This is a genomic window from Nocardia sp. CC213A (assembly GCF_030766805.1).
Lineage (GTDB): Bacteria > Actinomycetota > Actinomycetes > Mycobacteriales > Mycobacteriaceae > Nocardia > Nocardia otitidiscaviarum.
The window spans coordinates 57,054-170,905 of the sequence record NZ_JASFXA010000017.1 but is presented as its reverse complement, the minus strand read 5'-3'; the positions used below and the strand labels follow the sequence as shown (position 1 = coordinate 170,905).

The 113,852-nt window shown below is 70.0% G+C and carries 99 protein-coding genes, 2 tRNA genes and 2 pseudogenes (1 of these 103 only partly in view); 59 read left to right on the top strand and 44 right to left on the bottom strand.

Going from position 1 to position 113,852, the window contains the following annotated elements; translation table 11 throughout:
* The 3 genes in view from QJS31_RS27585 to QJS31_RS27575 are tightly spaced (at most 32 nt apart) and all read left to right on the top strand, a layout consistent with a single transcriptional unit that may run on beyond the window.
* Nucleotides 1-429, top strand: partial view of an NAD-glutamate dehydrogenase gene (locus QJS31_RS27585; protein ID WP_282783176.1) — the 3' end only. It extends 4,473 nt beyond the left edge of the window; only the last 429 of its 4,902 coding nucleotides appear in the window; the start codon falls outside the window, past its left edge; it ends in the stop codon at nt 427-429.
* Between the two features lie 32 nt (nt 430-461).
* The gene (locus QJS31_RS27580; RefSeq protein ID WP_255222021.1) at nt 462-893 is read left to right on the top strand and encodes a thioesterase family protein; all 432 of its coding nucleotides are present in this window, start codon (nt 462-464) and stop codon (nt 891-893) included.
* 29 nt (nt 894-922) lie between these two features.
* Nucleotides 923-1,597: a hypothetical protein gene (locus QJS31_RS27575; protein WP_306358082.1), complete on the top strand. Its 675-nt coding sequence runs from the start codon at nt 923-925 to the stop codon at nt 1,595-1,597.
* A 320-nt stretch (nt 1,598-1,917) separates the two neighbouring features.
* Here the strand turns inward: QJS31_RS27575 and QJS31_RS27570 are convergent, their stop codons facing one another.
* Together QJS31_RS27570 and QJS31_RS27565 are read right to left on the bottom strand one after the other, a co-directional pair.
* Nucleotides 1,918-2,238 carry an AzlD domain-containing protein gene (locus tag QJS31_RS27570; protein WP_282783171.1) on the bottom strand — a complete coding sequence of 107 codons (321 nt, stop codon included), beginning with the start codon at nt 2,236-2,238 and terminating at the stop codon, nt 1,918-1,920.
* Nucleotides 2,235-2,945, bottom strand: coding sequence for an AzlC family ABC transporter permease (locus QJS31_RS27565; RefSeq protein ID WP_282783169.1), 711 nt, complete (start codon nt 2,943-2,945; stop codon nt 2,235-2,237). Before QJS31_RS27565 ends, QJS31_RS27570 begins: the two co-directional genes overlap by 4 nt.
* A gap of 76 nt (nt 2,946-3,021) precedes the next feature.
* Between QJS31_RS27565 and QJS31_RS27560 the strand changes: the two genes are divergently transcribed.
* Entirely contained in the window at nt 3,022-3,594 is a 573-nt protein-coding gene (locus tag QJS31_RS27560; protein ID WP_282783167.1) for a helix-turn-helix domain-containing protein, read from the top strand.
* A 40-nt stretch (nt 3,595-3,634) separates the two neighbouring features.
* Here the strand turns inward: QJS31_RS27560 and QJS31_RS27555 are convergent, their stop codons facing one another.
* Complete coding sequence (locus tag QJS31_RS27555) at nt 3,635-4,330, bottom strand: HNH endonuclease (RefSeq protein WP_282783165.1); 696 nt, start codon at nt 4,328-4,330, stop codon at nt 3,635-3,637.
* A gap of 186 nt (nt 4,331-4,516) precedes the next feature.
* On the opposite strand from QJS31_RS27555, the gene QJS31_RS27550 reads away from it, so the two are divergent.
* The 5 genes from QJS31_RS27550 to QJS31_RS27530 all read left to right on the top strand — a co-directional run bounded on the left by QJS31_RS27550 (nt 4,517) and on the right by QJS31_RS27530 (nt 8,286).
* On the top strand, nt 4,517-4,930 hold the full coding sequence (locus QJS31_RS27550; protein ID WP_282783164.1) for a globin: 414 nt from the start codon (nt 4,517-4,519) through the stop codon (nt 4,928-4,930).
* Between the two features lie 143 nt (nt 4,931-5,073).
* A complete protein-coding gene (locus QJS31_RS27545) occupies nt 5,074-6,666 on the top strand; it encodes a glycoside hydrolase family 13 protein (RefSeq protein WP_282783178.1) in 1,593 nt (530 codons plus the stop codon).
* A 77-nt stretch (nt 6,667-6,743) separates the two neighbouring features.
* Nucleotides 6,744-7,022: a hypothetical protein gene (locus tag QJS31_RS27540; protein ID WP_282783162.1), complete on the top strand. Its 279-nt coding sequence runs from the start codon at nt 6,744-6,746 to the stop codon at nt 7,020-7,022.
* The gene (locus tag QJS31_RS27535) at nt 7,009-7,476 is read left to right on the top strand and encodes a DUF5130 family protein (protein ID WP_306358081.1); all 468 of its coding nucleotides are present in this window, start codon (nt 7,009-7,011) and stop codon (nt 7,474-7,476) included. The genes QJS31_RS27540 and QJS31_RS27535 overlap by 14 nt, the downstream gene beginning before the upstream one ends.
* Before the next feature lie 333 nt (nt 7,477-7,809).
* Entirely contained in the window at nt 7,810-8,286 is a 477-nt protein-coding gene (locus tag QJS31_RS27530) for a helix-turn-helix domain-containing protein (protein ID WP_306358080.1), read from the top strand.
* A 274-nt stretch (nt 8,287-8,560) separates the two neighbouring features.
* Here QJS31_RS27530 and QJS31_RS27525 read toward each other — a convergent pair whose 3' ends face one another.
* Nucleotides 8,561-9,148 (bottom strand): ClpP family protease, encoded by a 588-nt coding sequence (locus QJS31_RS27525; protein WP_282786404.1) that lies wholly within the window; start codon nt 9,146-9,148, stop codon nt 8,561-8,563.
* A 70-nt stretch (nt 9,149-9,218) separates the two neighbouring features.
* Nucleotides 9,219-9,821 carry a ClpP family protease gene (locus tag QJS31_RS27520; RefSeq protein WP_282786406.1) on the bottom strand — a complete coding sequence of 201 codons (603 nt, stop codon included), beginning with the start codon at nt 9,819-9,821 and terminating at the stop codon, nt 9,219-9,221.
* Between the two features lie 228 nt (nt 9,822-10,049).
* Between QJS31_RS27520 and QJS31_RS27515 the strand changes: the two genes are divergently transcribed.
* On the top strand, nt 10,050-10,595 hold the full coding sequence (locus tag QJS31_RS27515; protein ID WP_039811137.1) for a carboxymuconolactone decarboxylase family protein: 546 nt from the start codon (nt 10,050-10,052) through the stop codon (nt 10,593-10,595).
* Nucleotides 10,596-10,675: 80 nt separating this feature from the next.
* Nucleotides 10,676-11,293 (top strand): pyridoxamine 5'-phosphate oxidase family protein, encoded by a 618-nt coding sequence (locus QJS31_RS27510; protein ID WP_282777439.1) that lies wholly within the window; start codon nt 10,676-10,678, stop codon nt 11,291-11,293.
* 415 nt (nt 11,294-11,708) lie between these two features.
* Here the strand turns inward: QJS31_RS27510 and pepN are convergent, their stop codons facing one another.
* Entirely contained in the window at nt 11,709-14,297 is a 2,589-nt protein-coding gene (gene pepN / locus QJS31_RS27505; RefSeq protein WP_306358079.1) for an aminopeptidase N, read from the bottom strand.
* Nucleotides 14,298-14,384: 87 nt separating this feature from the next.
* On the opposite strand from pepN, the gene QJS31_RS27500 reads away from it, so the two are divergent.
* Entirely contained in the window at nt 14,385-15,251 is an 867-nt protein-coding gene (locus QJS31_RS27500) for a phosphoribosylaminoimidazolesuccinocarboxamide synthase (RefSeq protein WP_282777434.1), read from the top strand.
* Nucleotides 15,252-15,322: 71 nt separating this feature from the next.
* On the opposite strand, the gene QJS31_RS27495 is transcribed toward QJS31_RS27500, so the two are convergent.
* Nucleotides 15,323-16,006, bottom strand: a complete 684-nt coding sequence (locus QJS31_RS27495) for an NAD(P)H oxidoreductase (protein ID WP_282777432.1) — start codon at nt 16,004-16,006, stop codon at nt 15,323-15,325.
* A 119-nt stretch (nt 16,007-16,125) separates the two neighbouring features.
* Between QJS31_RS27495 and QJS31_RS27490 the strand changes: the two genes are divergently transcribed.
* The gene (locus QJS31_RS27490; protein WP_282777430.1) at nt 16,126-17,055 is read left to right on the top strand and encodes an AraC family transcriptional regulator; all 930 of its coding nucleotides are present in this window, start codon (nt 16,126-16,128) and stop codon (nt 17,053-17,055) included.
* Between the two features lie 10 nt (nt 17,056-17,065).
* Here QJS31_RS27490 and QJS31_RS27485 read toward each other — a convergent pair whose 3' ends face one another.
* From QJS31_RS27485 to QJS31_RS27475, 3 genes are all read right to left on the bottom strand, one after another.
* Complete coding sequence (locus QJS31_RS27485; protein WP_306358078.1) at nt 17,066-18,397, bottom strand: RNA polymerase sigma factor; 1,332 nt, start codon at nt 18,395-18,397, stop codon at nt 17,066-17,068.
* 59 nt (nt 18,398-18,456) lie between these two features.
* Nucleotides 18,457-18,858, bottom strand: coding sequence for a YciI family protein (locus QJS31_RS27480; RefSeq protein ID WP_282777426.1), 402 nt, complete (start codon nt 18,856-18,858; stop codon nt 18,457-18,459).
* Nucleotides 18,859-18,964: 106 nt separating this feature from the next.
* Complete coding sequence (locus tag QJS31_RS27475; protein ID WP_306358077.1) at nt 18,965-20,185, bottom strand: NAD(P)/FAD-dependent oxidoreductase; 1,221 nt, start codon at nt 20,183-20,185, stop codon at nt 18,965-18,967.
* Nucleotides 20,186-20,340: 155 nt separating this feature from the next.
* Between QJS31_RS27475 and QJS31_RS27470 the strand changes: the two genes are divergently transcribed.
* Entirely contained in the window at nt 20,341-20,976 is a 636-nt protein-coding gene (locus QJS31_RS27470; protein ID WP_306358076.1) for a DsbA family protein, read from the top strand.
* A 488-nt stretch (nt 20,977-21,464) separates the two neighbouring features.
* On the opposite strand, the pseudogene QJS31_RS27465 reads toward QJS31_RS27470, so the two are convergent.
* A pseudogene (locus QJS31_RS27465) lies at nt 21,465-22,406 on the bottom strand (M48 family metallopeptidase); the annotation flags it as partial.
* A gap of 314 nt (nt 22,407-22,720) precedes the next feature.
* Here QJS31_RS27465 and QJS31_RS27460 point away from each other — a divergent pair.
* From QJS31_RS27460 to QJS31_RS27445, 4 genes are all read left to right on the top strand, one after another.
* Nucleotides 22,721-23,194 (top strand): ribose-5-phosphate isomerase, encoded by a 474-nt coding sequence (locus QJS31_RS27460; protein ID WP_029927041.1) that lies wholly within the window; start codon nt 22,721-22,723, stop codon nt 23,192-23,194.
* Between the two features lie 91 nt (nt 23,195-23,285).
* A complete protein-coding gene (locus QJS31_RS27455) occupies nt 23,286-24,098 on the top strand; it encodes an Fpg/Nei family DNA glycosylase (protein ID WP_306358075.1) in 813 nt (270 codons plus the stop codon).
* A 116-nt stretch (nt 24,099-24,214) separates the two neighbouring features.
* Nucleotides 24,215-24,430, top strand: coding sequence for a hypothetical protein (locus QJS31_RS27450; protein ID WP_282777418.1), 216 nt, complete (start codon nt 24,215-24,217; stop codon nt 24,428-24,430).
* On the top strand, nt 24,431-24,856 hold the full coding sequence (locus tag QJS31_RS27445; RefSeq protein WP_282777416.1) for a PIN domain-containing protein: 426 nt from the start codon (nt 24,431-24,433) through the stop codon (nt 24,854-24,856). It abuts the gene before it with no gap.
* Nucleotides 24,857-25,465: 609 nt separating this feature from the next.
* Here QJS31_RS27445 and QJS31_RS27435 read toward each other — a convergent pair.
* Nucleotides 25,466-26,797, bottom strand: coding sequence for an amidohydrolase family protein (locus QJS31_RS27435; protein WP_282777414.1), 1,332 nt, complete (start codon nt 26,795-26,797; stop codon nt 25,466-25,468).
* 62 nt (nt 26,798-26,859) lie between these two features.
* Here QJS31_RS27435 and QJS31_RS27430 point away from each other — a divergent pair, with 62 nt between their 5' ends.
* Entirely contained in the window at nt 26,860-27,465 is a 606-nt protein-coding gene (locus tag QJS31_RS27430; RefSeq protein WP_282777412.1) for a TetR/AcrR family transcriptional regulator, read from the top strand.
* Between the two features lie 24 nt (nt 27,466-27,489).
* Here the strand turns inward: QJS31_RS27430 and QJS31_RS27425 are convergent, their stop codons facing one another.
* On the bottom strand, nt 27,490-28,311 hold the full coding sequence (locus QJS31_RS27425) for a DUF1542 domain-containing protein (protein WP_282777410.1): 822 nt from the start codon (nt 28,309-28,311) through the stop codon (nt 27,490-27,492).
* A gap of 60 nt (nt 28,312-28,371) precedes the next feature.
* Entirely contained in the window at nt 28,372-29,379 is a 1,008-nt protein-coding gene (locus QJS31_RS27420) for a GGDEF domain-containing protein (protein ID WP_306358074.1), read from the bottom strand.
* A gap of 511 nt (nt 29,380-29,890) precedes the next feature.
* On the opposite strand from QJS31_RS27420, the gene QJS31_RS27415 reads away from it, so the two are divergent.
* Nucleotides 29,891-29,961: transfer RNA gene (locus tag QJS31_RS27415), tRNA-Gly, on the top strand.
* A gap of 56 nt (nt 29,962-30,017) precedes the next feature.
* Nucleotides 30,018-30,094 (top strand) — tRNA-Pro (locus QJS31_RS27410).
* A gap of 42 nt (nt 30,095-30,136) precedes the next feature.
* Here the strand turns inward: QJS31_RS27410 and QJS31_RS27405 are convergent.
* On the bottom strand, nt 30,137-30,667 hold the full coding sequence (locus tag QJS31_RS27405; protein ID WP_306358073.1) for a DUF1772 domain-containing protein: 531 nt from the start codon (nt 30,665-30,667) through the stop codon (nt 30,137-30,139).
* A gap of 488 nt (nt 30,668-31,155) precedes the next feature.
* Entirely contained in the window at nt 31,156-31,935 is a 780-nt protein-coding gene (locus tag QJS31_RS27400) for a hypothetical protein (protein WP_282777404.1), read from the bottom strand.
* Nucleotides 31,936-32,090: 155 nt separating this feature from the next.
* Here QJS31_RS27400 and QJS31_RS27395 point away from each other — a divergent pair, with 155 nt between their 5' ends.
* A complete protein-coding gene (locus QJS31_RS27395) occupies nt 32,091-32,564 on the top strand; it encodes an NUDIX domain-containing protein (protein WP_282777402.1) in 474 nt (157 codons plus the stop codon).
* Between the two features lie 60 nt (nt 32,565-32,624).
* Here QJS31_RS27395 and QJS31_RS27390 read toward each other — a convergent pair whose 3' ends face one another.
* Entirely contained in the window at nt 32,625-35,315 is a 2,691-nt protein-coding gene (locus tag QJS31_RS27390; protein ID WP_306358072.1) for a polynucleotide kinase-phosphatase, read from the bottom strand.
* Nucleotides 35,312-37,267 carry a 3' terminal RNA ribose 2'-O-methyltransferase Hen1 gene (locus QJS31_RS27385; RefSeq protein WP_306358071.1) on the bottom strand — a complete coding sequence of 652 codons (1,956 nt, stop codon included), beginning with the start codon at nt 37,265-37,267 and terminating at the stop codon, nt 35,312-35,314. The genes QJS31_RS27390 and QJS31_RS27385 overlap by 4 nt, the downstream gene beginning before the upstream one ends.
* A 297-nt stretch (nt 37,268-37,564) precedes the next feature.
* On the opposite strand from QJS31_RS27385, the gene QJS31_RS27380 reads away from it, so the two are divergent.
* From QJS31_RS27380 to clpX, 5 genes are all read left to right on the top strand, one after another.
* Nucleotides 37,565-38,131, top strand: coding sequence for an FKBP-type peptidyl-prolyl cis-trans isomerase (locus QJS31_RS27380; protein WP_282777396.1), 567 nt, complete (start codon nt 37,565-37,567; stop codon nt 38,129-38,131).
* A 164-nt stretch (nt 38,132-38,295) separates the two neighbouring features.
* The gene (gene tig / locus QJS31_RS27375) at nt 38,296-39,690 is read left to right on the top strand and encodes a trigger factor (protein WP_282777394.1); all 1,395 of its coding nucleotides are present in this window, start codon (nt 38,296-38,298) and stop codon (nt 39,688-39,690) included.
* Between the two features lie 189 nt (nt 39,691-39,879).
* On the top strand, nt 39,880-40,461 hold the full coding sequence (locus tag QJS31_RS27370) for an ATP-dependent Clp protease proteolytic subunit (RefSeq protein ID WP_029927067.1): 582 nt from the start codon (nt 39,880-39,882) through the stop codon (nt 40,459-40,461).
* 37 nt (nt 40,462-40,498) lie between these two features.
* Nucleotides 40,499-41,176, top strand: coding sequence for an ATP-dependent Clp protease proteolytic subunit (locus tag QJS31_RS27365; RefSeq protein WP_029927069.1), 678 nt, complete (start codon nt 40,499-40,501; stop codon nt 41,174-41,176).
* Nucleotides 41,177-41,460: 284 nt separating this feature from the next.
* On the top strand, nt 41,461-42,744 hold the full coding sequence (gene clpX / locus QJS31_RS27360) for an ATP-dependent Clp protease ATP-binding subunit ClpX (protein ID WP_306358090.1): 1,284 nt from the start codon (nt 41,461-41,463) through the stop codon (nt 42,742-42,744).
* An 84-nt stretch (nt 42,745-42,828) separates the two neighbouring features.
* Here the strand turns inward: clpX and QJS31_RS27355 are convergent, their stop codons facing one another.
* From QJS31_RS27355 to QJS31_RS27330, 6 genes are all read right to left on the bottom strand, one after another.
* Complete coding sequence (locus QJS31_RS27355; RefSeq protein ID WP_306358070.1) at nt 42,829-43,404, bottom strand: carboxymuconolactone decarboxylase family protein; 576 nt, start codon at nt 43,402-43,404, stop codon at nt 42,829-42,831.
* 327 nt (nt 43,405-43,731) lie between these two features.
* Nucleotides 43,732-44,301, bottom strand: a complete 570-nt coding sequence (locus QJS31_RS27350; protein ID WP_282785472.1) for a hypothetical protein — start codon at nt 44,299-44,301, stop codon at nt 43,732-43,734.
* 131 nt (nt 44,302-44,432) lie between these two features.
* Nucleotides 44,433-44,801, bottom strand: a complete 369-nt coding sequence (locus QJS31_RS27345) for a nuclear transport factor 2 family protein (protein ID WP_306358069.1) — start codon at nt 44,799-44,801, stop codon at nt 44,433-44,435.
* A gap of 74 nt (nt 44,802-44,875) precedes the next feature.
* The gene (fdhD, locus tag QJS31_RS27340) at nt 44,876-45,712 is read right to left on the bottom strand and encodes a formate dehydrogenase accessory sulfurtransferase FdhD (RefSeq protein ID WP_306358068.1); all 837 of its coding nucleotides are present in this window, start codon (nt 45,710-45,712) and stop codon (nt 44,876-44,878) included.
* On the bottom strand, nt 45,705-48,029 hold the full coding sequence (locus QJS31_RS27335; RefSeq protein ID WP_306358067.1) for an FdhF/YdeP family oxidoreductase: 2,325 nt from the start codon (nt 48,027-48,029) through the stop codon (nt 45,705-45,707). Before QJS31_RS27335 ends, fdhD begins: the two co-directional genes overlap by 8 nt.
* Before the next feature lie 482 nt (nt 48,030-48,511).
* Nucleotides 48,512-50,236 (bottom strand): FHA domain-containing protein, encoded by a 1,725-nt coding sequence (locus QJS31_RS27330; protein WP_306358066.1) that lies wholly within the window; start codon nt 50,234-50,236, stop codon nt 48,512-48,514.
* 234 nt (nt 50,237-50,470) lie between these two features.
* Here QJS31_RS27330 and QJS31_RS27325 point away from each other — a divergent pair, with 234 nt between their 5' ends.
* Nucleotides 50,471-50,893, top strand: coding sequence for a hypothetical protein (locus QJS31_RS27325; protein WP_148310270.1), 423 nt, complete (start codon nt 50,471-50,473; stop codon nt 50,891-50,893).
* 65 nt (nt 50,894-50,958) lie between these two features.
* A complete protein-coding gene (locus QJS31_RS27320) occupies nt 50,959-51,795 on the top strand; it encodes a patatin-like phospholipase family protein (RefSeq protein WP_306358065.1) in 837 nt (278 codons plus the stop codon).
* Nucleotides 51,796-51,853: 58 nt separating this feature from the next.
* On the opposite strand, the gene QJS31_RS27315 is transcribed toward QJS31_RS27320, so the two are convergent.
* Both QJS31_RS27315 and QJS31_RS27310 read right to left on the bottom strand, forming a co-directional pair.
* Nucleotides 51,854-53,392, bottom strand: a complete 1,539-nt coding sequence (locus QJS31_RS27315) for a glycerol-3-phosphate dehydrogenase/oxidase (protein ID WP_306358064.1) — start codon at nt 53,390-53,392, stop codon at nt 51,854-51,856.
* 25 nt (nt 53,393-53,417) lie between these two features.
* Nucleotides 53,418-54,002: a TetR/AcrR family transcriptional regulator gene (locus QJS31_RS27310; RefSeq protein ID WP_306358063.1), complete on the bottom strand. Its 585-nt coding sequence runs from the start codon at nt 54,000-54,002 to the stop codon at nt 53,418-53,420.
* 118 nt (nt 54,003-54,120) lie between these two features.
* On the opposite strand from QJS31_RS27310, the gene QJS31_RS27305 reads away from it, so the two are divergent.
* Together QJS31_RS27305 and QJS31_RS27300 are read left to right on the top strand one after the other, a co-directional pair.
* Nucleotides 54,121-55,698 carry an FAD-binding oxidoreductase gene (locus QJS31_RS27305; RefSeq protein WP_306358089.1) on the top strand — a complete coding sequence of 526 codons (1,578 nt, stop codon included), beginning with the start codon at nt 54,121-54,123 and terminating at the stop codon, nt 55,696-55,698.
* Nucleotides 55,695-56,642 (top strand): YegS/Rv2252/BmrU family lipid kinase, encoded by a 948-nt coding sequence (locus tag QJS31_RS27300; RefSeq protein ID WP_282783120.1) that lies wholly within the window; start codon nt 55,695-55,697, stop codon nt 56,640-56,642. The genes QJS31_RS27305 and QJS31_RS27300 overlap by 4 nt, the downstream gene beginning before the upstream one ends.
* Before the next feature lie 78 nt (nt 56,643-56,720).
* Here the strand turns inward: QJS31_RS27300 and QJS31_RS27295 are convergent, their stop codons facing one another.
* The 4 genes from QJS31_RS27295 to QJS31_RS27280 all read right to left on the bottom strand — a co-directional run bounded on the left by QJS31_RS27295 (nt 56,721) and on the right by QJS31_RS27280 (nt 60,959).
* Nucleotides 56,721-57,542 (bottom strand): PaaX family transcriptional regulator C-terminal domain-containing protein, encoded by an 822-nt coding sequence (locus QJS31_RS27295; protein ID WP_282783135.1) that lies wholly within the window; start codon nt 57,540-57,542, stop codon nt 56,721-56,723.
* A gap of 359 nt (nt 57,543-57,901) precedes the next feature.
* Nucleotides 57,902-59,113 (bottom strand): saccharopine dehydrogenase family protein, encoded by a 1,212-nt coding sequence (locus QJS31_RS27290; protein WP_306358062.1) that lies wholly within the window; start codon nt 59,111-59,113, stop codon nt 57,902-57,904.
* 8 nt (nt 59,114-59,121) lie between these two features.
* The gene (locus tag QJS31_RS27285) at nt 59,122-60,138 is read right to left on the bottom strand and encodes a S9 family peptidase (RefSeq protein WP_282783124.1); all 1,017 of its coding nucleotides are present in this window, start codon (nt 60,136-60,138) and stop codon (nt 59,122-59,124) included.
* Between the two features lie 149 nt (nt 60,139-60,287).
* Entirely contained in the window at nt 60,288-60,959 is a 672-nt protein-coding gene (locus QJS31_RS27280; RefSeq protein WP_306358061.1) for an AAA family ATPase, read from the bottom strand.
* A gap of 187 nt (nt 60,960-61,146) precedes the next feature.
* Between QJS31_RS27280 and QJS31_RS27275 the strand changes: the two genes are divergently transcribed.
* The 6 genes from QJS31_RS27275 to QJS31_RS27250 all read left to right on the top strand — a co-directional run bounded on the left by QJS31_RS27275 (nt 61,147) and on the right by QJS31_RS27250 (nt 71,546).
* Nucleotides 61,147-62,112 carry an NAD(P)/FAD-dependent oxidoreductase gene (locus QJS31_RS27275; RefSeq protein ID WP_282783129.1) on the top strand — a complete coding sequence of 322 codons (966 nt, stop codon included), beginning with the start codon at nt 61,147-61,149 and terminating at the stop codon, nt 62,110-62,112.
* A gap of 210 nt (nt 62,113-62,322) precedes the next feature.
* The gene (locus tag QJS31_RS27270; protein WP_306358060.1) at nt 62,323-65,064 is read left to right on the top strand and encodes a valine--tRNA ligase; all 2,742 of its coding nucleotides are present in this window, start codon (nt 62,323-62,325) and stop codon (nt 65,062-65,064) included.
* A gap of 71 nt (nt 65,065-65,135) precedes the next feature.
* Nucleotides 65,136-66,500, top strand: a complete 1,365-nt coding sequence (locus QJS31_RS27265) for a folylpolyglutamate synthase/dihydrofolate synthase family protein (protein WP_282783138.1) — start codon at nt 65,136-65,138, stop codon at nt 66,498-66,500.
* Between the two features lie 135 nt (nt 66,501-66,635).
* Entirely contained in the window at nt 66,636-66,977 is a 342-nt protein-coding gene (locus tag QJS31_RS27260) for a DUF4233 domain-containing protein (protein WP_282783140.1), read from the top strand.
* A gap of 48 nt (nt 66,978-67,025) precedes the next feature.
* On the top strand, nt 67,026-67,442 hold the full coding sequence (gene ndk, locus QJS31_RS27255; RefSeq protein ID WP_282783133.1) for a nucleoside-diphosphate kinase: 417 nt from the start codon (nt 67,026-67,028) through the stop codon (nt 67,440-67,442).
* Nucleotides 67,443-68,033: 591 nt separating this feature from the next.
* Nucleotides 68,034-71,546, top strand: a complete 3,513-nt coding sequence (locus QJS31_RS27250) for a translation initiation factor IF-2 N-terminal domain-containing protein (RefSeq protein ID WP_372341819.1) — start codon at nt 68,034-68,036, stop codon at nt 71,544-71,546.
* Between the two features lie 189 nt (nt 71,547-71,735).
* On the opposite strand, the gene QJS31_RS27245 is transcribed toward QJS31_RS27250, so the two are convergent.
* A complete protein-coding gene (locus QJS31_RS27245) occupies nt 71,736-72,383 on the bottom strand; it encodes a pentapeptide repeat-containing protein (RefSeq protein ID WP_306358059.1) in 648 nt (215 codons plus the stop codon).
* Between the two features lie 285 nt (nt 72,384-72,668).
* Between QJS31_RS27245 and rplU the strand changes: the two genes are divergently transcribed.
* From rplU to QJS31_RS27220, 5 genes are all read left to right on the top strand, one after another.
* On the top strand, nt 72,669-72,980 hold the full coding sequence (gene rplU, locus QJS31_RS27240; protein WP_029927107.1) for a 50S ribosomal protein L21: 312 nt from the start codon (nt 72,669-72,671) through the stop codon (nt 72,978-72,980).
* A gap of 111 nt (nt 72,981-73,091) precedes the next feature.
* A complete protein-coding gene (rpmA, locus tag QJS31_RS27235; RefSeq protein ID WP_029927109.1) occupies nt 73,092-73,352 on the top strand; it encodes a 50S ribosomal protein L27 in 261 nt (86 codons plus the stop codon).
* 139 nt (nt 73,353-73,491) lie between these two features.
* On the top strand, nt 73,492-74,952 hold the full coding sequence (gene obgE / locus QJS31_RS27230) for a GTPase ObgE (RefSeq protein ID WP_282786056.1): 1,461 nt from the start codon (nt 73,492-73,494) through the stop codon (nt 74,950-74,952).
* Between the two features lie 112 nt (nt 74,953-75,064).
* Entirely contained in the window at nt 75,065-76,198 is a 1,134-nt protein-coding gene (proB, locus tag QJS31_RS27225; protein ID WP_306358058.1) for a glutamate 5-kinase, read from the top strand.
* A 329-nt stretch (nt 76,199-76,527) separates the two neighbouring features.
* Nucleotides 76,528-76,965 carry a DUF4254 domain-containing protein gene (locus QJS31_RS27220; protein ID WP_306358057.1) on the top strand — a complete coding sequence of 146 codons (438 nt, stop codon included), beginning with the start codon at nt 76,528-76,530 and terminating at the stop codon, nt 76,963-76,965.
* Between the two features lie 98 nt (nt 76,966-77,063).
* Here QJS31_RS27220 and QJS31_RS27215 read toward each other — a convergent pair whose 3' ends face one another.
* Nucleotides 77,064-78,161: a methyltransferase gene (locus QJS31_RS27215; protein ID WP_306358056.1), complete on the bottom strand. Its 1,098-nt coding sequence runs from the start codon at nt 78,159-78,161 to the stop codon at nt 77,064-77,066.
* Between the two features lie 170 nt (nt 78,162-78,331).
* On the opposite strand from QJS31_RS27215, the gene QJS31_RS27210 reads away from it, so the two are divergent.
* On the top strand, nt 78,332-78,772 hold the full coding sequence (locus QJS31_RS27210) for a hypothetical protein (protein WP_306358055.1): 441 nt from the start codon (nt 78,332-78,334) through the stop codon (nt 78,770-78,772).
* Nucleotides 78,773-78,856: 84 nt separating this feature from the next.
* Here the strand turns inward: QJS31_RS27210 and QJS31_RS27205 are convergent, their stop codons facing one another.
* Entirely contained in the window at nt 78,857-80,977 is a 2,121-nt protein-coding gene (locus tag QJS31_RS27205; protein ID WP_372341749.1) for an ATP-dependent DNA helicase RecQ, read from the bottom strand.
* Between the two features lie 437 nt (nt 80,978-81,414).
* Between QJS31_RS27205 and QJS31_RS27200 the strand changes: the two genes are divergently transcribed.
* A complete protein-coding gene (locus QJS31_RS27200) occupies nt 81,415-81,897 on the top strand; it encodes a hypothetical protein (protein ID WP_306358053.1) in 483 nt (160 codons plus the stop codon).
* A gap of 22 nt (nt 81,898-81,919) precedes the next feature.
* Here QJS31_RS27200 and QJS31_RS27195 read toward each other — a convergent pair whose 3' ends face one another.
* Nucleotides 81,920-83,143, bottom strand: coding sequence for an RtcB family protein (locus QJS31_RS27195; RefSeq protein ID WP_306358052.1), 1,224 nt, complete (start codon nt 83,141-83,143; stop codon nt 81,920-81,922).
* A 206-nt stretch (nt 83,144-83,349) separates the two neighbouring features.
* On the opposite strand from QJS31_RS27195, the gene QJS31_RS27190 reads away from it, so the two are divergent.
* Together QJS31_RS27190 and QJS31_RS27185 are read left to right on the top strand one after the other, a co-directional pair.
* Nucleotides 83,350-83,766, top strand: a complete 417-nt coding sequence (locus QJS31_RS27190; RefSeq protein ID WP_306358051.1) for a DUF4189 domain-containing protein — start codon at nt 83,350-83,352, stop codon at nt 83,764-83,766.
* Nucleotides 83,767-83,919: 153 nt separating this feature from the next.
* Nucleotides 83,920-85,137 (top strand): glutamate ABC transporter substrate-binding protein, encoded by a 1,218-nt coding sequence (locus QJS31_RS27185; RefSeq protein WP_282783388.1) that lies wholly within the window; start codon nt 83,920-83,922, stop codon nt 85,135-85,137.
* Between the two features lie 4 nt (nt 85,138-85,141).
* On the opposite strand, the gene QJS31_RS27180 is transcribed toward QJS31_RS27185, so the two are convergent.
* The 3 genes from QJS31_RS27180 to QJS31_RS27170 all read right to left on the bottom strand — a co-directional run bounded on the left by QJS31_RS27180 (nt 85,142) and on the right by QJS31_RS27170 (nt 87,398).
* On the bottom strand, nt 85,142-85,591 hold the full coding sequence (locus QJS31_RS27180; RefSeq protein ID WP_282783390.1) for a pyridoxamine 5'-phosphate oxidase family protein: 450 nt from the start codon (nt 85,589-85,591) through the stop codon (nt 85,142-85,144).
* 81 nt (nt 85,592-85,672) lie between these two features.
* Entirely contained in the window at nt 85,673-86,623 is a 951-nt protein-coding gene (locus tag QJS31_RS27175; RefSeq protein ID WP_306358050.1) for an alpha/beta hydrolase, read from the bottom strand.
* A gap of 22 nt (nt 86,624-86,645) precedes the next feature.
* Nucleotides 86,646-87,398 carry a glucose 1-dehydrogenase gene (locus tag QJS31_RS27170; protein WP_282783394.1) on the bottom strand — a complete coding sequence of 251 codons (753 nt, stop codon included), beginning with the start codon at nt 87,396-87,398 and terminating at the stop codon, nt 86,646-86,648.
* Between the two features lie 301 nt (nt 87,399-87,699).
* Here QJS31_RS27170 and QJS31_RS27165 point away from each other — a divergent pair, with 301 nt between their 5' ends.
* Genes QJS31_RS27165 through QJS31_RS27155 form a run of 3 tightly spaced genes read left to right on the top strand, consistent with a single transcriptional unit; the run spans nt 87,700 to nt 90,936 of the window.
* Complete coding sequence (locus QJS31_RS27165; RefSeq protein ID WP_372341750.1) at nt 87,700-89,331, top strand: FAD-binding protein; 1,632 nt, start codon at nt 87,700-87,702, stop codon at nt 89,329-89,331.
* Nucleotide 89,332: 1 nt separating this feature from the next.
* Nucleotides 89,333-90,064 (top strand): glucose 1-dehydrogenase, encoded by a 732-nt coding sequence (locus QJS31_RS27160; RefSeq protein WP_306358048.1) that lies wholly within the window; start codon nt 89,333-89,335, stop codon nt 90,062-90,064.
* 56 nt (nt 90,065-90,120) lie between these two features.
* A complete protein-coding gene (locus QJS31_RS27155; RefSeq protein WP_029927137.1) occupies nt 90,121-90,936 on the top strand; it encodes an SDR family oxidoreductase in 816 nt (271 codons plus the stop codon).
* Between the two features lies 1 nt (nt 90,937).
* On the opposite strand, the gene QJS31_RS27150 is transcribed toward QJS31_RS27155, so the two are convergent.
* A complete protein-coding gene (locus tag QJS31_RS27150) occupies nt 90,938-93,406 on the bottom strand; it encodes a molybdopterin-dependent oxidoreductase (protein ID WP_306358047.1) in 2,469 nt (822 codons plus the stop codon).
* A 130-nt stretch (nt 93,407-93,536) separates the two neighbouring features.
* On the opposite strand from QJS31_RS27150, the gene QJS31_RS27145 reads away from it, so the two are divergent.
* A complete protein-coding gene (locus QJS31_RS27145; RefSeq protein ID WP_282781554.1) occupies nt 93,537-94,379 on the top strand; it encodes a patatin-like phospholipase family protein in 843 nt (280 codons plus the stop codon).
* A gap of 27 nt (nt 94,380-94,406) precedes the next feature.
* Here the strand turns inward: QJS31_RS27145 and QJS31_RS27140 are convergent, their stop codons facing one another.
* Nucleotides 94,407-94,742 (bottom strand): helix-turn-helix transcriptional regulator, encoded by a 336-nt coding sequence (locus QJS31_RS27140; RefSeq protein ID WP_282781556.1) that lies wholly within the window; start codon nt 94,740-94,742, stop codon nt 94,407-94,409.
* Nucleotides 94,743-94,821: 79 nt separating this feature from the next.
* Between QJS31_RS27140 and QJS31_RS27135 the strand changes: the two genes are divergently transcribed.
* The 5 genes from QJS31_RS27135 to QJS31_RS27115 are packed head-to-tail and all read left to right on the top strand — an operon-like array spanning nt 94,822 to nt 99,787.
* Nucleotides 94,822-96,429 carry an ABC transporter substrate-binding protein gene (locus QJS31_RS27135; protein WP_282781558.1) on the top strand — a complete coding sequence of 536 codons (1,608 nt, stop codon included), beginning with the start codon at nt 94,822-94,824 and terminating at the stop codon, nt 96,427-96,429.
* 50 nt (nt 96,430-96,479) lie between these two features.
* Nucleotides 96,480-97,433, top strand: a complete 954-nt coding sequence (locus tag QJS31_RS27130) for an ABC transporter permease (RefSeq protein WP_282781571.1) — start codon at nt 96,480-96,482, stop codon at nt 97,431-97,433.
* Nucleotides 97,426-98,247, top strand: a complete 822-nt coding sequence (locus QJS31_RS27125; RefSeq protein ID WP_282781560.1) for an ABC transporter permease — start codon at nt 97,426-97,428, stop codon at nt 98,245-98,247. The genes QJS31_RS27130 and QJS31_RS27125 overlap by 8 nt, the downstream gene beginning before the upstream one ends.
* Nucleotides 98,244-99,155, top strand: coding sequence for an ATP-binding cassette domain-containing protein (locus QJS31_RS27120; protein ID WP_282781562.1), 912 nt, complete (start codon nt 98,244-98,246; stop codon nt 99,153-99,155). Before QJS31_RS27125 ends, QJS31_RS27120 begins: the two co-directional genes overlap by 4 nt.
* Nucleotides 99,155-99,787, top strand: coding sequence for an ABC transporter ATP-binding protein (locus QJS31_RS27115; RefSeq protein ID WP_306358046.1), 633 nt, complete (start codon nt 99,155-99,157; stop codon nt 99,785-99,787). The genes QJS31_RS27120 and QJS31_RS27115 overlap by 1 nt, the downstream gene beginning before the upstream one ends.
* Here QJS31_RS27115 and QJS31_RS27110 read toward each other — a convergent pair.
* Nucleotides 99,773-101,359, bottom strand: coding sequence for a FadD3 family acyl-CoA ligase (locus tag QJS31_RS27110; RefSeq protein ID WP_282781567.1), 1,587 nt, complete (start codon nt 101,357-101,359; stop codon nt 99,773-99,775). The genes QJS31_RS27115 and QJS31_RS27110 overlap by 15 nt on opposite strands.
* Nucleotides 101,360-101,590: 231 nt before the next feature.
* Here QJS31_RS27110 and QJS31_RS27105 point away from each other — a divergent pair, with 231 nt between their 5' ends.
* The 3 genes and pseudogenes from QJS31_RS27105 to QJS31_RS27095 form a co-directional block, all read left to right on the top strand.
* On the top strand, nt 101,591-103,828 hold the full coding sequence (locus QJS31_RS27105; RefSeq protein WP_306358045.1) for a pyruvate, phosphate dikinase: 2,238 nt from the start codon (nt 101,591-101,593) through the stop codon (nt 103,826-103,828).
* Nucleotides 103,818-104,651: a tyrosine-protein phosphatase gene (locus tag QJS31_RS27100; RefSeq protein WP_282782039.1), complete on the top strand. Its 834-nt coding sequence runs from the start codon at nt 103,818-103,820 to the stop codon at nt 104,649-104,651. The genes QJS31_RS27105 and QJS31_RS27100 overlap by 11 nt, the downstream gene beginning before the upstream one ends.
* A gap of 54 nt (nt 104,652-104,705) precedes the next feature.
* Nucleotides 104,706-105,284: pseudogene (locus QJS31_RS27095) on the top strand (TetR/AcrR family transcriptional regulator); the annotation flags it as partial.
* 3 nt (nt 105,285-105,287) lie between these two features.
* Here the strand turns inward: QJS31_RS27095 and QJS31_RS27090 are convergent.
* Together QJS31_RS27090 and QJS31_RS27085 are read right to left on the bottom strand one after the other, a co-directional pair.
* The gene (locus QJS31_RS27090; RefSeq protein ID WP_306358044.1) at nt 105,288-106,382 is read right to left on the bottom strand and encodes a winged helix DNA-binding domain-containing protein; all 1,095 of its coding nucleotides are present in this window, start codon (nt 106,380-106,382) and stop codon (nt 105,288-105,290) included.
* 180 nt (nt 106,383-106,562) lie between these two features.
* The gene (locus QJS31_RS27085; RefSeq protein WP_306358043.1) at nt 106,563-108,821 is read right to left on the bottom strand and encodes a M20/M25/M40 family metallo-hydrolase; all 2,259 of its coding nucleotides are present in this window, start codon (nt 108,819-108,821) and stop codon (nt 106,563-106,565) included.
* A 70-nt stretch (nt 108,822-108,891) separates the two neighbouring features.
* Between QJS31_RS27085 and QJS31_RS27080 the strand changes: the two genes are divergently transcribed.
* On the top strand, nt 108,892-109,758 hold the full coding sequence (locus QJS31_RS27080) for a family 43 glycosylhydrolase (protein WP_282782044.1): 867 nt from the start codon (nt 108,892-108,894) through the stop codon (nt 109,756-109,758).
* 22 nt (nt 109,759-109,780) lie between these two features.
* Here the strand turns inward: QJS31_RS27080 and xylB are convergent, their stop codons facing one another.
* Both xylB and QJS31_RS27070 read right to left on the bottom strand, forming a co-directional pair.
* Nucleotides 109,781-111,175 carry a xylulokinase gene (gene xylB, locus QJS31_RS27075; RefSeq protein WP_306358042.1) on the bottom strand — a complete coding sequence of 465 codons (1,395 nt, stop codon included), beginning with the start codon at nt 111,173-111,175 and terminating at the stop codon, nt 109,781-109,783.
* A gap of 141 nt (nt 111,176-111,316) precedes the next feature.
* Nucleotides 111,317-113,701, bottom strand: a complete 2,385-nt coding sequence (locus QJS31_RS27070; RefSeq protein WP_282782048.1) for a PEP-utilizing enzyme — start codon at nt 113,699-113,701, stop codon at nt 111,317-111,319.
* Nucleotides 113,702-113,852 lie beyond the last annotated feature (151 nt).

Sequence of the window (113,852 nt, the reverse complement as noted above, 5' to 3'; positions counted from 1 at the left end):
AACCTGTTCCCGCTGCTGGATGTGATCGATATCGCCGACATCACCGACCGGGGTGGTGACGAGGTGGGCGCGCTGTACTACGCGCTCAACGATCACCTCAAGATCGACTGGCTGTTGCAGGCGGTCAGCCACCTGGAACGCGGTGATCGCTGGCACGCGCTGGCCCGGCTGGCGCTGCGCGACGACATGTACGGTTCGCTGCGGTCGCTCACCCTGGATGTGCTCTCCGCCGGAGACCCCGAGGAGACGGCCGAGGAGAAGATTGCATACTGGGAGTCGAAAAACCAGTCTCGACTGGGTCGCGCGCGTGCGGCGCTGTCGGAGCTGTTCGAGTCCGGAACCCACGACCTCGCCACGCTGTCGGTCGCGGCGCGGCAGGTGCGCAGCATGGTGAGCGGGGTGGGAGCGCAATCGGAGGTACCGCGTTGACGAGTGTCGGTTCGCTGAACGGAGCGGGGAGGGTGGCGCTCGCGCAGCCGCCCCGCTTCCACACCAAGGTCGAGGTCCGCTGGTCCGATATGGATGTGTTCCAGCACATCAACCATGCCCGCATGGTGACGCTGCTGGAGGAGGCTCGGATCCCCTGGCTGTTCACCGATGACCGGCCGACCGCTCGTCTGGGTCGCGGCTGTGTGCTCGCCGATCTTCGGGTGCAGTACAAAGGCCAACTGCGGCACGAGGATTCGCCGCTGGACGTCTCCATGTGGGTGTCGCAGCTGCGCGCGGTGGACTTCACCGTCGCCTACGAGGTGCGCGCGGCCGGGGTCGCCCCGGACGCGCGTCCGGCGGTGGTCGCGTCCACCCAGCTCGCGGCCTTCGATATCGACACCCAGCGACTACGCCGTCTCACCGACGACGAACGCGACTATCTCGCGCAGTGGCTGGCGGAGTGATCGCGGGCCGAATGATGTCGAGCTGAACCGTGGCAGGTCAAGCGACACTTCATATTCCGGATCCGGCCGAGCGGGAGAACCTGGCCACCTTCGTCAACCACGCGGTCCGGCTGGACCCGGCGGTGGTGATCCGGCTGCGCCGCCGGGGCGTGAACTACGTATCCGCCTGGGCCGCCACGGGTTTCGAAACCCTGGCGGTCCGGACGGTGGTCGGGGCGCTGAGCGTGGAGGATGTCACCGTCGGCGGTGACACGGTGCTGTCGGGCCTGCACGGGCCCGATTCCGGCAAGCCCATCGACCTCGGCTACTCCATGGATTCCGCTTGGCGCTCGGCGCTGCCGCCCGCCGCCGGATTCGTGCACGTGGACGATGTGCCCGCCCGCATGCTGGTCGAGCTGGCCGAGCGCGGGGCGGAGGTGGCGCAGGAGCACGGCAGCGCCCACGGCCCGCCCGCCTCCCTGCTGGACCAGACCGTGCTCACCGTCTCGGGCGGTGGGGAAGAGGTGGAGGTCCCCATGCGGGTGGTCTTCGCTCTCACCGCTATGGACTTCATTCCACACGGCGGCGAGAAGACCGATTCGCGGCGCATCTCCGTGGACGAGATCGTGCGGGTCCGCGCGGCCCGCACCTGGCTGCGCCTCGACGCCCGCTACGGCTCCGTCGCCCGCCGCCGCGGGCCGGGTATGCCGCTGCTCCCGCAGTAGGCGACGGTCGCACAGCAGGCGGGGTCGCGGTGCCGTTCCGCTGGAGCCGCGGTGCTGATCGTCGTGCGGGTCGAGGTGAGTCGGCTCCGGCAGCGAGCCCGTCGGTGCGCCCTTGCGTCGCGGCGAGCGGTTCGGCAGCAGAGGGTTTCCCGGATACATGCGGCCCGACTCGGATCGCGGCCGGGTCACCCGGTCGGCCAGCCCCCGCCCGGGAAACGCCGGCGGGGCTTGCTCGTGCGGCGGGGGTTCCCGATCGGCGGGGCGCTCGTCGCGCGGTTCGGATCCGGTCGGCCGAGTTGCCGCGGCCGGTCTCGCTCGGTTCAGGAGACGCCGAGCAGGCGGAGAAACGCTGTGGTGGCGGCCGCGGACAGGATGACGACCAGCAGGGGTGCGCGTCGCCAGGCGAGCACGATGGCGACGAGAACGCCTGCCGGCAGGGCGATTCCGGCGTGACCGCCGCTGCCCGAGGGGATGAGCGTGGTGACAGCCAGGGCCGTGAGCAGGACGACCGAGGCGATCTCCAACAGGCGGATCACGCGTGGGGAGACATTGACGCGGCGGCGCAGCACCGGGCCCGCGAAGCGGAACGCGTAGGTGCCCACGGCCAGCGCCAGGGTGCCGATGAGGAGCGCCTTGGTCATGACGATGCGCCCTCGGCACCGGTTTCCGGCTCCGGTTCGTCACCCGCGCGGCGGGCCACCAGCACGACGGCCAGCAGCGCCAGCAGGATGGGCAGCCCCGCGCCCAGGAACGGGGTGGTCACCGCGGCCACGCCCGCGCCGATCAGGGCGGCGGTGCGGGTGAGCGTATCGTGGAACGCGGGCAGCACCAGTGAGATCAGGACGGCGGGGAAGACCGCGTCCAGACCGAAGGCATTGGGGTCGGGCACCACCGAGCCGAGGACCGCACCGACGGCAGCCCCGAGCGGCCACGCGGTCAGCACCCCTAGGCCGCACAGCCAGTAGGCGGCGCGGCGGCGGTCGCGATCGGGCTGGGCCAGCGCCAGCGCCACCGACTCGTCGTTCATGACATGGGTGCCGACCAGGCGACGCCAGCCCGACCCCACCACATCGGGGACGGACAGGCCGTAGGGCAGATGTCGCGCATTGACGAGCAGCCCCGCGAGTACGGCGGCGATGAGGCTGCCGCCCGCGGTGATGATGCCGATGAAGACGAATTCGGCGCCGCCCGCCACGACCGCGATGCTGAGCAGCATCGGCAGCCAGGCGGGCAACCCGGAGGTGACGGCGGTCGCCCCGTAGGACACGCCGATCATGGCGATTGCCAGGCAGATCGCCGCGATACCGGTGAGCGCACCCCGATCCAGTGTTCGCCATATCGAACGCATGTTGTCTATAGTGAACGCATCGGATCGATTCGTCAAAGCGATGGACGAACATCACCCGGTACGCTGTGAACCCGATATGAGCCAGCACGACAGCCCCACTCCCGCCTCACCGCAGGAGGCGATCGCCGCCGCCCTGCGCCGCGAGCGCACCCGTGCCGGGTTGTCGCTCAGCGAGGTCGCCAAGCGCGCGGGCATCGCCAAATCCACACTGTCGCAACTGGAGTCGGGCTCCGGTAATCCGAGCATCGAAACCCTGTGGGCATTGTGCGTCGCCCTCGATGTGCCATTCTCCCAGCTACTCGATCCGCCGCGCCCGCAGGTCCAGGTGATTCGCGCGGGCGAGGGGCAGGCGCTGGCCTCGGCGCAGGCCGACTACCGCATCGCCCTGCTGTCGGCCGCCCCGCCCAATGCCCGCCGGGACATCTATCGCCTCACCGTGGAGCCGGGGCATCCGCGGGAATCCGATCCGCATACCCGCGGGGTCGTCGAGCATGTGGTGCTGTGCGCGGGCCGCGCCAAGGTCGGGCATGTCGACGCGCCCGTGGAACTGCATCCCGGCGATTACATCTGCTACCCCGGCGACCTGCCGCACATCTTCGAGGCGCTCGAATCCGGGACCTGGGGCCTGCTCATCAGCGAATTCAGCTGAGCGCGGTGGGGTCGGCGAGGGCTGGGACGGCGGGAATCGGCTAGGCCACGTCCTCGCCGAGATACTGCAACCACACCGGATCCAGTTCCGAGGATGCCGACAGCAGCCGCCAGTGCGGGCCCTTGGGCGCGACCATCGGGTGCCGCAGCGTCCAGCCCAGCTCGCTGAGCAGTTTGTCGGCCTTGCGGTGATTGCAGGGGGCGCAGGAGGCGACGCAGTTCTCCCAGGAATGCGCGCCGCCGCGGCTGCGCGGGATCACATGGTCGATGGTCTCGGCCTTGCCGCCGCAGTACGCGCAGCGATAGCGGTCGCGATGCATGAGCGCCGCGCGGGTCATCGGCACCCGGGCGCGATAGGGGACTCGCACATAGTTGCGAAGTCGGATGACGGAGGGGAGGGCGACCGCGGTGCCCGCGGAGTGCACGACCGGGCCCTCGGGGTTGTCGTGGACCGCATCGGCCTTGTCGCAGATCAGCAGCACGATGGCGCGGCGCGCGGAGAGGGCGGTGAGCGGCTCGTAGGTCGCGTTCAGCAGCAGGACGCGGCGCTTGGCCCAGCTCGGGACCGGTGGCAGGGAATCGGCGGAGCGATGCGCGTGATCGTGACGCGCACCCGGATACGAATGGTCGGACAGAACATGCAGCGAGGGAGCCCCCGACCCACGATTGTGGACGTCGGCGGGCTGGAGTTGTCGGTGTGTGCGCGCCTCGTGCCGCGCGCCGTGCCGCTGCTTCATGTGTGCAACCCCGAATTCGTATTCGCTGGAGTGTGTGGTAACTCGGCAGACTGCCACCAAGTTGACCATGCCCGGACGTGGAATGCACGGTGATTTCGCACATTGTCGGGCACATTCAGGTGAACGGGCCGTGATAATCCGGTTCCCCACCTCCCCGGAATCCCCGCCGCGCGCTCGACAGGCAGAATGGACGGCGTGAGTTCGGGTGAGCAGACTGCGACGTCCTTCTACCAGGCGGTCGGTGGGGCCGAGACGTTCCATCGGCTCGTCGCCGCGTTCTACCGGGAGGTGGCCGCGGACGAAGTGCTGCGTCCGCTGTATCCGGAGGAGGATCTGGGGCCGGCCGAGCGGCGGCTGCGCATGTTCCTCGAACAGTACTGGGGCGGGCCGCGCACCTACTCCGACGAGCGCGGGCATCCCCGGCTGCGGATGCGGCACATGCCGTTCAAGGTGGGCCCGCTGGAGCGGGACGCCTGGCTGCGGGCCATGCGGATCGCGGTGGCCGAGATCGAGCCGGAGGTGCTCGATGATCAGCACCGCAGACAGCTGCTCGACTACTTCGAGATGGCCGCGAATTCGCTCATGAACTCGCCGTTCTGAATTACTCGGCGCTTAAGCCCTTGGAGCCCTGAGTCTTTCCGGTGGGTTGCGCCGTCAACTGACCATTTGCTGAATCTCGTCAAGTGTGGGCGACACGCCAGCGCGAGTCGGTCCGCTTTGGCACACTACGGGCTGTGACAGACATTTCGGCGGTGTCGGGTCCCGGAGACGCCTCGGTCGACCCGTGGTGGCGATCGGCGGTGTTCTACCAGGTGTATCCGCGTTCCTTCGCGGATTCCAACGGTGACGGCGTGGGCGATCTGGGTGGATTGCGGGAGAAGCTCGGATATCTGGAGCTCCTCGGCGTCGACGCGCTGTGGATCTGCCCGGTCATGCGCTCGCCCATGGCCGACGGGGGGTACGACGTCTCCGATCCGCGCGATATCGACCCACTCTTCGGCGGACTGGACGCCCTGGACGCGGTGATCCACGAGGCGCACTTCCGGCAGATCCGCGTCACCATGGACCTGGTGCCCAATCACACCAGTGACCGGCATCCGTGGTTCCAGGCCGCGGTGGCGGCGGGGCCGGGCAGCCCCGAGCGCGACCGCTACCTCTTTCGTGACGGCCGTGGCCCGGACGGTGCTGTGCCGCCGAACAATTGGCCGAGCGTCTTCGGTGGTCCGGCCTGGACGCGGATCACCGAACCCGATGGCCGGCCGGGGCAGTGGTACCTGCACATCTTCGCGCCCGAACAGCCGGATCTGAACTGGGAGAACGAGGAGGTGGCCGCCGACTTCGAGCGGACCATGCGGTTCTGGCTGGACCGCGGCGTGGACGGGTTCCGCATCGATGTCGCCCACGGCATGGCCAAACCGGAGGGCCTGCCCGATATGGCGCATGTCGACACCCGCATGCTGGTACACGACGACAGCGATCCGCGCTTCAACAATCCGGGCGTGCACGAGATCCACCGTCGCCTGCGCAAGGTGATGGACGAGTACCCGGACGCGGTGGCCATCGGTGAGGTCTGGGTGGACGACAACACTCGTTTCGGGGAATACGTGCGCCCGGACGAGCTACATCTGGCCTTCAACTTCCGCTTGGCCGAGACACCCTTCGACGTGGCGAAGATCCACGCGGCCGTGGACAATTCGCTGGCCGCCGTGGCGGCGGTCGGTGCCACGCCCACCTGGACGCTGTCCAATCACGATATCGAGCGCGAGGTGACCCGCTACGGCGGCGGCGGGCTCGGACAGGCGCGGGCGCGGGCCATGATGATGCTCGAATTGGCGCTGCCGGGTTCGGTGTTCGTCTACAACGGGTCCGAGCTGGGACTGCCGAATGTGGACGATCTGCCGGATGCGGCGTTGCAGGACCCGGCGTGGGAGCGGTCCGGGCGCACCGTGCGGGGACGCGACGGGTGCCGGGTACCGCTGCCGTGGGAGGGCGCGTCGCCGAATTTCGGCTTCAGTACCGGGCGGCCCTGGCTGCCCATGCCCGCGAGCTGGGCCCGGCTGACGGTGGAGAACCAGCTGGAGCGGCTCGACTCCATGCTGTCGCTGTACCGGATGGCCATCGAATTGCGGGCCGGTCGACCGGAATTCGCCGGTACGGGACTCGAATGGTACGGCGCGCCGCCGGGATGCCTGGCCTTCCGGCGGGACGGGGGGCTGGTGTGCGTGCTCAACGGCACGGACGCCCCGATCACGCTGCCCGCCGGCGAGGTGCTGTTGGTGAGTGCGCCGATATCGGGTAGAGAACTTCCAGCAAATTCCACCGCGTGGCTGGTGTGAGGCGTTCTACGACGACACGTAGGTGAACACGCTCACCGCTCGTCGGCAGCGTCGGAAGCATCGTCTACCGTTGAGCCGTGAGCATTCTCCAGACAGTGCTGATCTTTGTCGGCATCCCGTTGGCGATCTATCTGGTGATCGCTGGTTTGTCGTATCTCGGCAAGCCGCTCCCCGGTAAGAAGCCGGAGCACTTCGAGCTCGGTGACACCTGGACCCAGGGCCCGGTGCTGTGGAGCGCGACCGACGAGGTGACCGGAGCGGGTCATCACGATACTGCCGAGTCGCATGGCAATCATGCGGCAATCGAATCCGCCGACGCGGACCTGATCGGAGGCCGGGCAAGTGGCAAGTTCTAAGTGGCCCGCGGTGAACGAGGCCGATCTCCCGCACGGCTACGCCGTCACCAGCAGCGGACGGGTATCCGGCGTGCACGAGGCCGGTGACGTCTTCAACGAGGTGCCGTTCAGCGACCACGAGCGGCTGCTCATGGACAATGCCCTCACCGACGCCACCCGTGCCACCAAGGTGCGGTTCAACGTCTACATCGGCGACCTCGGCGCGGATGCCGCCGCCGGCGTGGACGCGCTGTTCCCGACCACCCCGGAAGCCGCGCGTTCGGTGCTCATCGCCGTCGACCCCAACACCAAGTCCGTCGAGGTGCGGTCCGGCCGCGAGGTGGCGGAGCGCGCCAACGACCGCGTCTGCCAGCTCGGCGCCACCGCCGCCCTGAGCTCCTGCCGCCAGGGCGACCTCATCGACGGCCTGGTCTCCGCCATCCGGGTGATGGCCGCCGCCATCGGCCGCGTCTAGTTTCCACCGGCGCCGCGCTGCGCGGCGCTGGGAACCTCGCGCCCCTTCCGTGTCCGCACACCCCTCGTGGTGCGGAGACGGAAGGGGCGCGAGCTGTATGGAAAGCCGTGGTCTGTCGCACTCGGCTGTGGTTGGCATCGGCGGCGTGACATGTTGGCGAGCGGGTCGGTATCGGCGCGGCTGTCGGGAGCGGGCGGATCGCGGTGGAAACGGCTTCCCGCGATCGGTCGTTCCGGTGTCCCGCCGCGCGTGCGGTTAACTCGCGACGCGGTGTGTTCGCCCTCAGCAGAGAGGCGGGGCGCGGTGCGGGTGGTCGGTCGTAGGCTGCCAGGTATGACCGAGCAGCCGAGCATCGAGTTCCCGCGGGCCGAACTTCCGCGCCTGCACGTCGTTCCGGGTGGGCGGGACGATCGGCCGCGCCGCGCGCCCAGCGAGGGCGCTGGGCCGGTGCCGGAGCCGCGGTCGGTGCGGGAGCCGCTGTGGCGGGAGGTGCTCGGACGGCGGCTGCGGGCGCTGCGGCAGGAGCAGGGCGCGACGCTGGCGGAGACGGCCGGGCGGGCCGGGGTGTCGCCGCAGTACCTCTCCGAGGTGGAGCGCGGCCGCAAGGAACCGTCGAGCGAGATGATCGCCGCCATGGCGGGTGCGCTCGGCACTTCGCTGTCCGGACTCATCGAGCAGGTCGCCGACGACCTCCGGCGCTTGCGGCGCGCGGTGGCGGTGCGCCCGACCACCCGAATCCGCCCCGCCGACTATTCGCGTCCCGCGGCCCCGCACGCCAGCGGCCCGAACCTGGTCCTGCTCGCCGCCTGACCGACCGGCTCCGCTGTCCGCTCGGATGCCGTCGGTGCTGACTCCGGCGCGGCCGACTTCTGTCGCGCCCATGATGTGCTGTGCGCTGACGTACCGATATCCCGTGTGGTCGAGTGGTCCTGCCCTGTCCGATGCTGCCGTGGGCGGCGGCCCGGCCCGTGCCGTGACACCGCATCCGTCGACCGCGTCCCGGCCGTTGTGTCGTTCCAGGTTGCGGTCCGGCTGCCGGGTCGGGACCGGCCGCGATCCGGCCCCGATCGGCGGCGTGCTCGCACTACTCGCCGCCGAGCACCTGGTCGACCAGGCCGTAGTCCACTGCCGCCGCGGCGGTGAAGACGCGGTCGCGGTCGGTGTCGTGGCGGAGGGACTCGGGGGAGCGGCCGGTGTGCTTGGACAGGACGGATTCGACCTCGGCTCGCATCCGCACCAGCTCGTCGGCCTGGATGATGAGGTCGGGGATGGTGCCGCGGCCCTGGGCCGCGGGCTGGTGCAGGACCACGCGGGCGTGCGGGAGGATGGAGCGGCGGCCGGGTGCGCCGCTGGCGAGCAGGACCGCGCCGACCGCGATGGCCTGGCCCACGCAGGTGGTCACCACGGGTGAGCTGATGTGCTGGATGGTGTCGTAGATGGCGAGCATGGCGGTGAGATCGCCGCCCTCGCAATTGATGTAGAGGTTGATGTCCTGGCCGGGGCTCTCCGCCTCCAGGTGCAGCAGCTGCGCGATGAGCGCGTTGGCCACGCCGGAGTCGATGGGCGTGCCCAGGTAGACGATCCGCTCGGTGAGCAGATGCGAGTACACGTCCATGATCCGCTCACCGCGCGGATGCTGCGCGATGACATTCGGAATCGTGTAGGAGCTCATGCCGTTTCCTTTCCCGCATGATCGGGGCGCTGCGTGGTTACACTTCGCTGCCGCCTTCGCGCCTGACCGCTCATGCGATCCCCACCTTCTGTCGTTGCGGAAGCACCTGGCCGAACGATTCGACGATGCCGTCGATGAATCCGTAGTCGCGGGCCTGCGCGGCGGTGAACCACCGGTCGTGCAGCGAGTCCTCGTAGATCTGGTCGTAGGGCTGCCCGGTGTCCTCGGCGATGAGGCCGAGCACCGTCTGCACGGTGTGCCGCAGATCGTCGGCCTGCACCTCCACCTCCACCGCGCTGCCGCCGATACCGGCGGAGCCCTGGTGCATGAGGATGCGGGCGTGCGGCAGCGCGAAGCGCCGCCCCCGGGTGCCGGAGGAGAGCAGGAATTGCCCTGCGCTGCACGCCAATCCGAGCGCCAGCGTGGAGACCTCGCACGGCACCAGCCGCATGACGTCGCGGATGGCGAGCATGGACGGAACCGATCCGCCCGGCGAGTGGATCCACAGCGCGATCCCGGTGTCGGGGTCCTCGGTGGCCAGTTGCAGCATCTGCGTCATCAGCAGGGTGCCGTTGTCGTCGTCGAGCGCGCCGTCGAGTACCAGGATGCGCTTGGCGAAGAGGCGTTCTCGGGTGTGCCAGTTGAACGTCGGTGTCTGTTCGTCGTGTGCCATGGCTCCACCGTGCCCCGCACGCACCGGCGGTGTCCCGCCGTGCTGCCCTGAGCGGATCTGCTCACAGCAGCGAGCCTCTGACCTGCGACGAAAGAAATCTCGAGAAATTTTCGCGAAGTGGGAATGATCGCGACCGCACTAACCTTCTATATGGCAATGGCCGGTTAGAAAATCGGTCAGGCATCAAGCGAACAGCGCGGAAAGCGCTCTACACGAAGAGGTTTCGTCATGTCCCGTCTGCCCCTGATCCAGCCCGAGTCCGCCACCGGCAAGGCCGCCGACCTGCTCGCGGGCGTACAGCAGGCCCTGGGCGTCACCCCGAACATGACCAAGGCCATGGTCAACAGCCCCGCCGTGCTGGAGGCCTACCTCGGCTTCTCCGGTGCGCTGGGCGGCGGTGCGCTGGCCGCACCCACCCGGGAGCGGATCGCGCTGCTGGTCGCCGAGGAGAACGGTTGTGACTACTGCCTTTCCGCGCACTCCTACATCGGCGCGAATATCGCCAAGCTGACCGCCGAGGAGATCGAGGCCAACCGGCATGGCCGCTCCTCCGACGCCAAGGCCGAGGCGGTGCTGACCTTCGCCGCCGCGGTGGTGCGCTCGCGCGGCGGTGTGGAGGAGGCCGATGTGAAGGCCGCCCGGGCCGCCGGGCTCACCGATGGTGAGATCGTCGAGACCATCGCGAATGTCGCGCTCAACGTATTCACCAACTACCTCAACAAGGCCGTCGAGACCGATATCGACTGGCCGGTGGTGCGCCACCACGAGCACTGAGGCCATCGACCGGCCCGGACCCGCGCGGGGGTCCGGGCCGGTCGGCGTCGCACCCACCCCCGAACACGAAAGTCGATGAGATGACCGGGCATTACGGCCAGATAGCGTTCACCGAGCGCGTTCGCGAGCAGCAGCGCATACACGGCAGCCTGCGCAGTTACGAGCGCATGGCGGCGGTGCCGCCGGTGCCCGACGCGATCGGACCCGACGAGGCCTGGTTCATCGGCGAACGCAGCAGCTTCTACCTGGCGACGGTGAGCGAGACCGGCTGGCCGTACATCCAACATCGCGGCGGCCCACCGGGTTTCCTGAAGGTGGTCGACGCGCACACCCTCGGCTTCGCGGACTTCCGCGGCAACAAGCAGTACATCAGCCGCGGCAATCTCGACCACGACGACCGGGTCTCGCTGTTCCTGATGGATTACGCCGCGCAGACCCGCCTGAAGATCTTCGGCCGCGCGGATGTGGTGGAGGCGGACGATGATCCGCAGCTCATCGCCTCCCTCACCGTGGACGGCTACCCGGCCCGCGTGGAACGAGCCATGCTCATCGACGTCGAAGCCTTCGACTGGAACTGCCGCCAGCACATTCCCCAGCTGTATCCGCGCGACGCCGTCGCGGCGGCGCTGGGGGAGCTGCGCACCCGAATCGAGGAGCTGGAACAGGAGAACGAGCGGCTGCGGCAGGGCGGGAATTGACCTGACCGCCAGCCGGAGTCGTCTACCGCGCAACGCTGTTCGACGGTGCCGATCCGGAAGTTGCGGTGACGCTCGGTGCTGGTCGGCATCACCGCCGCCTTCGGAGTGCACTTCGTGGGCGCACTGCCGGTGCTGGCGCTGTCGCGGCTCGTGGAGTCGGCAGGCGGCGACCGCTTCGGCATCGGCATCCACGCGGTAACGAGCACTGTGCGCGTGATGTGGCGGTGGTGGCGGACGCGTCCCGGCGATCGGTGGTGTCGGTATCCGAACACTGCCAGCGCGATGCGCGTCGGCGTGGGGACCGCTGGGCGGGGCGGATTCGGATTCCGCTCCCGCCCGGCGGCCACGGTCGAGCTGTCCGCTCGGCAGCCGGGCGGAGGCGCTGCGCGACATCACATCGGCAGGCCCGCGTCGCTCACCGCGCGTCGAAAGCCCGTGCGCGCAGCGAGCGTTCGATACCGGCCTTGCCCTCCAGCACCAGGCGGCGCAGGGCGGGCGGGTGGTCACCGGCGAGGAACTTGTCCGCGATGGCGACCGCCTCGTCCGTGATGGCCCAGTGCGGGTACAGGCCGACGACCACGGTCTGCGCCACCTCACTGGAGCGGCGCTCCCACACCGAGGCGACCTCGGCGAAGTAGCGCTCCACGTACGGGGCGAGCAGCTGCGCCTGGCCGACGGGGGAGAAGCCGCCGACGATGGCGCGGGCGGTGATGTTCGGGACGGTGTCGTCGCCCATCACGGTCTCCCAGGCCGACGCCTTGACCGCGGCCTGCGGGCGGGCGGTGGCCGCGGCGGCGGCCTGGCGGCGGCCCGCGGCGGTGGGGTCGCGCTCCAATTCCGCGTCGATGACCGGGGATTCGAGGCCCTCGGCGTCGATCTCACCGGCCGCCGCCAGCGCCTGCACGAGTCGCCAGCGCAGATCGGCGTCCACCGCCAGACCGGGCAGGCCGACGGTGGCCGGGTCGCCGTCGAGCAGTTCGCGCAGCACCTCGGTGTGGTGTGCCGACAGCAGCGCCCCGGTCAGGGCGTTGACGAAGGCCAGTTGGTGATCCGAGCCCGGCTGCGCCTCGCGCGCCAGCTCCAGCAGCCGGTCGGCGAACAGCTGCCAGCCCCGCTCCTGTGCCCAGGCCGGATCGGCGTAGCTGCCCAGCGCGGTGTGCGCCTGCATGAGCAGCCGCTGCACCACCCCGATCTCCGATTCCGCGCCGATGCCCCGCTGCACCAGCGCCACGAAGTCGCGGGCCTTCAGCTCCGCCTGCCGGGTCATCTCCCAGGCCGCCGACCAGCACAGCGTGCGCGGCAGCGGCTCGGCGATATCGGCGATCCGATCCACCACGGTGGCAAGGGATTCCGGATCCAGCCGCAGCGAGCAGTAGGTGAGGTCGTCATCGTTGACCAGCACCAGCCGACCGCGCTCCACGCCGACCAGCTCCGGCACCTCGGTGCGGGCCGCCGGATCGATATCGAGTTCGACGCGCTTGGTGCGCACCAGCTTCCCGTCCCGGTCGTCGTAGACGCCGACGGCGATGCGATGCACGCGCCGCTCACCCGCCCCCGGCTCCGCGCCCTCCTGCACCACCGTGAAAGAGGTGAACTTGCCGTCCTCGACCTGGAATTCGGGCCGCAGGATGTTCAGACCGGTGGTCTTGAGCCACTGCGCGCCCCAGTCGGACAGATCGCGTCCGGACGACTTCTCCAGCGCACCCACCAGATCGTCGAAGGTGGCGTTGCCGTAGGCGTGTTCGGCGAAATAGTCGCGCAGACCCGCCAGGAACGGCTCCCGCCCGACATAGGCCACCAGCTGTTTGAGTACCGATGCGCCCTTGGCGTAGGTGATGCCGTCGAAATTGACCTCCACCGCCGCCAGATCCGGGATATCGGCGGCGATCGGATGCGTGGAGGGCAGCTGATCCTGCCGGTACGCCCAGGACTTCTCCACATTCGCGAAGGTGGTCCAGGCATTGGTGTACTCGGTGGCGTCGGACTGGCACAGCACCGACGCGAAGGTGGCGAAGGACTCGTTGAGCCACAGGTCGTCCCACCACTTCATGGTGACCAGGTCGCCGAACCACATGTGCGCCATCTCGTGCAGCACGGTCTCGCAGCGCCGCTCGTAGGAGGCACGGGTCACCTTGGAGCGGAACACGTAATCCTCGAGGAAGGTGACCGCGCCCGCGTTCTCCATGGCACCGGCATTGAACTCCGGCACGAACAGCTGGTCGTACTTGCCGAAGGCGTAGGGCACCCCGAAGTTGGCGTGATAGAAGCCGAAACCCTGCTTGGTCTCGGTGAAAAGCCGCTCGGCGTCCATGAATTCGGCCAGCGAGGCGCGGCAGTAGATGCCCAGCGGGATGCCGCCGTGCGCATCGGTATAGGTGTCGGTCCACTTGGCGTACGGCCCGGCGATGAGCGCCACCAGATAGGTGCTCATGCGCGGGGTGGTCGCGAAGGTGTGCCGCAGCACCGTGCCGGTCCGCTGGGTGTCCACCACCGCGCCGTTGGAGATGACCTCCCAGTCCCGCGGCGCGGTGACGGTGATGTCGTAGGTGGCCTTGAGGTCGGGCTGGTCGAAGCACGCGAACATGCGCTTGGCGTCGGCGGTCTCGAACTGCGAGTACAGGTACACCTTGTCGTCGGTGGGGTCGACGAAGCGGTGCAGGCCCTCGCCGGTGTGCGAGTACACGCAGTCGGCCTCCACCACCAGTTCGTTGTGCTCGGCGAGGTCGGGCAGTGCGATGCCCCGCTCCTCGTCGTAGTCGCTCACATCCAGCGGGGTGCCGTTGAGCACTGCCGAGCGGACCCCGGCGGCCACGATGTCGATGAAGGTCCGCGCGCCCGGGGTGGCGGTGAACGTCACCGTCGACCGCGAGCCGAAGGTCTCGCCGACGGCGGCGTCGGTACTCGTCGGCTGCCCGGTCAGGTCGAGTTCGACGCGGTAGTTCTCCACCCGGATGGTCGCGGCGCGTTCGATCGCCTGTTCCCGGGTGAGATTCGGTGCGGACAAGGGGACTCCTTCGTCGTTCGCCAGGACTGTGCCGATGCCCAGAATGCCACCTCGGTAGGGTGTCGGTCGGCCCACGTGGACATTCGGATGTCCCGGCGACCCCAGTACGAGGAGGAGTCAGTGAAGCACATCCACGCCGGTAAGGTGCGCGACCTGTACGAGGACGGCGATGAGCTGATCCTGGTCGCCTCCGACCGGGTGTCGGTGTACGACGTGGTGCTGCCCACTCCGATCCCGGAGAAGGGCGCGCTGCTGACCCAGCTGTCGAACTGGTGGTTCCGGTTCTTCGCCGATGTGCCCAACCACCTGATCTCCACGACCGACGTGCCCGCCGAATTCGCGGGCCGCGCGGTGCGGGCCAAGAAGCTGAGCATGGTGAAGGTGGAGTGCATTGCCCGGGGGTATCTGACCGGCTCCGGACTGGCCGAATACCGGCGCACCGGGTCGGTGTCGGGGGTGGCGCTGCCGCCCGGGCTGGTGGAGGGCGACAGGCTGCCCGAGCCCATCTTCACGCCGACCACCAAGGCCGATGAGGGGCACGACGAGTTCATCACCTTCGACGACGTGGTGAACCAGGAGGGCCGGGAGGTCGCGGAGCGGCTGCGCGACCTGACCCTCGCCGTGTACGCGCGCGGTGCCGAGCACGCGGCCTCGCGGGGCGTGATCATCGCCGACACCAAACTCGAATGGGGTTGGGACGGTGATGTTCTCACTCTCGCCGACGAGGTTCTGACCTCCGACTCGTCGCGCTTCTGGCCTGCCGACGGGTACGCCCCCGGCCGCCCCCAGCCCTCCTTCGACAAGCAGTTCGTCCGCGACTGGTCCACCTCCACCGGCTGGAACAAGGAGTACCCGGGCCCGGAGATCCCCGCCGAGATCGTCGCGGCCACGCGGGACAAGTACCGGCAGGCGTACGAACTGATCACCGGCGAGAGCTGGACGGGCGTCAGCTGACCGTCCGCCGCCGGATCCCCGGAATCGGGGCGGACAGTGCCCGGCCGGACGGCGGAAACCGTCGTTCGCGCTCAGGCGGGCACGCGGTCGGCGGCGAGGAATTCCTCCACGTAGTTCGCCGCGCGGCGCTCCAGGGCGTCGTACTGGGCGCGGCGGGCCTCGCCCACGGCGACCTCGCTGATGGCGAGATTGCCGTCGGCGTCCAGGGTCTGGCGGCGCTCCTCGGCGTCGGGGAGCAGGCCGACCTTGGACCAGGAGAAGCCGCAGTAGTAGGCGATACCCGCGCTGAGCTGGGTGTCGAGAGCGGCTTCCATATCCGCCACCATGGGGTCCGCGGCGTCGAGGCCGCCGAGTCCCAGCCACAGGATGCGCTTGCCCGCCAGCCGCGGCTTGCTGCGGCCGTAGGCGAATCCGTAGTTCCAGACGCGGTCGATCCAGCCCTTGAGGATGGCGGGCACGCTCTGCCAGTACACGGGGAACACCGCGACCACGATGTCGGCGTCCAGAATCCGCTGCATATGGCGCTGCGTCTCGGCCGAATAGGGCTTGTCGCGATTGCCCCAGTCAGGCTGGTCCTCGGTGTTCATGCGCGGGTCGAAGCCCTCGGCGTGCAGATCGAGCAGGTCGATGCGGTAACCGTCCGCCTCCAGCTGTGCGGTGGCGCGGCGGGCGATATGCGCGGTGAGCGAATCGGAGCGGTGGTGCGCGATGACGACCAGGGCGGTGCGAGTGGTGTCACTACCGTTGTGCTGCACGGGATCTCTCCTGACTGATGGCTGAATCTCTCTTGCGGTACCACCAGTCAACCGGTGATCTAATGGACGATCCATGGGAGAAACGCTCCGAAGGATAGGAGTTCGTCTACTCTGGTGTCATGGATCCGGTGAGTTCACTCCTGAATGGCATCCGCGCGGAAGGATCGGTGGTCAGCCACGCGGTGCTGGAAGCGCCGTGGACCATTCGCTTCGCCGACCGCGCCCCGCTCACCATGGTCACCGTATTGCGCGGCGGCGGCACCCTGGTGCTCGCCGATGGTAGCGAGACGCGAGTGACCAAGGGCGACACCGCCATTGTGCGCGGCCCCGAGGTCTTCCACCTCGTCGACGACGTCGCCTCGCTGCGGCGCCCGCACGTGGAGTACGAGATCGCCTGCTTCGCAGCGCAAGCCGAATGCGACGCCGAGGAGCTGAGCGGCATCCGCTGGGGCGCGGAAGCCCCCGAGGCGACCGCGCTCATCGTCGGCGCGTACCGTGCCAACGGCCGCCGACACGACCGCCTGCTCCGAGCGCTGCCGCCGGTCCTGGTGGTGCGCGAGGACCCCGAGACCTGCGATTGGATGGAATCCGCCGCCAAGGAGTGCGCCGCGCGCCCCGCCGGTTCCACCGCGATCATGGACCGACTGCTCGACTGGGCGCTGGTCTGCACCCTCTGCACCTGGTTCGACCAGGCGGGAGCGCAAGCGCCCACCCTCTACCGAGGGCTGTCCGACCCCGTGATCGCTCCGGCGCTGCAAGCCATGCACGCCAGCCCCGGCGCTCCCTGGACGGTCGCTTCCCTGGCCGCCCGCGCGGGCGTCTCGCGCGCCCTGTTCGCCAGACGCTTCACCGACCTCATGGGCCGTCCGCCGCTGGGCTATCTCACCGAGTACCGCATGGACGAGGCCGAGGAACTCCTCACCGGCACCGACTTCACCGTCGCCCAGGTCGCCAAGGCCGTCGGCTACGCCGACCCCTTCGGCTTCAGCGCCGCCTTCAAACGCTACCGGGGCATGAGCCCCTCCGCCTTCCGCTCCGCCGCCGCCTGAGACCGCGCGGTCAGGGGGGATCGGTGGCGGTGGCGTCTCGCGCGATACCGCCACCGATCCCCCCTGATCGGCTGTCCACCTCGCGGCGGAGGCGGGCGGCGCGGAGAGTGAGGTAGTCGCGCTCGGGGAGGCTGGTGGTGCGGCGGGCGGCGGTGGTGTAGCAGGCGATGGCGGCGGCCGGGTCGCCCGCCATCTCGTGGAGGTGGCCGCGGACGGCGGCGAGGCGGTGGGTGTCGGTGAGAGTGTCGTCCAGGGGTGCGGCCATGGCTAGCCCGGCCGCCGGGCCGTGCACCATGGCGGTGGCGACCGCGCGGTTGAGGGTCACCACGGGATTGGCGGCGATCGCGTCGAGTGTGTTGTACAGCAGCAGGATTCGGTCCCAGTCGGTGTCCTCGGCACGGCAGGCCTGGGCGTGCAGGGCGGCGATGGCGGCCTGGATCTGATAGGGCCGCCGCAGGCCGCCGCCCACCGCGCGGGTCGCCAGGCGCATGCCCTCGGTGATCATGGCCCGGTCCCAGCGGGTGCGGTCCTGCTCGGCGAGCGGGATGAGTTCCCCGTTCGGACCGCTGCGGGCGGCGCGGCGGGCGTCGGTGAGCAGCATGAGCGCCAGCAGGCCGGTGACCTCGGGGTCGTCGGGCAGCTGTCGGTGGACGGCGCGGGTCAGCCGGATGGCCTCCGCTGCCAGGTCGCCACGGCGCAGGCGCGGCCCCGCCGTCGTGGTGTGGCCCTCGGTGAACATGAGGTAGAGCACGCGCAGGACGGCTCCGAGCCGGTCGTGCCAGTCACTCGTGGCCGGTGCCGAATCGCCGTCGGCGGACATGGCGAAGGGGCGTTCGACGCCGCCGAGCTTCTTCTTGGCCCGGGAGATGCGTTGCGCCATGGTGGCTTCCGGGACCAGGAAGGCACGCGCTATCTCGGCGGTGGTGAGGCCGCCGACCGCGCGCAGGGTGAGAGCGATGGCGCTGGCCGGTGGGAGGGCCGGGTGACAGCACAGGAAGAACAGGAGGAGGCTGTCGTCCTCGGCCGCCCCGGGCACGTCGACCTCGACCGCTGTGGGCACATCCCGGAACGCCGTGGCGCTCTCGCGATGTCGTCGCGCGACCTCGGCGCGCACGGTGTCCACCAGTCGCCGCTGGGCCACCTGGACGAGCCAGCCGCGCGGATTCTCCGGCACGCCGTCGCCCGGCCAGTGCAGGGCCGCCGCGAGCAGCGCCTCCTGCACGGCATCCTCGGCGGCGTCGAAATCCCCGAAGCGGCGCACCAGGATGCCGAGGACCTGCGGCGCGAACTCACGCAGCAGATCCTCGACCTCCGGGTCGGCATACCCCGAAACCCGTTGCACCGAGCGGGGTCGCCCGCGGCTCGCCGGTGGTGTCGGGTTCATGGCGGAGCGGCCCCGGGTCAGGCGTCGGTGGCGGGTGCGCTCATGACCGCCCGCACCTCGATGTACTCGCCGATCGGCTTCCCGCCCGGTCCGGGCGCGGCCGACGCCTTGGCGGCGATCTCGATGGCGCGCTCGGGGCTGTCCACATCCACCAGCCAGTACCCGGCCAGGAATTCCTTGGACTCGGGGAACGGGCCATCGGTCACGACCGGAGCCGAGCGCCCGTCCGAGCTGACGATCCGTGCCTCGTCGGGGCCAGCCAGCCCCTGGCCGTCGACCAGTTCACCGGATGTGGCCAGTTCCTCGCCGAGCGCCTGCTGGAACGCGATGTGCGCCGCGATCTCCTCCGGCGTCCAGTCGGACATGGCGGTGTCGCAGTACGCGGTGGCGGTGTGAGTCTTGAGCAGCATGTACTTCATGGGTCGGCTCCCTGTGTCGGTGCGCCCTCGGTGGGCGCTCTCGTGGGTAGGTCGGAGCCGTGCCCGCGTTCTCGACACACCTCGCCGCAACGTTGTGTGATGGTCGTCACAGTGGTGAGGCCGGGTCGGCGAGACGGTCCGGATCGACCGATTCGCCGCTCAGTATCAACTCTTTGATGCGATCCGTCACGTCCCAGACGTTCACATTCATTCCGGCCAGCACGCGATCGGCGCTGTCGAGCCAGCAGGCGACGAACTCCCGCGCGCCCACATCGCCGCGCACCACCACCCGTGCTTCCTGCCGCGGCGCCACATACCCGGTGTACTCCATACCGAGGTCGTACTGATCGGTAAAGAAGTAGGGCAGCCGGTCGTAGACGGCCGATTTGCCGATCATGGTCTTGGCCGCGACCTCGGGCTGATTGAGGGCGTTCGCCCAGTGCTCCACCCGGACCCGCCGTCCGAGCACGGGATGCTGCTGGTCGGCGATATCGCCGACGGCCACGATATCCGGATCGCCCGTGGCCAGGCTCTCGTCCACCAGCACCCCGCCCTCGGTGGCGAGCCCGGCGTCGGCGGCGAGTTCGATATTCGGGCGCGCGCCCACCGCGACGAGGACGGCATCGGCGTCGATGCGGGTGTCGTCGGCCAACCGCACCCCGGTGGCCTTGCCGTCGGCGGTGAGGATCTCCGCGACCCGCACCTCGGTGCGCAGGTCCACGCCGTGGGCGCGGTGCAGGTCGGCGAAGACCTCGCCCATCTCGGGGCCGAGCACCCCCTTCAGCGTGGTCGACTCGGCTTCCAGCAGCGTGACCTCGACTCCGGCATTGCGGGCGGCCGCGGTGACCTCGAGGCCGATCCAGCCGCCGCCGATCACGGCCAGTCTGCCCGCCGAGCCGAACAGCGACAGCAGCGTGTCGGAATCCTCGATGTGGCGCAGCGTGTGCACGCCCTCGGCATCCATGCCCGGCACCGGCAGCTTGCGCGGGCGGGAGCCGGTGGCCAGCGCCAGCTTGTCGTAGGGGAGTGTCGTACCGTCCGGCAGCGCAACGGTTTTGGTGGTGCGGTCGATGGCGGTGACGGTGGTGCCGAGCATGACCTCGATGTGGTGGTCGCGGTACCACGACGCCGGGTCCACGGTGAAGTCGGGCAGCGACTTCTTACCCAGCAGATGCTCTTTGGACAGCGGCGGCCGCTCGTAGGGCAGATGCTCCTCGGCGCTGATGAGGGTCACCGTGCCGTCGAAATCATTGGCGCGCAGGGCTTCCGCGAGCTTGGCCGCCGCCAGCCCCCCGCCTGCGATGACGAACCTGGATGCTGTGGTCAATGCCGACACCTCCCTGCGACGCGAATGCTGCGGGTGTTTACGACGGGACTTCCTCCGACCCTAACGCGCATCCGTGTGCGCTCGGAGGAAATATCGGCACAATCGCGCATTGTTGCCACTGGTATGGCCGTGCCCGCCCCCCGAAAGGACTTCCCGTGAGCAAGAAGGACACCGTCGACTTCTGGTTCGACCCGCTGTGCCCGTGGTGCTGGATCACCTCCCGCTGGATCCTCGAGGTCGAGCAGGTCCGCGATATCGAGGCACGCTTCCACGTCATGAGTCTGGCGGTGCTCAACGAGGACCGGGAGGATCTGCCCGAGCAGTACCGGGAACTCATGGCCAGCGCCTGGGGTCCGGTCCGCGTCGCCATCGCCGCCGCCCAGGATCACGGCGACAAGATCCTCGCTCCCCTCTACACCGCCATGGGCACCCGCATTCACGACCGGCGCGCCGAGTACGAGCGGGAATCCACCGCGGCGACCCTCGAGGCCGTGATCGCCGACGCGCTCACCGAGGCGGGGCTGCCCGCCGAACTGGCCGCCGCCGCCACCTCCGCCGACCACGACGAGGCCCTGCGTGCCAGCCACCACGCGGGTATGGACAAGGTCGGCAAGGATGTCGGCACCCCCACCATCCACGTCAACGATGTAGCGTTCTTCGGCCCGGTGCTCTCCCGCATCCCGCGCGGTGAGGAGGCGGGCAAGGTCTGGGACGGCGTCGTGGCCCTCGCCTCGTACCCGCACTTCTTCGAACTGAAGCGCACCCGCACCGAGGACCCGGTCTTCGACTGACGGCCCGCCGCCGCGCGCCCGCCCGCCTGCCGAACAGGGCGGGCCGCGCCGAACTGCGCACACCGCACGGCATTGCCGCTGCGGCCGACTACCGGGACAGCGGCAACGCCATGCGGGTGCTCGGGGGCGGCGGGGCGCGTACCGCTGGCCGATCGGCGATCGCACCACGGTAGACGGGTGGCGTGCGGTAGCGCCGCCATCGCGAGCCGGTTGCCGGGTCGCTGTGTGCCGCGTGTCAGGCGGGATGGGCTCGTGCGCTACGGGCTTTCGGTCGGTCGCTGGAATACCGTGGTCGGTCCACCGGGACGGTCTGCGGATGTCGGTGGCAGCGGATAACGACCGGTGGCCGGGTGGCCGGGGGCAGCGGGTGGTTGCGGGTACGCGCCGGAGGCGGGCTGCTGGTCGCCGCGAGCGGTGTGATCGTGCTGGTAATCGCTGGTCGCGGTGCCCTGCGGGTGGCTCGTCGCGGGTGGCGAGGGGTAACCCGTGGTCATCGGTGGCGACCCGTAGCTGCCGGTCGCGGGGAGTGGCGGATAGCCCGTGGCGATCGGCGACGGCCCGTACCCGCCGGTTGGGTAGCCGCCGTACGGCGGGGTCGGGTGACCACCGCCGCCGGGGGTGGCGCCGAGCATCGGGCCGTGGTGGGTCGGTGGGGTGGGGCGGAGGAAGAGCCTGCCGTGGCGGCTGCGGTCGCGCAGCGCCCACATGCGCCAGGTCAGCACCGGGTGGCTGGACATGGCGTTGACGATCCACACCATGAAGCCCTTCTCCCGGGCGGCGCGGTCGGCCATTTCGTCGAAGCCGACCAGTGCGTTGAGGTACTTGCCCGCGGCGAGGGTCTGCATGGCCCCGGGGGCGCCGGTGTGCCGGTTGCAGTAGCCGTGATTGTCGGCGGTGTACTCCTGCGAGCGGATGAGCGAGTTGCCGAGGATCGGCAGGAACGGCACCAGGAACATGCCGAGCTGCCGCCAATAGGACACATGTCCTGCGGCGATATGCCCCACCTCGTGGCCGATGATGAAGGCCAGCCCCTCGGGATCGCGGGCCTTGCCGCCGATTTCGAACAGGTCGCTGTAGACCACCACGAACCGCCGGAATCCGTGCCCGGAGGCGAAGGCGTTGATCGCGCCATTGCCGAGCAGTACGTAGGCGTCCGGCACCTGGGTCATCCCGAACCGGGCGGCCGCCTCCTGCACCATCCGGTACCCCTCGGGGAACTGGGTGGGCGACATCTTCACGGCGTTGAGCCGCATGGTCGCGTAGTTCATGCCACGGCCGAGCCACAGCAGCACCGGCGCGGTCAGCAGGATCAGCACGTACTCGTTGATCGCCCCGACCAGCAGGAACAGAATCGAGAAGAGGTACGCGAAGCTGGTCAGCACCACCACGATCACCAGCAGCGGTATCTCCCAGCTGTGCCGGGCGGGCATGCCGAACGGCGAGAGGCCGCGCGTCCCGTCGTGCGGCGGAACCCGCGGCGGCGAGTACCCGGTCTGCGGGGCCCAACCGGGCGGACCGACCTTGGGATTCCACCCGGCCATCCCGGTGACCGGATTCCACGCGGCCGGGTGCGGGGTGGTCGGCGGTGTCGCGCCCCCGGCATCCGGTGGCGCTGGCATCGACTGCGGTCGATCATCGGACGTCATGGGCTGAACTTTAGGCAGTCCTGCCGTCGGCCGGTCGGTCCAGCGGGCGGGTCATCCCCGGGCGCGTCGGCTCCGGGCGGCCTGACACAATCGCAGCCATGCGCGTATACCTGGGTGCCGATCATGCCGGCTTCGAACTGAAGAACCACGTCAAGGAACACCTGCGGGCGGCCGGTCACGAGGTCGTCGACTGCGGTGCGCTCGAGTACGACGCTCTCGACGACTACCCGGCCTTCTGCATCGAGGCCGCCCGCCGCACGGTCGCGGATCCGGGCAGCCTGGGCCTGGTGTTCGGTGGCAGCGGCAATGGTGAGCAGATCGCCGCCAACAAGGTGCCGGGCGCTCGCTGCGCCCTGGCCTGGAGCGTGGAGACCGCGCAGCTGGCCCGCCAGCACAACAACGCCCAGCTGATCGGCATCGGCGGCCGCATGCACAGCACCGAGGAGGCGCTCGCCATCGTGGACGCCTTCCTCGCCACCCCGTGGTCGGAGGAGGAGCGCCACCAGCGCCGCATCGACATCCTGGCGGAGTACGAGAAGACCGGCGTCGCGCCCGAGGTGCCCGCGTACTGAGCCGTCCGACCGACGCGCCCCCTCCGACTCGGAGCGGGGCGCGTCATCGGTTGTCCGGCAACGAGTTCCATGGAGAGGATGCGGATCACCCGTGCCTGAGGGACATACGCTGCATCGTTTGGCGAAGGCGCACAACAAGCGTTTCGCCGGGGGAGTGGTGCGGGTGTCGAGCCCGCAGGGACGATTCGCCGAGGGCGCGGCACTGGTGGACGGCCAGGTGCTGACCAAGGCCGACGCCTGGGGCAAACACCTGCTGCACCACTACGATTCGGGCCTGGTCGTGCACGTGCACCTGGGTCTCTACGGCAAATTCACCGAATCCCCACTGCCCCTGGGCGAACCGGTCGGTGAGGTCCGTATGCGTCTGGTCGGCGCGGGTCGCGGCGGCGAACCCCACGGCACCGATCTGCGCGGCCCGGCCGCGTGCGAGGTGCTCCTCGAACCCGAGGTCGACGCCCTCACCGCCCGGCTCGGCCCCGACCCGCTGCGCCGCGACGCCGACCCCGACCGGGCCTGGCACCGCATCCACCGTTCCCAGCGCCCGATCGGCGCGCTGCTCATGGACCAGAAGGTGCTCGCCGGGGTCGGGAACGTCTACCGTGCGGAAGTGCTTTTCCGCCACAACATCTCACCGCAGCGCCCCGGCATGCAGCTCGCCCATGACGAATGGATGGCCATGTGGGCCGACCTCGTCGACCTCATGAAGGTGGGTGTCCGACGCGGCGTGATGGTGGTGGTTCGCCCCGAACATGACCACGGTGCACCGTCTTACGCCCCCGATCGCCCCCGCACCTACGTGTACCGTCGCGCGGGCGAACCCTGCCGTCGCTGCGCGACCACGGTCCTGCACGCGGTCATGGAAGGCCGAAACCTGTTCTGGTGCCCTACCTGTCAACAGGCCTGAAGAATTCCTGTGGCTACCCATCCTCGCGCGCACAGTTGATGGGCGATCGGCGTACGAAGCGGTGCGGTCGCGATGAAGTATCCCGACTACCGAATGTATGACGGTATACTGCAGGTATGTCCGATATGACCACTATCAAGGTGCCCAAAGCTGTCCGGGATCGACTGCTGGAGGTTGCGACGTCGAAAGGCGTGACCCTCGGGCAGGCGCTCGATCATCTGCTCAGCACGGTAGGTGCGCGTCCGAAACCCACCGTCGGGGGTTACCGCAGTCAGCGTCCACTCTCGGCCGAAGAGATCGACCGAGAGCTTGGCCGGGGCTTCGGGGCCTAGATGACGATAATTGTCGACACGAGTGCAATCCTCGCCTTGTTCGACGAGGCGTACGCCGAGCACAAACAACTGGCGCAAATCATCGCTGAAGCCGATGAGCGACTTGTGATTTCGCCGATGGTTGTCGCCGAGGCGGATTACATGCTCTCCACCCGACTCGGGTCCCGCGCGGCGCACGACTTCGCCTCCGACGTGGCCGGCGGCGCGTATGACCTGGCGGCGTGGACATCCAACCATCACGCTGCGGCTCTGACCATCCTCGACCATTACAGCCAGGACTACGTCGGGATCACGGATGCCTCGAATGTGGTTATCGCTGATCGAGAGCGTACCGACCGGATCATGACGCTCGACCAGCGCCATTTTCGGACGCTACGCCCGTTGTGGGGCTTTGACAGCTTCGTTCTCTTGCCATATGACTCCTAGTCGAAACCGGGCGGGGCCATCCGGGACGATCTGCTCGAGCTCCTGAAGGTCGGCGTCCGGCGCGGTGTCATGGTCGTGGTCCGGCCCGAACACGGCCACGGGCGCCCTCCTATGCGGCCGACCGCGCCCGGCCTACGTCTACCGCCGCCAGGGTAAACCTGCCGTCTGTGCGGAACCACCGTCCGGCATAAACCTGTTCTGGTGTCCGGGGTGTCAGCCCAGCTGAGGTCCGCTGGTGATCTTGTCCCGAGGATTCGTGCCAACGGAAATAGTGGCGTTTCAAGTCGGTGGCCCGCTGATACCTTCGGCCGGTCACGATCCGACTTCGAAAGGTGGCAGTGTGTTCCGTTCGGCATCGAAAATCATGGTGGCGGTAGGCGTCGCACTCGCCCTGGGCTGCTCTCCGGCAGTGGCGTCCGCCGCGCCCGCACCGGCCGAGTCCGTCGCCGTCCCACAGCCTTCCACCGGTTCCGCCGCGGCGGACCTCACGCGGATCCTGCTGCGGTGCCTGATGACCGGGTCCTCGGTCGTCCCCGGAGATTCGATGGGTTTCCCGGGGCTGTGCGCGTAGAGGGACGCTGCGTGTAGAGAGTCGCTGACGTGGTCGCGCTAGTCGTTCGCGACCACCGATCGGCCGTCGCGCAGTACCGCGTCGACGGCGCGCAGTGCGCCGATGTCGCTGAGCGGGTCGCCGCGCACGATGAGCAGGTCGGCGGCGCGGCCCGGTGCGATGACGCCGATGGTGTCGGCGCGCAGGGCGGCCGCCGGGGTGACGGTGGCCGCGGTGATGGCCTCGTGCGGCGTGAGGCCCGCTGCCACCAGGAGTTCGATCTCGCGCAGGAGGCCCTCTCCGGCGTGGACTCCCGGCATGCCCGCGTCGCTGCCCGCGATGACGCGGCCGCCCGCGTCGCGGAACTCGCGCAGGCGTTCGTAGATGGCCTTCCTGGTCTCCTCGTCGAAGCCGAAGTCGGTGACCGCGAGGGTCGGTGCGAGCGTGATCCCGTGCTGGACCAGGAGTTCGGGGTAGCCGTCCGGCCAGCCGTCGCGGACGCCGCGCGGTTCCAGGTGGTCGAGGCCGTCGACGCCGGCGGCTACCAGGTCGTCAAGGTCTTCGCGAGTTCCCCAGTGCGCGAAGACCTTCGTGTCGTGCCGGTGCGCCTCGTCGATGATGGCGGCCAGGATGTCGGGTCGGATCGGTTCCAGGACTTTGCGTTCCGGGTTGCCGCGTTCCTGGATCACCTTGATCAGGTCGACCGGATCGTCCCCGGTGACGAGGGCGCGCACCATCTCGCGCGCCTCCTCGGGGCTGCTCGGCACCCGGACCGCATCCGAATTCCGCTCCAGGCCGAAGGTCGCGATGGGATGGCCGCCCGGCGTGGTGAACATCGGCCCCGCGATGAGCAGCCGCGGGCCCTCCAGTTCACCCTCGGCGATCTCGCGACGGAAGTCGTGCACCCAGGCGTTCTCGTCGCCCATGCTGCGCACGGTGGTGACCCCGTGGCGCAGGAAGTCCTTCCGCTTGCCCGGGTAGTAGCGGACCCAGTCGGCCACGACACCCGGCATATCCCAGAAACCGATCTCCTCCCCACGCTCCCGCTCCGGTGAACTCAGATGCACATGGGAGTCGATCAGCCCGGGCAGGACGGTACGGCCGGACACATCCCGGCGCTCGGCGTCGGACGGTACCTCCACATCCGGCCCGGCCGCGACGATCACACCGTTCTCGATGATCACCGTCGCATTCGCCACCGGGTTCAGTTCGGGTCCCAGCAGGACCGTGCCGCCGGTCAGCGCGAGCCGCCCGCTCTGCGCCGGCCCGGCCTTGTACAGCGTGAGCCGGTAGAACGCGTACCCCGCCACCACCGCCACCAGGAGCGCGACGACCAGGAAGATCAGCGGATAGAGCACCCAGCGTCGGAGTCCGCGTCGCAACGCCACCATGGCAATCCAGCCTCCTCGCGATATCTTTAACTGCTCAGTTAGTTAATGATAGATTGCCTGACGTGGCCCGAACTGTCGACCCGAATCGTGTAGCCGAACGGCGGGCGCGCATTACCCGGGCCGCGGCGGAGCTGTTCGCGGCGCAGGGGTACGAGCGCACCACCGCCGCGCAGATCGCGCGCGCGGCCGGGCTCACCTCGGGGTCCGTCTTCTACTACTTCCGCGACAAGGCGGCGGTCTTCCGGTCGATCTTCGAGCAGTCGCTGCCGGAGCACGCCGAGCTGTACGATCGGCATCTCGACCGCGCCGACTGTTTCGCGGCGATCCTCGATGTGGTCGACGGTCTGGCGGCGGAGGCGCTGGATCCGGTGGCGCCGGGGCTGATGGTGGAGTTGCTGCGCCGGTTGGATCAGGACGAGGAACTCGCCGGGGTGGTCGCCGAGGACACCCGGCGCAGTGCCGAGGTGCTGACGACGCTGCTGGAGCGGGGGATGGTTGCGGGACAGCTCGATCCGGGCTTCGATGCGGCCGCTACCGCCCGCTGGATACTGTCGGTCGTCGACGCGGCATTCCTGAATATCGATCCGGAGCATCCCGAGGATCCGCGGCCGTTCGTCCGCGCCACCGTCGCGCGGCTGCTGCGGCCGATCGGGTCGACGGGCCGGTAGCGGCGGCCGCGTTGCGCGGGTCGGTCAGAAACCGCCGTCGAATCCCCCGGAATCGAAACCGCCGGAATCGAATCCACCATCGGATCCGCCGGAACCGAAACCGCCGTCGTAGCCGCCGGAGTCGTAGCCGCCGTCGTAGCCACCCGGTTCGTCGTAATACCCTGCGTCGCCCTGACTTCCGGTCTCCAAGCCGGCCTGGAACCCGTCGCCATAGCCGTGCTCGAAGGCGGCCGCGTCGTAGCCCACCCCCGACATGCCGCTGAAGAGCGCGTCGAACAGCAGCACCGAACCGACACCCCACGCACCCGCCACAAGTGCTGTCTTCCACCAGGGTTCGGAGTACCAGCCCGCGGGCACGGGTCGCCCGGCGACGCGTCCGCCCGGGTAGTAGTTCGGGGTGCGCGGCGACGGTGTCGGGGAAGCCTCGATGCGGCGGCCGTCGAGTTCGACCACGCGGTCCTCGCTGACCTTGCCCGCCGTGCGCTGGCCGTCCAGTTCCGGAATCGCCGGTCCCGGATCGAGTCCCATGGCGGTGCGGGCGGCACGCACGTAGTACAGCCCCTCCAACGCGGTCTCCTTGGCGAGTCGCGCCTGGGCGGGTGTCCGCGCCTGCTCGATCTGCGCACCCGCCGCGTTGAAACGCTCCCCGGCATCGGCCAGGGCTTGTTTCGCGGCCGCGTCGCTGCCGGTGAGGTTGTAGACCTGTCCGCCGAGGCGGTCGATGACGCGGCGGGCGTCGGCCTTCGCATCGGCCAGCCGGGTGGCGGTCCGGGACCGTTGCGCGACGACCATCACCACACCCAGGATGATGACCATCGCGATCAGCAGAATCAGTACCGTAGCCACGTCTTCCAGGGTACGCGGCGGGAATTGCCTGCTATTTGCTGTTCGTGCGCGGCGGCTCGTTCACCCGGCCACGGCGGCGTAGCCCGCGCGGTTTCCCCCCGGCTCTGGCTCCTCGGCGTCCAGCTCCGACACCGCGAACTGCCGCTTACCCGCGGTCTTGGCCGAGTACATGGCGCGGTCGGCGCTGCGTAGCAGATCGGAGAAGTCGCAGTCGCGATCCGGCGGGCAGAACGCGGTGCCCACACTCGCCGAGACCGGCACCGATCCGGCGATCGAGGCCACGGGTTCGCACAGCGCGGCCAGCACCCGCATGGCCAGCTCTCCGAGCGTATTGCGCCGCGACGGCACGGCCAGCACGAATTCGTCGCCGCCGTACCGGCAGATCACCGCCTCCGGCGGGCAGGTCGCGCGCAGCCGCTGTGCGATGGCCACCAGCACCTCGTCGCCCACCGCGTGGCCGTAGTTGTCGTTGATCTGCTTGAAGTCGTCCAGGTCGATGAGCAGCAGCCCCACCCCTCGTGCCGGGTCCGCCGCCATCAACCGCACCCGCTCCTGCAACAGTGACCGGTTCGCCAGATCGGTCAGGGCATCGTGGGTGGCCTCGTGCCGCAAGCGGTGCTGGAGTGCGGCGATCTCCTGGACCCGCACCGACACCGCCTCGGTGAGGTTGCGTTCCTGCTGCGCGAGGGCGCGCTGTTGCAGCTCCTCGGCGTAGCTGTCGATGGCCTGGCTGGCCACGAACATCCAGCGGGTGGCGAGCAGCGATCCGGATTCGCCGGGCGCGAGCCCGAGCAGCGCGCGGCTGGCGGGCGCGAGCATGCGGGTGCTCTCCAATGGTGGCGCGGCGAGGCGGCGGCCGATGGTTCGTGCGGCGAGCACCGGAAACGGTTCGGACGCGGCCAGTTCCATGAGGTCGTCGATGACGTCGGCGAAGACGGCCTCCAACTCCTCCGGCGGCATGGCCGGAACGGCACCGGTTCCATTGCCCCCCGCGTATACCGTCCGTACCCATTCCCTGGTGGTTGCCGCGATCATCGTGGCGGTCCGTGCGTCGAGTCGGATGGGCATGCGCTCACTCCGCGCCGACGCGGTCGGAATCCAGGCCGAGGCTGTCGCTCCGGGCCCTCCGGCCGGTCACACCCTTCGGTTCGTGCTCACTCGGTTCGTGCTCACTGCTACGCGGTCGGTCACACCACACTCGGCGCATGCTCACCGCCCCCTTTCCAGATACCCCCGTCCGGACAAAAAGGATCCTAGCAAGCCACTCGGCATCGAAAACCCAAGTTCTGGAACGGGTTCGCGATACCTCGCGAATGGCGAACGGTTGGGTGATCGGTGAACGACACCGCCGTGTTACATCCGATTTTCGCGTGTCTTCCGCGACGCGCCGAGGGGCGGCGCGAACTCTCCGGAGAGCTCACAACGAACCGGACGTTCTCTTGGTGCTGATCACGAGCACCGACCCCGCCACGCCCACCGGACAGGCCGATGACGAGCCTGATTGGCATTTCCGGAGTGAGGTTCGGTACAGTCTCTTCCGCACACGACAAAAGGTGCTCGCACCGAGTCGTCGCGCCGTGCGGGTGTAGTTCAATGGTAGAACCTCAGCCTTCCAAGCTGATGGTGCGGGTTCGATTCCCGTCACCCGCTCTGACCGGGGTTTTCCCGTTCGGTGGGGTAGGCCCGGCGGATCCGCCGGGCGATAACGGGGTGTAGCGCAGCTTGGTAGCGCATCCGCTTTGGGAGCGGAGGGTCGCAGGTTCAAATCCTGTCACCCCGACCACACATCACATCGGAACCCGGATTCCCGGCTGTTGAGCCGCACCTATCGGTCCGTCGGCCGTAGCGCGATCAGGAATCCCACCGCCGCGGCGATCGAGGCCAGCGTCCGTGCGTGATTCCACCGGATCCATGCCGTGAACAGTTCGTCCCACCGCGCCGCGGCATCGGCTCCCGCGGGGTCGAGTGCGTCCACCGCCGCGCTGATGGGGACGTTGGCCGCACCCGTGATAACCACCGCGGCGAGCAGGAACGCGCTCGCCGCGGCGAGGATCCACGGCGAGGTCGAACGACTCCACTTCATGAGCGCTCGAACCGCGAGCACGGCGCACAGCCCGGCGGTGGCGTACATCATCAGCATCAACGGCGGCTGGATCGCGGTGCGGTCGAAGGCTTGCATGGCCTCGATCCCCTGTGCGGCAGGCAGTTCCCGCACACCGGGCATGACGACGAAGGAGAAATCGAAGAACACTCCGCCGGTGACCGCCGTGCCGATCGCCGCCGCGGAGAGCAGCCAGCGGTCCAGACCTCGCGGTCGCCCGGTTCGCCGGTCCGGCGGCGAGCCCCGCCCGCTCATGATGGCCGCATTCCGGTGAGGGCTGCCCGCTCCGGGGCGCCTGTCGTATCCGTCATAGGACAAGCACATCAGTCGAGGACGGAATGCTCCATCGCTCAGGCGCGCGCGGGCATACGGCATCGTCTCGGCTCGAAGGTTCGGCCGGGAGGATGCGGCGGTCGAGGAGGCGTGCTCCGGAAGGTGGGGGAGTGGCGGCCCCCTCATGTGCCGCCACCCACTGTCCCGTACCCGACTCTCGCATCGAGAAATCGTGTGGCCCAGTGATTCAATGCATCGTTCATCTGAAATTCGCCGCCCGGTAGCTCGGCGCGTCGGGCGTTGGGGTGCAACGAAGTTCGAGGGGTGGGGATGGTACGGCGAAACCCACCCGCGGTGGGGTGCGGGTGGGTTGGGTGGACCGCTGTCGCGAAAAGAGTTCGGCGACAGGAGAAGCGGGATCTGTTCCGGCTCGGTTGCCCAGGGCGTTGGTTCGGCTCGGTCCGTTGGACCTACTTCGCCGGTTCGGCCGGTGCCGGGGCGGCCGGCTGGGCCTTGGGCTTGTCGGCCCACTTGGTGGTGCCGTCGGGGGCCTGGACGGTGGTGAGGTATTCGATGCCGGTGGCGATGAGGGCGGGGCCGCCCGCGACGATGGTGCCGACGATGCCGCCCACGCTCGCGCCGGTGGCGAGCCCGCCGATGCAGCCCGCGACCAGGGTCGCCACACACCCGATGGTCGCGCCGATGGCGGTGCCGACGAAGCCGCCGATGGCGGTCGCCAGGCCGAAGTGGGTGGACAGATTGTTGAGGGCGCGTTGGTTCTCGACCTCGGAGGCGACGGGCTTGACGGCCAGGGGCTGCGAGATGTCCAGTCCGGCGGGCTTTTCCGGGGTGAGCCGCAGTACCGTGTCGTCCTCGTCCAGGTCGGGCCGCACGGGGACGGAGACCTCGCCGAAACGGAAGTCGAGTGGCAGCGTGACCGCCACGGCGCCGGTGGCGTCCTTGACGTCGACGATATCGACCGTGTGCGCGGGGTCGGCGGCGGAGCCGTCGGTGCGGACCAGGGCGCCGTCCCGCTCCGTCAGGCGTTCCACACCGCCGTCTTCGAGCCTGGTTCCCTTGGACAGTTCGAAGGTCCCACCTTGGAGAATGGTGACGACCGTCTTGTCGACCAGCTTGGTCGAATACGCGAGCTTCGGCGTCTCGGGTTGCTGGGCGTGTGCCGGTGCCGCTCCGAGAGTGAGTGCGCCGATCACCAGGGTGGCTGCCGCGGTGGTGCTGCGGAACTCCATGCGGTATTCCAATCATCAGGTGTCTGCGAGCGAACGCATGGCAGCCTAGTGGAACCTGTCGCAGGTCAGGCCATTTCATACCGACCCGCCCCATTTGTCGTGAAGCTCCTGTCCCAATCCTTGGGATTGTCCCCGGGCCCTGGCACACTGCCCGCATGACCAGGTACAGCGCAGGCGTCCTGTTGTTCCGCCGCACCCCCGACCTGGAGGTGCTCATCGCTCATATGGGCGGCCCCTTCTGGTCCCGCAAGGACGCCGCCGCCTGGTCCATCCCCAAAGGTGAATACGACCCGGAGACCGAGGACGCCGCCGCTGCCGCCCGCCGCGAATTCACCGAGGAACTCGGGCTACCCGTACCCGATGGCGACTGGATCGCCCTCGGCGAGGTGGCCTACGGCAGCGGCCGCAGCCGGAAACAGCTGAGCGCCTGGGCGATCGAGGCCGATCTCGACCCCGACTCGATCACCCCGGGCACCTTCGAGATGGAGTGGCCGCCCCGCTCCGGCCGCCTCGCCTCCTTCCCGGAAGTGGATCGCGCCGCATGGTTCCCGCCCGAGGCGGCCCGCGACCGGCTGATCGCCGCCCAGCGCGCCTTCCTCGACCGGCTCGCCGAACTGGCGGTTCAGTAGCCGATGGTGAGGCGGTCCTTCGGGCCGACACCGCCGGGCGACTGAGCGCCCGGCGGTCGGTCACAGCCGGGGGTCGATCGGTTCGGTCTCCAGGGCCAGCACCGCGAAGACCGCCTCGTGGACGCGCCACAGGGGTTCCCCGCCGACGAAGCGGTCCAGGGACTCCAGGCCGAGGGCGTACTCGCGCAGGGCCAGGGAGCGTTTGCCGCCGAGGGCGCGCTGGCGCAGGCGCTTCAGGTTCTCCGGGCGCTGGTATTCCGGGCCGTAGATGATGCGGAGGTACTCCGGGCCGCGGCATTTCACGCCGGGCTGGACCGGGCGGTTGCTGCGGGTGCCGGTGCCGGTCACGAAGGAGCCGAGCGGCTTGACCACCATGCCCTCGCCGCCCGCTGCGGTGAGCTCGGTCCACCAGGCGGTCGCGGCCGCCTCGCTGCCGCCTGGGCACGCAGCGGTGTCGATACCCGCGGCGGCCGAGACGGTGGCCGCTGTTACCGGACCGGTGGCTGTCGTTGCTGTATCGGTGGCGGCCGCGGTCGCGTCGGTCGCCGTGCCCGCGGGGGCGAGATGCACGATCATGCGGCGGGTGGGCGTGAACAGCTCCGGGTCGGCGGCGATGAGACGGTCGATGCGCTCCAGGTGCCAGTCGTGGTCGCGGAGGGCGTGATTCGCGCCCTCGGCGGCCAGCAGCTGGAATGGGGCCAGGCGGACTCCGGCGAGGCCGTCGGTGGCCCAGCAGTAGCGGCCGTAGGCGGTGGTGAACGCCTCCGCGTCGGTGCGGCGGTCGCTGGTGCGGGCGGCCAGGTCGCCCACCTCGAGACCGCGCGCCACCGCCGCGGCGAGCACGGATTCGGCGGCACCCAGCGAGGCCCGCGCCGCCGCGCCCACCGCCGCGTACTGGGAGCGCAGCAGGCCGAGCGCCTTGGCCGACCAGGGCAGCAGTTCGGTGTCGAGCAGCAGCCAGTCGGAGGCCAATTCCTCGAACAGGCCCGACTTCTCGGCCGCCGCGCGGATCCGGGCCAACAGGGCCTCGGTGTCCGCCGGGGCGTCGAAGAACGGGCGGCCGGTGCGGGTGTACACCGCGCCGGTACTGCCGTCGTCGATGCCGAAGCGGTCGCGGGCGACGTCGGCCGAGCGCGCCACCACGACCACGGCGCGCGAACCCATGTGCTTCTCCTCGCACACCACGGTCGCCACGCCCTCGGAGCGGTAGTAGTCGAACGCCTCCGCCGGATGCTCGAGGTAGCCGTCGGCGGCCGAGGTGGCGCACGGGGACATGGTCGGCGGCAGGTACACCAGCCAGCGCGGATCGATGGCGAACCGGCTCATCACCTCGAGCGCCGCGGCGGCGGCGTCCTCCTGCACGCCGACGCGGTCCAGGTAGCGTGTCTGCACCACCCGGCGGCCCAGCACATCGTCGAGATCCAGGACGCCCGGATCGCGGCGCACCGCCTCGGTCGCCCCACCCGGATCCTGGAGCGGGCGGGCCGGTTCGAACCACACCTGTTCCGCCGCGACCGAAACCGTCTCCTTCTCCGGGTAGCGCAGGGCGCTGAGCTGGCCGCCGAACACCGCACCGGTATCCAGGCACAGGGTGTTGTTCACCCACCGCAAACGGGTGACGGGGGTGTGCCCGTACAGCACCATGGCCCGGCCGCGATAGTCGTCCGCCCACGGGTAGCGGACCGGCAGCCCGTATTCGTCGGTCTCGCCGGTGGTTTCGCCGTACATGGCGAACGAACGCACCCGGCCCGAGGCGCGGCCCTGGTACTCCTCCTTCAGACCCGCGTGGGCCACGACGAGTCGGCCGCCGTCGAGGACGTAGTGGCTGACCAGGCCGCGGCACCACTCGTGCGCGGCCTTGCGGAACGCGTCGTCCTCGGCCGCCAGCTGTTCCAGGGATTCGGCCAGGCCGTGTGCGAGCTTGACCTTGCGGCCGTCCAGGGCGCGCACCAGTTTGAACTCGTGGTTTCCGGTGACGCACAGCGCGTTTCCGGCGGCCACCATGCCCATGACGAGCCGCAGCACACCCGGGGTGTCCGGGCCGCGGTCCACCAGGTCGCCGACGAATACCGCGGTGCGCCCGTCGGGGTGGCGGGCGTCCACCGGGCGGCCGTGCTCATCGCGGGAGAGCCGGTAGCCGAGCGTGTCCAGCAGGGTTTCCAGTTCGGATCGGCAGCCGTGCACGTCGCCGATCACATCGAACGGGCCGGTGAGATCGCGGCGGTCGTTCCACAGGCGTTCGTTCACGATCGACGCGGCGTCGATCTCGGCGACGCCGCGCAGGATGTGCACCTTGCGGAAGCCCTCGCGTTCCAGGTGGCGCAGGCTGCGGCGCAGATCGCGCTGCTGGCGGACCACGACGTGCTTGCCCAGGTGGGCGCGATCGGGGCGCAGCGTGTTGCGTTCCAGGCACACCGCGTCCGGGACGTCGAGCACGATGGCCACGGGCAGTACGTCGTGGGCGCGGGCCAGTTCGATCAGTTCCTTGCGGGCCTGCGGCTGCACATTGGTCGCGTCCACCACGGTGCGCAGGCCGCGACGCAGCCGCACGCCGGCGATGTGGTGCAGCAGGGCGAAGGCGTCGGGCGTGGCGGACTGATCGTTCTCGTCGTCGCTGACGATGCCGCGGCAGGCGTCCGAGGACACGATGGCGGTGGAGCGGAAGTGCTTGCGCGCGAAGGTGGATTTACCGGAGCCGGTACTGCCGATGAGGACGACGAGCGCGAGTTCCGGAATGGACAGCTCGGTCATGACGCGACTCCTTTCGTATCGTCGGTGGCGGGTCGGGTGAACACCGCCATCTGGGTGGGTGGGCCGAGGGTGTCGTCCTCGGGGCCGATGGGAACGAAACGCACCGCATAGCCGTAGGTTTCGGCGACGCCGTGCGCCCACGCGGCGAATTCGCCGCGGATCCACTCGAAGCGGTGGTCGGCGTGCCGGAACTTGCCCGCGGGCAGGCCCTCGTAGAGCGAGTTGTACTCGCCGTTGGGGGTGGTGACGAGTACGGCTCCCGGTGCGGCGGAACCGAATACGGCGTGTTCGAGCGCGCGCAGCCGGGAGGCGTCGACATGCTCGATCACCTCCATGAGCACCGCCGCGTCATACCCGCGCAGCGACGCGTCGGTGTAGGTCAGCGCGCCCTGGCGCAGACTCACCCGCCGCGCCTGCCACTCCGGCAGCCGCGCCATCCGCCGCTTGGCGATATGCAGCGACCGCACGGCCACATCCACGCCCACGATCTCGGTGAACGCCCGATCCGCCACGAGTTCCCGCAGCAGCGCGCCCTCACCGCAGCCGAGATCGAGCACCCGCTGCGCCCCGACCTCGTGCAGCGCACGGATGACGGCGACGCGCCGCGTGACCGCCAGCGACGGCGGGCGCGGCTCCGTCCCGGCCGCAGCGGCTCCGGTCGCCGCGTCAGCGCTGGTGGCGCACCGCACCTCCGTGCCCGGCGTGGCTATGTCCGGTACGGAGGCGTCCGGTGCGGAGGCGTCCGGTGCGGCCGAGGGGCCCGTACCGGATGTCACGTCCTTGCGCGCGGTGGTGTTCTCCCGAGCTCCGGCTACCGGCACCGGCTGCGTCGACGCGCCGTGCCGAGGGGTGGCGGTCGGCGTGGTTTCCGCTGCGGTGGAGAGTGTTTCAGCCGCTGCAACCGCCTCGGCCGGTTCAACCCCGAGCTCCAGTGGTGCGGGCGCAGCCGCTGCCGTGGTCCTACCGGTCGTCCCCCTGTGGTGTGGTGCGGACGCGATGGTGGCCGGTGGCGATGTGGCGACGGCGGGCTGGAAGTTCTGAACCGGGGAACTCCCGCCGGTGGAATGCGCGGCGTCGGTGCTGTGCGCGGCACCCGTGGCGTTCCCGGCGTCATCTCCTCCCGCCACGTGTGCAGCGCTCTCGGATTCGGTCGCGTCGTCGAGGTTCTCCTCGATCGCGCCCAACTCCTCCGGTTCCAGGTCGTCCACCTCGGCCAGGCGCGCCAGGGCGGCGCGGACCAGGGTGTGGCGGCGGGAGAGGTAGCGGCGGGTGATCCATTCGCGTTCCGGGTGGTCGGCGAGCCAGCCCGCGCCGAAGCGCAGCAGTTTGTCGATCTCGGTGGTGTCGAGCCAGTAGTGCTTGCTGCCGTCCAGGACGGGGAGCAGGACGTAGAGGTGGGCGAGGGCGTCGGCCAGGCGGAACGCGCCGGTGAGTTCCAGCCGCAGGTAATGGGATTCGCCCCACTCCGGGAAGGCCGGATCCAGCGGCAGCGGTGTGGCGGCCACGGTCCAGCCGAGCGGGGCGAAGACACGTTCGGCCGCCTCCGGGCCGCCCTTGCAGGGGACCGCGGGCAGGTCGATGCGCAGCGGCAGCACGAGTTCCGGCAGTTCGGGGCGCTGTGCGCAGCGGCCGTGCAGGGCCGAGCCGAAAACCTTGGCGATCGCCACCGACAGCAGCGACGACGCCGCGTACGGCCGGTCGTTCACGTACTGGGCGAGACTGAATTCCGGTGTGCCGCGCTGCTTCCCGCGCACCAGCCGGACCGGATCCACCTCCAGCAGCAGCGCCGCCGTGCAGCGCCGCGCGGTGGCCTCGGGGTACAGCACATGCGCCATCCCGTACGACTGCTCGAACGCCTGCACCTTGGCGGGGTTCTTGTGCAGCAGATAGCCCAGGTCGTCCGCCGTCCAGGCGGCGCCCTCCGGTCGCGTACAGGTGATGGTCAACAGCACTCGGCGATCGTCTCCCAGCCGTGGACCACCCGCAATCGAATTCACCGCGCGTCGCCGACGCACCGGCCCGGCAAGCGAATACGTCGCGCATCCGGTGCCGTCGCTCAGCGGCGATCGCCGGGTGCGCTGCCGAGTCGGTCTCGTGCGGTGCCCGGACCGTCACGGCGTCTTCGCAAGGATTTCGGCTCCGCGCGGAGACCGCGGCGGCGAGCTCGGAGCCCGCTCAGCTGGTTCGTGTAGTTTCGGCGCGGACATCGCCGCCCGCGGGGCGGCCGGACAGGCAGCGAGGAGATGCGGATGCGCGTGGTGGGCAGGATCGGGTCGATCGGCGTGGCGGCCTGCGCCGTGCTGGCGTTGGCGGGCTGTGGCGAGGACACGAGCGAGTCCGCCGACTCGAAGACCGCCGAGTCCACGAGTGTCGCCGCGCTGCCGCAGACCACCGCGTCCAAGGGGCGCGAGTGCACCGCCGAGGACATCGGCGTGACCGGCGGGTTCGGGGAAGCCCCCGAGATCACCATCCCGGACGACTGCGATCCGCCGACGCAGCTGATCGTCAAGGACCTGGTGGTCGGCGACGGCCCGGCCGCGCAGTCGGGCGACCAGCTGACCATGAACTACACGCTCGTCACCTGGTCGGACAAGAAGAAGCTGGACAGCTCCTTCGACCGCGGTGAGACCTTCCCGCTGACCCTGGGTCAGGGCATGGTCATCGAGGGCTGGGACACCGGTCTGGAGGGCGTCACCGAGGGCAGCCGCCGCCTGCTCATCGTCCCGCCGGAGCTGGGCTACGGCTCCAGCAGCCGCGGGGGCATGAAGCCGAACGAGACCCTGGTCTTCGTGACCGACGCGGTGCAGGTGGGCTAGCGCCCCGGCCGAATCACCCGCGCTCGCGGGGCCGCGTGCACGTCGCGGGCCCTACGCAGCCGATTGCACCGCTCGAACCCCCGTCGACTACCCTGGTCGGGATGCCTACGGGGGGATCGAGCCGTCAACACGAACGAACGAACCAACGAACAAGGAGCATGTCCGTGAAGAGCACCGTCGAGCAGCTGAGCCCGACCCGGGTCCGGATCAATGTCGAGGTGCCCTTCGAGGAGCTGAAGCCGGACTTCGACAAGGCGTACAAGGCGCTGGCGTCGCAGGTCCGCATTCCCGGCTTCCGTCCGGGCAAGGCCCCGGCCAAGCTCCTCGAGGCCCGTCTCGGTCGCGGCGCGGTGCTGGAGCAGGTCGTCAACGACGTGCTGCCCAAGCGCTACAGCGAGGCCGTCATGACCTCCGAGGTGAAGGTCATCGGCCAGCCCGAGATCGAGATCACCAAGATCGAGGACGGCCAGGAGCTGGCGTTCACCGCCGAGGTCGACGTGCGCCCCGAGATCACCCTGCCCGACTTCTCCACCCTGTCGGTCACCGTCGACCCGATCGAGGTCGCCGACGAGGACGTGGAGAAGCAGCTGGACTCGCTGCGCCAGCGCTTCGGCACCCTGACCTCGGTCGAGCGCGCCATCGAGAACGGCGACTTCGTCTCCATCGACCTGTCCGCCACGGTGGACGGCGAGCCGGTCGAGGAGGCCTCGACCACCGGCCTGTCGCACGAGGTCGGCTCCGGCCAGCTCATCGAGGGCCTGGACGAGACCCTCATCGGCCTGAAGGCGGAGGAGTCCAAGGAGTTCACCTCCAAGCTGGTCGCCGGCGAGCACGCGGGCAAGGACGCCGTCATCACCGTCAAGGTGAACTCGGTCAAGGAGCGCGAGCTGCCCGCCGCCGATGACGAGTTCGCCCAGATGGCAAGCGAATTCGACACCATCGACGAGCTGAAGGCCGATCTGGTCAAGCGCGTCGAGCAGTCCAAGAAGGTGCAGCAGGCGGGCGAGATCCGCGACAAGGTGCTCGACGCCCTGCTGGCGGCCACCGAGGTGCCGCTGCCGGAGAAGGTCGTGCAGGCCGAGATCGACGCCGTGCTGCACGATGCCGTGCACGGCTTCGACCACGACGAGGCCAAGCTGGCCGAGGCGCTGGAGGCGCAGGGCTCCTCCCGCGAGGAGTTCGACGCCGACACCAAGGAGGCGGCCGAGAAGTCGGTCAAGACCCAGCTGGTGCTCGATGTTGTCGCCGAGCAGGAGAACACCCAGGTCGGCCAGGACGAGCTGACCGAGCGGATCATCTTCCAGGCGCAGCGCTACGGCATGTCGCCGGACCAGTTCATCCAGCAGGTGCAGCAGGCGGGCCAGCTCGGCGCGATCTTCGCCGACGTGCGTCGCGGCAAGGCACTGGCCGGTGTGGTAACCGCGGCGACCGTCACCGACACCGCGGGCAACACCGTGGACACCGCCGAGATGTTCGGCGCTCCGGCCGAAGAGGCCGAGGAAGTCTCCGCCCAGGAACTCGCCGAGGTGGCCGACGCCGCCGAGGCCGAGGCCAAGTAGACGAGGCCGGGTAAATACGGCACTACGGCGCGTGTAGGTTTTGCGCTGTGAGCGAAGCAGGGCGGTACCGGGAGTTCGGTGCCGCCCTGCTTCGTTAGGGTTTGTGTCAGCGAATCAGGTAGGGCTTGGTGGGACCAGGCCGGTGAGAGAGGGCAGGTATCCGTGACAATCAATCAGGCAGGGGTGCAGATGACGTCGCCGACTGCGGGTCTCAACCTCAGTGATTCGGTGTACGAGCGGTTGCTGCGTGAGCGCATCATCTTCCTGGGCAGCCAGGTGGACGACGACATCGCCAACAAGCTCTGCGCCCAGATCCTCCTGCTGTCGGCGGAAGACCCGACCCGGGACATCTCGCTGTACATCAACTCGCCGGGTGGCTCGGTGACCGCGGGTATGGCGATCTACGACACCATGCAGTTCGCCGAGTGCGACATCCGCACCGTCGCCATGGGGCTGGCCGCCTCCATGGGCCAGTTCCTGCTGGCCGCGGGCACCAAGGGCAAGCGCTACGCGCTGCCGCACTCGCGGATCATGATGCACCAGCCGTCGGCGGGCATCGGCGGTTCCGCGGCCGATATCGCCATCCAGGCCGAGCAGTTCGCCTACACCAAGCGCGAATTGAACGAGTTGCAGGCGCAGCACACCGGCAAGTCGGTGGAGCAGGTCACCGCCGACGCCGACCGCGACCGCTGGTTCACGCCGAACGAGGCGCTCGACTACGGCTTCATCGACCACGTGATCACCCACTCGCGTCAGGCGAACGGCAACTAGTCCGCAGCCCACCCACTCAGACCTCTTGGAGACATCTATGTCGAACATGTTCGATCCGCGGGCCGCGGGCATCACTTTCGCCGCCGCGGGCTCCAGCCTGCCGCAGGCCCGCTACATCCTGCCGTCCTACACCGAGCAGACCAGCTTCGGCGTCAAGGAGACCAACCCGTACACCAAGCTGTTCGAGGAGCGCATCATCTTCCTCGGCGCGCCCATCGACGACACGTCGGCCAACGACATCATGGCGCAGCTGCTGGTGCTGGAGTCGCTGGATCCCGACCGTGACATCACCATGTACATCAACTCGCCCGGCGGCTCCCCGGTCTCGCTGATGGCCATCTACGACACCATGCAGTACGTGCGGGCCGATGTGGCCACCGTGTGCCTGGGCCAGGCGGCCTCGGCGGCGGCGGTGCTGCTGGCCGCGGGCGCGCCCGGGAAGCGCGCCGCGCTGCCCAACGCGCGCGTGCTCATCCACCAGCCCTACACCCAGGGCGGCTTCCAGGGGCAGGTCTCCGACCTGGAGATCCAGGCCGCGGAGATCGAGCGCACGCGCTCGCTGCTGGACACCATCCTCGCCCGCCACACGGGCAAGGAGGCCGAGATCATCCGCCGCGACACCGACCGCGACAAGATCCTCACCGCCGACGAGGCGAAGGACTACGGAATCGTCGACACGGTGTTCGAATACCGCAAGCTCAGCGCGCAGCGGTAGACGTTTCTCCGGTGGCGGAGCGGGTGCGGCTCCGCCACCCGGCAGGGGTGAGTCCACGCACATGTCCGGTGAGAAACGTGCTCAAGTTATCGACCTCGGTCGCGAATAGCGGGTACGGTCACTCTAGGGACCTTTGCTCGTGGTTGTCGGCTCTGCCGAACCGCTCACATCTGAAGGCGGTAAGCGAATTGCCGCTCCGGGTGAGGGCATACGCTGGATAGGTGGCAGGCTCCGGCAGCCGAGACAGACGGTTGCACGCGGACAAGGAAGTAGGGACCCAGGAGATGGCGCGCATCGGTGATGGCGGCGATCTGCTCAAGTGCTCGTTCTGTGGGAAGAGCCAGAAGCAGGTCAAGAAGCTCATTGCGGGACCGGGGGTGTACATCTGCGACGAGTGCATCGATCTGTGCAATGAGATCATCGAGGAGGAACTCGCCGAATCGAGCGAGGTCAAACTCGATGAGCTCCCGAAGCCCACGGAGATCCGGGACTTCCTCGAGCAGTACGTGATCGGGCAGGATTCCGCCAAGCGCAATCTCGCCGTCGCCGTGTACAACCACTACAAGCGGATTCAGGCGGGCGACAAGGGCCGCGACCCCCGGGGTGAAGCGGTCGAGCTGGCCAAGTCGAACATCCTCATGCTGGGCCCGACCGGCTGCGGCAAGACCTATCTGGCGCAGACGCTGGCCAAGATGCTGAACGTGCCGTTCGCCATCGCCGACGCCACCGCGCTGACCGAGGCCGGATACGTCGGCGAGGATGTCGAGAACATCCTGCTGAAGCTCATCCAGGCCGCCGACTACGACGTGAAGCGCGCCGAGACCGGCATCATCTACATCGACGAGGTCGACAAGATCGCCCGCAAGTCGGAGAACCCCTCCATCACCCGCGACGTGTCGGGCGAGGGTGTGCAGCAGGCGCTGCTGAAGATTCTCGAGGGCACCCAAGCCTCGGTGCCGCCGCAGGGCGGGCGCAAGCATCCGCATCAGGAATTCATCCAGATCGACACCACCAATGTGCTGTTCATCGTGGCGGGTGCGTTCGCGGGGCTGGAGAAGATCGTTCAGGATCGAATCGGCAAGCGCGGTATCGGTTTCGGCGCCGAGGTGCGCTCCAAGGCCGAGGTCGACACCACCGATCACTTCGCCGAGGTGATGCCGGAGGATCTGATCAAGTTCGGTCTCATCCCGGAATTCATCGGCCGTCTGCCCGTGGTCGCGTCGGTCACCAACCTGGACAAGGAATCACTGGTCCGGATTCTGGCCGAGCCGAAGAACGCGCTCGTCAAGCAGTACGTGCGACTGTTCGAAATGGACGGCGTGGACCTGGAATTCACCCAGGACGCCCTGGAAGCCGTTGCCGACCAGGCGATTCTGCGCGGTACCGGCGCGCGTGGCCTGCGCGCCATCATGGAGGAGGTCCTCCTGCCGACCATGTACGACATCCCCAGCCGCGATGACGTGGCCAAGGTCGTCGTCACCGCCGACACCGTCAACGACAATGTGCTGCCGACCATCGTGCCGCGCAAGCGCCAGCAGGGTCCGGAGCGCCGCGAGAAGTCGGCGTAGAACCGCTCGGGGTCACACCCCGACCCAGAACTACCGGTGGCCCCGCGATCGTCGCGGGGCCATCGTGCTGTGTATGGCCGGATATCAGTCGCGTGCCCATGGGACGCGGCAGGCGTCCCGGCTGAAGCCCTGATCGGTGACGCCCAACGCGTGGTACGTGCGGGACCGCGAGTTCTCCAGCGCGATCTGGTAGGTCAGTTCCATGACACCGGTCGTCCCGAAGCGCTGCGTCAGGTCCGCGACCTGCTCGTCGGTGACGGTGGGCGGGGTGGCGGTCATGGCGTCGGCGTAGGCGATGGCGGCGCGCTCGTCCGCGCTGTAGTGCGGGGAGGACGCGAATTCGTCGATGTGCCGGAGTTTGTCGACATCCAGGTCGGAATGCTTCATGAGCATGGTGCCGAAGTCCACGCACCAGGAGCAGCCGACCGTGGACGCCACCCGGAAGACCGCGATCTCGCGGACGGTGGCGGGCAGTTCCGTGGACGCCCGCTCCACCATCGTCTCGTGCACGCCCGCGGCCCGCATCAGCTTCGGATGGTTCGCCAGGACCGCGAACGGTTCCGGCACCTCGCCGAAGCGGCGCTTGCTGTACCGGTAGGCGATGCGGGTGAGCAGTCCGGCCTGCTGCGGCGCGACGGCGGGAATTCGGGTGCTACCCATGGCGGTCTCCTTCGATCCGTGGGATGGTGCTGTCCCTTGGACGAGGCGGCCCCGCCGAACGTGACGGGTTGCCGCGGGTGACTCGGCTCACGGTGTCACGAAGCTGGTGGCAGAAGCTCCATGGAGATCTCCTGTATGTCGGAATCGGTGACGATCGGGGGAGCGATCGCGCCCGGGTCGAGAATCGCCGTTGACTCTCCTGGTTCGCCTTTGAACCTTCATTCCTGCTTCGGAAATCGGCGCTCGCGCTACACCTGTTACGACGCTGCGGCAGGTGAGAATTCATCGCATCCGACGCGAGTTTCCGACGAGATGCGCCGGGGCCGGTCAGCGCGGCGGGCGGGTGCCCTGACCGCGGGTGTGCCGGGTGGTGCGCCGCTGTGGAAAACGCAGGGTGAAGGGTGCGGGCTCGGGCACCGGATGGCGTTCGCGCGGGGCCACGAACACGCAGGCCACGCCGAGGGCGGGGATCAGGATCAGGGAGACGGTGCTGAGTACCGCGCTGACGCCGCTCAGTTCATCGGGCCAGTGGGTGACGTGGTACAGCAGATGCGGCAGACCGAATACCGCCCAGGCCACCCCCGCCACCCGCGCGACCATGCTGTCCATCAGATACAGCGCGGCCAGTGCCACCACGGCCAGCGCGAGGAAGAACGCGCCCACATCGGCGGCCAGATGATGGTTGTACGGCCCGTCCACGCTCACCCAGCGCATTCCGAAACCCGGGAAGCTGTCGTACCAGGAACGCGGGGCCAGCACCGCCCACAGGCCGGTCAGCAGCCCGATGCAGGCCAGGATCCCCAGCATGATGCGCAGGGCCAGCCACCGACGGCGGTTCACGTCCAGGCGCATGCGCACCCGGAGTCCGTCCCCGGTGCCGCGCAACGAGATTCGCATCGTGCCCTCCCGCCCCAGGCCGAATCGGTGGCGATGCTGATCACGGTAATTCGGTGGGCGGGAGGGGGCAAGGGATGTCAGGTCTCAGATCGGTTCCATGGGCGTGCCCTGACCGACCGTGCGATTCGGATCTACGCCATGACCATGTCGTCGGGACCCCAGTAGGCGCGCATGGCGACGATCTTGCCCGCGTCGTCGAATTCCATGGTGTCGATGGCCGAGAGCGTCATCCGCTTGTCGCCGTAGCGGGCGGTCAGGGTGAAGGAGACCGCGGCGGAGTTTCCGGCGACCCGCACGGCGTGCAGTTCGGTACCGCGCTCGTCGGCGCTCTCGAGGGCGGCGTAGAGCTCGCGGATGGCGTCGTGGCCGACCCGGGTCGGGGTGCCGATCGGGTCCTCGACGGTGGCCTCGGGGGCGTAGAGGGCGATGATGTCGTCGGTGGGGCCGGTGGCGACCAGTTTGAGGTACTGCTCGACCACGTCGCGGGGCTGCGCTGCCATGAGAACTCCCAGGAAAGTGGAACGTGTTCTAGGTTCGTGCTGTAGGTCGCAGCGTAGCAGTGCGGCGGCGGTGGTCACACCGTGCGGCTCGATGAGTGAACATCGTCGATGCGGTGGATTCCGGTGTAGACGTTCATGGAGTCGCCGCGCAGGAATCCGACCAGCGTCAGGCCCGCGTCCTCGGCCATGTCCACCGCGAGGGAACTGGGGGCCGAGACCGCGCCGAGCAGCGGGACTCCCGCCATGGCGGCCTTCTGCACCAGTTCGAAGGAGGCGCGCCCGCTCACCATGAGCACCAGATCGTGGGCGGGCAGCCGGGTCTCGCGCAGCGCCCAGCCGATCACCTTGTCCACGGCATTGTGGCGGCCCACATCCTCGCGCACGGCCAGCGCGGTGCCGTCGGCGGTGAACAGTCCGGCCGCGTGCAGGCCGCCGGTGGCGTCGAAAACCGTCTGCCGGGAACGCAGTTCGTCGGGCAGGGTGGTGAGGACGGTGGTCTTCACCGAGAGGCCCGCGGCGGGAATCGGGAACGGCAGCCGGGTGCGCACCTCGTCGAGCGCCGTCTTGCCGCAGAGGCCGCACGAGCTGTTGGTGAGGAAGTTGCGCGGCCGCGCCGGAACCGGGTGGCGCAGGCGGATATCGAGCACATTGTAGGTATTGCGGCCGTCGGAGTCGGTGCCCGCGCAGTAGCGGGCGGTGACGATGTCGGCGGCGGCGGTGAGCAGGCCCTCGCTGAACAGGAAACCGTGCACCAGGTCGATATCCGCGCCCGGCGTGCGCATGGTGACCGTCAGCGACCGGCCGTCGACGCGGATCTCCAGCGGTTCCTCCACCACCACGGTGTCGGGACGCCGCACCACGCCGGTGGGGGCGATGCGCACGGTCTTGCGGCGGGCGGTGACTCTACTCATGCGGGTGCTGATGGCGTTCGAGTCGAATCGTGATCGCCTTGGAGACCGGGGTGTTGGACCGCCGGGCGACATGATCGAGCGGGACGAGCGGATTGGTCTCCGGATAGTAGGCCGCCGCATTGCCGCGCGGGGTGGGGTAGGCCACCAGGCGGAAACCGGAGACGCGGCGCTCCTGCGGCGCGGCATCGGGCGTCGCGGGATCGGTCCACTCGGAGATGAGGTCCACCAGTTCATCCTCGACGAAACCGAGAGCGGCGATGTCCTCGGCATGGAGCAGGACGACCTTGCGGCCGTTGTGGATACCACGATAGCGGTCGTCGAGGCCGTAGATGGTGGTGTTGTACTGATCGTGGCTGCGCAGGGTCTGCAGGATGAGGCGGCCCTCGGGGACGGGCAACCAGTGCAGTTCGTTGGTCGCGAAATTGGCCTTGCCCGTCGCGGTCCGGAACTCGCGGGCGTCGCGAGGCGGATGCGGGAGCTGGAAGCCATTGCGGCCCCGAACTTTTCGATTGTAGTCGGCGCAGCCGGGCACCACCCGCGCGATGGCGTCGCGAATGCGGTCGTAGTCGCGCCGGAACTCCGCCCACGGCACCGGATGCTCGGGGCCGAACAACGCCTGTGCGAGTTCGCACACGATGGCGACCTCACTGCGCAGGTGCTCGCTCACCGGCTTCAGACGGCCGGTGGACAGGTGCACCATGGACATCGAGTCCTCCACCGAAACCTGTTGGCGCCTACCGTCTTGCAGGTCGTCGTCGGTACGGCCCAGGGTGGGCAGGATCAGCGCGGTCCGCCCGTGCACCACGTGGCTGCGGTTGAGCTTGGTCGAAACGTGCACGGTCAGCTCACAATTGCGCAGCGCCGCCTCGGTGATTTCGGTGTCGGGGGTGGCGGAGGCGAAATTGCCGCCCATGCCGAAGAAGACCTTGGCCTTGCCGTCGCGCATGGCGCGAATGGCCGCCACCGTGTCCCAGCCGTGCTGTCGCGGGCTGGCGATGCCGAATTCGGCGTCCAGCGCCGCCAGGAAGGTCTCCGGCATCTGCTCCCAGATGCCCATGGTGCGATCGCCCTGCACATTGGAGTGACCGCGCACCGGGCAGACGCCCGCGCCCGGCTTGCCGATCATGCCGCGCGACAGCAGCAGATTGGTGGCCTCCTCGATGGTGGCGACACCGTGCACCTGCTGGGTGAGGCCCATGGCCCAGCACACGATGGTGGCCTTCGACTCGGCCAGCAGGCGGGCCGTGCGTTCCAGCTGCTCGCGCGTGAGACCGGTGGCCTGCTCCACCACGCCCAGATCGACGGCGCGCATATGCTTCTCGTATTCCGCGAAGCCCGCCGTATGGGCGTCCACGAAGGCGCGGTCGACCACGGTGCCCGGCGCGCGATCCTCGGCCTCGAACAGCAGCTTGCCCAGACCCTGGAACAACGCCATATCGCCGCCGAGCCGGATCTGCAGGAAATCGTCGGCGATCTCGACGCCGGTGGTGAAGCCCTTGACCGTCTGTGGGTCGCGGAAGCCGATGAGACCGGTCTCCGGCAGCGGGTTCACCGCGATGATCCGCGCGCCGTGGGCCTTGGCCTCCGCGAGCGAGGACAGCATGCGGGGATGGTTGGTGCCGGGATTCTGCCCGGCGATCAGGATCAGGTCGGCGTGGGCGAAATCGTCGATGGTGACCGAACCCTTGCCGATGCCGATGGACGAGGTGAGCGCCGCGCCCGAGGACTCGTGGCACATGTTCGAGCAGTCCGGCAGATTGTTGGTGCCGAGGCTGCGGGCCAGCAGCTGATACAGGAAGGCCGTCTCGTTGGAGGTGCGGCCGGAGGTGTAGAAGACCGCCTCGTCCGGGCTGGACAGACCACGCAGGGTATCGGCGATGAGACGGTAGGCGTCGTCCCAGGAGATGGGGGAGTAGTGCTCGTCGCCGGGGCGCAGCACCATGGGCTCGGTGATGCGGCCCTGCTGGCCCAGCCAGTAGCCGGTCTTCTCCGCGAGGTCGCGCACGGGGTGCTCGGCGAAGAACTCCGGGGTGACGGTGCGCAGTGTCGCCTCCTCGGCCACCGCCTTCGCGCCGTTCTCGCAGAATTCGGCCACCCGGCGCGTGCCCGTGGGGTCCGGCCACGCACAGCTCGGACAGTCGAATCCGTGGCGCTGGTTCAGGCGGGACAGGGTGCGGGCGGTGCGGACCACCCCCATCTCCTCGACCGCGCGCTCCAGTGCCACGGTCACCGCCCGCACGCCCGCCGCCTGCGTCTTCGGTGGGCTGACGGTCAGTTCGGCCTCATCGATGTCCTGTTTCGGCGCGGCGCGATGCATGTGGCCATTGTCCTCTTCCGCGCGGGGGACGCCCGAATCGGGGGCGTCGGCGTGCCGGGGCGCATGAACACTCGGGTGCCGCGGCGCTGCCGCCCCCGGCGAGCGCGGAACCCGGGGCGTCGCCACGATTTCGCCTGCGCCACAACAGGCCGCGCCACAACAGAGCGTCACAACCGGTCAGCAACCCCGGTGCCGGATGGCGGTGGGGCCGGGTGCCGGACGATTCGCGTCGCCGGTCTTATCGACGCCTGGTTGTCGCGCACGGCCGGGTGGTCGGGGCGCTGGTGCCGGGGCATCACCCCGCCGAGGTGGCAGCCGTCCAGCGGGCCCTGCGTGCGCCGGAACCGCTCTCGTCCGCCGCGCTGGCGTCGGTGACTGGGCCGCGCTCGCACCCGGCTGACCGCGTGGGCGTCGTGTGGATGTGTGGGTGGTGCGGATCGTGTGGGTTTCGTGCTGATCGTGTCGGTCCCGTTCCGACTACGTCAGCGTCGTCGCGGGCGAATAGCGTCGGTGCTGTAGGTGAGGATGCGGTCGGCGATGCGCAGGCTCCAGCCCGGCTTCAATTCCATCGGCTGCGCACCCAGCCGAATCCAGTCCTCCGCGCGCGGGGCCGCGATATAGGTGCCGCCCGGGGTGGCGGCATCCTGTACGAAAACCCCCGCGCCCTCGATGAACACCCGTGCGTGCACCCGCGAGATGTGCCGGTCGCCGGTGAGGGCGATGGGGGAGGCCGCCGCTCGGCGCACCGCCTCGTCGGCCATGGGATCGCGGCCGAGCACATACGGACGATCCAGCGGGTAGGACTCACCGCCCGACATGGTGAGCGCGCCGAGCGGTTCGGCCAGCGCGGTCGTTTCCGGTGCGGGCAGTCGCGGCGGCTCGACCGCCTGGGCCGACCACGCCTTGGGGACGACCCAGGGTTTCGCCGCCGGTGCCGGATGTGCGGGCTCGGAACGCTCCGGTGCCGAACGCGCCTGCCGCTGCGCGGCTTCCTGGGCGGGATGAGGCTCGTGCCGTGCGGCGTCGGGCGGTCCGGGTGCGGGATGCGGGCCGGGCCGTGGGGTCTCGGGTGATCTTGGCTCGGGTCGCGCCTGCTGCCGCGTGGCCTCTCCCTGCTTCGGGGCGGGCCGCGCCTGCTGGGCCGAATCGGCCGCCGGTTCGGCGGAATCCGGGCCGTCGGCGTCCTCCATGGCGGCCGCGCGGGCGTCGAACGGTGCGGTACGCGGAGGTTCGGCTGACGGGGACGCCTCCGTCCCACGCTTCGGTCGGTCGGATGCGGAGCGCTCGGAACGGGCGGGTTTCGACGTGGCCTCGGACTCGCCGCGTGCGGCACCGGCCTGCGGTGTCGCGGATCGCGCGGCGGCCGATCGCTTGCCCAACATGACTGTGGGCGGCGGGTTCTCGGCGGGCGGACGGTCCGGATCGGGCAGGTCACCGGAGAGTCGGGTGACGGCGTGCGCCGTGGGAGGGATGTCGCTGCCCGGTCGGACCTTCGGCCCGGAGGAGCGTGCGGAATCCGCTCCGGACACCGGCGACGACGGTGCGGGGGATCCGGCGGCCAGCGGTGTGGTGGCGGCCGGATTGGGGATCGTGCGTTCGGGATAGCCGGTGCGCGACACCCCTCGCTCGGGCGGCTGGCGCACCGCTCGGTCCGCCGACGGGGCAGCCTCCTCGCTGCCGCTGCCGCTGCCGCTGCCGCTGCCGCTGCCGCTGCCGCTGCCGGTGCCGCTGCGGTGGCGGGCGGGGGCGTGCAGGATGAAGCCGCCGCCGGGGGCGATGCCGGAGCGGAGGTCGGTGTGGGGGATCTCGGCGGTGGTGTCTTCGGTGCCGACCGTGATGCGGCGGACGGGGTCGCGGATGATTTCATCGGTCCAGGTCATGGCGCGGTCGCCGGAGAGTTCGCGAGCGCCCTCCGGGCCGTCCACCACCGCCCGGACCGGGCCGCGCAGCAGGATCAGCAGGCCGTCGGAGGTCGGCGCGACCACGCCGAACGACGGCGACTGGGCGGATCCACCCGCGAAGATCGCCGCGGCCAGGCGCTGGGCGATGGCGACACCCGGGTCGGCGGCCGCGGCCGCCGCCTCGGCCGCCCCGAGAATCCGCTCGGTGGACGCCGTCTCGCCGGTGAGGAACAGCACCACGCTTCCGAATCGCGCGATCAGCCCGTCTCCCCGCGACAGCGCCACCGTGGACGGAATACGACCCATTGCGCGCCTCCTCTCCCCTGGCGCATCGGATACCGCTGCCCACAATAGGACGTTCCCCGGTCGAGGGGATGGCTCGTTCCGTCCCATCGACGCCGTCCACCCGGTACAGCGAACTTCCAGTGGCCTTTCCGGACGAATTGAGCGCGTTTCGATGCGCCGTGACGTGGCGCACGCGACGATCGACGCAGATCGTCGGCGCACCCGGCGTCGACTCGGTACGACGAGGACTGCTCCATGCGCATGACCACGGGAAACCGAGAATCCACCCGCCCGCTCATCGCGGTGGGAGCGGGCTGTGCGGCCCTGGCCGCCACCCTGCTCACCACGCCCACCGCGGCCGCCACCGCCACTCGCATCGGCGTCGAACCGAGTATCAGCTTCGGTTCGGCGACCAACTACGGGGCCGGATGCACCTATCCGGTGAACGTGTACGTGGACGATCCGGTGACGCCGGTCGTCATCTACGACAACGGGGTGGCGTTCGCTGTGGTGCGGCCGTCCGGAGCGATCGCCACCGGACACTGGACCCCGGCCGCTCCGGGAGAACACCGGTTGCAGGCCATCCAACCCAATGCCGGGGGCGACGTGGTGCCCTACGTCGACCTCACGGTGGGCGTCGGGCTCAACTCCGGATCCGGCTGCATCGTCACCCACTAGTGGGGGAATAGGCTCCGCACGTCGAAGGCTGTGTGTTCGGCATACGGCAGGCGAGAGGAGTCCACATGGCAGGCGGACGCGCACTGGTGCTCGGGGGCGGCGGCGTCGCCGGAATCGCATGGCAGAACGGGGTGCTGGTCGGGCTCGCGGATGCGGGGGTGGATGTGACCGATGCCGATCTGCTGGTCGGAACGTCGGCGGGGGCCAATGTGGCGGCGCAGTTCACCAGCGGCCTGCCGCCAGCAGAGCTGTACCGCAGGCAGATCGACGCGCGAGTGCAGAGCCGGGAGGTGCTGCCGCCCGGGAATCCGCTCAGCGAACTCACCGCCGCGCGGGCCGCCATCGCGGCCGACACCGATGATCCGGCGGAAATACGAAGGAGAGCAGGGGCTTTCGCACGCGCCTCACGAACAGTTCCGGCACCGGTGCGGCGGGCCGTTGTGGAAAGCCGCCTGCCCGTGCACGAATGGCCGCAGCGGCGACTGCTGGTGATCGCAGTCGATGCGGTGAGCGGGGAGCCACGGGTGTTCGATCGGAATTCCGGGGTGTCACTGGTGGACGCGGTGACGGCGAGTTCGGCGGTGCCGGGGGTGTGGCCGGTGGTGGAGATCGGGGGTGCGCTGTACACCGATGGCGGGGTTCGCAGCACCACCAACGCCGATTACGCGCGAGGATGCGCACGGGTGCTGATACTCGCGCCGTTACCCGTCTGGCCCCTGGACGATGAGGTGGCGGAATTGGTCGCTGGTGGGGCGCGGGTGGAGGTCATCGCGCCGGACGATGCTTCGGTAGTGGCGTTCGGGGAGAACCCGTTGGATCCGGACTGCCGGGTTGCGGCAGCGAAAGCCGGTCGGGCGCAGGGGGAAGCGGAGGCCGAGCGAATCGGTCGATTGCGGGAGTGAGGGTTCGGGCGAAGACCGGCCGCACGCCCGAAGAAGGCGGGCGGAGTTTCCGTTCCGGTCAGGCGAAGGCGGCTTTCGCGGCGGGTTCGGCGGCGGTGCGGGCCTCGGGGACGAGGCCGATTCGGGTGCGGCGGTCGAGCAGGTCGGCCGGAGTGAGGGCGGCCTGGTGGGTGGTGGCGAAGGCGAATTCGGCGGCGATGACGTCCAGGCCGGGGGCCACCGGGGCGGCCAGGTCGGGGTTGGCCTCGGCCAGGGCGAGGACGGCGGGGGCCTCGGAGCCGTAGCGTTCGATGAGGTCGGGGGTGGCGGGGATGCGGTCGCGGGCCGCGCCGGAGACGGCTCCGACCAGGGGAAGACGCCGGGTGCGGCAGGGGCGGGCGGTGAGGCCGCGCTGGGTGAGGACGGCGTCCACGGTGTCCTCGGCCATCTTGCGGTAGGTGGTCAGTTTGCCGCCCACGACGGTGATGACGCCGGAGGGGGAGGGCAGCACCGCGTGCTCGCGGGAGATGTCGGCGGTGGCGTCGTCGGCGGTGCGCAACAGGGGCCGCAGGCCCGCGAAGGTGCCGCGAATATCGGCGCGGGTCAACGGTTCCCGGAGCACCGTGTTGACCGTGTCGAGCAGGAAGTCGATTTCGGCGTCGGTGGCGTGCGGCACGTCGGGGACGGGGCCGGGCGCTTCCTCGTCGGTGAGGCCCAGATAGACCCGGCCGTGGGCGGCGGGGAAGGCGAAGACGAAACGGCTGATGCTGCCCGGAATCGGAATGGTGAGCGAGGCGTCGAGCCCGCCGAAGGACGCCGCGTCGAAAACCAGATGCGTACCGCGCGAAGGCCGCAACTCGATACTCGAATCGACCTGATCGGCCCACACTCCGGTGGCATTGACCACCGCCCGCGCCCGCACGGACAGGGTTTCGCCGGTGACCCGGTCGTGCAGCGTCGCCGCGTCGCCGGTGACCCGCGTCGCCTCCACCCGGGTGAGCACCGACGCCCCGTGCAGCGCCGCCGTGCGCGCGATCGCCACCACCAGCCGGGCATCGTCCACCAACTGCCCGTCCCAGGCCAGCAGCCCGCCGCGCAAACCGTCCCGGCGCACCGTCGGAGCCAGGCGCAGCGCCTCCGCCGCCGCCACCCGGCGCGAACGCGGCAGCACGGCCGCCGACGTTCCGGCCGTGCGGCGCAAGACATCTCCGGCCAGGAAGCCGGCCCGGATCAGGCCCTGCTGTGCCGCACCGATGCCCGGCAGCAGCGGCACCACCTGTGGTAGCGCCCGGGTCAGATGCGGAGCCGTGCGGGTGAGCAGGATGTGGCGCTCCACCGCACTCTCGTGCGCGATGCCGACCCCGCCGCTGGCCAGGTACCGCAGCCCGCCGTGCACCAGTTTGGAACTCCACCGGCTGGTGCCGAAGGCCAGGTCGTGCTTCTCCACCAGAACCGTGCGCAGTCCGCGCGCGGCGGCGTCCAGCGCCACGCCCGCACCGGTGATGCCACCGCCGATCACCAGCACGTCGATCTCGCCGCCGTCACCCAGTGCCCGCAGCTCGCGCTCGCGGCGCCCGGCATTGAGCGCGGAGCTGGACTGTGCCGAATTTCCGGTCATGACTTGGCCTTTCGAAGAGGGCGCACTAGCGCCCGGCGTGCGGGGTGAGATAGCTGTCGATGGCGTAGGCGAGTTCGGCGTCGAGATGGTCGGCGTCGAGGAACTGAGCGACCGTGCCCGCCGACTGCACCGCCGACTGGCTCATGAGCAGCAGCATGGTGGCCATCCGCTCGGGATCGCCGTCGCGAATGGAACCGTCGGCCTGCCCGGCCAGAATGCTGTCGGCGAACATCTCGATGAGCCGCCGCTGATTTCGGCCCAGTCGCTCGAACACGTAGGTGAGCATCACGTCCGTGTCGGCGCGAAAGATCTTGCTGAACAACGGGTTCTCGCGCACCGCCGCACCGCCGCCGACAATGGCCATGCACAGGCGCTCCCGCGAGTCGCCCTCGTCGGGTACGGCGCGGGCGACGATCTCGCGGAGTTCCCGCACCAGCAGGTCGGCCACCAGCGATCCGGTATCGGGCCAGCGGCGGTAGACGGTGGGGCGGCTCACGCCCGCCCGCCGCGCCACCTCGGTGAGGGTGGTGCGGCGCACTCCGAATTCGGCCACGCAGGCCCGCGCCGCGTCGAGGATCGCCCGATCGACGGCGGAGGACGGTTCGGTCATCGTGTCATCCCAGGTTCGTTACTGCTTGACAATCTATGTCAGACTGTAACGCATGGCCGACATGAAAGCACCCGCCGCATCCACCGAAAACCCGGGCGAGCCGGACGCTCGTCCGAGTATGGTGTGGGACGCCTGGGGCGCCCCGTCCGGACAGCAGCCACTGCCCGAACGGATCCGGGGACTGCTGGCTCAGGTGTTCGGGGTGTCGGGTGAGCCGGTGGCCCGTCGCGATGAGGGCGACGTGCCGCTGCGCGCCTCGGCGATCACGCCGGACCAGCGAGCCGGGCTGGTCGCGGTGGTCGGTGCGGACCACGTGTCGGACGGCCACCGCGACCGACTCCGCCACGCGGGCGGCAAGAGCACCCCCGATCTGCTGCGCCGCCGCGCCGAGGGCCCGCAGGACGCGCCCGACGCCGTCGTCTTCCCGGCCGATCACGACGAAGTGCTCGCCGTCCTGGCCTACTGCGCCGGCAACGGCATCGCGGTCGTACCCTTCGGCGGCGGCACCAGCGTCGTCGGCGGCCTGGACCCGGTGCGCGGAGCCTTCCCGGTGGTGATCGCGCTCGACCTGCGCCGCCTCGACACCCTCACCGAGGTGGACCCGGTCAGCGGCACCGCCACCCTGGGCGCCGGGCTCACCGGCCCGCGCGCCGAGGAACTGCTCGCCGCGCACGGACTCTCACTCGGCCACTTCCCGCAGAGCTTCGAATTCGCCAGTATCGGCGGCTTCGCAGCCACCCGCTCCTCCGGACAGGCGTCGGCGGGCTACGGCCGTTTCGACGACATGATCCAGCGGCTGCGCATCGCCACCCCGGGCGGCAGCCTCGACCTGGGCCGCGCCCCGGCCTCGGCGGCCGGACCCGATCTGCGCGAACTCTTCGCGGGCTCCGAGGGCGCCCTGGGCATCATCACCGCCGTCACCCTGCGCGTCCATCCCGTACCGGAGACCACGGCGTACCAGGCGTGGTCCTTCCCGGACTTCGGCACCGGCGCGGACGCGCTGCGCAGCGTGATCCAGACCGGCGCGGCCCCGACGGTGCTGCGCCTGTCCGACGAGGCCGAGACCGGCCTCAACCTCGCCCGCGCCGGAGATATCGGCGGCGCGGCCGTGGGCGGCTGCCTGGCCGTCACCACCTTCGAGGGCAGCGCCGCGCACGTGGCCGCCCGCCGGGCCGAGGCCGAGGCGCTGTTCACCGCCGCCGGTGGCACCGCGCTCGGGGAGCGGCCCGCCGCCGAATGGGAGCACGGCCGCTTCTCGGCCCCCTACCTGCGCGACGCCCTGCTCGATGTCGGCATCCTCTGCGAGACCCTGGAGACCGCCACCAGCTGGTCCAACCTCGCCGAACTCAAGGCGAAGGTCACCGTCGCGCTGACCGATTCGCTCACCGCGCAGGGCACCCCGGCCCTGGTCATGTGCCATATTTCGCACACCTACCCGACCGGGGCCTCGCTGTACTTCACCGTCATCGCCAAACAGGCCGACGACCCGCTCGCCCAGTGGGCGGCGGCCAAGCGGGCCGCCGGGGACGCCATCGTGGCCGCCGGGGGCACCATCACCCACCATCACGCCGTGGGTGCGGACCACCGCCCCTGGATGACCGACGAGATCGGCGACCTCGGCGTGCGGGTGCTGCGCGCGGTGAAACAGGCCGTTGACCCGTCCGGAATCCTCAACCCTGGGAAGCTGATTCCGTGAAAGAGATCCACTCGGTCGCCCTGGTGACCAATCCGATGTCCGGGCACGGCCGCGGCCTGGAGGTCGGAGCCGCCGCCGTTGCCCGCTTCACCACCCACGGCGTGCGGGTGCGGGAACTGTGCGGTGACTCCGCCGCGGACACCACCCGGCTGGTCCGTGCCGCCCTCGACGATCCGGATCACCGTCCCGACGTAGTGGTGAGCGCGGGCGGCGACGGCCTGACCTGCGTTGTGCTGCAAGCGCTCGCGGGGACCGGGATACCGCTGGGCCTGGTGCCCGGCGGCACCGGCAACGACCTCGCACGGCAGCTCGAGATCCCCGACGACACCGATGCCGCCGTGGACGTGGTGCTGGCAGGGAAGACCCGTGACGTCGATCTGGGCACCGTCGACACCGCGGCCACCGCGGCCACCGCGGGCGAGTCCGGGCCGTTCTGGTTCGCCACGGTCACCGGTACCGGACTGGACGCGCGGGTCACCCTGCGCGCCAACGACCTGCGCTGGCCCAACGGACCGGCCCGCTACACGGTGGCGGCGCTGATCGAGCTGTTCCACGGGCTCGCGGTGCCGTACCGCATCGAGTTGAGTGGCTCCCCCGACCATCCGGACGGGACCGCGGTCATCGACACCGACGCCATCATGGTCGCGGTCGGCAATACCAAGACCTACGGCGGCGGCATGCTGATCTGCCCCGACGCCGTGCTCGACGACGGACTGCTCGACCTCACCGTGGTGGGGGCCATGTCGCGGCTCCAGATGCTGCGGATGCTTCCGGCCCTGTCTTCGGGCAAGCGCATCGACCATCCGGCGGTCAGCCAGTACCGCGCCGCCACCATCACCCTGACCGCTCCGGGTGCCCCCGCGACAGCCGATGGGGAACCCGCGGGCATGCTGCCGGCCACCTTCCGCGCCCGGCCCGGAGCGCAGGCGATACTGGTTCCGTAGCCGTAGCCGTAGCCACGGACGGAGACCGAGCAGCAGCTGACACCGCGGAGGCGGCGATGCGGTGGCGGGTCCGCGACGTCAGCGCCGCGGTGCCGTCGCCGCGACCTCGCCGACCACCTCCGAGTACCAGCGGAACAGGCGAATCTCCTGCGCTGGTTCGGCTTTCAGCAGTTCCGCCCAGCACGCGGCCGTGCTCGCGCGGGCGGCCGTGCCGATCCACGGCTGCGGCAGCAACTGTGGGGGCAGCAGCGGATCGGGCTCCACCGCGCGGGTGAACTCCGCGGCCAGGGTCACGGCGATGGTGAGCCGCCGGGTGTGCGCGGCGGTGCGCAACTCGGCCAGGAAGCCCTCGGCGGCGGCGAGCAGACGGCGATGGCCGTCGGCGATGCGGTCCAACGGCCACAGCCGGGCGGCGAGTGCGCGCGGCTCGTGCACGCCGCCCACCCGCAGATCCGTACTGGTCGCGGTCGTGATGTTGCCGGTGACCCCGAGGCCGTCCGCGGCGGCGTGCAGGCGGTCCTCCCACGGGTTGGCCGAGACGTACAGCCCGCCCTGGATCGGCGCGCCACCCAGTCCCACGATGGTGTCCCGCATGGCATCGCGGGCGTGGCGGGCCGACTCCGGAACGGCGAACGCGGCCAGATGCCATACCCCGTCCCAGGACACCTGCCCGCGGTCCTGCGCGTACATGAAGCGGATGAACTCCAGATCGGGTTCGATGGCGGCGCGGGTGGTCGCGGTGGCGTGCAGCACCGCCTTGCGCCCGCGCCCCTCCTGGACGAACTTCCCGTCGGCGGCCAGCCGTTTGATACAGAGCCGGACCTGCTGGTCGGTCATGCCGAGGGCATTGGCGACGTCGTACAGCTCCCCGGCGTCGATGGTCGCGTCCGCGCGGATCATGCTCTCGACGAGCGTGCGCGTGGAGACATCCGGTTCGTGCGGAGCGGCCACTGGGTCACCTCCTGATCGGTGCGGCGCTCGGCCCTGTCGCGTGCGCTCGCCGATTCCGGCGATGCGCTTTCCCATTCCGGCGGGTGCGCTGCGCCATCCTGGCGGTGCGCTCTGCCATCCTGGCGGTGCGCTCTGCCATCTTGGCGGTGCGCTCTGCCATCCTGGCGGTGCGCACCTACACGCTGGCGATGTGCTCGGCCATCCTACGGTCGGCGCGGTTCCGATCGTTGATCGCGGTGGGCTTTCCGTTCTCGTGTTCGACCCGGCACCGCGGTGTTTCCGAGTCGTGGTCGAGTGATCGGGGTGCGCTATCCGGCCTCGCATTCGACCCGGTACAGCGGTGCGTCCGAGTCGCGGTCCAGCACCCGGTCCAGGTCGGCGAAGAAGCGCACCGGGTCGATGATGGTCTCCGGCGGATGCACGCCGGGGCGCAGCGCGGAACCATCGACGAGCTGGGACATGCCCAGCGCCAAGGGGATTCCCGTGGCGCGCGCCATATCACCGAGCAGCCCGCGCGCCGGATCCGTCGGGGGCGGTGACGTGTTCAGATAGGCCAGCACCGTCCGCTCGCGTCCGTGCGCGCGCCCGGTGACGGCGGCGAAGAACGACGGCAAGGTGCCGGGTCCCTTGGTGCGCAGGGCGATCGGCACCGACCGCAGCAGCCGCGACAGTGTGGGCTCGGCCAAGGCGAGCGCGGCGGTGTCGTTGGTGAGTCTGCCGCCGTCGATATCACGGCGCAGCACCTCGAGATAGGCGAGCGTCCACGGCGTGACGACCATGAGCGTGGCCGCGTCACCGCTGGCGTTCAGACTGTGCCGCAGGGTGATCGGCTCCGGATGGCCGACGGTGTAGGCGGTGCCGCGCCGTCCGCCGGGCAGCCGCAGGGCGGTGGCGGTGAGCGGTCGCCGATCGGTGAGCCGTCCGGCCTCGACCACCCGGATCGTGCCGCTGCTCTGCTGCATCCAGTGCACGGCGGCCGCCGCCGGGCTGCCGCCCGGGGGCAGCAGCAGATCCTTGTCCTCGGCATCCATGTCCACCGGCCACGCGGTGTACACATCCCGCACGGTCTCCAGCTCGGTGGCGGCGACGGCGGCGAGCAGATTGCTCATTCCCGGGCTCGCACCCATGCCGATGATCGCGCACACCCCCTGGTCGCGGGCCTCGTGATCGAGTTCGAGCAGGCGCTCCGTCGGCTCCCAGTCATCGCAGATGTCGAGATAGTGGGTGCCGGTGGCAATGGCCGCGCGCAATACGGCGGGTCCGAAACGGTAGTACGGGCCAACGGTATTGAGCACCACGTCGGCAGCGGACAGGGCGCGCCGCAGCCGTTCGTCGTCGGTGACGTCCACCTCGATCGCCCGTATCGACATGGGCGCGTGGGCGAGACGGTTCGCCAGCCGCCGGGCGGCGGCGAGATCGCGATCGGCGATGACGATCTCGTCGATATCGGGCAGGGTGACCGCGGTGTGTACGGCGGCGGCGCCCATGGCACCGGGGCCGCCGAGAGCCAGAACTCGCATGGGAACTCCTATTCCGCCTGCGACACATAGCGTCGCAGATCCTCGAGATAGCCGGGCGCGTACAGGGCGCGCGGCGCGAAAACGGCCACCAGGAAGGCGCGGATCCCCTGCTCGTGGTCCAGCTTCGCGACGGCGATGCTGTGCGAGGCGTCCGGATACTTCCGGACGGTCAGCCGCTGGGGCGGCAGCGATTCGCGATAGACGCGTTCGGTTTCGGCGACGTCGACGTTCAGGTCCTCCATGCCCAGCACGAGCAGCACGGGTACCCGGATCAGCGGCAGCGTCGGGGCGGCGTCCGACCGGTAGTTCTCGACGACGAAGCGCCATCGGTCGGCCGACATCGGCGACTCGTCGACGCCGGAGGCCACATACCGCTCGTGGGAGGCGTTCTCGCGCAACAGTCGCCGTATCTCGTCGCGTCGCCGGTGCGCCCGCGCGATCTCGTCGTCGGACGCGCCGCGGTAGCGCAGTTCGGCGTCGAGGTTGTAGGCGCCCTGCCGCAGCCAGTCGATCGCGACCCCCACCGCGATGACGAAGCGCAGCTCGGGGTGCCGGACGGCCACCTCGGGCAGCACCCACCCGGCCTGGCTGATGCCCCACAGTCCGGTCCGCAGCGGATCGAGGTCACCGCGCTGCCGAGCCCAGGTGAGCGCCGCCTCGGTCTCGACCGCCCGGTCGTGCATGCTCTGCTCCAGCCAATTGCCCGGCGCGCCATCGACTCCCGGCTTGTTCCAGGACAGCGACGCATAGCCCGCCCGGGCGAAGGACTCCCAGATGGGGCGGTAGAAGCCGTCTCGATCGGCGGTGGCGGGGCCGTCGCCGTGGACGAAAACGACCAGACCATACGGCGTTTCGCCGTGTTCGGGCAGCGCCAGGGTGGCCTGGAGCGGATGTGCCGCGCCGGGAATGGTCACCCGCTCCTCGCGGAAGGCGAAGTCGTGCCGGTAAACGATCCACGCACCCGCCGCCGCGATCAGCGTCAGCACGCAGCCGAATGCGATGACGGCCCGCCGTGTCCTGCTCACCACGCCTCCCGTTGACGATCCAAGTAGATACTAACGACTATAGAACGATCGTAGAGAGAATGATAGATATGGTCGCCGGACAGCAGAGTGCCCCCGGACTTGCCGGGGGCACTCGACGAAGTGATCGATCGGGTCGGGCGGCGGTCGGGTCAGGCGGCGAAGGAGACCTCACGCAGTTCGGTCACCGTCCGGCGATCGAGGATCACCACCGAGGCGGGCTCGGGTCGCGGTTTCGTTCCGGCGGCGACGGCGTCCACCAGTCGTCGCCACTTCGCGCAGTGCATGCGGAAGCTCAGGCCGCTCACCTCGCGACCGCGCGAGACCTGCCCCGCCAGAGCCTGTTCCGCGGGGGCGTCGATCATGATCATGTGCACCTGCCGCCCCGCGGCGCGGGCCCAGAGCGCCACCAGGTGGCGCACCCACTGCCGGGTGCCGCAGTCGTGAATGACCACCGGACCGTCCGCCCGGTGCAGTGCGGCGCGAATCCGAAGATAGTGCGTGACGTGCACGATCGGCAGCCACAGCGGGTAGGGGACGGCACGCAGATATTGCTGCCACCAGTTGCGGGCGTGCTGGGAGTCCAGCAGTACCGTGCCGTCCGGTCCGGCGGCGGGGCGGACGGCATCGCTGGAGCAGCCGAACAGTCTGCGTAGCGCGGTGCTCTTGCCCGCGCCCGGAACCCCCGTGACGATGACGGCCGCCGTTGCGGGGTAACGCAATTCGCGAATCGGATGGCCGCGTAGGTCGTGCACCTCGAACGGGGCCATGCTGCGCGGATCGGGGGAGAGGTGTAGCGGACCGGATTCGAGCGGGGGGTTCACCCCTCCCAGAATCCGTGTTCGTTCCCCGTTCGGCAACCGGGAAAACCCTGAGTTCCGGCACCGGATCTCCTGGGAGGCAGGCACTTCGGGCGACGCGCCGGGGGTGACACACTGGCTACCGTCCGGTGGCGGCCCGGAATCGGCAAAATAGTTTGCCGTTCTCGCCGTATGGCAGCACGGTGGAAGCATGAGCGAAACAAATTACGACGTGCTGGTCATCGGCGGCGGCGCGGCGGGCCTGTCCGCTGCCCTGCTCCTCGCCCGATCGCGCCGCCGGGTGGCCGTGATCGACGCGGGCGCACCCCGCAACGCCCCCGCCGCCCACATGCACGGCTACCTCTCCCGTGACGGCATGAACCCCCTGGAACTGCTCACCGCCGGCCGTGCCGAGGTGGCCGGATACGGCGGCGAACTCATCGACGACCGCGTGGTCGCGGCCACGCGCACCGGGACGGCGGACGGAGCCGGTGGGGATGCTGATCGTGCCCCAGCTCCCGGATTCGAGGTGCGGCTGGCGAGCGGTCGCACCCTGCGTGCCCGCCGGCTGCTGGTGGCGTCCGGTCTGCGCGATGAGCTGCCGCCGCTGCCCGGTCTGCGGGAACGGTGGGGCAGGGATGTCCTGCACTGTCCGTATTGCCACGGCCACGAGGTGGCCGATCAGCCGATCGGGCTGCTCGGCTCCGCGGAGTCCGGGCCCGCCTCGCGCTCGGTGCACCTGGCGCTCGCACTGCCGCAGTGGTCACGGGACCTGGTGTTCTTCCCGCACACCTTCGAGCTCTTCGACGCCGACCGCGCCCGTATCACGGCGCGCGGGGTGCGCATCGTGGACGGCAAGGTGTCGGGTATCACCGTCACCGACGACGCGCTGCGCGCGGTGGAACTCGCGGACGGCACCTCCGTGGCCCGCGCGGCGCTGTTCGTGGTGGCCGACATGATTCCGGACAACACCGTGCTGGACGCCCTGGGCTGTGAGCTGACCGACAGTGGTTACGTCCGCGCCGACGCCAACGGCCGGACCAGCGTGCCCGGGGTGTTCGCGGCGGGCAATGTGGCCGATCCCCGCCTCCAGGTGATCTCCGCCGCCGGTGCCGCCGCGGCCGTGGCCATCGCCGTCAACACCGATCTGGTGGAGGAGGACTGTGCTGTCCGGTGAGCCGGGAAATCCGCCCCGGATGCAACGTGGATGCAACGAAAGTTGGCCTAGCCTGGGCGATTCGGTCAAAACCTGAGAATTGCTTATGGATTCGGGAGAGCGGCTCGATTCGCCGGTAGTCTTGCTGACGAGGGCGGGGCTTTCGGTGTCCCTCATCCGCCGAAAGCCCCGCTCTTCGGCTATCTCGAGGTCCTTCTTTAGAATCGCACGGTGACCAGCACAGCCTCTGAGAACTCGCGTAATCGTGCCGATGCCCTCCCCAAGAGCTGGAACCCCGGCGAAGTGGAGGCCGAGCTGTACGAGCGCTGGGTAGCCGCTGGTTACTTCACCGCCGACGCGAGCAGCGACAAGCCGCCGTACTCGATCGTTCTGCCGCCCCCCAATGTCACCGGCTCCCTGCACATGGGCCACGCCCTCGACCACACCCTCATGGATACCCTCACCCGCCGCAAGCGCATGCAGGGCTACGAGGTGCTGTGGCTGCCGGGCATGGACCACGCGGGCATCGCCACCCAGAGCGTGGTGGAGAAGCAGCTCGCGGCGGACGGGAAGACCAAGGAGGACTTCGGCCGCGAACTGTTCGTCGACAAGGTCTGGGACTGGAAGCGCGAATCGGGCGGCCAGATCCAGGGCCAGATGCGCCGCCTCGGCGACGGCGTGGACTGGAGCCGCGACCGCTTCACCATGGACGAGGGCCTGTCCCGAGCCGTGCAGACCATCTTCAAGCGGCTCTACGACGCCGGCCTCATCTACCGCGCCGAACGGCTGGTCAACTGGTCGCCGGTGCTGAAGACCGGCATCTCCGACCTCGAGGTCGACTACAAGGACGTGGAGGGCGAGCTCGTCTCGCTGCGCTACGGCTCGCTGAACGACGACGAGCCGCACGTGATCGTGGCCACCACCCGCGTCGAGACCATGCTCGGCGACACCGCGGTGGCGGTGCACCCGGACGACGAGCGGTACGCGGCGCTGGTCGGCACCACGCTGTACCACCCGATCACCGGCCGTCAGATCCCGATCGTGGCCGACGACTACGTCGATCCCGAATTCGGCTCCGGTGCGGTGAAGATCACCCCCGCGCACGACCCCAACGACTTCGAGCTGGGCCTGCGCCACAACCTGCCCATGCCGACCATCATGGACGAGACCGGCAAGATCGCCGGAAGCGGAACCGAATTCGACGGCATGGACCGCTTCGAGGCCCGGCGCAAGATCCGCGAGCGCCTGGAGGCCGAGGGCCGCGTGGTCGCCCGCAAGTTCCCGTACGTGCACAGCGTCGGCCACTCCGAGCGCTCCGGCGAACCCATCGAACCGCGGCTGTCCATGCAGTGGTGGGTCAAGGTGGAATCCCTCGCCAAGGCCGCCGGTGACGCCGTGCGCTCGGGCGATGTGAAGATCCACCCCGCCAGCCAGGAGCCGCGCTGGTTCGAATGGGTCGACAACATGCACGACTGGTGCATCTCGCGGCAGCTGTGGTGGGGCCACCGCATTCCGATCTGGTACGGCCCCGAGGGCGAGATCGTCTGCGTCGGCCCCGACGAGCAGGCCCCCGAGGGCTACGTGCAGGACCCCGACGTGCTCGACACCTGGTTCTCCTCGGGCCTGTGGCCGTTCTCCACCATGGGCTGGCCCGACGCCACCCCGGAACTCGGAAAGTTCTATCCCACCAGCGTTCTCGTCACCGGTTACGACATCCTGTTCTTCTGGGTGGCCCGGATGATGATGTTCGGCATGTTCGTCTCCGACGACCCCGTTCTCACAGCATCGCGCAGCGATTCGGTGAGGGGTGGTGGCCGGGAGACGGGCGGGCCCTCGGGCAAGGGCGGACAGCGGCAGGTGCCGTTCCAGGATGTGTTCCTGCACGGCCTGATTCGCGACGAACACGGCAAGAAGATGTCCAAGTCGCGCGGCAACGGCATCGACCCGCTGGACTGGATCAGCGAATACGGCGCGGACGCGACCCGCTTCACCCTCGCCCGCGGCGCACAGCCCGGCAGCGACCTGTCCATCGGCACCTCGCACGTGATGGCCTCGCGCAGCTTCGTCACCAAGCTGTTCAATGCCACCAAGTTCGCGCTCATGAACGGCGCGGCACCGGGCGAGCTGCCCGCCCGCGACACCCTCACCGACGCCGACCGCTGGATCCTGGACCGGCTCGAAGCCGTTCGCGCCCAGACCGATACGGCGCTGGACCGCTACGAGTTCAGCAAGGCCCTCGAAGGGCTGTACCACTTCGCCTGGGACGAGCTGTGCGACTGGTACCTGGAGCTGGCCAAGGTGCAGTTCGCCGCGTCCGAGGAGCGCGCCGCCAGCACCCGCGTCGTGCTCGGCAATGTGCTGGATTCGGTGCTGCGCCTGCTGCATCCGGCGATTCCGTTCGTCACCGAGGCGCTGTGGCGGGCGCTCACCGACGGTGAATCCCTGGTGATCGCGCGGTGGCCCGAGACCTCCGGCGTGCCCGCCGACGCGGTGTCGGATCGCCGCATCGCCGACGCCCAGCGCCTCATCACCGAGATCCGCCGCTTCCGCAGCGATCAGGGGCTCACCGACAAGCAGAAGGTGGCCGCGAAGCTCATCGGCATCGAGGCCGCCGACCTCACCGGGCAGCTCGCCGAGATCGCCGCGCTCGCCCGGCTCACCGAGGCGGGCGAGGATTTCGCCGCCACCGCCGCACTCGAGGTGCGCCTCACCGATGCCACCGTGACCGTGGAGATCGACACCTCCGGCACCGTCGACCTCGACGCCGAACGCCGCCGCCTGGAGAAGGACCTCGCCGCCGCCCAGAAGGAACTGGCGGGCACCACCGCCAAACTCGGCAACGAGGGCTTCCTCGCCAAGGCGCCCGAGGATGTGGTCGCCAAGATCCGGGGGCGTCGGGAACTGGCCGCCTCCGAGGTCGAGCGCATCGGCGCGCGGCTGGCGGAGATCGCGAAGCTGGCGGAGCGCCAGTGAACGACGAGCCGGAGCGTCGGTACGCGGAGGAGCCGTTGACGGGCGGCACCTCCCCGGTCGACCTCGCCGAAATGGCCTTGGTCGAAGCCGAACTGGACCAGCGCTGGCCGGAAACCAAGATCGAGCCGTCGCTCGCGCGCATCTCGACGCTCATGGATCTGCTGGGTTCGCCGCAGCAGGGCTACCCGGCCATCCACATCGCCGGGACCAACGGCAAGACGTCGGTCACCCGCTTGATCGACGCCCTGCTCACCGCCCTGCACCGGCGTACCGGGCGGATCACCAGCCCGCACCTGCAACTGGCCACCGAGCGCATCGCCATCGACAATGCGCCCATCACCCCCGGGCGCTATGTCGAGACCTTCCGGGAGATCCAGCCCTACGTCGAGATGATCGACGCGCGGTCCACGGCGGCGGGCGGTCCGGCCATGAGCAAGTTCGAGGTGCTCACCGGCATGGCCTACGCGGCCTTCGCCGAGGCGCCCGTGGACGTGGCCGTGGTCGAGACCGGGATGGGCGGACGCTGGGACGCCACCAATGTGGTCGACGGACAGGTCGCTGTGATCACCCCGATCGGGTTGGACCACACCGAGTATCTGGGTCCGGACCTCACCTCCATCGCGGGGGAGAAGGCCGGGATCATCAAGAAGGCTCCCGACGACGAACTGGTGCCGCGCGACACCGTGGCCGTCATCGCACAGCAGGAGCCCGAGGTCATGGAGGTGCTGCTGCGCCGGGCCGTGGAGGTCGACGCCGCCGTGGCACGCGAGGGCTCGGAGTTCCGGGTGCTGTCGCGGGCGGTGGCCATCGGCGGGCAGATGCTGGAACTCCAGGGTCTGGGCGGGGTGTACGACGAGATCTTCCTGCCGCTGCACGGTGAGCATCAGGCCCGCAATGCCGTGCTGGCACTGGCCGCCGTCGAGGCGTTCTTCGGCGCGGGCGCGCAGAAGCAGCTCGATATCGATGCCGTCCGTGCGGGATTCGCGGCGGCCGCGAGTCCGGGGCGGATGGAGCGCATGCGCAGCGCGCCGACCATCTTCATCGACGCCGCGCACAATCCGGCGGGGGCGCGGGCCTTGGCGGCGACCCTGACCGAGGAATTCGATTTCCGCAAACTGGTCGGCGTGATCGCGGTCCTGGGGGACAAGGACGCCGGTGGCATCCTCGACGCCCTGGAGCCGATCTTCGACACCGTCGTGGTCACCCAGAACGGTTCGCCGCGCGCCCTGCCCGTCGACGATCTGGCCAACCTGGCCGTGCAGCGCTTCGGTGACGAACGCGTCGCGGTCGCCCACGAGCTGGCCGATGCCATCGAAACCGCCATCGCCCTCGCCGAAGAGGGCGAGGATATGGTCTCGGGGGCGGGCATCGTCGTCACCGGTTCGGTCGTCACCGCCGGGGCGGCCCGCTCACTGTTCGGAAAGGACCCCGCGTGAATGGTCATGCTAGGAGGCGGCAGCGTGCGTGATCATGACGAGCCCCGGTCCGGCGGCGACGAGCCCGGCGCGAGCCCATCCGCCGATCCGGTGCCCGCGCCCGCCACCGATCCGTGGAAGGGCTTCCGGGGGGTGATGGCCGGATCGCTGATCCTGGAGGCCATCACCGTGCTGCTGGCGCTGCCGGTGGTGGCGGCGGTCGGCGGCGGGCTGGAGTGGTGGTCCACCGCCTACCTCGTGATCCTGGCCGCGGTGATGGTCGTCGGCTCCGGCTTGCAGCGGCGGCCCTGGGCCATCCCGTTCAATCTGGGCTTGCAGGTCTTCGTGATGGCGGGCACGTTCATCCACCTGTCCATCGGCATCATCGGCATCGTCTTCGCCGCGGTGTGGGTGTTCATCCTGGTGCTGCGCGCGGATGTGAAGAAGCGCATGGAGATGGGCCTGCTCCCGAGCCAGCGCACCGAGCATCAGGGCTGACGTCGCCGGATTCGGGAGTTCGCGCGCTCCCCGGTTACGCTGTGCGCCGTGACTGAGCAGACGTTGGTTCTCATCAAGCCGGACGGCGTGGCCCGTGGCCTGATCGGTGAGATCATCACCCGTATCGAGCGCAAGGGTCTGAAGATCGCCGCGCTGAAGCTTGTGAACGTCTCCGAGGAGCTGGCGGGCGAGCACTACGCCGAGCACAAGGAGAAGCCGTTCTTCGGTTCCCTGATCGAGTTCATCACCTCCGGCCCCGTGGTCGCGGCGATCCTCGAGGGTCCGCGCGCCATCACCGCCTTCCGCCAGGTCGCGGGCGGCACCGACCCGGTCGAGAAGGCCGTCCCCGGCAGCATCCGCGGCGACTACGCCCTGGAAACCCAGTTCAACCTCGTCCACGGCTCCGACTCGCCCGAGTCCGCCAAGCGCGAGATCTCCCTCTGGTTCCCCGAAACCGCCAACTGACACAGCGCCCGTTCGCATCGGCCGCGCCATCGCCCACCCCCCGGTGCCCACCCTCCCGCGCACCGGGGCACCCCCTGCTGCCTGCGTAAACCCCCACCGCCCGAGTAAACCCCGTTGGTTCGCGGCGCGTCTCGGTTCTGGACTGACCGGAGCGGGGGAGCGAAGCGGAGGAGCGGAGGGAGGGAAGAACCGAGACTTCCAGCGCCGCGAACCCGCCGGAGCGGAGCGGAGGCAATCAAACACAGTGTGGGATACTGGGCAGCGGATGTAGCCGACGCCGGTCACTAGCGGCAGGTGGCGGCCACAACCGAGGCACCGCAGCATGACGGACGGTCATCGCTGCCGCCGGCAGCTTCCGAGACTCGGCTGTCGGGCGGCACGCTGGATGAACGCTCGTGCGGTGGTGTTGAGCCAACCAGCCAGGCGCCGCGTGACCAGTTAGCCGAACGACGACAACAACAGGCGAACACCGGACACGCGGGGCGAGACCATACGACCTCGAGCCCACCGGGCACCGAGGCGAACGGACAGTGCCCCCGCGTCGGCCGCGTCACTCCCAGAGGGACGCGCCCGGGGGTCCGAGGAGAATTCGTGGCCGAACAAGAGCCGCAGGACGCATCGCAGGTGAACGGTGAAGGGGAGGCGGGCCGTTCGGGACAGGGACAGTCGGCTACCGCCCCGGCCGCCGAACAGTTGCCGGAACGGATCCGAGTGCACGCACTGGCGAAGTTGCTGGGCACGACCAGCAAACGCATCCTTGCCCACCTGACCGAGATGGGCGCGCAAGCCCGCAGCCCCCAATCCAGCCTGGACCGCACCGTCGCCGAAACCGTGCGTGACGCGTTCGGGCCGCGTGACGTGGCGGTGACCGCCGCGACCGTGCCCGGCGACGCCGCCCCGGGCACCGCCGCCCCGACGTCCGGGACCGTAGCCGCCGAGGCGACCGCGGCCGAGACCAGGGCAGTGGTGGCCGCGGCCGATCAGGCCGCCGCGACCGTCGACGAGGCCATTGCCGCGGGCGACGACCGGGCCGCCGACGAGCTGGCCGCCGAGGAGGTCGAGCAGGCCGAGGCCGCCGAGTCGACCGCCGCGCACAAGCCGACCACCCTGTTCGCCAGTCCGTTCCAGTCCGTGGCACCGGCCGCCGAGGAATCCGTGGTCTTCGAGCCCCCCGCCGTGGTGGCCGCACCGCTGTTCCTGCCGCCGGACGCCACCGCCGCCGAGGAGTTGCGCCGCAAGCGCCGCGTCGAGCGCAAGCCCAAGGAGGAGCCGGTCGAGGAGACCGCGCCCGCCGCCGAGGAGCCCGCGACCGCCGAGGAGCCCGCACCCGCCGAGGACGGCACCGACGAGGGCGACTGGGACGAGAACCGCGACAAGAACGACGGGGCCTCCCGCCGTCGCCGCCGGGGCCGTCGCGGTCGTGGCCGAGGTCGCGGCGAGCAGCAGAACGAGGGCGAGGACAACGCCTCGGAGTCCGAATCGGATACCGACGACGAGGACGAGACGCGGACCGCCGCCGCCGAGGCGTCGGCCGAGGGCGAATCCGGCGAGGATGACGCCGAGGAGTCGGCCGTGCCGGAGGGCGCCAGTTCCCGCCGTCGCCGTCGGCGCCGCCGCCGCAAGGGCGGGGAGGACGGCGACAACGAGCCCGCCGACGACGATCCGCCGAACACCGTCGTGCACGAGCGCGAACCGCGCAACAAGCGGCGCGCCGAGAAGAACGCCGACGAGGTGCAGGGCATCACCGGTTCCACCCGGCTCGAGGCCAAGCGCCAGCGTCGCCGCGACGGCCGCGAGGCCGGTCGCCGTCGCCCGCCGATCCTGACCGAGTCGGAGTTCCTGGCGCGGCGCGAGTCGGTGGACCGCGTGATGGTGGTGCGGGAGAAGCACTTCGCCGAGCACCCGACCTCCACCACCCAGGTGGCGGTGCTCGAGGACAACATCCTGGTCGAGCACTTCGTCACCAGCACCGGGTCGGCCTCCATGGTCGGCAATGTGTACCTGGGCAAGGTGCAGAACGTGCTGCCCTCGATGGAGGCGGCGTTCGTCGACATCGGCCGCGGTCGCAACGGCGTGCTGTACGCGGGTGAGGTGAACTGGGAGGCCGCCGGGCTCGGCGGCAAGGAGCGCAAGATCGAGCAGGCGCTCAGGCCCGGTGACACCGTGCTGGTGCAGGTCTCCAAGGATCCGGTGGGCCACAAGGGCGCCCGCCTGACCACCCAGATCAGCCTGGCCGGTCGCTTCCTGGTGTACGTGCCCGGTGGCACCTCCACCGGTATCTCGCGCAAGCTGCCCGATACCGAGCGCAAGCGGCTCAAGGAGATCCTGCGCGATATCGTGCCGCAGGACGCGGGCGTCATCATTCGCACCGCCTCGGAGGGCGTGAGCGAATCCGAGCTCGCCCGCGACGTGGAGCGGTTGCAGAAGACCTGGCGCACCATCGAGGAGCAGTCCAAGAACGGCTCCGGCGCGCCCAAGACGCTGTACGAGGAGCCCGACCTGCTGGTCAAGGTCGTGCGCGACCTGTTCAACGAGGACTTCTCCAAGCTGGTCATCGAGGGCGAACGCGCCTGGACCACCGTCGAGAACTATGTGCGCACGGTCGCCCCCGACATGCTGAGCCGGGTCGAGCGCCACGACAACAGCGCCGTGGACGTGTTCGGCGCGTTCCGCATCGACGAGCAGCTGGCCAAGGCGCTCGACCGCAAGGTGTGGCTGCCCTCGGGCGGCACCCTGGTGATCGACCGCACCGAGGCCATGACCGTGATCGACGTGAACACCGGTAAGTTCACCGGTTCCGGCGGCTCCAACCTGGAGGAGACGGTCACCCGCAACAATCTGGAGGCGGCCGAGGAGATCGTCCGCCAGATGCGGTTGCGCGATATCGGCGGCATGATCGTCGTCGACTTCATCGACATGGTGCTGGAGTCCAACCGGGATCTGGTGCTGCGCCGCCTCACCGAGGCGCTGGGTCGTGACCGCACCCGCCACCAGGTGTCCGAGGTGACCTCGCTGGGCCTGGTCCAGATGACCCGCAAGAAGCTGGGGACCGGCCTGGTCGAGGCGTTCTCCACCACCTGTGAGCATTGCCACGGGCGCGGCATCCTGGTGCACAACTATCCGGTCGAGTCCGCTCCGGCGGAGGAGGGCGGGGGCCGCCGCGAGGGTCGTCGTCGCCGCAAGGACAAGGGCGAGAAGGCCGCCGCCGCGCCGGAACCGGCCGTGGTGGAGGAGAAGGCCCCGCCGACCGAGGAGAAGGCCGCCGCCAAGCGGGCCCACCCGGTAGCGCTGGCCATGGCCGCCCACCAGGCCGAGGATTCCGCGCACGAGGCCGCCGACGCGGCGTCCGCCGCGGTGGAAGCCATGGATCTGGCGGTGGCGCAGGTCGAGACGACCGGAGTGGACGAGGCGGCCGAGTCCGCCGATGTGACGGTGGTGGAGGCGGCCGACCAAGCGGCCACGGCCGCCGCGCAGGCCGCCGCCGCGGCCGAGGAGGCCGCGGCCACCGCCGCCGAGTTGAAGGCCGCCGAACTGCGGGCCGCCCAGGAGCAGGGCGCTGGAGCCGCCGATGCCGGGGCTGACCGGGAACCGGTCGGGAGAACCCGCGGCGCGAAGGCGCGGACCAATGGCACCGCGGCGGCAGCGGCCGACGCGGTGGTGGCCCCGGCGGCCGAGACGGCCGCCGGAGCGGCCGATCTGCTGGTCACCGAGGCGCAGGCCGCCACCGGGGTGCAGACCGCCGAGCAGGCCGGGACCGGAGCCGCCACGGCGACCGGGCGGGACACCGCCGCAGCGTCCAGGGCGCATCCGGAGCCGAAGATGGCCGTGGCCGAGCCGGAGAAGGTGGTGCCCGCACCGGAGAAGGCGGCGCCCGCCGCGACCACGGACGAGGCTCCGGCCGGTCGCCGTCGTCGCCGGGTGGCGCGCACCGCCGCCGCCCCAGCCACCGACAGCCAGGGCGCGGTGTTCGTGCTCTCCAGTTCGGATCAGCCGACGACCCCGGCCCTGTCGTTCGACGACATGCCGCCGCCGCCGCCCCCGCGCGCCCGGACCCGCCGTCGTGCGGCCGGTCGTCCGGCGGGCGCTCCGGAGGGCGAGAGCTAGCGGTTCGCTCGTAGCGCCCGCATCGTGACCGTGGCCCCGCCGTGCACTCGGCGGGGTCACGGTCGTTCGAGCCGCTGCCCGAGCTGGACGCGGGCGCGCCGTGAACGACAGGACCGTCCGCGTCGCGACCGGTACCCCGTCGCGAACCGTCGGCCGGGCCGGTCGTCGCCGCGCCCGCTCCCGCCGCATTCAGTCGTCGCGCACCGTGATGCCGAAGGTGCGGGCGAAGGCCGGGGCCAGGTCCACGAGTTGCGCGGGCCGGATGGTCGCGCCGCGCAGGGCCTCCAGGCCGTGGGTGATGTCCACGGCGAGCGCGCCGCGCAGATCCACGTCCTTCAGCGTGGCCCGATGCAGGGAGACGCCCTCCAGGATTGATCCGGGGAAGGTGACCTGCGTGAGCTTCGCCTCTCCGAAATCGGGCTGGCGCAGCACGCAGTCGACGAATTGGACCTGCCGCAGGTTCGCATTGCGGAAGTTCACGGCGTCGAGTTTGCAGCCCTCGAACCGCACCCGCCGCAGGCCCGCGCCGACGATCTCCACCCCCGAGAGCGCGGTGTCGATCAGCTCGGCGTCCATCCAATCGGTCTGGCCGAGGTTGGTGCCGATCCACCGGCAGCCGCGCAACCAGACCTCGGAGAATCGGGAGAATCGCAGGACACCGCCCTGGAAGGTCACCCCGGTCAGGGCCGATTCCTCGAACCGCGAGCCGCTGGCCTCCGTGTCGGCGAGCAGCACGCCGTCCAGGTGCACGGTCTCGTAGCCGACGTCGGGTTCCGGTTCGCCGGCGAAGGGCCGGAGGTGGCGGGCATAGGCGAGATCACTCAGCTCACGGGGCACTCCGGCACCATAGACTCGGTCACCGACAGGCGTCGCCGCGAATGTGCTCGACCCCATCGCGACCCGGTTTGGAGGGGTAGGCCCGAGTCCTGTAGTCTTGGACGGTCGCTGCCCGGTGACAGCACTCTGCTGTGGAGCCGTGGCCCGGTTCAATCGAGAGCCACCAGGCGCTGAGGCGGCGGTGATTACCAGACCAGTCTGCGGCGGTTTCCGGTGTCGATCGGAGACAGGCCGTGAGAGCCACAGTGCCCAGTGCACTAGTAGAGGAAGAAGGGCAGCCGACCGATGGCAACGTACGCGATCGTCAAGACCGGCGGAAAGCAGTACAAGGTCGCGGTCGGTGACCTGGTGAAGGTCGAGAAGATCGAGGGTGAGCCGGGCACTTCGGTGTCGCTGTCGCCGGTGCTGGTCGTGAATGGCGCCGAGCTGACCACCGATGCTGACAAGCTGGCGAAGGTTTCCGTGTCCGCCGAGGTCGTCGAACAGACCAAGGGGCCGAAGATCCGCATCCACAAGTTCAAGAACAAGACCGGCTACCACAAGCGTCAGGGCCACCGTCAGAAGCTGACGGTCCTGAAGGTCACCGGCATCAAGTAGTCCGACCAGGGGTTCGCACCCCGGCATGAGCGGTCAGGCCCGAAGGCGGTAGCGTGCGTAACCACGCAGGGCCCCGGTCATGCCGCATCGAAACTGCACGAGGAGTTAGCAATGGCACATAAGAAGGGTGCATCCAGCTCGCGCAACGGTCGCGACTCGAATGCCCAGCGGCTCGGTGTGAAGCGCTTCGGCGGCCAGGTCGTCAAGGCGGGCGAGATCCTGGTCCGTCAGCGCGGCACCCACTTCCACCCCGGCGTGAATGTCGGCCGTGGCGGTGACGACACGCTGTTCGCCCTCGCGGCGGGCTCGGTCGAGTTCGGCACCAAGCGTGGCCGCAAGACCGTCAACATCGTGGAGCCGGTGTCGGCCTGACGCCGTCACGGAGCTTCTCCACAACTTTCCGAAGCGGGTCAGGGTGCGGAAACACCCTGGCCCGTTTTGCTGTTCGCGCTACTGTCCGATCGGCGCTGCCAACGCAGCCGACACGTCCTGAAGGAGGATGATCACCGATATGTCCAAATTCATCGACCGTGTCGTATTGCATGTGCGCGCGGGCAAGGGTGGGCACGGCTGTGCCTCGGTGCACCGCGAGAAGTACAAGCCGCTCGGCGGCCCCGACGGCGGCAATGGCGGCAATGGCGGGGATGTGGTCCTCGAGGTCGATCCGAATGTGCACACCCTGCTGGACTTCCACTTCCACCCGCACGCCAAGGGCGGCAACGGCAAGCCCGGCGAGGGCGGCAACCGCAATGGCAAACAGGGTGAGGAACTGCTGCTGAAGGTGCCATCGGGCACCGTCGTCATGACCGCGGACGGGGGCATCCTGGCCGATCTCGTGGCCGACGGTGAGCGCTTCATCGCCGCCAAGGGTGGCCGTGGCGGCCTCGGCAATGCCGCGCTGGTGTCGAAGGCGCGCAAGGCGCCCGGTTTCGCGCTGCTCGGTGAGGCGGGGCAGGAGCGCGATCTGGTCCTCGAACTCAAGTCGGTGGCGGATGTGGGGCTGGTGGGTTTCCCGTCGGCCGGCAAGTCCTCGCTGGTGTCGGTGCTCTCGGCGGCCAAGCCGAAGATCGCGGACTACCCGTTCACCACGCTGGTGCCGAATCTCGGGGTCGTGCAGTCCGGTGACACCACCTTCACCGTCGCCGATGTGCCGGGACTGATTCCGGGGGCCAGCGCGGGCCGCGGTCTGGGCCTGGACTTCCTGCGGCATCTGGAGCGTTGCGCGGTGCTTGCCCACGTGGTCGACTGCGCCACCATGGAGCCGGGCCGGGATCCGGTCTCCGATGTGGACGCGCTCGAGGCCGAGCTGGCCTCCTACAAGCCCGCGTTGCAGGCCGATACCGGACTGGGGGATCTGGCGGACCGGCCGCGCGTGGTCATTCTCAACAAGGCCGATATTCCCGATGCCGACGAGCTGGCCGATTTCGTGCTTCCGGAGTTCGCCAAGCGGGGTTGGCCGGTGTTCAAGATTTCCGCCGTCAGCCGGGAAGGTTTGCGGCCCTTGACCTTCGCGCTCGCCGATATGGTCTCCGAGTATCGGGAGGCGCATCCCAAGGCCGAACCGAAGCGTCCGGTCATCCGCCCGGTCGCCAAGGGCGACAGCGGATTCCGCGTGACGCACGATCCGGAGACCGAGGGCGGGTTCATCGTCTACGGCGAGCGCCCGGAGCGCTGGGTGGCGCAGACCCAGTTCGACAACGACGAGGCCGTGGGCTACCTGGCCGACCGCCTGGCTCGCCTCGGTGTCGAGGAGGAGCTGGTGAGGCTGGGTGCGCAGCCGGGCGCGCCGGTCACCATCGGTGATGTGTGCTTCGACTGGGAGCCGCAGATCTCCGCGGGTGTGGAGGTCATGATGACGCGGCGCGGCGTGGATCCGCGCCTGGACCAGACCGAGCGCATCAGCGCCGCCGAGCGCAAGCACGCGTCGCGGGTGCGCCGTGGTCTGGTGGACGAGGACGACTACGAGGAATGACGTGCCGCGGTGGTTCGCTCCCGCATCGTGGCGTGGGCGGCGGCGCGGTGTTCGACAGTGACCGCGGCGGCGGTGCAGCGGGTGTACCGCGGGCGAATTGAGGTGTGGTGCAGTGAGTTCGAGTATCACGCGGGTGGAGACCGAGCGCAGTGACGCCCGGCAGGCCATCGCGTCGGCGCGCAGTGTCGTCGTGAAGATCGGTTCCTCCGCGCTGACCAGCCTGGAGGGCGGCCTCGACAACGATCGGCTGGACAAGCTGGCCGATGCGGTGGAGACGCGGATGCGGGCCGGATCGGATGTGGTGGTGGTGTCCTCCGGTGCGATCGGCGCTGGCATCGCACCGCTGGGATTGTCCAGTCGCCCCAAGGATCTGGCGACCAAGCAGGCGGCGGCGAGCGTGGGGCAGCTGGCGCTGGCGCACGCCTGGGGCACCTCGTTCGCGCGCTACGGCCGCGTGGTCGGACAGGTGCTGCTCAGCGCGGACGATTTCGCGCGGCGGGAATCGCATCGCAACGCGCAACGCACTCTCGATCGGCTGCGTGGCCTGCACGCCATCGCGGTGGTGAACGAGAACGACACCGTCGCAACCGAAGAGATCCGGTTCGGCGACAACGACCGGCTGGCGGCGCTGGTGGCGCACCTGGTGGGTGCGGACGCGCTGGTGTTGCTCTCCGATGTGGACGGCCTCTACGACGGCGACCCGCGCAAGGGCGGCGCGAATTTCATTCCGGAGGTGCGCGGCAGCGCGGATCTGGACGGGGTGATCGCGGGCAGCGGCGGCGCGCTCGGCACGGGCGGTATGGCGTCCAAGCTGTCCGCGGCGCGCTTGGCCGCCGATGCCGGTGTACCGGTGCTGCTCGCCGCCGCCTCCGATGCCGCCGCCGCCCTGTCCGGGGCGACGGTCGGCACCGCCTTCGCCGCTCGGCCGGTCCGCCTGTCGGCGCGCAAGTTCTGGGTCCGCCACGCCGCGGACAGCCGGGGTGCGGTGCACCTCGACGCGGGCGCGGTGCGGGCCGTGGCCGAGCGCCGCAGCTCCCTGCTCGCCGCGGGTATCACCGAGGTGCGCGGCCGCTTCTACGGCGGCGACGTGATCAGCCTGGTAGCACCCGACGGCCAGGTGGTCGCCCGCGGCATCGTCTCCTACGACAGTGACGAACTGGAGACCATGAAGGGCCGCTCCACCACAGACCTACCGGAAGGTATGCAACGCCCCGTCGTGCACGCCGACGACCTCGTCAAGGTGTGAGCGCGGCCGTCGTGCCCAAGCCGCCACCGGCGTAAGGGGATTCGGCGGAGAGGCCGGAACCGGCCGGCAGCACCGTCGGCCCGGCGGCACGCCGCGAGTTCCCGGTATGGCTGGCGTGTCCCGAGTTGAGGGGCGACGGAAGGCCACCGGAAGGGCAGTGGGCGGACGGGCGGTACGGCGCATGCTGGAGAGGCACCCGGCGCCGTATCGCATGTGCCCTTCGCCGATAGCGGTCCCGGATCCGGCGCGGTCCGCCCTTGCCGCGCCGGGCTCGCGGTTCGGTGACCGCCCGCGGCGCCGGGTGCGCCCGCACCGCCGTGGAGGTAGGTATGTACGTACTGCCCGACTGGCATGAACTGCTGGCCGCGTTCTGCGGCCATATCGGCGATCAGCCGGAGGATCATCCCGTGACCCGCTGGGCTCGGTTGCTGGCCGAATCGCATCTGGCGCGGCGGGATCGGCCGGAGTGCGCCATCGAGATCGACCGTCGGCGGGCCCACATGGTCGAGTGCATCGACGATTACGTGCTGCGCCGGGCGCGCCGCGCCGATTCGGCCGCGGCGCACGGCGAATCGCTCGGCAGCGTGGTGGATGCCATGGCCGCCGCCCATGTGCGCGCGGTGCATCTGCTGCGCACCGTCGACGCGGTCTCCGATGAGCGGGTGCACGCGGCGTGGTTCCTGTTGGCCTCCATGGCGGACGGGTGGACCGACCGGGTGGCGCAGGTGACCGGAATGGTCGGCGAACCGGTGCGCCGGTCGGCCTGAGATGTGCCGGCCCCGGGGCCAGACACCCGGGGTGCGGTGGTCGTGGTCGCGCGCAGGGGGCGCGGCCGCGACCACCTCGGCCGCCGTCCACGCCGTGGCTATCCGGTCGGGCGGGCTTCGAGAACACTGTCGGGAGCGGCGGTGTCGACGGTGCGGACGAGGGTGAAACCGCTGCGGGACAAAAGGTCTCGGAACTGCTCGGCGGTGCGTTCCCGGCCGCCGGAGTTGACCAGCATCTCCAGGTCGATGAACTTGCCCGCGTGCGGGCGGTGGTGTTCGGGCAGCAGGATCTCGATGACGAGGAGGGTGGCGTCGGGCGCCATCGCCGCGCGCACGGTGCGCAGCAGCCGCTCGGCGTCGGCGTCGGGCCAGTCGTGCAGGATGTGTTCGAGCAGGTAGGCGTCGCCGCCCTCGGGCACCGATTCGAAGAAGGATCCGGAGCGCAGCGTAAGCCGTTGGGTCAGTGAAAGTTCCGTGATCTCGTCGGGCGGCTCCGCCAGCACTCGAGGCAGATCGAAGAGTATGCCGCGCGCGTCCCGGTGGCGGCGCAGGATCGCGGCGAGCAGGGCTCCGCGTCCGCCACCGATATCGACCACCGTCCCGAACCGGCCGAAATCGTATGCGGCGAGCAGCGGTTCGATGGCGAGGGTGTTCACGCTGGCCATGGCACGGTCGAACAGTTCACCGAGTTCCCGGTGTTCGGCGGCGTATTCGAAGAATCCCGCCCCGTCCAGCGCGGGCCCGACCGGTTTTCCGGTCCGCACCGCATCGGCCAGATGCGTCCAGTGGCGGCGGTGATACTCGGACCCGAAGAACAGCGACAGATCCCGCAGCGTGACCGCACCGTCCGACCGCAGCGCCCGCGACATCCCGTTCAGCGCGTACGCCCCGTCGCGCCGCCGCGTGAACACATCGAAGCTGACGAGCAGCCGCAGCAGCCGCTCCAAGGCATCCGCGTCGGCCCCCACCGTGCGCGCCAGCTCCTCCACCCGTTTCGGCCCGTCCGCCAACGCGTCCGCGATCCTGAGCTGTGCCGCCGCCTGAATCGCCGGTGCCAGAAACCCGGTCATCTGCAATTCGAGCAGTGCGATATGCCCCGGCACCAGATGCCGATGCAGCGCCGCGAGCCCATCGCGCACCCGCCCCACCGCGCGCACCAGCGGTGGCGGAGGCAGTTTCATCGATCCGAATGCCACGGCGGCTCCATCACTGATCGGCGCTGCTCGGACTCGTCGAGCCTACGCCGCCTCGACCACTGGGGCGCGGTCACTTTCGATCCGGGCGTGGCGGGACGGCAGTCGCACGGTCGGGGTTACCGGCTGCTTCGATCGGGTCGAATCACCGACCGGAAGGAACAATCGTCGCCATGCGCCGAACCACCGTGATAATTCTCGCAGTCACGATCAGCGTCGGCGCGCTGAGCGGCTGCAGCCGCACTTCCTCGGAGACGAGTGCTCCCAGCGGCGCCGGGACCTCGACGACAGCCGTGGCCTCCGGTGCGAGCACAGCCGAATACTGTGAGGCGGTGGAGGAACTGGGTGATTTGGCGGTAGCCTCGACGTCGGCGGAACTCATCGCCAAGGCGCGTCGAATCGCCGAAGTCGCCCCGGCCGATATCCGCGCCGATTGGGTGGCGTTCGCCGACGCCAGTGCAGCCGGGCTCGATCTGTCGGAAATCGATTTCTCGAACCCCGACACCGCCATCGAGGAATTGCAGGGCAAAACGGTGGAGGCTCAGCAGAACGCCACGAAGCTGACCAATGCTTCCACCAATATCGGCAAGCACATCACACGAACCTGCAAGTAGCCCGGCCCGGTGGCGTGGGGTGTCCGCCCCCAGGCGCCCACGCACACGTAGCGGGGCCGGTGTGCGCATCGGCCTCCGACGGGTTCAGGAGGGGGTGGCCAGGGCGAACGGCAGCACCGCGTCGGCTCCGGCGGCGCGCAGCGCGCGTGCGGCCATGGTGAACGTCCAGCCGGTGTCGGTGAGGGTGTCGACCAGCAGGATCGGGCCGTCCACCGAGGTGAGATCCGGTGTCTCCCAGGCATTGTGGAGGGCGGCCACGCGGTGGGCGGAGTTGACGGCCGAGACCGGGGGCAGGTCCGGGCGCAGGTGCAGGACGCCGAGGTCGCGCAGGCGGCCGATCTCGGCGAGCCGGGCGGCCAGGGAGGCGGCGAGAATCGGGTGGGTGGGTGATTCCAGGGCCATGACGGCGGTGGGGCGCCGCGCCCAATCCCATTCGCGCAGTACCACCGTGCAGGCGCGGAAGACCTCGTCCGGCACCGGGCCGTCCGGTGCGTCGAGCAGGGCGCGCAGCCGCTGGCCCCAGCCGAGATCGCTCAGGCGGCCCAGCACGCGGCCGGTCTCGGCGCCGTCGGAGATCTTGCCGGACAGGGAGATTTCGAGCTTGGCCATACCCGTCGGCCACTGCTTGCGCGGGGCCAGATCGATACCCGGCCGGTCCAGACGGGCTCGGATCTCGGCGACCTGGGCGGTATCCACGCCGGTATCCGGGCGGGTGCCCGTGCAGTTGTCGCAGCGGCCGCAGCCGGGGGACTCGGGGGTGAGGCCCGGGTCGTCCAGTTGCCGCCGCAGGAAATTCATCCGGCATTCGGCGGTGGCCTGGTAGTCGATCATGGCCTGCTGTTCGGCGTCGCGGGCGGCGGCGAGCCGTTCATAGCGCTCGGTGTCGTAGGCCCAGGGCTCGCCGGTGGCGATCCACCCGCCGCGCACCCGCTTGACCGCGCCGTCCACGTCCAAGACCTTGAGCACCATCTCCAGGCGGGAGCGATTGAGTTCGACCAGCGGTTCCAGCGCGGCGGTGGACAGCGGCCGATCCCGGTCCAGACTGTCCAGCACCGAGTGCACGATATGTTCCCGAGGGAAGGCGACCGAGGCGAAGTAGCTCCAGATGCGCCGGTCCTCGGGTCCGGGCAGCAGCACCACCTCGGCGCGCTCGGTACCGCGCCCCGCACGACCCACCTGCTGGTAGTAGGAGATGGGGGAGGAGGGCGCGCCGACGTGCACCACGAATCCGAGATCGGGTTTGTCGAAGCCCATCCCCAGCGCCGAGGTGGCGATGAGCGCCTTGACCTCGTTGTTCAACAGCGCGATCTCGAGGGCTTCGCGCTCGGTGGGTTCGGTCTGGCCGGTGTAGGCGGCGACCTGGTGGCCGTGCGAGCTCAGCACGTCGGCGAGGTCGTGCGCGGCGGCCACGGTCAGCGTGTAGACGATCCCGGAGCCGGGCAGTGCGCGCAGGTGCTGGCTGAGCCAGGCGGTGCGCTCGACCGCGTCGGCGATGCCCACCACCGACAGCCGCAGCGATTCGCGATCGAGGCTGCCGCGCAGCACCAGCGTATCGGTGCCGATCTGGGTGGCCACGTCGGTGACCACGCGATCGTTGGCGGTCGCGGTGGTGGCCAGCACCGGCACATCGGAGCCGAGGTCGGCGATGAGGGTGCGGATACGCCGGTAGTCCGGCCGGAAGTCGTGGCCCCAATCGGAGACGCAGTGCGCCTCGTCGACGACCACCAGTCCGGCGTCGGCGGCCAGCTTCGGCAGTACCGCGTCGCGGAAGTCGGGATTGTTCAGCCGTTCCGGGCTCACCAGCAGCACGTCCACGTCGCCCGCGGCCACCCGGGCGTGGATCTCGTCCCATTCGGTGACATTGCCGGAGTTGATGGTGGCCGCCACCACGCCCGCGCGCTCGGCGGCCGCGACCTGGTTGCGCATGAGCGCCAGCAGCGGCGACACGATCACCGTCGGGCCGCGTCCCGCCGCCCGCAGCAGCTTGGCCGCGATGAAGTACACCGCCGACTTGCCCCAGCCGGTGCGCTGCACCACCAGCGCCCGCTGCCGTCGCACCACCAGCGCCTCGATGGCGGTCCACTGATCCTCCCGCAGCCGCGCCGACGGCCCGGCGAGTTCGCGCAGCAGCCGTTCGGCGTCGTCCCGCAGCGCCGCACTGGTCTCGGTCGGAGGGGTCGCGTTGGTCGGGGTCACGCGCTCCATGGTGCCTCACGTCGCCGACAACCGACCGCGAGCGGGGGCTTCCCGCACCCCTTCCCCCGCTCGCGCACCGCTTCCAGGCGTTTCGGCCGATAGTGCGGCGAGCCCCGATCCGATCGCCGTAGTAATTTCGCCGGGTACCGCGCCCGCTGCCGCTGGATCGCACGGCGCCAGCCCGGGCCCCTCCGATTCCCACCGGGTCGGCGGTGCGGCATGCGGGTCCGACCCCCCATGTCGCCGCGAGGGCGGGAGTCACCGCACGCGGTGGTCCGGTGTGGGCACAGCGATATCTCGGATGTCTCGAACGTGCGATCCGGTGTACCGAATGACAGGCGAACTTGATTGCGGTGCGGTCAAGATCGGGCGGGGCGGGGCTCGGTGCCGGACAATGGGGGGACCGGGGACCGGCGGGCGCGTCCCGGGGGCGGATGGGAGGCGTCATGGGTCAGCAATTTCCGTCGCCTGCGGGTTGGAGCCCGCCGGGCACACAGTTCACCAGTGGTTCCGCGACGTCGCGCTCGATCACCGGGGTGGTGGCGGGACTGGTGATGACGCCGATCGGAATCGCCTTGGCGGCCAATGGCGGGCTGGATATCCGCTACTGGGTGATCGTCGGCGCGGTGACCGACCGGTTCACCGCGTCGGTGCAGATCATCGTGGGCTCGTTGCTGCTCATGCTGGTGGCGGTGCTGGCCGCCTACTCACCGCTGGGCACCATGGTGGCGAGCCTGGTGTGGGGCGTGTTCCCGGGCGTGCTGCACCTGCTGTTCCCCGACGACACCTTCCGGCTGATCGGGGAAATGCCGCTCATCTCCAGTGAGATGACGGTGGCGCTGCACGCCTGGGTCACCTACGGTTTCGCGCTCATCTCGGGGTTCATGCTGCTGGGCGCGGGCATCGTGGGCGCACTGCTGCGCCGCTGAGCCCGCGCCCGCACTGCACAGCTCAGCCCTTCACACACAGCACCTGGCGCAGCGTCGCCACGACGTCGACCAGTTCGCGCTGGGCGTCGATGACCTGGTCGATGTCCTTGTACGCCGCGGGGATCTCATCGATCACTCCGGCGTCCTTGCGCGACTCCACGCCCTCGGTCTGCGCGATCAGATCGGCCACCGTGAACTGCTTCTTGGCGGCATTGCGGCTCATCCGGCGGCCCGCACCGTGTGACGCGGACTGGAACGAGGCCGGATTTCCCTTGCCCCGCACCACATACGACCGCGTACCCATGGATCCGGGAATCAGCGCCAGATCGCCCGCGCCCGCCCGCACGGCGCCCTTCCGCGTCACCAGCATGGGCACCCCGTCGACGATCTCCTCCGCCACATAATTGTGATGGCAGGAGATCGGCTCGTCGAAACGCACGTCGGCCCCGGTGAATTCATCCCGCACGGCCTTGCACACCAGCGCCAGCATCACGGCCCGATTGCGCGCCGCGTATTCCTGCGCCCAGGTCAGATCCCGCCGGTACGCCGCCATTTCCGGGGTCCCGGAGAGGAATACCGCCAGATCCCGATCCGGCAGATCCTGATTGTGCGGAAGTGCCCGCGCGATGGCCATATGCCGCTCGGCGAGTTCCTTGCCGATATTCCGGCTCCCGGAATGCAGCAGAATCCACACATTCTGCTCGGTATCCAGGCAGACTTCGACGAAGTGGTTGCCGCCGCCGAGTGATCCCATCTGCTTGTGCGCCTTGGATTCCAGGGAACGGACTCCGGAATGCAGTCCATCGAAGGACTTCCAGAAGCGCTCCCAACCGGAACGCAACGTGGTGCCCGCCGCACGCTGGCCGTGGATCTCCGCCTCGAGTCGCCGCACATTCACCGGCTCCCGATGCGCGGTGAATCCGACCGGTACCGCCGCCTCGATGCGGGACCGCAGCGACAGCAGATCATCGGGCAGCCGCGCGGCCGTCAGCGAGGTGCGTACGGCCTCCATGCCACAGCCGATATCGACGCCGACCGCGGCGGGCGCGACCGCGTCCCGCATGGCGATGACGGATCCGACCGTGGCCCCCTTGCCGAGGTGCACATCGGGCATGACGCGCACGCCGTGCACCCATTCCAGTTGCGCGATGGTGCGCAGCTGCCGCAAGGCGGCGGGGTCGACTTCGTGCTCGTGCGCCCACATGAGCGTCTGCGCGCGCGTTCCGCGCAGCTCGACGGGAAACATCGTTCGGTCCTTCCTCTTTTTCGAACAGGTCCACCGTAAGGACCGAGTGGGCGTGCGCGCATCCGAATATCGGGCCGGGTGACGGCGTCGCGTCGTGCCGGTCTGCCGTCGCGACGGCGCTTTTCGGCGGCCGAATGCTTTCCGGGTGTCGCCGGACTCGTCTAGCATCGCCTCGTTCGATCGCTTCTGAAATAGTGGAGATTCTCTTGTCGCTCGCTCGTAGTGCCGCAGTCACCGCCGCCTCCGTCGCCGTCTGCGCGCTGGGTTTCGCCGCGCCCGCGCAGGCCGCGGGACAGCACGGCACCATCGCGATTTCCCGGCTGAACAATGTGGTGGTCGCCGCCACCGACACCTCCAGCCGAGTCGTCGCCGACGCCGCCGCCATCAGGGACTGCAATGTGTACGACTGCGAAATCGTGCTGCGCTTCAGTGACGGATGCGGTGCGGTAGCCCGGGGCGCGGACGGGGTGTACGGGTGGGCGGCCGCGCCGACGCGCGCCGAGGCGGAGGCGGCCGCCGTGGGCGGATTGGGAGAATCGCATCCGCCATTCCCCGATCTCGGCAGCGCCTCCCCGCGACCCGCCCAGATCGTGCTTTCCGCCTGTACGGCAAACGCGTCCTAGCGGGCGAATCGGCGTAGATATTCGGAGGAATTCACGTCGGAAGTATTCGAGTTCGCCGAGTTTTCCGCTGTCGAATGGTTGGATGCACGATGGTTGCCCATTGCGCCAGAAGATTACGCATTCCGAACCACCGCAGACAGGAGAGCGTTGTCGATGAAAGGTGTGAGCCTCGCCGGTGTGATCGCCGTGGGCCTGACGGTCGCGGCCTGCGGTGAGGAGAGTGAACCCGCGGTGCCGCCGCAACAGCCCCCGTCGCTGACCGTCGGGATCAAATTCGATCAGCCCGGGATGTCGGTCATGGGGCCGGACGGCGTGCCACGCGGTTTCGACGCCGACGCCGCCACCTATATCGCGGGCAAGCTCGGTGTCACGCCCGAGCACATCGTCTGGAAGGAAGCGCGCTCGGAAGATCGTGAGCGCCTGTTGAATTCGGGGGCGGTGGATTTCGTGGTCGCCTCCTACTCCATTACCGCGGGTCGCCAGCAGCAGGTGTCCTTCGCCGGGCCGTACCTGGTCGCGGGGCAGGATCTGCTGGTCCGGCAGAGCGAGCGGAAGATCGAACGTCCCGAGGACCTCAACGGCCGCACGGTCTGCACCGCGGAGGGCTCCAGCTCCGCGGACAAGATCCGCAAGGACTTCGCCGCCCGCGCCGATCTGGTCACCCGCGACACCTATGTGCAGTGCGTCGCCGACCTGCTCACCGGCACGGTGGACGCGGTCTCCACCGATGACGTGATCCTCGCCGGATACGCCGCGCAGCATCCCGGCACCCTGCGCGTGGTGGGCCATCGCTTCACCCGGGAGCACTACGGCGTCGGCGTCCGCAAGGGTGATATCGACATGCAGGCTCGCATCACCCGGGCCATCCGCATGATGATCGACGACGGCACCTGGCGGCGCGCCATCGAAGCCAATATCAGCCCGTCCGGACACCGAACCCTGCCGCCCCCACCGGTTTTCAACGCACCGGACAAGGAGATCGCCCCCGGCGACCGCACTCAGCTCGATCCGGAGCTGGTCCGCATCACCGAGGCCATCGCCGCGACCTTCAACGCCCAGGACTGGGAGGGCTTCCAACAGCTGGTCTGCCCCGAAACCGCCCAGGACATCGACGATCTCGTCATCCAGTACACCCCGCAGTACGACCGCACCCTGGGCCCGGAGGTGCGATCGGCGGGATTCACCAAGACGATCACCGGCATCACCCAGACCAGCCCGAACTCGGCCACCTACCTGGCGCACGAATCCTTCACCAATATCCCGGAGAAGTACCGCCGGTACTTCAAGGACATCGACTACACCGGCACCATGGTCCGCCGCGACGGCGAGTGGCGACTGTGTTCCATCGCCGCCGATTTCGTCGAACCCTGAGCGGTCAGTGAGACCGCTCGGCGCGGGCCGGCACCAGGCCGTAGGGGTCCGGGTGGATCTCGCGGGTGAAGTCCATGACCTCCACGGCGGTCGGACGCAGTCGCAGCAGTACGAAGTCGTCGCCCTCCGGACCGTCGGGGAAGAACATGTCGAATCCGTTCACCCATCGGGCTTTGCGTTCCTCGAGGTCGTCGACAACGGTGGCGGTGGCGTACACGCACGCGTAGGCGTAGGCCGCGCGATCTTCTACGGCGTAGGTGACCTCGGGGGAGCGGGCGATATCGGCCGCCTTGCGTGAGGCCGGGCTGGTGCCGATCCAGATGGTGCCGTCGGCGTCCACGCCCGCGTGCTGGACGAGGCGGGTGTGGACGCGCCCGGCGGCGCTCGTGCTGAGGAATCCGTACGGGGTCGTCCGCAGCATCTCCCGGGTGGTGGCGAACAGTTGGTTCGACATGACCAAGCTCCCAAACAATATAGAGGGTTCGTTTCATATAGATATAGAACGAACAACCTACATGGGGCAAGGTCGATCGGGTCACACGGTGGTGCGGGTGAGGGCGGTGCGCAGGGCGGCGAAGGCCGCCGCATTGGCGCGTTCGGTCTCCGGGAGGTGCCAGGCCATGGACATGAAGCCGTGGACGGTGCCGTCCCAGCGCTGGACCTCCGCGTTCACCCCGGCCGCGCGCAGGCGGCGGCCGTACGCCTCACCCTCGTCGCGCAGCGGGTCGAATTCGGCGGTGACGATATGGGCGGGCGGCAGGCCGGACAGGTCGGCGCGGGTCGGATTGGCGTAGGGGTGGTTCGCGTCGGCGGGGGTGCGCAGATACTGCCGCCAGTACCAGTGCAGGTGGGCGGCGGTGGTGAAGTAGCCCTCGGCGTTGTCGGTGTAGGAGGGGCTGTCGCAGGCCGGGTCGAGCATGGGGTAGAGCAGCAGTTGGAAGGCGATGTCGGGGCCGCCGGTGTCGCGGGCTCGGAGGGCGGCGACGGTGGCGAGATTGCCGCCGGCGCTGTCACCGGCGACGGCGATGCGGGCCGGATCGCCGCCGAGGGCTTCGGCATGGTCGGCCACCCAGCGCAGGACCGCGTAGGCGTCGTCGGCGGCGGCCGGGAAGCGGGCCTCCGGGGCACGCCGGTAGTCGACCGACACCACGATCACGCCCGCCGCGTCGGCCATGGTCCGGCAGAACCGGTCGTGGCTGTCGAGGCCGCACAGGACGAACCCCCCGCCGTGGTAGAAGACCACGACGGCGGGCACCCGCTCGGCGTGTAGCGGCCGGTACAGCCGGACCGGCACCTCGGGCGCGTCCGGTGGTCCCGGTATCAGCCAATCCTCCACCCCGGCAACGGGTATCGGCTCCACCACCGGCACGGGCCGGGCGGCCAGGAAGGCCCGCGCCGCGGCGGCGTCGCAGACCTCGGTGCCGAGTGCGGGGAAGGCCGCCGCGGCGGCGTCGACGAAGGATCGCCATTCGGGGGAGAGGGGCATCGGGTATTCCTTGCCGGGGTCGCTACGGATTCCGCGGGATGAACTTGCCCGCCGCCAGACCGCCGTCCACGGTCACCTCCGCACCGGTGATGTAGGCCGCCGCGTCGGAGGCGAGGAAGGCGACCAGCTCGGCGACCTCCTCCGGCAGTCCGGTGCGTTCCAGCGGCAGTGTCGGGAAGCTGCCCGGGCCGGTGGTCAGATACGGCACCATCGGAGTGGCGATGGGGCCCGGATGCACCGAATTCACGCGGATGCCGACGGGTCCCAGCTCCAGCGCCGCGATCTTGCTGAGTCCGCGCAGCCCCCACTTCGAGGAGCCGTAGGCGGAGTGGTTCATCAGGCCTTCGATCCCGGCCTGGGAGGAGATGTTGACGATGGAGCCGCCGCCCGCCTCGGTCATCGGCCCGACCGCCGCCTTGATGCCGTTGAACGCACCGACCAGGTTCACCCGCAGAATCCGCTCCAGCTCCTCGGTGGAGGTCTCCACGAGCGGTTTCATGGTGTAGATCGCGGCATTGTTCACCAGTACGTCGAGTTTGCCGAAGGTCGAGACGGCTTCGCCGACGGCGGTGTTCCAGCTGTCGTTGTCGGTGACGTCGTGATGCACGAAATGCGCTGCCGCCCCGAGTGATTCGGCTAGCTCCTTACCCTCCGCGGCCAATACGTCGGTGATCACCACCCGTGCCCCGCGTGACGCGAACAGTCGTGCCTCCGCCGCGCCCTGGCCGCGAGCCGCGCCCGTGATGAGCGCGACTTTGCCGTTCAGATCAACCATGTCGTTTCCCTGCTCCATGTCCTTGTGTCCTCGCGCCGCCACCGCGGTCGGGCCGGGGTTATGCCTGTCCGAAATAGTTCTGCACGCATACCCCGTGGTCACGGGGGTGTCCCAGTGGTCGGGACCACATCGTGCCGGGCACCGGGGGCCGCCTTAGCGTCGATCGCACAACCCGCGTCCCCGCCTGCCGTCGTCCCGCCGTGTCACGGCGGCCCGCGCACCGGCTGCGGTAACTGAAAAGGACTCGAGAACTGTGGAATTCGAATTCGATGTGGTCGTGGTCGGCTCCGGCGCGGCCGGGATGACCGCCGCGCTCACCGCCGCCTACCGCGGGCTGTCGGTGACGTTGATCGAGAAGAGCCGCCTGTTCGGCGGCTCGACCGCGCGCTCCGGCGGCGGTATCTGGGTGCCGAACAATCCGGTGCTCCAGGCGGCGGGCGTGCCCGACAGCCCGGAGATGGCCCGCACCTATCTGAAAGCCGTTGTGGGCGATCGCGTTCCGGAGGCCAAGCAGCGGGCTTTCCTGGATCACGGGCCGGAGATGTTCCGCTACCTGGGCGCTCGCTCGCGGTACTGGGAATTCGTCTACGACCGCGGCTATTCCGACTATCACCCGGAGTTCCCCGGCGGGCTGTCACAGGGCCGCAGCATCGAACCCGCTCCCATCGACGGGCGGCTGCTGGGCGCGGATCTGCACAAGATCAATCAGCCGACCATGTCCGCGCCCAAGGGCATCGCCATCACGGTCAGCGACTTCCACGACCTCAATATGATCGCCCGCACCTGGGCGGGCAAGAAGACGGCCGTGAAGGTGGGTGCGCGCACCGCGCTGAACCTGCTCAGGGGCGCGCTGCCGCTCAGCCTGGGCAAGGCCCTGGCCGCCCGGCTGTGGCTGTCGCTGCGGGACGCGGGCGTGCCGGTGTGGCTGGGCACGCCGCTCACCGAGGTCGTCACCGAGGGCGGCGCCGTGGTCGGGGTGCGGGCCGAGCACGAGGGCCGCTCCGTCCTCATCCGGGCGCGGCGCGGCGTGGTGCTGGCGGCGGGCGGCTTCGAACACAACCTCGAGATGCGCGAGCAGTACCTGTCCGGGCCGCAGTCCACCGACTGGACCGTGGGTGCGACCGAGAACGTCGGGGAGGGCATCGTGGCGGGCCAGAAGGTCGGCGGCGCGGTGGACCTGATGGACGACGCCTGGTGGGGCCCGTCGGTGCGCAATCCCGACGGACCGCCGTTCTTCTGCCTGGCCGAGCGCTCGCAGCCGGGCGCGATCATGGTGAACGACAACGGGGAACGGTTCGTCAACGAATCCGCGCCGTATGTGAACGTGGTGCACCGGATGTACGAGATGGAAGCGGCCGGCACCGGCAGCATCCCGGCGCACTTCATCTTCGACCAGAACTTCCGCGACCGCTATCTGTTCCTCGGCAACTTCCCGAAACGCCCACTGCCGCAGAAGTATTACGACGCGGGCATCATCACCTCGGCCGACACCCTGGCCGAGCTCGCCGACAAGATCGGGGTGCCCGCCGACCGGCTCACCGCCACCGTGCGGCGGTTCAACGACTTCGCCCGCGCCGGTCGCGACGAGGATTACGGCCGTGGCGATTCCGCCTACGACCGGTACTACGGCGATCCGACCGTGCGCCCGAACCCTACCCTCGCACCGCTCGAGCGCGGACCGTTCTACGCGGTGGAGATGGTGCCCGGCGACCTCGGCACCAAGGGCGGCCTGGTGACCGACGAGTACGCCCGGGTGCTCGACCACGACGGTGAGCCCATCGCCGGACTCTATGCGGCGGGCAATAATTCGGCCGCCGTCATGGGCAACGACTACGCCGGTGCGGGCGCGACCATCGGGCCCGCCATGGTGTTCGGCTTCATCGCCGCCAATCACCTGGCCGACTCGCGGTCGGCGCGACACGAGGAGAGCTGAGATGGGACGCGTCGACGACAAGCACGTCGTGATCACCGGCGGGGCGCGCGGCATGGGCGCGGCCTTCGCGCGCCGACTCGCGGCCGAGGGCGCGCGGGTGACCATTGCCGATGTGCTGGCCGAGCCGGGGCGTGCGGTGGCGGCCGAGATCGGTGACGCCGCGCTGTTCCTACCGCTCGACGTGACCGACGAGGGCGATTGGACCACGGTGATCGCCACCGCCGAGGCGCGGTTCGGCCCGGTGTCCGGGCTGGTCAACAATGCGGGCATCGTGCACGTGGACCCCATCGAGAAGCTGTCGGAGGCCGACTACCGCCGGGTCGTCGACGTGAACCAGGTCGGTGTCTTTCTCGGGATGAAGACGGTGATCGGCTCCATGCGCCGTGCGGGCGTGGGGTCCATCGTGAACATCTCCTCCACCGGAGGACTCATCGGCTATGCCGATATCCTCGGCTACGTCGCCTCCAAATGGGCGGTGCGCGGGATGACCAAGACGGCGGCGCAGGAGTTGGCCGCCGACAATATCCGGGTCAACTCGGTGCATCCCGGCATCGTCGCCACCGAGATGACGGCGGCGTCGGATCGCTCGCGGTCGATCGCGGCGACGCAGCCCATCGCGCGCCCCGCCACCCCGGAGGAGTTGGCGAATCTGGTGCTGTTCCTCATCTCCGACGAGTCCTCCTACTCCACCGGCGCGGAATTCGTCGCCGACGGCGGCTTCACCACCCAGTAAGACCGGCGCGGTTCCGCCATCGTGCGACTCCGCCACTGCGAGACAAGGACATTCCCATGCAGAGCTTCCACGGCAAGGTCGCCGTCGTCACCGGGGCCGGGGCCGGTATCGGCCGGGCGCTGGCCCTCGAACTGGCCCGCGAGGGGGCGGCGCTCGCGCTGTCGGGGCGCACTCTCGACAGCGTGGCCGAGACCGCCGCCCTGTGCGAGCAGGAGGGGGCGAAGGCCCGCGCCTATCGGCTCGACGTCACCGACCGCGCGGCGGTGTACGCGCACGCCGACGCGGTGGTGGCCGATTTCGGCACGGTGAACCTGGTCGTCAACAATGCCGGTGTCTCGCTGACCGCCAATATCGAGGACGTCACCTGGGAGGACTTCGAGTGGATCTTCGATATCAACTTCTGGGGCACGGCGCACGGCACCAAGGCGTTCCTGCCGCATGTCATCGCCTCGGGTGACGGGCATATCGCCAATGTCTCCAGCATGTTCGGGCTGGTCGCCTGCCCGAGTCAAAGTGGTTACAGCTCATCGAAGTTCGCCATGCGGGCGTTCACCGACGCGCTGCGCCAGGAGATGATCATCGCGGGCCACCGGGTGGGCGTCAGCAGTGTGCACCCGGGCATGATCAAGACCGAGATCGCCTGGAAGGCAAGGGCGTCGGCCGATCGTGATCGCGACGCCCTGGCCTCCAACTTCGACCGGCTGGCCAAGACCTCGCCGGAGCAGTGCGCCCGGACCATCCTGAACGGCATCCGCAAGAACAAGCCGCTCATTCTCATCGGCACCGACGCCAAGGCCATGAACTGGATGCAGCGCCTGCTCGGCTCCGGCTACATGAAGCCGCTGACCGCGCAGATGCGCAAGGAGATCTGACTCAGGCGAGCACCTCGATGCGTGCCGGAACGTACTTGTGCCACGGGGTTCCGGCGATCGGGTCGCGGTGGCGCAGGGAGGTGAGCTCGTTCGGAGCCACGCCCGCGCGCCGACCGTCGTCCTCGGTGCCGAGACCGTTGGGCAGGGTGATATTGCCGGGTCGGACGGTATCGGTCACCTCGACCACGGCCGGGGCCGCTCCCGCCTCGGTGACCACGCGCACCCGGTCGCCGGTGTCGACGCCGAGCCGCCGCGCGTCCTCGGGGTTCACCCGCAGCGCGCCGTCGGCGTCGCGGCGTCGCCAGGCCGGATCGCGGAAAATCGTATTGGCGGTGAAGGATCGGCGCTCACCGGCCGCCAGGATGAACGGGTAGTCGGGATCGGCCCGGTCCGGCGCATCGGCCAGTTCGCTGAAAGCCGCCAGCAGTTCCGGGATCTCCAGGGTGAAGCGGCGATCCGGGCGGCGGACGTAATTCCAAGTGTCGGACCATTCGTCGACCGTGAACGTGACGCCCGAGCGGCCGTGCAGGATTGCCTCGAAAAGCTGCTCCCCGGCGGCCAATCCGGGACCGCGGTACCCGGCGCGGCCGACCCCTGCGGGATTGCCCAGGGCGCACAGGTGGGCGATGCCCCACAGCACGGCCGCCCCGCGCAACTCCTCGGGCAGGGTCGGGCCGAGGGTTTCGTAGAGCACGTACGGCGCCAGCCGCATCAGCGTCGGATCGGCGGCGACGGCACTGAAGAAGGCCAGCGCGAAGGCGTGACGTCCGGCGCGGGCGGCGGTACGCAGCCGCGCGAGGGTGGTCCGCGGGACGGCGTCGAGCGCGGTGAGCAGGCGCGCGTAGATCTCCGGCTCCGGCAGCGTGCCCGTCAGCGGCGGCAGCAGCGGGGCGCGCAGCTGGAAGGTGTTGTGCGGGAACTCGAAATTGAAGAAGGTGGCCTCGCACTTCTCGAACTGGCTGGCCGCGGGGAGTACGTAGTGCGCGTGCCGGGCGGTTTCGGTGAAGGCCACATCGACCACGACCACCAGGTCGAGGGCGTCCAGCGCGGCGCGGAAGGTCTTCGAATCCGCGAGGGAGTGCGCGGGATTCACGCTGTCGATCCACATGGCGCGGAAGCGGTCGGGGTGATCGGTGAGGATCTCCTCGGCGATGGAGTTGCACGGCACCAGGCCCGCGATGATGCGCGCGCCGGTGACCGGGGTGCGGCGCGCACCGCCGGGCTGGCTGACCCCGCCCGCGCCGCCCAGCAGGCCACCGGCCATCGGGGCGACGGCGGTCACGAGTTTCTCGGCGGCGGTGTCGGCGAGTTTCGCACCGGCGGGCAGGGCGGTGAGTGCGCCGAGGGAGGCCGACAGCGTGGTCGCGCCGAGCGGAACGGCGCGGGTGGCGGCGGTGCCGAGGGTCTTGCGCGCCCGGTCCAGGAGTGACGGTGGTCGGGTGCGCGCGGTGCGTGGAGGAGCGGCGCTGCCCGCCACGGCGGCGAGCACCGAGTGCAGGGCCATGGTGCCCGGCTTGCCGAAATTGCCGGTGAGGATCCACAGCAGCTTGTTGAGGTACGACGACAGGGTGGAGTGCGGGGCCTGCTGGATGCCGAGGTCCTCGTAGGTGGCGACGGACTCGCCGGTGCCGATGGCGCGCGCGGCGGCGCGGATCAGCTCCTCGTCGACCCCGCAGCGGCGCGAGAACTCGGGCACGTCGACGGTCTTCAACCGCGCGAGCACGGCGTCCGCGCCGGTGGTGTGCTCGTCGAGGAATTGGTGGTCGAGCAGGTCCTCCTGCACCAGCACGCCGAGCAGCGCGCCCAGGCAGTAGGCGTCGGTGCCGGGCGCGACCTGGAGGTGGATGTCGGCGAGGTCGGCGGTCTCGGTGCGGCGCGGGTCGATGACGATCATGGTGCGGTCCGGATCGGCGGCGATCTGCCGCAGCACCGGCCTGGCCCGCGCGAAACTGTGGGACTGCCAGGGGTTCTTGCCCACGAACACGACCACCCGGGCGTGTTCGAAATCGCCCTTGGTGTGGCCGCCGTAGAGCTTGCCGTCCACCCACATCTCGCCGGTCTTCTCCTGCGCCAGCGCATTGGAGTAGTACTTCGCGCCGACCGCGGCCTGGAGCGCCTGCGCGTAGCTGCCGCCCAGGTGATTGCCCTGTCCGCCACCGCCGTAGAAGAAGATCTTGTCGCCGCCGTGGGTGTCGCGCACCGCGCTCAGCCGGGCGGCGATCTCGGTGACGGCGGTATCCCAGTCGATCTCGGTGTAGCTGCCGTCCGGTTCGCGCCGCAGCGGGCGGGTCAGGCGGTGCGGATAACTCTGGTAGTAGTCCAGCCGCAGCGCCTTCTCGCAGGTGTAGCCCCCGGAGGCGACGTGCTCCTTATCGCCGCGGATGCGGGCCAGCCGCCGACCCTCGACCTCGATCTCCAGCCCGCAGTTGCATTCGCACAGGATGCACGCCGTCTTCCGCGCCGATGCCATGGCGGTCTCCTCCTCAGTGAACGGACAGAACGTTCCTTCGTAGGTGCATGATTGCAGTATAACGATCGGTATACAAGGGTGATGGGCAAACACCCCGGTCGGCGGCGGGTTGTTCGGTACCGTGGGATTCATGGCTGGACCGGTGTCGCCCAAGGGATCTCGCATCGCGCTCGTACTGGGCGGGGGAGGGCCGGTGGGTATCTCGTGGCTCGCCGGGTTGGCGGTCGGGTTGCGTGCGGCGGGTATCGACCTGGGCCTGGCCGATCGGTTCGTGGGCACCTCGGCGGGTGCGGTGGTGGGCACCGTGCTCGCGGCCGGTGCCGACCCCATCCGCCTGCTGACCCCGCCGCCCGCGGACGCGCCGCCGCTGCGAGCGGATCCGGCGCGGCTGGGGGAGATCTTCGCGACCATGACCGAACCCGGCATCGCCCCGAAGGACGCCCGCCGCAAGATCGGCGCGCTGGCCATGGCGGCGGACGTCGGTGCGCCCGGAGTGCACATCGACCGCATGCGCGCCCTGGTCGGCGTCGACGACTGGCCCGACCGCGATATCGTGCTCACCGCCATCGACGCCCACTCCGGCGACCTGCGCACCTGGACCCGCGGCGGCGCGGCGACGCTGGCCGAGGCCCTCGCCGCCACCACATCGGTTCCCGGTGTGCTCCCGCCCATTCCCATCGACGGCCGCACCTACATCGACGGGGGCCTGCGCTCCGCCATCAACGCCGATCTGGCCCTGCCCGCGGACGTCGTCGTCATCCTCGAACCCCTGGCGCACATTTTCCCCCGCACCCGCGCCGACCGCGACCTCGGCTCCGCCCGCGAGATCTCCGTCGTCCCCGACGCCACCGCCGTCGCCGCCTTCGGGCCCGACGTCTTCGCCGTCGCCGCCCTCACCCCCGCCTTCGAATCCGGCGTCCGCCAATCCGCCGACGCCGCCACGTCCCTCAAAGACGCCTGGCCCGCCCGCTGACAGGTGTCGCGCGGATGCGCGGTGGCCTCAGTCGTGGGTCGCGCCGATATTGTGCAGCACCTCGTGGATGATCGGATCGTCGAGGTGGTTGGCGACCGCGCGGCCCATGCGGGTGGAGGTGATGAAGTTCTCGTGCCGCAGGACCCGCAGTGCCTGGGAGATCGAGTTCTCGGTGCGGCCGGTGGCGGCGGCGAGTTCACCCACGGTGATGCCGGGGCAGCGGTGCAGGCAGAGCAGGATCTCCAGGCGGCCGGGATCGGAGAGCAGGTCGAAGCGGCGCGCCCAGGCGCGAATGTCCACGCCACACAGCGCCAGTTGGCCGCGCTGAACCGGTGACCCCTTCGTTGACCGCGGTTCTCCCATGGCCCTCACGGTAGTCGCGTCGGAACGCCAGGCCCTATTATCTGTTCACCTGAACAGGTGAACAGTTGAAAGGCTCTCGATGAGGATTGGCTCCCGGACGTCGCGCAGCGTCGGTGTCCTGCTCGCACTGACCGCCGCGCTGTCGGCGTGCGGTGCGCCGACGACCACCGACGACGGGTCGCTGGTCCTCGCCGACGGATACGAACTCGGCGGCTACAACCCGATCGCCGGGTACGGCGCGGCGGGTGAGGCCAAGATGTACGACGGGCTGCTGCGGCTGCGCGGCGGCCCGGGGCTCCCGGAGTTCGATCCGGCGCTGGCGATCGCGCCGCCGGTCGCCGCCGCCGACGCCGCGGTGTGGACCGTCGAGCTGCGGCCGGGGGTGAAGTTCAGCGACGGAACGGATTTCGACGCCGCCGATGTGGTGGCCACCTATCGCGCCGTTCTCGATCCCGCCTCCGCCTCCGAGGTGCGCTCCTCCTACGAGATGATCGAGCGCGTCGACGCCGTCGACTCCGATACCGTGCGCTTCACCCTGCGCTACTCCTACGCCGCGTTCCCCACCAAGCTGCTCATCGGCATCGTGCCGTCGGAGGCGGTCGCCACCCCGGGCCCGGCCGCCGAATCCCCGCTCAACACCGCCCCCGTCGGCACCGGGCCGTACCGCCTGACCGAACTGACCCCGGAGCGCGCGGTGCTGGTCGCGAACGAGGACTACTGGGACGGCCCGCCCGCGGTGCGGAAGGTCACGCTGGTCTACGTCCCCGACGACAACACCCGCGCGCAGCGCATGGCCGCCGGTGAACTCGACGGCACCACGCTGCCACCGCTGCTGGCGCGCACCTTCGCCGACCGCGCCGGAATGACGGTGTCCGCCAACACCTCCGCCGACTGGCGCGGCGTCTCGCTGCCCTCGGGACATCCGGTGACGGGTGACCCCGCCGTTCGCATGGCGCTCAATCTGGCGGTGGACCGCCGGGCCGTCATCGACAATGTGCTCGGCGGCTACGGCCGCCCGGCCTATACGCCGATTCCCGAGGTGTACGGCGAAGCCCACAATCCCGCGGCGACATTCGACTTCGACCGGGAGCGGGCCGCGGCACTGCTGGACGCGGCCGGGTGGCGACCGGGACCGGACGGCATCCGCGTGCGGGACGGTCAGCGGGCCGCGTTCACGGTCATGTACAAGTCCACCGACACCCTGCGCCGCGATCTGGCACAGGCGTTCGCCTCCGACGCCCGCCGCATCGGCATCGAGGTGGATCTGGAGGGGTTGTCCTGGGACCGGATCGAGCCGCGGGTGGAACGCGACGCCATTCTGCTCGGCGGCGGGGACGAACCCTACGATCCGGATACGCAGGCGTACAAGACGCTGCACTCGGCCTACCTGGACCCGGCCGTGGGCAGCGTCTACGACAATGCCAGCCGCCACGCCGATCCCGCCGTCGACGCGGCCCTCGATCGGGCCCGCCGCAGCACCGATCCGGCCGCCCGCGCCGCCGCGTACCGCGACGTGCAGAGCGCCTACATCGCCGACCCGAGCTATGTGTTCCTGGCCTTCCTCGACCACACCTACGTGACCAGGGATTCGAATTGGGTGATGTCGGGCCCCGTGCTGGAGCCGCATACGCACGGCGTCGCCTGGGGACCCTGGTGGTCCCTGCACACCTGGACGCGACGCTCGTGACCTCGGTGACGCCGCGGCGCAACCGATTCCGGGACCGGGGGCTGCCCCGGATGATCGGCTTCCGGCTGCTCACGCTGATCCCGGTGCTGGCGGCGGTGGCGGCCGGACTCTTCGCGGCCGCCGCGTATTCGCCCTTCGATCCGCTGGCGGGCTATCTGGGCAATCGCTACGAGACCACCTCGGAAGCCGACAAGGCGCTGCTGGCACGGGAATTGGGCCTCGACACCCCCTGGTACCAGCTGCTCGGCCGCTGGTTCGGCCGGGTGCTCACCGGTGACCTGGGCATGTCCCGAGGTTACGGTCAGCCCGTGAGTCAGGTGGTGGCCGAACGCATTCCGTGGACCGTGCTGCTGGTCGGCGTCTCGCTCACCATGGCCGTTCTCATCGCGGTGACGCTCGGCGCGTGGACCGGGATGCGGCGCGGTGGCCTGGTGGACCGGGCGGTCAGCACCGCCTGCGTGGTGGTGCAGGGGCTGCCGCCGTTCGTGCTGGCCCTGGCCGCCATCGGAATCTTCGCCGTCGGCACCGGCTGGCTGCCGCCCGCCGGACTCACCGACGCCGGCGCCGACCCCGATGTGGCTCAGGTGCTCCGGCATCTGGTGCTGCCCGCGTCGGCGCTCGCGCTGTCGCAGCTGCCCTGGCTGCTGCTGGCAGTGCGGGAGTCGGTGTCGCACAACCGGAGTGAGGACTTCGTCACCGGAGCCATGGCGCGCGGCGTGGATGCGGTCACCATCGCCCGCCGCCACATCCTGCCCATGTCGCTGGCTCCGTTCGTGACCATCCTGGGCGTGCGGCTGCCCGAACTCGTGGTGGGCGCGGTGCTGGTGGAGGAGATCTTCTCGTGGCCGGGCATCGCGGGCGCGTTCGTCGACTCGGCCACCGATCTGGATATGCCGCTGCTGGCCCTGCTCACCGTGGGCACCACGGGTGCGGTCATGCTCGGCTCGCTGCTCGCCGACATCGCCTGTGTAGTACTGGATCCGCGGGTGCGTGCCGATGGCTGACCGACGTTTCCGCGTCGCGGCCGCCGTCCTCGTCGCGGTCGCGGCCTATGCGCTGCTGGTGCCGTGGCTGTTCGGGATCGACGACCGGCTCACCGACTTCGCGGCGGCCCGGCGGGCGCCGTCGGGGGCGCACTGGTTCGGCACCGACGCCGCCGGACGTGACCTGTTCGTGCGCGTGGCCGCCGCCATTCGCGTCTCACTGCTGGTGGCTGTCGCCTCGGCGCTGCTGGCCACGGTGCTCGGCACCCTGGTCGGCACGGCGTCCGCGCTGGCGGGCGGCTGGGTGGACCGGCTGGTCATGCGCGTCGCCGACACCACCAACGCGCTGCCGCATCTGCTGTTGGGCATCGTCATCGTGGCGCTGTTCCGCGGCAGCGTGCTCGCCGTGGTGCTGTCCATCGCGCTCACGCACTGGGTGCAGGTCGCCCGCGTGGTGCGCGCGGAGACACTGAGCGTGCGCGAACACGACTACCTCGCCGCCGCCCGGCTCGCCGGTGCCGGACCCGGATATCTGTTGCTGCGGCACGTGCTGCCCGCCGTCGCGCCGCAGGCGTTGATCGCGGTGGTGCTGTTGCTGCCGCATGCGGTATGGCACGAATCCACGCTGTCGTTCCTGGGGTTCGGTCTGCCGCCGCACGCGCCGAGTCTGGGCACCCTGCTGGAGGAGGCGCGCTCCTCACTGCTGCTGGGCGGCTGGTGGACGCTGGCGTTCCCGGCCGGCGTGCTGGTCGTCACCACGGTGGCGGTGGCGGTCGCCGGATCGGCCCTGCGCGCCAGGCTCATTCCCCCGAAACCCGCGAGGCTGCTGTCATGACCCTGGTCGATCCCGCCCTGCGCGCCGGACTCGCCATCACGGCGCTCACGGTGCGCATCCCGCTGCCCCGAAGGCGCGTCGTGCACGCGGCCACCGACGTGACGCTCGATGTCCCGCGCGGCCGGGTGACCGCCCTGGTCGGCGAATCCGGTTGCGGCAAATCGGTTGTCGCCAGCGCCGTGCTGGGTCTGCTGCCGCCGCACGCCGAGGTCGGCGGGGCCATCCGCGTCCCGGCCGGGGACCGGCAGCTCGATGTGCGCACCACCGACGAGCCCTACCGGGGTCGGCATGTAGGACTGGTACCGCAGTCCCCGGCAACGCATTTCACCCCGGTGCGCACCATCGGCGCGCAGCTCCTCGAGACGCTCGACCGGCTCGGCTCCCCGCACGGCTGCGCCGACCTGGCCGAGCGCGTCGGCTTCCCGATCGAGGCGTTGGACCGCTATCCGCACGAGCTGTCCGGCGGGATGGCGCAGCGCGCCGCCGTCGCCGCCGCACTGGCCGGTGATCCGGAGACGATCGTCGCCGACGAACCCACCTCCGGACTGGATCGCGACCGCACCGACCACGTGCTGCGCCTGCTGCGCGAGTGCACCGACCACGGTGCGGCGGTCCTGCTCATCACCCACGATCTGGCCGCGCTCATCCGCACCGGAATCGCCGACACCCTGGCGGTCATGTACGCCTCCCACCTGATGGAGACCGGACCGGCCGCGGAACTGCTCGACGATCCGTGGCACGAGTACACGCGGGATCTGCTGGCGGCGCTGCCCGAGCGCGGACTGCGGCCGCTGCCGCATCCCAGCCCGGAGCTGACCGACCTGAGCGCCGAGCGCTGCCACTACCTCGGTGGACCGACGACCCTCACCGCGCGGGGACCGCGCCTGCTGCGCGAACGGAGCCGGTGATGCTGGCGGCCGCCGCGGTGAGCGCGGGATACCGGCGCGGTGACACCGTGCTCGACGGGGTGGACTTCGCCGTCGCACCCGGGGAGGTGGTCGGCCTGGCGGGGGCATCCGGTTCCGGGAAAACCACTCTCGTGCGCGTCCTGGCGGGCCTGGTGACACCGCGCACCGGCGTGGTCACCCTGGACGGGCGACCGTTGGCGCGCGCTCCGCGTGGTGCGGTCGGCGTCGTCTTCCAATCCCCGCGCACGGCGGCCGATCCGCGCTTCACCCTCGCGCGGATCATCGGTGAACCGGCCCGCATCCGCGGGGAACGCGACCCCGATGTCACCGCGCTCGCCGGGGCGGTCGGGCTGACACCGGATCTGCTGGAGCGCCGCCCGCACGAGGTCAGCGACGGCCAGTTTCAGCGCGCGTGCGTGGCGCGCGCCCTGGCGCAGCGGCCGCGCTACCTGCTGTGCGACGAGGCCACCGCCATGCTGGACGCGGCGACCACGGCGGCCATCGTGCGGCTGCTCATGGACCGCGCCGCCGCCGACGGCATCGGCGTGCTGGTCGTGTCGCACGACGGGGAGCTGCTCGACGCCTGTTGCACGCGGGTGGCGAGCATCGAGTCCGGATCACTCCGGTCGTGAGGCCGGTGCGCGCAGCTGGTTCTTCATCACCTTGCCGCCGGTATTGCGGGGCAGCGCGTCGGTGAACGCGATCTCGCGCGGCACCTTGTATCCGGCCAGCCGGGTGCGTGCCCACCCCAGGATGGCCTCGGCATCGGCGGCGGCCGGGTCGGTGGGCACCACCACCGCCCGTCCCACCTCGCCCAGGCGGGGGTCCGGGATGCCGACCACCGCCACCTCGCGAATTCCGGGATGTCCCAGCAGGGTTCGCTCGATCTCGGCGGGATAGGCGTTGAAGCCGCCGACGATGAACACATCCTTCAGGCGGTCGGTGATGCGCAGGTAGCCGTCCGCGTCCAGGGTGCCGACATCCCCGGTGTGCAGCCAGCCGTCGGTGTCGATGGCGGCGGCGGTGGCCTCCCGGTCGTCGAGGTAGCCGCGCATGACATTCGGTCCGCGCACGGTGATCTCGCCGGGCACGCCCGCCGCGACGGGTGCGCCGTCTCGGTCCACCAGGCGAATCTCGGTGTCGAGGACGGCCTTTCCCACCGTGGTCGCCGCCAGTTCGGCGGGTGCGTCGGGCGGGCAGACGGTGATCACGCCGATGGATTCGGTGAGGCCGTAGGCCGTATAGACGTGCGGCACACCGAGTTCGGAGCGAATGCGCTCGACCAGTTCGGTGGGAATGGGCGCGCCGCCGGTTCCGGCCAGCCGCAGTGAGCTCAGATCGCGGCCGGTGCGGTCGCGGCGGAGCAGGTCGGTGAACAGGGTGGGTGCGCCCGCGAGCATGGTGACGCGTTCGCGCGCGATGAGATCGAGCACCGCATCGGCGTCGAAGCGGGGGACCGGGATCATGGTGGCGGCGCGCAGCAGGCAGGCGATGATGCCCGCCTTGTACCCGAAGGTGTGCGAGAACGGATTGACCAGCAGACAGCGGTCGCCGTGCCGCAGTGTGACCGCGTCGGCCCAGCGGTCGAACACCTCCAGGGTCTGCCGGTGGGTGGCGAGCACGCCCTTGGGTGCCCCGGTGGTGCCGGAGGTGAACAGGATGTCGGAGATCGCGTGCGCGTCGACGGCGGCCGCTCGCGCGCGGGCCGCGGCCGCCGGTGTTCCGGAGCCGGATTCGAGGAACGAGCGCCATTCCCCGGCGGCGCTCATATCCACCGTCCGCCGCAGGGTCGGCAGCACCCGGCCCGACTCGGCGAGCAGCCGCGGATAGTCGTTGCCCAGGAAGCCGCGCACGGTGAACAGCGCCCGCGCCCGGGCGCGCGCGAGGATGTCCGCCGTCTCCACCCCGGTCAATCGGGTGTTGATCGGCACCAACACCGCACCCGCTCCGAGCAGTCCCAGCGCGGTGACGATCCAGCGCGCGCCATTGGGAGCCCAGATCCCCACCCGGTCGCCGGGTCCGAGCCCGCTCGCCATGGCCGCCCGCGTCACCGCGAGGGCATGTTCCGCCAGTTCGGCGTAGGTCATCCGGCCCTCGGGCCCGGCGATGGCGAGCACGTCCGGGAACTGTTGTGCCCGGTCCGCGAGCAGCGCGGGAATACTCGTCAGCCCCGTATCGCCCATGGACTCGTCCCGCCGATCCATGCGCCCATCCTGCCGCACCGCCCCGCCCGCTATGCCTGATTCGTCGGATGGGTCCCGTTCACCGGGGTTGATCCGCCGCGACCGGCGGACCGCCACCCGCCGCGCGGCCGGTTCCGCTCAACGAGATCGGGTTGGAGAACCGCGTCGCCGACCCGGCACGCTCGGTACATGACGCCCGGACGGGAGGCACGGGGCGCGGTGCGCAGGAATCCACACGATCGAAGGAGTGATATGACCGCGGGAGCGGAGCTTGCCCAGCGACCGGATGTGGCGGCCGACGCGGCGACCGTCGTCGAACTCGACGGCCGCTGCGGGCTGTCGCGGGAGCGGATCGGCGGCAAGGCGTGGAGCATCGACCACATGCGGGCATTGGGGCTGCCGGTGCCGCCCGCCTTCGTGATCACCACCGACGGCTGGGCCGACTACCGCCGCCGAGGTGGCATCGCCGCGGAGATCTGGGCGCAGGTGCGCGCGGGGATCGCCATGATCGAACGCGGCACCGGCCGCGGCTTCGGCGGCACCGTCCGCCCGCTGCTGGTGTCGGTGCGCTCCGGCGCGGCGGTCAGCATGCCCGGCATGATGGATACCGTCCTCAATCTCGGTATGACCGATGCGGTGCGGCGGGCGCTGGCCGAGGAATCCGGGAATCCGGCCTACGCCGACGACACGTGGCGGCGCTTCCTCGCCCAGTACCGGGAGACGGTGCTCGGCGACGAGCACGGCGTGGTGCCGGATGATCCGTGGCAGCAGTTGCGCGGCGCGATCGAGGCGGTGTTCCGCTCCTGGGATTCCCCGCGCGCCAAAACCTATCGGCGCAATCGCGGTGTGGCCGACACGCTCGGCACCGCGGTCACCGTGCAGGCCATGGTCTTCGGCAATCTCGACGACCTGTCCGGCACCGGAGTGCTGTTCAGCCGCAACCCCAATACCGGTGACGGCCCGGCCTACGGTGAGTGGCTGGTCGGCGGGCAGGGCGAGGACGTGGTCTCCGGCCGCACCACGCCGCGCCCGCTCGACGAACTGGCCGCCACCCAGCCGCGCGTGCACGAGCGCTTGCTCGCCGCCGCGACGCAGCTGGAACGCGACGGCCGCGATATCCAGGACATCGAGTTCACCGTGGAGTCCGGCGCCCTGTGGCTGTTGCAGTCGCGCCCGGCCAAACGTTCGGCCCGAGCCGCCGTGCGGGCCGCGGTCGCCATGGTCGACGAGGGGATGATCGAGGCACGGCAGGCGCTGGATCGGATCACTCCCGACCAGGTGCGGGAGGTGCTGCGTCCCGCCTCCGGCGACACCACCGGGCAGCGGCCCCTGGCGCGCGGCGAATCCGCCTGCCCGGGACTGGCCTCCGGCCTGGTCGTCACCGATCCGGACGAGGCCGAGGCCCGCGCCCAGGCGGGGGAGGCGGTGATCCTGGTGCGCCCCACCACCAGTCCCGACGACCTGCACGGCATGATCGCCGCCCGCGCCATCGTCACCGAACTGGGCGGCACCACCTCCCATGCGGCGCTGGTCAGCCGGGAACTGGGCCGCCCGTGCGTGGTGGGCTGCGGTTCCGGCGTGGTCGCGGCGCTGGCCGGGCGCACCGTCACCGTGGACGGGGGCGCCGGTGTGGTGTGGCCGGGTGAGGTCGCCGGAAAACCGGTGGAGGCGGCCGTTCTCGCCGATGTCGCGCGGCTCGCCGCCTGGGCGGACACCGCGCCCGGCGATCTGGCGGCGCATCTGAAAGCGCGCGCGACCGCACCGGAAGGCGCTGCCCGACAGCAGGATCCGACCGCAGTGCCGTCGGCCACCGAAGTGCCGCCGGTCACCGAACTGCCGCCGGTCACCGAACTGCCGCCGGTCACCGAACTGCCGCCGGTCACCGAACTGGAGCTGCTGCGCCTGGTCGGCATCAAGGGCCGGGCCAGCGCCGAGCATCTGGCCGCCAGCCTGACCGCCGCGGTGGACGAGATCACCGCCCGCTGTGCGGATCTGGTGACGGCGGGCCTGTGCGCCACCACCCCCGCGGGCTTCCGGCTCACCCCGGACGGCCGCCCACGCCTGGAGCGGCTGCTGGCCGAGGAACGCGAAACCGTCGACCACGCGGCGATCTCCGCCGCCTATGACGAATTCTGCGGCCACAACCAGGAATTGAAGGTCATCATCACCGACTGGCAGATGAAGGACGCCGACACCGTCAACGACCACGCCGATGCCGAGTACGACGCCGCCGTCCTGGCCCGGCTCACCGCCGCCCACCAGCGGCTGCGTCCGCTGATCGGGCGGCTCGGCGATATCGCGCCGCGCCTGGGCCGCTACGCCGACCGCCTGGACCGCGCGCTGGCGCGCATCGCCGCCGGGGACCACGCCTGGGTGGCCCGCCCGATCATGGACAGCTACCACACCGTGTGGTTCGAACTGCACGAGGACCTGATCGGACTGTGCGGCCGCAACCGCGCCGAGGAGGCGGCGGCCGGTCGTGCCCACTGACACGCCAGTGACCGGTCCGGCACACCACGAGAACTCCGCCCCCGGCGTCTCCGCGCGCCCCCTCGACACCGGGCGGCGGTGGGTGGAGTCCGCCCAGATCGACAACCTGCGGGATCTGGGCGGACTCCCCGTCATCGGCGGTGGCACAACGCGTTTCGGTGTGCTCTACCGATCCAGCACCCTCCAGCAGGCCACCGCCGCCGATATCGCGTTGCTGCTCGGCGAGCTGGGCTTGCGCACGGTCGTCGACCTGCGCCTGCCCGACGAGGTGGAGCGGGAGGGCTACGGGCCGATCGCCACGGCCGCCGTCACCATCGCCAATCTGCCCATCCGAAAATCGCCGCGATCCTCGCTGGCCGCACGGGATCTGGTACCCGACAAGACCCGGGTGGATCTGGTGGAACTGTACGGGCAACTGCTGCGCGGCAGCGCGGAGCACATTGTCGAGACCGTACGCCTGCTCATCGACGCGGACCGGCGGGCGCTGCTGTTCCACTGCGCGGCGGGCAAGGACCGCACCGGGGTGCTGGCGGCGGTGCTGCTCGACGCCGTCGGTGTGACGCCCGAGGCCATCGCCCACGACTACGCGCTCACCAACGAACGCATGGCCAGGGTGCGCGACCGCCTCGACGCGCTGCCGTCCTACACGGGACTGCCGCCGGTGCACACCGGTATCCTCGCCGTCGAGCCGGATGTGATGCTCCGCTTCCTGGCGCTGACGCGCAGCGAATACGGAGGCGCGGCGAAATGGTTGCTGGCCAACGGGCTTTCGGTGCCCGAGCTCGATCGACTGCGGGACACGCTGGTGGTGCCGCCGCCGTAATTCCATCGGGCCGACCCGTCGCCGGACGGTCCCGCGTCGCCGTATGCTCGAGGTATGACAGCCAGCAGGCACGCGGTTGTCGGAGTCCGGGAACGAATTGTCGCCGCCGCGTACGAATTGTTCACGCGGCGCGGCGTTCGCGATGTCGATACCGATGAAGTGGTGGTGCGCGCGGGCGTTGCCCCGGGCGCGCTCGCGGAATACTTCCCGACCAAGGACGAATTGGTGCTCGCCGTTCTGCGGCGGCGTGAGGAGCTGTGGACCTTCGCACTGGTGGAGGAACAGTCCCGCACCCGCGGTTCGACACCGGTGCAGCAGTTGCTCGCCATCTTCGATGTCTTCGAGGAATGGTTCGCCTCGCGCGATTTCGACGCGTGCACCTTCATCAACGTGCTCCTGGAGATGGGCGCGGACCACCCCATCGGCCGGGCCGGGATCGAACATCTCGGCACCATCCGCGATATCGTCCGCGGCCGCGCCGAACAGGCCGGGCTGACCGACCCGGACGACTTCGCACGCACCTTCCACCTCCTCATGAAAGGCTCGATCATCGCCGCCGCGGAGGGCGACGAGCACGCCGCGCGGCGCGCGAAACGCTTGGGCCGCACGCTGATCGAGGCGCACCGACCGCCCGGCTCAGGGCCGCTCGACGACGACCTTCCCGTCCTCACCCGGGGCGATCAGGGTTATCAGCCGCGTCGCCTCGGCACATACGGCGGCCTCGTCGGCGGCCGAGAGCGGATGCCACGGGATGATTCGGACGGTTGCGCCGTCCAATGACCAGCGGCCGTGCACGAATCCGTCGACCAGGTACATGGGCACCCCGGCGGACGCCTCGGCGGCGATGCGCGCGCGGTCGGCGTCGCTGATCATCCGGCGGCGGTCGCGATGCCCGAGCAGGGCGTTGTCGAAAGCGGGCAGCAGGCGCACCGGCGTCGGCGTGTCCGGATCGGCCAGCGGCGCGTCGGGCACATCGAACAGTTCGCGCCCGGTGTCGTCGCGGAATACCCGCAGCTCCGGACGCAGCCGGGCGACCACCTCGGCCAGCCGGGTGAGGCCCGACCACGCCTGGATATCGGCGACGCTGGCGGGGCCGAAGGCCGCCAGATAGCGCAGCACCAGGGTGTCCGGCCGGGGTCCGGCCGCCAGCGGTGCGCCCAGCCACTCCTCGGCCAGAGCGACCGCGACCCGGCGATTGCGCCATCCGCCCCACGCACCGGCCTCGGCGTCGTGGATGAGCGGCAGCACCGCCCCGAGCGCCTGCGCCAGGCGGCCCGGATGCGGTGTCGTGAACCGTTGCGCCAGTTGGCGTCCCAGATCGCGGCGGGGCACCGTACGGCCGGTCAGCAGTTCCCGCCCGGCTGCTGCCAGCTCGACGGGATCCACCGCCGTCATGGCCTCGCGGAAGTAGGCCGCCCCGAGGATCGACTCCACCATGGGCGCGACCGTCGGCTGCAACCAGCGGTGGTCCGATGCGGTGGTGAGATGGACGGTGCGTCGAATCATGGTGGAGCGCACCACCGTCCGGTCCCGCAAGAGCGTGGTGAGGTCGTCGGGCCGGAATCGGGTGAGCCGGGTCCACAGTCCCACGTAGGGCCAGTTCGGCTCCTGTCCCTGCACGGCGACCAGGTGCCGGATCAGGTCGGCCGCGGACATGTCCACCCGCTCCGCCAGCAGTTGACGCTGGAGCAGGGCGCGGTTCAACCGGCGCAGCGAGAGTTCGGTTGTCATACGACCATCCTGACGCGGATATAGGTCAGGTTCTGTCCTAGTCGACCGCTGGGTTCTTGATCGACCGCTGGGTTCTTGATCGACCGCTGGGTTCTTGATCGACCGCTGGGTTCTTGATCGACCACCGAGCAGGCGGTGTCCCGGCTCACCGTCCGCGCAGCCGGTTCCCCTGGCGGGCGGTTACAGCCCCCGCACGGTGGTGAAGACCGCGGCCAGACTGTTCTGCCGCAGGTAGATATCGCGCGGTGGGTCCGGGAAGGCCGTCAGGCCGGTATCGGTGAGCCAGGTGTGGTCGAGCACGCGCAGCGACAGCGGTCCCGCCGGCGCCACCACCTCGACCTCGAGGCCGTCGGCCGGGGGAGCCCAGAACTGGAAACCGGAGGCCGGAACGGGCGTCACCGCGCGTCCGGCCACCCGCAGCGCGCGGATCTCGGTGTCGTAGTGCAGATCCAGGCGCAGCGCGTCGCGGGTCGACCGGAGACGCAGTCGCACGGTGCGCTGCCCGGCCTCGGTGGTGTCGGAGAGGATCTCGGCCACGGGAGCCGACAGCGCCTGGGCCGGAGCGGATCCACTCGCGACCGCCTTGGGCCACAGGGTCGCGAACGGTCCGGCGGGCGCGGCATCGTCGAGATAGGCGTCGTTCCAGGCATCCGGTTCGCGCGGGGACAGCCAGCGCGCCTCAGCGGAATCCGCGTCCAGCGCGTAGATCAGCTGGGTGGGCATCGGGTGCTCGTCGTCGAAGCGGTCCACGGACAACCCCAGCGCCGCCAGGGCGACGGTGAGCGCGAGCGCCGCCGTGGGAATCAGCCAGCCGTGCCGCGGCGGCCAGACCCGCACCAGCGTCACCGTCAGCAGTCCGCCGAGCAGCAGCACCGGCGGGGCCACCAGGAAGGGCGCGCCCGCGAGCCCGGTTTGCAGCACCGGCCACGTCACCCCGCCGAGGAAGACCGCGGTGGGCAGCAGGAAGACGGTGAGCGCCAGCAGCTTCCAGCGCTGCGGCACCAGGAAGGTGAGGGCCACGCCCGTCGCCGCCGCACCGGTCGGCACGATCAGAATTTGCGCCCCGGCCGGAACCAGCACCGCGCACACCACCCCGACCAGCGTCACCGCGCCGAGCAGGCCGAGCGCGGCCGCGGTGGTGTCGAACAGCCGCCGCGCCAGCGCCCACCACGCCGCCAGCACCGCGACCAGCAGCATCAGCACCGCCGCGTAATAGCTCTCCGGCCGATACGGATCGACCGGACCGAGGGCGGCGTACTCGGGCCGGATCACGCGCAGCAGTTCCCACAGCGCCCACACCGCGCCCATGCCGACCGGTGCGGCGAGCAGGAAGGTGAGCCCGGCCAGCAGGATCGTGCGCGCCCGCGTCTCCCCGTGGCGCCGCGCCTGCCAGACCGCCCAGGCGGCCAGCAGCACGGTCAGCACCGTCAGCGCGATGATCACCCACACCGGGAGGACGACGAGCACGCCGAACGGCAGCTGGAAATAGGCGCGATCGACACCGGTGTCCAGCGTCGCGAGATCGGTGTTGCCGTAGTCACGGGCCAGGGCGAGGGTGTTCTCACCCATCTGCTGCACCGTCGGCAGGTGAACGTGCGCCGGATCGTCGAGCCGGTTGTGGTAGTAGGCGCTGCTCCCGGCGAACGCCCAGTCCAGGACGTGCAGGCCGCCCGTCTCCAACGCGACGAAATCGGTATTGCTGGTGGTCTGGGCGCCGCCCAGGGCGGTCGAGAGGGAGTCGGTGTTCGGGTACGGCGCGTCGGCGACGGCGTCGATGAGGTGGCCGTCGGGATGGGTGATCCGCCACAGCAGCACCGGTCCGGCCGCGCCGCGCGCCTCGTGATTGACCACCACGCCGGGGCGGCTGCCGTCCAGACCCGCCGCCACGTATGCCTCCGCGCCGAGCAGGCCCATCTCCTCGCCGTCGGTGAGCAGCACGACCAGGTCGTTGCGCAGCGAGTTCTCACCCGCGCGCAGGGCGCGCACCGCCTCCAGAATGGCCGCCACACCCACTCCGTCGTCATTCGCACCCGGGCCGGAGGGCACCGAATCGTAATGCGCCGCAAGGTACACCGTGCCCGTCGCGGCCGTGCCGGGCATGCGCGCCACGATATTGGCGGTGCGCCCCATGCCGAATCCCTCGCGCTGGAACGCCCGGGGCCACTGCCCGATCCCCTCCTGGACCTCGGTCTCCAAGCCGAGTTCCCGCAGCTGCGCCACCAGCTGGTCACGCACGCGGTCGTGTTCGGCACTGCCGATGGGATGCGGTCGCGACGCGATGGCCTCGACGGTCCGCAGCGCCCGCTCGGCGCTGAACACCTCGACGGGCGCGGCGGCGTCGCGATAGCCGCGCGGCTGTTGTTCCCACGCCACCGCGGCCGCCACCGCCAGTAGCAGGACGAAGGCGAGCACACCGGAGAACCGCGATCCTGACCGCACGAACTCGATCGTAGCCACGATCATTCGCGGATCGTGGTGACAGCGGGCGCGGGGCGGTCACACTGAGGAGATGCGCGGAGCTGCCATCGAGGTGTCCGCGGGTGCTTTCACCCGCGTCTACGACCCGAGCGAGGGACTGTCGGAACAGTGGTACATCAACGACCACACCATCATTCGGGACACCGCGGGCGGCTGGCACCTGTTCGGCATCACCCATCCCGAACCCGCCGCACCGTTCGACGAGACCGTTTTCGCCCACGCCACCGCGCGATCGCTGCACGGACCGTGGATCACCCGGGACCCGGCCCTGCTGGTGGACCCCGACTACGGTGAGACACACCTGTGGGCCCCGCATGTCGTCTACGCCGACGACCGGTACTGGATGTTCTACTCGGGCGGGGGACCCGACCGCACCGCCACCGCCATCAACCTGGCGACCTCCCCGGACCTGTTCCACTGGACCCGGCACCCGGACGGGCCGCTGTTCCACGACGGCTACGACGCCCGCGACCCTATGGTGCTGCGCATTCGCGGCCTGTGGGTGATGTACTACTGCGCCACCAGCGATCCCGAGGGCGGTCACCACGTGGTCGCCTACCGCGTCAGCCCCGATCTCGTGCACTGGGGCCCGCGCCGCATCGCCTACGCCGACCCGCTCACCGGCACCGAGGGCGGCAACACCGAATCACCGTTCGTATTGCGGCACAACGGGATCTGGTATCTGTTCATCGGCCCCCGCCCGGAATACGTGGGCACCGAGGTGTTCCGCGGCGAGGGGCCATTCCACTTCCGCCCCAGCGACCGGGTGGGCCGGATCCGTGCCCACGCGGCCGAGGTGGTCGACGACGGCGAGCTGTGGGTGACCAGCGCGGGGTGGGCGCAGGGCGGCGTCTCACTGGCCCCGCTGCTGATGCCGGACGGCGAGTGCGGTCCCTGACCGGAGCGTGCCACCGTCCCGGTCACGCGGGCGGGTAGTACATATCCCGCACCTCGGCGTAGCGCTGCCGGACGGCATCGCCGAATCTCCGGGCGGGCGGCGGGAACTCGGTGGCGGGCGGACTCGGCCACGCGGGCGGCCCGGCTCCGCCGCGCAAGGCCCACGCCGCCTGGCGGGCCGCGCCCCGGGCCACGTACTCCCCGGGTTCGGGCACGGTCACCGTGGCGTGGAAGATCGCCGCCGCGGTGTGGGCGATGAGCCGCGAGCGCGCCGCGCCGCCGATGAGCAGGATGCGGCGGGGCACGGTGGGCAGTCGGTCCAGGGCGTCGGCGATATTGCAGAGCATGCCCTCGATGGCGGCCCGCGCCAGGTGGTGCGGTCGCATGGTGTGCGGGCGCAGGCCGTGCAGGCTGCCCGCCGCGTGCGGCAGATTCGGGGTGCGTTCACCGGCGAGATAGGGCAGCAGGGTGAGACCGTCCGCGCCGGGCGGGGATTGGGCCGCCAGCACCTCCAGCCCGGAGATATCGGTGCCCAGCAGGGTGGCGGTGGAATCCAGGACGCGGGCGGCGTTGAGCGTGCACACCAGCGGCAGGAACGCGCCGGTGGCGTCGGCGAAACCGTTCACCGCCCCGCTGGCGTCGGCGCTGGGCCGCGGCGACCGGGAGAAGACGGTGCCACTGCTGCCCAGCGACACCACCACATCCCCCTCCTCGATGCCCAAACCCAGTGCGGCGGCCGCATTGTCGCCGGTACCCGCCGCCACCACCCGGCCACCGGGGGTGTGCCCGGCGATCTCGGCCGGGGCCAGCACCCGGGGCAGCTCCGGGGTGCGCCCGCGGAAGGCCAGCGACAGCAGATCGCGGCGGTAGCGTCCCGCGGCCGGTGACCAGTAGCCGGTGCCCGAGGCGTCCCCGCGATCGGTGGTCGGCTCGGTGTCGGCGTCGCCGCCGCGCAGCAGCCAGGTCAGATAGTCATGCGGGAGCAGCACTTTCGAGGTGCGGTCGGCGAGTTCGGGCTCGTGGTCGGCGAACCAGCGCAGTTTCGCGACCGTATGCGCGGCCAGCGGCACACTGCCCACCGCGTCGGCCCACGCCTGCGGCCCGCCCAGCTCGCCGACCAGCTGCGCGGCCGCCTCCGCGGAACGGGTGTCGTTCCACAGCAGGGCGTCCCGCACCGGATACCCGGCCGCGTCCAACACCACGAGGCCGTGCTGCTGTCCGGCCACCGAAATGGCCGCCACCTCGCGCATCATCTGCTCCGACGCCGCGCGCAGCGCCTCCCACCAGGTCGCGGGCGGCACCTCGGTACCGTCCGGATGCGGAATCTGGCGCTGCCGCACCACGGTTCCGGTGTCGGCGTCACACACGACCAGCTTGCAGGACTGCGTGGAACTGTCCACTCCGGCGACGATCGTCATCGCGCCGCCTCGATATCTGTGCTCCCGGGTGCGCGCATATATCCAGATTGCACCCGTCGCGTTCGCGACCGGTGTGCTTTCCGCTATCGAGGGGGATCGTACGGGGGTGTGGGGCAGGAGGCGCCTGCCCGCGCACGGTGGCTAGTCGGCGTCGGCCAGCAGGGTCACCGTTCCGGCCGCGCCGTCCACCCGCACGCGCTGTCCGTCGGACAGGCCGGTGCTGGCGGTCTTGGTGTCCACCACGCAGGGCACGCCGAACTCCCGGGCCACGATGGCGGCATGGGAGGCCGCGCCGCCGATATCGGTGACCACGGCCCCGGCATAGCCGAACATGGCCGTGTGGCCGGTATCGGTCACGGCGGCGACCAGAATGTCCCCGGGCTCGATATCGTCGTCGAGGGACAGCACGCGCTTGACGGTGCCCTCCACCACGCCGGGACTCACGCCCAGCCCGGTGAGGGTGTCGCCGACGGCGATCGCGCCCTCGATCTCCTCCGGAATCCAATGGCCGTTCACCAGGTCGGGCATGCGGATGGCCCGCAACCGGCCGCGCTCCTCCCGGCGGCGCGCCACCCGTTCCTTCAGATCGGCCGGGGCCCAGAGGATCTCGTCCAGGGTCAGGAACGCCGAATCCTCCGGCTCGGTGAGCTTGCCGCTGGCCACCAGGCGCGCGGCGCGCTCCCGGGTGGCCATGCGCAGATTGTTGGTGATCCGCACGACGGCGTCGCGGGCGCGTTCCCGGTAGACGGTCGCGCCGACCGCCATCCGGGCGGTGCGGGTGGTCGGAGCGGGTACCGGCTCCCGCTGCGGGGCAGGCATTTCCGCGGCGCGCGCGGCGGCGGCGACCAGCAGTTCGGGACGGTCGCCGAAGGTCGGGTTGAGCAGTTCGCATTCTCCCGGGCCGCGATGGCCCACCCTGCCGAGTTCCTCGTCCAGCGCCGCCGCGAATTCCGGCGACTTCTCCCGGGCGGCCGCCACATCGCCGGCGCGCGCCACCTCGTGCAGTCCGGCGTCGCGGCGGCACAGCGCCGCCAGCCGCTCCACCGCCAGCATGGGTTTGGCCGACTCCAGCCGGTCCAGGTCGATCTTCACCTCGCCCTTGTGCACGGCGGTGGCCGCGCCGGTCATCATGACGCCGATGGCGGCTGCCTGCCACGCCTGATTCAGGCGATCGCGCCACAGCAGGGCGCGGGCGTGCAACTGCTCGTCGGTGAGCTCCGAAATTTCCTCGCGGGACAGCGATTCGGTATGCGATGCGGCATTGATGTGCTCGGCGGTGCGGCGATAGCCGAGGGCGGTGGCCGCCACCCGACCGGTGGCCTTCAGGGTGCCGAGGCGACCGCCCGCCATCGGGGGACGGCCCAGCGGATGCAGCTCCATATCGCCGATCGCGCCGTAGACGTCCTTGCGGATGCTCTCCTCGTCCCACCCGGGCATGTTCTCGGCGGTGAACACACCGATCGAGGGATTGATGTACATGTGATGGCCGAGCACACTGGTCACCCGGGACACCCAGTGCTCCAACGCGATTCCCTCCAGCGCGATCATCCGGCCCATGGCCTCGTTGCCCAGCCGGATGGCACCGGCCTGCAGGTCGATGGTGAGCGGCGTCAGCGGACCGGGCAGCGCCTCGGAGGTATTGGTGGCGGTGTGCACCGGGATACGCTCGTCGACGAGATCGTCGAACTCGCCCTGATAACCCTCGGGGGCGGCGGAGACCAGCGGATGGCCGTCCGAGGTCGGGGCGGACTGCGGCACCACGTGACTCGGCAGTGGAATGGCCCCGCGCCGGGTCCGGAATCCGGTGCCGTCGGCCTTGCGACCGTGCAGGCCGCGCGCCACATCGGCCACCACCTCCCGGGCGGTCCAGCCGTAGCAGACCTGCCATTCGTCCCGGGCGGCGGTGGTGTCCACCGGGGCGCGCCGGGTGGACGAGCGCGGCAGCCAGGCCGAATACCGTACGCCGGACTCCTTCAGTACGCGGCGCACGTCGTCGCCGGAAACCTCACCGGGAGCGGCCAATCCGACCACGCCACCGCGCTGGGAGACGGCCGCGAGCACCAGGAAGCGTTCCAGATCGTCGTAGTGCAGCACCTGCAGCGCGTGATCTCCGCGCGCGCCCGCGAGGGTTTCCAAGGCGCGCCAACTGGTTCGGTCCACCCGGCGGCCGGTGACCACCGGGATGCGCACGATGAGCGCGTCCGCACCACTGTCGGTGATCGTGCGCTCCACCGTCTGATCGAGGCCCGCCGCGACGGGCACCACGATGCGTGCCCCGGCATCGCGAACGGCGGACAGCAGCCCGGCGACCGCGCCTCCGGCCAGATGCACCACCGCATCCGCCCCGGCCACGGCGTCGGCGCACACCCGCGCGTCCGACAGGTCGCCGACGGTCACCGTGACCCGCGGGTCCACGTAGCGGTGCCGCCGCCGGTCCAGGCCGACCACCTCGTGGCCCGCCGCCACCAGCATGCGCGCCACGGCACGACCACTCGGTTCGGTGACTCCGGTGACCAGAATCCGCATCGACTCTCCTCCTCGTGAGGCGTCCCAACCACACGTGACGCCGTTCACACACCATCGCCACTGTGCCGACCGGCCACGGTTCCCAGTCCCGATCAACGGGATCGGAGAGTCATTGAGCAAGATGCGCCGCTATGCCCTTCCCGCGGCGCGG

Excerpts from the sequence above, each read along its gene's own strand:
- QJS31_RS27335 (WP_306358067.1), bottom strand. The coding sequence starts at position 48,029 with ATGCATCGCGCCGCGCCGAAACAGGACATCGATGAGGCCGAACTGACC.
- QJS31_RS27365 (WP_029927069.1), top strand. The coding sequence starts at position 40,499 with ATGTCGAACATGTTCGATCCGCGGGCCGCGGGCATCACTTTCGCCGCC.
- QJS31_RS27205 (WP_372341749.1), bottom strand. The coding sequence starts at position 80,977 with ATGGAGCGCGTGACCCCGACCAACGCGACCCCTCCGACCGAGACCAGT.
- QJS31_RS27140 (WP_282781556.1), bottom strand. The coding sequence starts at position 94,742 with ATGGGAGAACCGCGGTCAACGAAGGGGTCACCGGTTCAGCGCGGCCAA.
- QJS31_RS27260 (WP_282783140.1), top strand. The coding sequence starts at position 66,636 with ATGGCCGGATCGCTGATCCTGGAGGCCATCACCGTGCTGCTGGCGCTG.
- QJS31_RS27330 (WP_306358066.1), bottom strand. The coding sequence starts at position 50,236 with ATGGGTCGTATTCCGTCCACGGTGGCGCTGTCGCGGGGAGACGGGCTG.
- QJS31_RS27490 (WP_282777430.1), top strand. The coding sequence starts at position 16,126 with ATGGATCCGGTGAGTTCACTCCTGAATGGCATCCGCGCGGAAGGATCG.
- QJS31_RS27310 (WP_306358063.1), bottom strand. The coding sequence starts at position 54,002 with ATGACCGAACCGTCCTCCGCCGTCGATCGGGCGATCCTCGACGCGGCG.
- QJS31_RS27130 (WP_282781571.1), top strand. The coding sequence starts at position 96,480 with ATGATCGGCTTCCGGCTGCTCACGCTGATCCCGGTGCTGGCGGCGGTG.
- QJS31_RS27105 (WP_306358045.1), top strand. The coding sequence starts at position 101,591 with ATGACCGCGGGAGCGGAGCTTGCCCAGCGACCGGATGTGGCGGCCGAC.
- QJS31_RS27120 (WP_282781562.1), top strand. The coding sequence starts at position 98,244 with ATGACCCTGGTCGATCCCGCCCTGCGCGCCGGACTCGCCATCACGGCG.
- QJS31_RS27500 (WP_282777434.1), top strand. The coding sequence starts at position 14,385 with ATGTCCCGGCGACCCCAGTACGAGGAGGAGTCAGTGAAGCACATCCAC.
- QJS31_RS27265 (WP_282783138.1), top strand. The coding sequence starts at position 65,136 with ATGGCCTTGGTCGAAGCCGAACTGGACCAGCGCTGGCCGGAAACCAAG.
- QJS31_RS27125 (WP_282781560.1), top strand. The coding sequence starts at position 97,426 with ATGGCTGACCGACGTTTCCGCGTCGCGGCCGCCGTCCTCGTCGCGGTC.
- QJS31_RS27420 (WP_306358074.1), bottom strand. The coding sequence starts at position 29,379 with ATGCCCATCCGACTCGACGCACGGACCGCCACGATGATCGCGGCAACC.
- QJS31_RS27565 (WP_282783169.1), bottom strand. The coding sequence starts at position 2,945 with ATGCGTTCGATATGGCGAACACTGGATCGGGGTGCGCTCACCGGTATC.
- QJS31_RS27325 (WP_148310270.1), top strand. The coding sequence starts at position 50,471 with ATGCGCATGACCACGGGAAACCGAGAATCCACCCGCCCGCTCATCGCG.
- QJS31_RS27390 (WP_306358072.1), bottom strand. The coding sequence starts at position 35,315 with ATGACCGAGCTGTCCATTCCGGAACTCGCGCTCGTCGTCCTCATCGGC.
- QJS31_RS27315 (WP_306358064.1), bottom strand. The coding sequence starts at position 53,392 with ATGACCGGAAATTCGGCACAGTCCAGCTCCGCGCTCAATGCCGGGCGC.
- QJS31_RS27275 (WP_282783129.1), top strand. The coding sequence starts at position 61,147 with ATGAGCGAAACAAATTACGACGTGCTGGTCATCGGCGGCGGCGCGGCG.
- QJS31_RS27295 (WP_282783135.1), bottom strand. The coding sequence starts at position 57,542 with ATGATCCGCGCGGACGCGACCATCGACGCCGGGGAGCTGTACGACGTC.
- QJS31_RS27070 (WP_282782048.1), bottom strand. The coding sequence starts at position 113,701 with ATGCGGATTCTGGTCACCGGAGTCACCGAACCGAGTGGTCGTGCCGTG.
- QJS31_RS27185 (WP_282783388.1), top strand. The coding sequence starts at position 83,920 with ATGAAAGGTGTGAGCCTCGCCGGTGTGATCGCCGTGGGCCTGACGGTC.
- QJS31_RS27370 (WP_029927067.1), top strand. The coding sequence starts at position 39,880 with ATGACGTCGCCGACTGCGGGTCTCAACCTCAGTGATTCGGTGTACGAG.
- QJS31_RS27450 (WP_282777418.1), top strand. The coding sequence starts at position 24,215 with ATGTCCGATATGACCACTATCAAGGTGCCCAAAGCTGTCCGGGATCGA.
- QJS31_RS27510 (WP_282777439.1), top strand. The coding sequence starts at position 10,676 with ATGACCGGGCATTACGGCCAGATAGCGTTCACCGAGCGCGTTCGCGAG.
- QJS31_RS27345 (WP_306358069.1), bottom strand. The coding sequence starts at position 44,801 with ATGGCAGCGCAGCCCCGCGACGTGGTCGAGCAGTACCTCAAACTGGTC.
- QJS31_RS27355 (WP_306358070.1), bottom strand. The coding sequence starts at position 43,404 with ATGGGTAGCACCCGAATTCCCGCCGTCGCGCCGCAGCAGGCCGGACTG.
- QJS31_RS27135 (WP_282781558.1), top strand. The coding sequence starts at position 94,822 with ATGAGGATTGGCTCCCGGACGTCGCGCAGCGTCGGTGTCCTGCTCGCA.
- QJS31_RS27170 (WP_282783394.1), bottom strand. The coding sequence starts at position 87,398 with ATGGTTGATCTGAACGGCAAAGTCGCGCTCATCACGGGCGCGGCTCGC.
- QJS31_RS27320 (WP_306358065.1), top strand. The coding sequence starts at position 50,959 with ATGGCAGGCGGACGCGCACTGGTGCTCGGGGGCGGCGGCGTCGCCGGA.
- QJS31_RS27220 (WP_306358057.1), top strand. The coding sequence starts at position 76,528 with ATGTACGTACTGCCCGACTGGCATGAACTGCTGGCCGCGTTCTGCGGC.
- obgE (WP_282786056.1), top strand. The coding sequence starts at position 73,492 with ATGTCCAAATTCATCGACCGTGTCGTATTGCATGTGCGCGCGGGCAAG.
- fdhD (WP_306358068.1), bottom strand. The coding sequence starts at position 45,712 with ATGAGTAGAGTCACCGCCCGCCGCAAGACCGTGCGCATCGCCCCCACC.
- QJS31_RS27530 (WP_306358080.1), top strand. The coding sequence starts at position 7,810 with ATGACCGAGCAGCCGAGCATCGAGTTCCCGCGGGCCGAACTTCCGCGC.
- QJS31_RS27195 (WP_306358052.1), bottom strand. The coding sequence starts at position 83,143 with ATGTTTCCCGTCGAGCTGCGCGGAACGCGCGCGCAGACGCTCATGTGG.
- QJS31_RS27150 (WP_306358047.1), bottom strand. The coding sequence starts at position 93,406 with ATGGCATCGGCGCGGAAGACGGCGTGCATCCTGTGCGAATGCAACTGC.
- xylB (WP_306358042.1), bottom strand. The coding sequence starts at position 111,175 with ATGACGATCGTCGCCGGAGTGGACAGTTCCACGCAGTCCTGCAAGCTG.
- QJS31_RS27210 (WP_306358055.1), top strand. The coding sequence starts at position 78,332 with ATGCGCCGAACCACCGTGATAATTCTCGCAGTCACGATCAGCGTCGGC.
- QJS31_RS27290 (WP_306358062.1), bottom strand. The coding sequence starts at position 59,113 with ATGCGAGTTCTGGCTCTCGGCGGCCCCGGTGCCATGGGCGCCGCCGCC.
- rpmA (WP_029927109.1), top strand. The coding sequence starts at position 73,092 with ATGGCACATAAGAAGGGTGCATCCAGCTCGCGCAACGGTCGCGACTCG.
- QJS31_RS27460 (WP_029927041.1), top strand. The coding sequence starts at position 22,721 with ATGCGCGTATACCTGGGTGCCGATCATGCCGGCTTCGAACTGAAGAAC.
- QJS31_RS27395 (WP_282777402.1), top strand. The coding sequence starts at position 32,091 with ATGACCAGGTACAGCGCAGGCGTCCTGTTGTTCCGCCGCACCCCCGAC.
- rplU (WP_029927107.1), top strand. The coding sequence starts at position 72,669 with ATGGCAACGTACGCGATCGTCAAGACCGGCGGAAAGCAGTACAAGGTC.
- QJS31_RS27145 (WP_282781554.1), top strand. The coding sequence starts at position 93,537 with ATGGCTGGACCGGTGTCGCCCAAGGGATCTCGCATCGCGCTCGTACTG.
- QJS31_RS27160 (WP_306358048.1), top strand. The coding sequence starts at position 89,333 with ATGGGACGCGTCGACGACAAGCACGTCGTGATCACCGGCGGGGCGCGC.
- QJS31_RS27520 (WP_282786406.1), bottom strand. The coding sequence starts at position 9,821 with ATGGCACACGACGAACAGACACCGACGTTCAACTGGCACACCCGAGAA.
- QJS31_RS27515 (WP_039811137.1), top strand. The coding sequence starts at position 10,050 with ATGTCCCGTCTGCCCCTGATCCAGCCCGAGTCCGCCACCGGCAAGGCC.
- QJS31_RS27305 (WP_306358089.1), top strand. The coding sequence starts at position 54,121 with ATGGTGTGGGACGCCTGGGGCGCCCCGTCCGGACAGCAGCCACTGCCC.
- QJS31_RS27155 (WP_029927137.1), top strand. The coding sequence starts at position 90,121 with ATGCAGAGCTTCCACGGCAAGGTCGCCGTCGTCACCGGGGCCGGGGCC.
- QJS31_RS27570 (WP_282783171.1), bottom strand. The coding sequence starts at position 2,238 with ATGACCAAGGCGCTCCTCATCGGCACCCTGGCGCTGGCCGTGGGCACC.
- QJS31_RS27445 (WP_282777416.1), top strand. The coding sequence starts at position 24,431 with ATGACGATAATTGTCGACACGAGTGCAATCCTCGCCTTGTTCGACGAG.
- clpX (WP_306358090.1), top strand. The coding sequence starts at position 41,461 with ATGGCGCGCATCGGTGATGGCGGCGATCTGCTCAAGTGCTCGTTCTGT.
- QJS31_RS27200 (WP_306358053.1), top strand. The coding sequence starts at position 81,415 with ATGGGTCAGCAATTTCCGTCGCCTGCGGGTTGGAGCCCGCCGGGCACA.
- QJS31_RS27435 (WP_282777414.1), bottom strand. The coding sequence starts at position 26,797 with ATGGTGGCGTTGCGACGCGGACTCCGACGCTGGGTGCTCTATCCGCTG.
- QJS31_RS27550 (WP_282783164.1), top strand. The coding sequence starts at position 4,517 with ATGGACGGCGTGAGTTCGGGTGAGCAGACTGCGACGTCCTTCTACCAG.
- QJS31_RS27165 (WP_372341750.1), top strand. The coding sequence starts at position 87,700 with ATGACCGCCGCGCTCACCGCCGCCTACCGCGGGCTGTCGGTGACGTTG.
- QJS31_RS27175 (WP_306358050.1), bottom strand. The coding sequence starts at position 86,623 with ATGCCCCTCTCCCCCGAATGGCGATCCTTCGTCGACGCCGCCGCGGCG.
- QJS31_RS27555 (WP_282783165.1), bottom strand. The coding sequence starts at position 4,330 with ATGAAGCAGCGGCACGGCGCGCGGCACGAGGCGCGCACACACCGACAA.
- QJS31_RS27560 (WP_282783167.1), top strand. The coding sequence starts at position 3,022 with ATGAGCCAGCACGACAGCCCCACTCCCGCCTCACCGCAGGAGGCGATC.
- QJS31_RS27480 (WP_282777426.1), bottom strand. The coding sequence starts at position 18,858 with ATGAAGTACATGCTGCTCAAGACTCACACCGCCACCGCGTACTGCGAC.
- QJS31_RS27080 (WP_282782044.1), top strand. The coding sequence starts at position 108,892 with ATGCGCGGAGCTGCCATCGAGGTGTCCGCGGGTGCTTTCACCCGCGTC.
- QJS31_RS27525 (WP_282786404.1), bottom strand. The coding sequence starts at position 9,148 with ATGAGCTCCTACACGATTCCGAATGTCATCGCGCAGCATCCGCGCGGT.
- QJS31_RS27400 (WP_282777404.1), bottom strand. The coding sequence starts at position 31,935 with ATGGAGTTCCGCAGCACCACCGCGGCAGCCACCCTGGTGATCGGCGCA.
- QJS31_RS27090 (WP_306358044.1), bottom strand. The coding sequence starts at position 106,382 with ATGACAACCGAACTCTCGCTGCGCCGGTTGAACCGCGCCCTGCTCCAG.
- QJS31_RS27180 (WP_282783390.1), bottom strand. The coding sequence starts at position 85,591 with ATGTCGAACCAACTGTTCGCCACCACCCGGGAGATGCTGCGGACGACC.
- QJS31_RS27380 (WP_282777396.1), top strand. The coding sequence starts at position 37,565 with ATGCGCGTGGTGGGCAGGATCGGGTCGATCGGCGTGGCGGCCTGCGCC.
- QJS31_RS27115 (WP_306358046.1), top strand. The coding sequence starts at position 99,155 with ATGCTGGCGGCCGCCGCGGTGAGCGCGGGATACCGGCGCGGTGACACC.
- QJS31_RS27110 (WP_282781567.1), bottom strand. The coding sequence starts at position 101,359 with ATGGATCGGCGGGACGAGTCCATGGGCGATACGGGGCTGACGAGTATT.
- QJS31_RS27405 (WP_306358073.1), bottom strand. The coding sequence starts at position 30,667 with ATGAGCGGGCGGGGCTCGCCGCCGGACCGGCGAACCGGGCGACCGCGA.
- QJS31_RS27350 (WP_282785472.1), bottom strand. The coding sequence starts at position 44,301 with ATGCGAATCTCGTTGCGCGGCACCGGGGACGGACTCCGGGTGCGCATG.